The 115,343-nt window shown below is 65.5% G+C and carries 97 protein-coding genes, 2 tRNA genes and 1 pseudogene (1 of these 100 cut by a window edge); 36 read left to right on the forward strand and 64 right to left on the reverse strand.

Translation table 11 applies throughout. The features are described 5' to 3' along the window. Window positions 1–155: 155 nt before the first annotated feature. The gene (locus F8O06_RS06715) at window positions 156–1,685 is read right to left on the reverse strand and encodes a replication-associated recombination protein A (protein WP_158038089.1); all 1,530 of its coding nucleotides are present in this window, start codon (window positions 1,683–1,685) and stop codon (window positions 156–158) included. 126 nt (window positions 1,686–1,811) lie between these two features. Between F8O06_RS06715 and F8O06_RS06720 the strand changes: the two genes are divergently transcribed. Together F8O06_RS06720 and F8O06_RS06725 are read left to right on the forward strand one after the other, a co-directional pair. Then, complete coding sequence (locus F8O06_RS06720) at window positions 1,812–3,047, forward strand: DUF349 domain-containing protein (RefSeq protein WP_158038090.1); 1,236 nt, start codon at window positions 1,812–1,814, stop codon at window positions 3,045–3,047. 123 nt (window positions 3,048–3,170) lie between these two features. After that, window positions 3,171–3,785, forward strand: coding sequence for a hypothetical protein (locus F8O06_RS06725; RefSeq protein WP_158038091.1), 615 nt, complete (start codon window positions 3,171–3,173; stop codon window positions 3,783–3,785). Here F8O06_RS06725 and F8O06_RS06730 read toward each other — a convergent pair. The 9 genes from F8O06_RS06730 to thrS all read right to left on the reverse strand — a co-directional run bounded on the left by F8O06_RS06730 (window position 3,775) and on the right by thrS (window position 15,089). Then, on the reverse strand, window positions 3,775–6,045 hold the full coding sequence (locus tag F8O06_RS06730) for a RelA/SpoT family protein (RefSeq protein WP_158031592.1): 2,271 nt from the start codon (window positions 6,043–6,045) through the stop codon (window positions 3,775–3,777). The two genes, F8O06_RS06725 and F8O06_RS06730, sit on opposite strands and share 11 nt — an antisense overlap. Window positions 6,046–6,089: 44 nt before the next feature. Further along, complete coding sequence (gene secF, locus F8O06_RS06735; protein ID WP_158038092.1) at window positions 6,090–7,157, reverse strand: protein translocase subunit SecF; 1,068 nt, start codon at window positions 7,155–7,157, stop codon at window positions 6,090–6,092. Beyond that, on the reverse strand, window positions 7,157–9,079 hold the full coding sequence (secD, locus tag F8O06_RS06740; protein ID WP_158038093.1) for a protein translocase subunit SecD: 1,923 nt from the start codon (window positions 9,077–9,079) through the stop codon (window positions 7,157–7,159). The genes secF and secD overlap by 1 nt, the downstream gene beginning before the upstream one ends. A 161-nt stretch (window positions 9,080–9,240) precedes the next feature. Beyond that, window positions 9,241–9,687, reverse strand: a complete 447-nt coding sequence (gene yajC / locus F8O06_RS06745; RefSeq protein ID WP_192496880.1) for a preprotein translocase subunit YajC — start codon at window positions 9,685–9,687, stop codon at window positions 9,241–9,243. A 78-nt stretch (window positions 9,688–9,765) separates the two neighbouring features. Continuing rightward, complete coding sequence (gene ruvB / locus F8O06_RS06750; RefSeq protein ID WP_158038095.1) at window positions 9,766–10,878, reverse strand: Holliday junction branch migration DNA helicase RuvB; 1,113 nt, start codon at window positions 10,876–10,878, stop codon at window positions 9,766–9,768. Next, the gene (gene ruvA, locus F8O06_RS06755) at window positions 10,875–11,462 is read right to left on the reverse strand and encodes a Holliday junction branch migration protein RuvA (protein ID WP_158031597.1); all 588 of its coding nucleotides are present in this window, start codon (window positions 11,460–11,462) and stop codon (window positions 10,875–10,877) included. Before ruvA ends, ruvB begins: the two co-directional genes overlap by 4 nt. Then, window positions 11,459–12,079 carry a crossover junction endodeoxyribonuclease RuvC gene (gene ruvC, locus F8O06_RS06760; RefSeq protein ID WP_158038096.1) on the reverse strand — a complete coding sequence of 207 codons (621 nt, stop codon included), beginning with the start codon at window positions 12,077–12,079 and terminating at the stop codon, window positions 11,459–11,461. The genes ruvA and ruvC overlap by 4 nt, the downstream gene beginning before the upstream one ends. Before the next feature lies 1 nt (window position 12,080). Then, a complete protein-coding gene (locus F8O06_RS06765; protein WP_158031599.1) occupies window positions 12,081–12,842 on the reverse strand; it encodes a YebC/PmpR family DNA-binding transcriptional regulator in 762 nt (253 codons plus the stop codon). Between the two features lie 144 nt (window positions 12,843–12,986). Beyond that, window positions 12,987–15,089, reverse strand: a complete 2,103-nt coding sequence (gene thrS / locus F8O06_RS06770; RefSeq protein WP_158038097.1) for a threonine--tRNA ligase — start codon at window positions 15,087–15,089, stop codon at window positions 12,987–12,989. Window positions 15,090–15,239: 150 nt separating this feature from the next. Between thrS and F8O06_RS06775 the strand changes: the two genes are divergently transcribed. Both F8O06_RS06775 and F8O06_RS06780 read left to right on the forward strand, forming a co-directional pair. Then, window positions 15,240–15,313 (forward strand) — tRNA-Val (locus tag F8O06_RS06775). 291 nt (window positions 15,314–15,604) lie between these two features. Further along, window positions 15,605–16,006, forward strand: coding sequence for a hypothetical protein (locus F8O06_RS06780; RefSeq protein ID WP_158038098.1), 402 nt, complete (start codon window positions 15,605–15,607; stop codon window positions 16,004–16,006). A 79-nt stretch (window positions 16,007–16,085) separates the two neighbouring features. Here F8O06_RS06780 and F8O06_RS06785 read toward each other — a convergent pair whose 3' ends face one another. The 4 genes from F8O06_RS06785 to F8O06_RS06800 all read right to left on the reverse strand — a co-directional run bounded on the left by F8O06_RS06785 (window position 16,086) and on the right by F8O06_RS06800 (window position 19,788). Further along, window positions 16,086–16,532: a cytochrome c oxidase subunit 4 gene (locus F8O06_RS06785; RefSeq protein WP_158031602.1), complete on the reverse strand. Its 447-nt coding sequence runs from the start codon at window positions 16,530–16,532 to the stop codon at window positions 16,086–16,088. 2 nt (window positions 16,533–16,534) lie between these two features. Beyond that, on the reverse strand, window positions 16,535–18,265 hold the full coding sequence (ctaD, locus tag F8O06_RS06790) for a cytochrome c oxidase subunit I (protein WP_158031603.1): 1,731 nt from the start codon (window positions 18,263–18,265) through the stop codon (window positions 16,535–16,537). A 13-nt stretch (window positions 18,266–18,278) separates the two neighbouring features. Then, window positions 18,279–19,196: a cytochrome c oxidase subunit II gene (coxB, locus tag F8O06_RS06795; RefSeq protein WP_158031604.1), complete on the reverse strand. Its 918-nt coding sequence runs from the start codon at window positions 19,194–19,196 to the stop codon at window positions 18,279–18,281. A 241-nt stretch (window positions 19,197–19,437) separates the two neighbouring features. Continuing rightward, window positions 19,438–19,788, reverse strand: coding sequence for an iron-sulfur cluster assembly accessory protein (locus F8O06_RS06800; protein WP_318655640.1), 351 nt, complete (start codon window positions 19,786–19,788; stop codon window positions 19,438–19,440). Window positions 19,789–20,050: 262 nt separating this feature from the next. Between F8O06_RS06800 and F8O06_RS06805 the strand changes: the two genes are divergently transcribed. Then, window positions 20,051–20,635, forward strand: a complete 585-nt coding sequence (locus F8O06_RS06805; RefSeq protein ID WP_158038099.1) for a DUF3043 domain-containing protein — start codon at window positions 20,051–20,053, stop codon at window positions 20,633–20,635. Between the two features lies 1 nt (window position 20,636). On the opposite strand, the gene F8O06_RS06810 is transcribed toward F8O06_RS06805, so the two are convergent. The 24 genes from F8O06_RS06810 to F8O06_RS06925 all read right to left on the reverse strand — a co-directional run bounded on the left by F8O06_RS06810 (window position 20,637) and on the right by F8O06_RS06925 (window position 47,463). After that, window positions 20,637–21,710: a quinone-dependent dihydroorotate dehydrogenase gene (locus tag F8O06_RS06810; RefSeq protein WP_158038234.1), complete on the reverse strand. Its 1,074-nt coding sequence runs from the start codon at window positions 21,708–21,710 to the stop codon at window positions 20,637–20,639. Continuing rightward, entirely contained in the window at window positions 21,710–22,222 is a 513-nt protein-coding gene (gene nrdR, locus F8O06_RS06815; protein ID WP_158038100.1) for a transcriptional regulator NrdR, read from the reverse strand. Before nrdR ends, F8O06_RS06810 begins: the two co-directional genes overlap by 1 nt. Window positions 22,223–22,229: 7 nt before the next feature. Further along, a complete protein-coding gene (gene hisD / locus F8O06_RS06820) occupies window positions 22,230–23,540 on the reverse strand; it encodes a histidinol dehydrogenase (RefSeq protein ID WP_158038235.1) in 1,311 nt (436 codons plus the stop codon). A gap of 173 nt (window positions 23,541–23,713) precedes the next feature. Further along, entirely contained in the window at window positions 23,714–27,241 is a 3,528-nt protein-coding gene (gene dnaE, locus F8O06_RS06825) for a DNA polymerase III subunit alpha (protein ID WP_225733429.1), read from the reverse strand. Between the two features lie 46 nt (window positions 27,242–27,287). Further along, complete coding sequence (locus F8O06_RS06830) at window positions 27,288–28,214, reverse strand: RluA family pseudouridine synthase (protein WP_158038101.1); 927 nt, start codon at window positions 28,212–28,214, stop codon at window positions 27,288–27,290. Continuing rightward, window positions 28,204–28,779, reverse strand: a complete 576-nt coding sequence (gene lspA / locus F8O06_RS06835; protein WP_158038102.1) for a signal peptidase II — start codon at window positions 28,777–28,779, stop codon at window positions 28,204–28,206. The genes F8O06_RS06830 and lspA overlap by 11 nt, the downstream gene beginning before the upstream one ends. A gap of 8 nt (window positions 28,780–28,787) precedes the next feature. Then, window positions 28,788–29,456, reverse strand: a complete 669-nt coding sequence (locus F8O06_RS12475; RefSeq protein WP_158038103.1) for a DivIVA domain-containing protein — start codon at window positions 29,454–29,456, stop codon at window positions 28,788–28,790. A 64-nt stretch (window positions 29,457–29,520) separates the two neighbouring features. After that, window positions 29,521–29,808 carry a YggT family protein gene (locus F8O06_RS06845; protein ID WP_158038104.1) on the reverse strand — a complete coding sequence of 96 codons (288 nt, stop codon included), beginning with the start codon at window positions 29,806–29,808 and terminating at the stop codon, window positions 29,521–29,523. Window positions 29,809–29,827: 19 nt separating this feature from the next. After that, entirely contained in the window at window positions 29,828–30,310 is a 483-nt protein-coding gene (locus F8O06_RS06850; RefSeq protein ID WP_158031611.1) for a cell division protein SepF, read from the reverse strand. Between the two features lie 29 nt (window positions 30,311–30,339). After that, on the reverse strand, window positions 30,340–31,110 hold the full coding sequence (locus tag F8O06_RS06855) for a YggS family pyridoxal phosphate-dependent enzyme (RefSeq protein WP_225733430.1): 771 nt from the start codon (window positions 31,108–31,110) through the stop codon (window positions 30,340–30,342). After that, window positions 31,107–32,321, reverse strand: a complete 1,215-nt coding sequence (gene ftsZ, locus F8O06_RS06860; RefSeq protein WP_158038105.1) for a cell division protein FtsZ — start codon at window positions 32,319–32,321, stop codon at window positions 31,107–31,109. The genes F8O06_RS06855 and ftsZ overlap by 4 nt, the downstream gene beginning before the upstream one ends. A 166-nt stretch (window positions 32,322–32,487) precedes the next feature. Next, the gene (locus F8O06_RS06865; RefSeq protein WP_158038106.1) at window positions 32,488–33,546 is read right to left on the reverse strand and encodes an FtsQ-type POTRA domain-containing protein; all 1,059 of its coding nucleotides are present in this window, start codon (window positions 33,544–33,546) and stop codon (window positions 32,488–32,490) included. Next, on the reverse strand, window positions 33,536–34,948 hold the full coding sequence (murC, locus tag F8O06_RS06870) for a UDP-N-acetylmuramate--L-alanine ligase (protein ID WP_158038107.1): 1,413 nt from the start codon (window positions 34,946–34,948) through the stop codon (window positions 33,536–33,538). Before murC ends, F8O06_RS06865 begins: the two co-directional genes overlap by 11 nt. 10 nt (window positions 34,949–34,958) lie before the next feature. Next, window positions 34,959–36,056, reverse strand: a complete 1,098-nt coding sequence (locus F8O06_RS06875; protein ID WP_158038108.1) for a UDP-N-acetylglucosamine--N-acetylmuramyl-(pentapeptide) pyrophosphoryl-undecaprenol N-acetylglucosamine transferase — start codon at window positions 36,054–36,056, stop codon at window positions 34,959–34,961. Continuing rightward, the gene (gene ftsW / locus F8O06_RS06880; protein WP_158038109.1) at window positions 36,053–37,204 is read right to left on the reverse strand and encodes a putative lipid II flippase FtsW; all 1,152 of its coding nucleotides are present in this window, start codon (window positions 37,202–37,204) and stop codon (window positions 36,053–36,055) included. Before ftsW ends, F8O06_RS06875 begins: the two co-directional genes overlap by 4 nt. Beyond that, window positions 37,204–38,700, reverse strand: a complete 1,497-nt coding sequence (murD, locus tag F8O06_RS06885) for a UDP-N-acetylmuramoyl-L-alanine--D-glutamate ligase (RefSeq protein WP_158038110.1) — start codon at window positions 38,698–38,700, stop codon at window positions 37,204–37,206. The genes ftsW and murD overlap by 1 nt, the downstream gene beginning before the upstream one ends. Further along, entirely contained in the window at window positions 38,697–39,791 is a 1,095-nt protein-coding gene (mraY, locus tag F8O06_RS06890) for a phospho-N-acetylmuramoyl-pentapeptide-transferase (protein ID WP_158038111.1), read from the reverse strand. Before mraY ends, murD begins: the two co-directional genes overlap by 4 nt. Then, window positions 39,788–41,197, reverse strand: a complete 1,410-nt coding sequence (locus F8O06_RS06895; RefSeq protein ID WP_158038112.1) for a UDP-N-acetylmuramoyl-tripeptide--D-alanyl-D-alanine ligase — start codon at window positions 41,195–41,197, stop codon at window positions 39,788–39,790. Before F8O06_RS06895 ends, mraY begins: the two co-directional genes overlap by 4 nt. Next, complete coding sequence (locus F8O06_RS06900) at window positions 41,194–42,873, reverse strand: Mur ligase family protein (RefSeq protein ID WP_158038113.1); 1,680 nt, start codon at window positions 42,871–42,873, stop codon at window positions 41,194–41,196. Before F8O06_RS06900 ends, F8O06_RS06895 begins: the two co-directional genes overlap by 4 nt. A gap of 18 nt (window positions 42,874–42,891) precedes the next feature. After that, window positions 42,892–44,652, reverse strand: coding sequence for a peptidoglycan D,D-transpeptidase FtsI family protein (locus F8O06_RS06905; protein ID WP_158038114.1), 1,761 nt, complete (start codon window positions 44,650–44,652; stop codon window positions 42,892–42,894). Window positions 44,653–44,700: 48 nt separating this feature from the next. Next, the gene (locus tag F8O06_RS06910) at window positions 44,701–45,300 is read right to left on the reverse strand and encodes a hypothetical protein (RefSeq protein WP_158038115.1); all 600 of its coding nucleotides are present in this window, start codon (window positions 45,298–45,300) and stop codon (window positions 44,701–44,703) included. Continuing rightward, window positions 45,297–46,286, reverse strand: coding sequence for a 16S rRNA (cytosine(1402)-N(4))-methyltransferase RsmH (gene rsmH / locus F8O06_RS06915; RefSeq protein ID WP_225733431.1), 990 nt, complete (start codon window positions 46,284–46,286; stop codon window positions 45,297–45,299). The genes F8O06_RS06910 and rsmH overlap by 4 nt, the downstream gene beginning before the upstream one ends. Then, window positions 46,276–46,707 carry a division/cell wall cluster transcriptional repressor MraZ gene (gene mraZ / locus F8O06_RS06920; protein WP_158038116.1) on the reverse strand — a complete coding sequence of 144 codons (432 nt, stop codon included), beginning with the start codon at window positions 46,705–46,707 and terminating at the stop codon, window positions 46,276–46,278. The genes rsmH and mraZ overlap by 11 nt, the downstream gene beginning before the upstream one ends. A gap of 324 nt (window positions 46,708–47,031) precedes the next feature. After that, a complete protein-coding gene (locus F8O06_RS06925) occupies window positions 47,032–47,463 on the reverse strand; it encodes a DUF3040 domain-containing protein (RefSeq protein WP_158038117.1) in 432 nt (143 codons plus the stop codon). Between the two features lie 42 nt (window positions 47,464–47,505). On the opposite strand from F8O06_RS06925, the gene F8O06_RS06930 reads away from it, so the two are divergent. Together F8O06_RS06930 and F8O06_RS06935 are read left to right on the forward strand one after the other, a co-directional pair. Next, window positions 47,506–48,609: a polyprenyl synthetase family protein gene (locus F8O06_RS06930; protein ID WP_158038118.1), complete on the forward strand. Its 1,104-nt coding sequence runs from the start codon at window positions 47,506–47,508 to the stop codon at window positions 48,607–48,609. A 36-nt stretch (window positions 48,610–48,645) separates the two neighbouring features. After that, a complete protein-coding gene (locus F8O06_RS06935) occupies window positions 48,646–50,811 on the forward strand; it encodes a protein kinase domain-containing protein (protein WP_158038119.1) in 2,166 nt (721 codons plus the stop codon). 119 nt (window positions 50,812–50,930) lie between these two features. Here F8O06_RS06935 and F8O06_RS06940 read toward each other — a convergent pair whose 3' ends face one another. After that, window positions 50,931–52,268 (reverse strand): class II 3-deoxy-7-phosphoheptulonate synthase, encoded by a 1,338-nt coding sequence (locus F8O06_RS06940; RefSeq protein WP_225732910.1) that lies wholly within the window; start codon window positions 52,266–52,268, stop codon window positions 50,931–50,933. A 133-nt stretch (window positions 52,269–52,401) separates the two neighbouring features. Further along, the gene (locus F8O06_RS06945; protein ID WP_158031628.1) at window positions 52,402–53,091 is read right to left on the reverse strand and encodes a lysophospholipid acyltransferase family protein; all 690 of its coding nucleotides are present in this window, start codon (window positions 53,089–53,091) and stop codon (window positions 52,402–52,404) included. A gap of 112 nt (window positions 53,092–53,203) precedes the next feature. On the opposite strand from F8O06_RS06945, the gene F8O06_RS06950 reads away from it, so the two are divergent. Next, window positions 53,204–54,715, forward strand: a complete 1,512-nt coding sequence (locus F8O06_RS06950; protein ID WP_158038121.1) for an LssY C-terminal domain-containing protein — start codon at window positions 53,204–53,206, stop codon at window positions 54,713–54,715. Between the two features lie 39 nt (window positions 54,716–54,754). Here F8O06_RS06950 and def read toward each other — a convergent pair whose 3' ends face one another. Together def and F8O06_RS06960 are read right to left on the reverse strand one after the other, a co-directional pair. Beyond that, complete coding sequence (gene def / locus F8O06_RS06955) at window positions 54,755–55,246, reverse strand: peptide deformylase (RefSeq protein ID WP_158031630.1); 492 nt, start codon at window positions 55,244–55,246, stop codon at window positions 54,755–54,757. Window position 55,247: 1 nt separating this feature from the next. Continuing rightward, the gene (locus tag F8O06_RS06960) at window positions 55,248–58,679 is read right to left on the reverse strand and encodes a pyruvate carboxylase (protein ID WP_158038122.1); all 3,432 of its coding nucleotides are present in this window, start codon (window positions 58,677–58,679) and stop codon (window positions 55,248–55,250) included. Window positions 58,680–58,809: 130 nt separating this feature from the next. On the opposite strand from F8O06_RS06960, the gene F8O06_RS06965 reads away from it, so the two are divergent. After that, entirely contained in the window at window positions 58,810–59,661 is an 852-nt protein-coding gene (locus F8O06_RS06965; protein WP_158031632.1) for a ParA family protein, read from the forward strand. Window positions 59,662–59,734: 73 nt separating this feature from the next. Here F8O06_RS06965 and F8O06_RS06970 read toward each other — a convergent pair whose 3' ends face one another. From F8O06_RS06970 to F8O06_RS06980, 3 genes are all read right to left on the reverse strand, one after another. Continuing rightward, complete coding sequence (locus tag F8O06_RS06970) at window positions 59,735–60,286, reverse strand: MerR family transcriptional regulator (RefSeq protein WP_158031866.1); 552 nt, start codon at window positions 60,284–60,286, stop codon at window positions 59,735–59,737. A 167-nt stretch (window positions 60,287–60,453) separates the two neighbouring features. After that, the gene (locus F8O06_RS06975; RefSeq protein ID WP_158038123.1) at window positions 60,454–61,191 is read right to left on the reverse strand and encodes a MerR family transcriptional regulator; all 738 of its coding nucleotides are present in this window, start codon (window positions 61,189–61,191) and stop codon (window positions 60,454–60,456) included. Further along, window positions 61,191–61,730: an FHA domain-containing protein gene (locus tag F8O06_RS06980; protein WP_158031634.1), complete on the reverse strand. Its 540-nt coding sequence runs from the start codon at window positions 61,728–61,730 to the stop codon at window positions 61,191–61,193. The genes F8O06_RS06975 and F8O06_RS06980 overlap by 1 nt, the downstream gene beginning before the upstream one ends. Window positions 61,731–61,888: 158 nt before the next feature. Here F8O06_RS06980 and F8O06_RS06985 point away from each other — a divergent pair. The 3 genes from F8O06_RS06985 (at window position 61,889) to F8O06_RS12220 (ending at window position 63,181) form a co-directional block, all read left to right on the forward strand. Further along, a tRNA-Pro gene (locus F8O06_RS06985) sits at window positions 61,889–61,962 on the forward strand. 397 nt (window positions 61,963–62,359) lie between these two features. Further along, a complete protein-coding gene (locus F8O06_RS06990) occupies window positions 62,360–62,938 on the forward strand; it encodes a hypothetical protein (protein WP_158038124.1) in 579 nt (192 codons plus the stop codon). Window positions 62,939–63,004: 66 nt separating this feature from the next. Further along, window positions 63,005–63,181: a hypothetical protein gene (locus tag F8O06_RS12220; RefSeq protein WP_192496881.1), complete on the forward strand. Its 177-nt coding sequence runs from the start codon at window positions 63,005–63,007 to the stop codon at window positions 63,179–63,181. Between the two features lie 285 nt (window positions 63,182–63,466). Here F8O06_RS12220 and F8O06_RS06995 read toward each other — a convergent pair whose 3' ends face one another. After that, window positions 63,467–64,021 (reverse strand): DNA-protecting protein DprA, encoded by a 555-nt coding sequence (locus F8O06_RS06995; RefSeq protein WP_263970006.1) that lies wholly within the window; start codon window positions 64,019–64,021, stop codon window positions 63,467–63,469. Between the two features lie 794 nt (window positions 64,022–64,815). On the opposite strand from F8O06_RS06995, the gene F8O06_RS07000 reads away from it, so the two are divergent. From F8O06_RS07000 to F8O06_RS07025, 6 genes are all read left to right on the forward strand, one after another. Further along, the gene (locus tag F8O06_RS07000) at window positions 64,816–65,055 is read left to right on the forward strand and encodes a hypothetical protein (protein ID WP_192496882.1); all 240 of its coding nucleotides are present in this window, start codon (window positions 64,816–64,818) and stop codon (window positions 65,053–65,055) included. A 72-nt stretch (window positions 65,056–65,127) separates the two neighbouring features. Then, the gene (locus tag F8O06_RS07005; RefSeq protein ID WP_158038125.1) at window positions 65,128–65,499 is read left to right on the forward strand and encodes a TIR domain-containing protein; all 372 of its coding nucleotides are present in this window, start codon (window positions 65,128–65,130) and stop codon (window positions 65,497–65,499) included. An 8-nt stretch (window positions 65,500–65,507) separates the two neighbouring features. Continuing rightward, window positions 65,508–66,494, forward strand: coding sequence for a caspase family protein (locus tag F8O06_RS07010; RefSeq protein WP_158038126.1), 987 nt, complete (start codon window positions 65,508–65,510; stop codon window positions 66,492–66,494). 1 nt (window position 66,495) lies between these two features. Then, window positions 66,496–66,819, forward strand: coding sequence for a hypothetical protein (locus F8O06_RS07015; RefSeq protein WP_158038127.1), 324 nt, complete (start codon window positions 66,496–66,498; stop codon window positions 66,817–66,819). Window positions 66,820–66,828: 9 nt separating this feature from the next. After that, a complete protein-coding gene (locus F8O06_RS07020; RefSeq protein ID WP_158038128.1) occupies window positions 66,829–67,359 on the forward strand; it encodes a hypothetical protein in 531 nt (176 codons plus the stop codon). Window positions 67,360–67,499: 140 nt separating this feature from the next. Next, window positions 67,500–68,612 (forward strand): DUF4365 domain-containing protein, encoded by a 1,113-nt coding sequence (locus tag F8O06_RS07025; RefSeq protein ID WP_192496883.1) that lies wholly within the window; start codon window positions 67,500–67,502, stop codon window positions 68,610–68,612. On the opposite strand, the gene F8O06_RS07030 is transcribed toward F8O06_RS07025, so the two are convergent. From F8O06_RS07030 to F8O06_RS07045, 4 genes and pseudogenes are all read right to left on the reverse strand, one after another. Beyond that, window positions 68,600–72,661 carry a hypothetical protein gene (locus F8O06_RS07030; protein ID WP_158038130.1) on the reverse strand — a complete coding sequence of 1,354 codons (4,062 nt, stop codon included), beginning with the start codon at window positions 72,659–72,661 and terminating at the stop codon, window positions 68,600–68,602. The genes F8O06_RS07025 and F8O06_RS07030 overlap by 13 nt on opposite strands. A gap of 165 nt (window positions 72,662–72,826) precedes the next feature. Next, window positions 72,827–73,609: a hypothetical protein gene (locus F8O06_RS07035; protein ID WP_158038131.1), complete on the reverse strand. Its 783-nt coding sequence runs from the start codon at window positions 73,607–73,609 to the stop codon at window positions 72,827–72,829. 484 nt (window positions 73,610–74,093) lie between these two features. After that, a pseudogene (locus F8O06_RS12510) lies at window positions 74,094–74,291 on the reverse strand (hypothetical protein); the annotation flags it as partial. 712 nt (window positions 74,292–75,003) lie between these two features. Further along, window positions 75,004–75,273 (reverse strand): Rho termination factor N-terminal domain-containing protein, encoded by a 270-nt coding sequence (locus tag F8O06_RS07045; RefSeq protein WP_158038132.1) that lies wholly within the window; start codon window positions 75,271–75,273, stop codon window positions 75,004–75,006. Between the two features lie 278 nt (window positions 75,274–75,551). On the opposite strand from F8O06_RS07045, the gene F8O06_RS07050 reads away from it, so the two are divergent. After that, entirely contained in the window at window positions 75,552–76,280 is a 729-nt protein-coding gene (locus F8O06_RS07050; RefSeq protein ID WP_158038133.1) for an NUDIX hydrolase, read from the forward strand. Between the two features lie 110 nt (window positions 76,281–76,390). Beyond that, entirely contained in the window at window positions 76,391–77,434 is a 1,044-nt protein-coding gene (locus F8O06_RS07055) for a hypothetical protein (RefSeq protein WP_158038134.1), read from the forward strand. Window positions 77,435–77,441: 7 nt separating this feature from the next. Here the strand turns inward: F8O06_RS07055 and F8O06_RS07060 are convergent, their stop codons facing one another. Then, on the reverse strand, window positions 77,442–78,296 hold the full coding sequence (locus tag F8O06_RS07060) for a carbon-nitrogen hydrolase family protein (protein ID WP_158031654.1): 855 nt from the start codon (window positions 78,294–78,296) through the stop codon (window positions 77,442–77,444). A 130-nt stretch (window positions 78,297–78,426) separates the two neighbouring features. Here F8O06_RS07060 and F8O06_RS07065 point away from each other — a divergent pair, with 130 nt between their 5' ends. From F8O06_RS07065 to F8O06_RS07075, 3 genes are read left to right on the forward strand one after another with little or no spacing between them, the layout of a single operon-like run. Continuing rightward, the gene (locus F8O06_RS07065) at window positions 78,427–79,998 is read left to right on the forward strand and encodes a class I adenylate-forming enzyme family protein (protein ID WP_158038135.1); all 1,572 of its coding nucleotides are present in this window, start codon (window positions 78,427–78,429) and stop codon (window positions 79,996–79,998) included. 32 nt (window positions 79,999–80,030) lie between these two features. After that, entirely contained in the window at window positions 80,031–81,455 is a 1,425-nt protein-coding gene (locus tag F8O06_RS07070) for a beta-ketoacyl-[acyl-carrier-protein] synthase family protein (RefSeq protein WP_225733432.1), read from the forward strand. Then, window positions 81,452–82,642 (forward strand): acyl-CoA dehydrogenase family protein, encoded by a 1,191-nt coding sequence (locus F8O06_RS07075; protein ID WP_158031656.1) that lies wholly within the window; start codon window positions 81,452–81,454, stop codon window positions 82,640–82,642. Before F8O06_RS07070 ends, F8O06_RS07075 begins: the two co-directional genes overlap by 4 nt. 118 nt (window positions 82,643–82,760) lie before the next feature. On the opposite strand, the gene F8O06_RS07080 is transcribed toward F8O06_RS07075, so the two are convergent. Further along, entirely contained in the window at window positions 82,761–82,964 is a 204-nt protein-coding gene (locus F8O06_RS07080; RefSeq protein ID WP_158031657.1) for a cold-shock protein, read from the reverse strand. Window positions 82,965–83,422: 458 nt separating this feature from the next. Between F8O06_RS07080 and F8O06_RS07085 the strand changes: the two genes are divergently transcribed. After that, complete coding sequence (locus tag F8O06_RS07085; protein ID WP_158038137.1) at window positions 83,423–84,751, forward strand: bifunctional glycosyltransferase family 2/GtrA family protein; 1,329 nt, start codon at window positions 83,423–83,425, stop codon at window positions 84,749–84,751. Beyond that, window positions 84,748–86,811 (forward strand): ArnT family glycosyltransferase, encoded by a 2,064-nt coding sequence (locus tag F8O06_RS07090; protein ID WP_158038138.1) that lies wholly within the window; start codon window positions 84,748–84,750, stop codon window positions 86,809–86,811. Before F8O06_RS07085 ends, F8O06_RS07090 begins: the two co-directional genes overlap by 4 nt. A gap of 138 nt (window positions 86,812–86,949) precedes the next feature. Here the strand turns inward: F8O06_RS07090 and F8O06_RS07095 are convergent, their stop codons facing one another. The 4 genes from F8O06_RS07095 to F8O06_RS07110 form a co-directional block, all read right to left on the reverse strand. Beyond that, window positions 86,950–88,149 carry a hypothetical protein gene (locus F8O06_RS07095; RefSeq protein ID WP_158038139.1) on the reverse strand — a complete coding sequence of 400 codons (1,200 nt, stop codon included), beginning with the start codon at window positions 88,147–88,149 and terminating at the stop codon, window positions 86,950–86,952. Window positions 88,150–88,293: 144 nt separating this feature from the next. Beyond that, a complete protein-coding gene (locus F8O06_RS07100) occupies window positions 88,294–88,860 on the reverse strand; it encodes a GNAT family N-acetyltransferase (RefSeq protein ID WP_158031867.1) in 567 nt (188 codons plus the stop codon). Window positions 88,861–88,959: 99 nt separating this feature from the next. Next, complete coding sequence (locus tag F8O06_RS07105) at window positions 88,960–89,790, reverse strand: formate/nitrite transporter family protein (protein ID WP_158038140.1); 831 nt, start codon at window positions 89,788–89,790, stop codon at window positions 88,960–88,962. Next, the gene (locus tag F8O06_RS07110; RefSeq protein ID WP_158038141.1) at window positions 89,787–90,728 is read right to left on the reverse strand and encodes a VOC family protein; all 942 of its coding nucleotides are present in this window, start codon (window positions 90,726–90,728) and stop codon (window positions 89,787–89,789) included. The genes F8O06_RS07105 and F8O06_RS07110 overlap by 4 nt, the downstream gene beginning before the upstream one ends. A 195-nt stretch (window positions 90,729–90,923) precedes the next feature. Between F8O06_RS07110 and F8O06_RS07115 the strand changes: the two genes are divergently transcribed. From F8O06_RS07115 to F8O06_RS07125, 3 genes are all read left to right on the forward strand, one after another. Beyond that, window positions 90,924–91,136 carry a heavy-metal-associated domain-containing protein gene (locus F8O06_RS07115; RefSeq protein ID WP_158031663.1) on the forward strand — a complete coding sequence of 71 codons (213 nt, stop codon included), beginning with the start codon at window positions 90,924–90,926 and terminating at the stop codon, window positions 91,134–91,136. Between the two features lie 66 nt (window positions 91,137–91,202). After that, on the forward strand, window positions 91,203–93,467 hold the full coding sequence (locus F8O06_RS07120; RefSeq protein ID WP_412973460.1) for a heavy metal translocating P-type ATPase: 2,265 nt from the start codon (window positions 91,203–91,205) through the stop codon (window positions 93,465–93,467). Window positions 93,468–93,514: 47 nt separating this feature from the next. Continuing rightward, window positions 93,515–94,150 carry a DedA family protein gene (locus F8O06_RS07125; RefSeq protein WP_158038142.1) on the forward strand — a complete coding sequence of 212 codons (636 nt, stop codon included), beginning with the start codon at window positions 93,515–93,517 and terminating at the stop codon, window positions 94,148–94,150. A 2-nt stretch (window positions 94,151–94,152) separates the two neighbouring features. Here F8O06_RS07125 and F8O06_RS07130 read toward each other — a convergent pair whose 3' ends face one another. Beyond that, on the reverse strand, window positions 94,153–94,710 hold the full coding sequence (locus tag F8O06_RS07130) for a type 1 glutamine amidotransferase domain-containing protein (protein ID WP_158038143.1): 558 nt from the start codon (window positions 94,708–94,710) through the stop codon (window positions 94,153–94,155). 57 nt (window positions 94,711–94,767) lie between these two features. Further along, complete coding sequence (locus F8O06_RS07135) at window positions 94,768–96,012, reverse strand: AI-2E family transporter (RefSeq protein WP_225733433.1); 1,245 nt, start codon at window positions 96,010–96,012, stop codon at window positions 94,768–94,770. Between the two features lie 105 nt (window positions 96,013–96,117). On the opposite strand from F8O06_RS07135, the gene F8O06_RS07140 reads away from it, so the two are divergent. Next, complete coding sequence (locus tag F8O06_RS07140; protein WP_158038145.1) at window positions 96,118–98,232, forward strand: NAD(+) synthase; 2,115 nt, start codon at window positions 96,118–96,120, stop codon at window positions 98,230–98,232. A 9-nt stretch (window positions 98,233–98,241) separates the two neighbouring features. Here F8O06_RS07140 and rraA read toward each other — a convergent pair whose 3' ends face one another. Next, window positions 98,242–98,742 (reverse strand): ribonuclease E activity regulator RraA, encoded by a 501-nt coding sequence (rraA, locus tag F8O06_RS07145; protein ID WP_158038146.1) that lies wholly within the window; start codon window positions 98,740–98,742, stop codon window positions 98,242–98,244. Further along, complete coding sequence (locus F8O06_RS07150) at window positions 98,739–100,250, reverse strand: helix-turn-helix domain-containing protein (protein ID WP_158038147.1); 1,512 nt, start codon at window positions 100,248–100,250, stop codon at window positions 98,739–98,741. The genes rraA and F8O06_RS07150 overlap by 4 nt, the downstream gene beginning before the upstream one ends. A 214-nt stretch (window positions 100,251–100,464) precedes the next feature. Here F8O06_RS07150 and aceA point away from each other — a divergent pair, with 214 nt between their 5' ends. The 5 genes from aceA (at window position 100,465) to F8O06_RS07175 (ending at window position 107,211) form a co-directional block, all read left to right on the forward strand. Next, window positions 100,465–101,775: an isocitrate lyase gene (gene aceA, locus F8O06_RS07155; RefSeq protein ID WP_158038148.1), complete on the forward strand. Its 1,311-nt coding sequence runs from the start codon at window positions 100,465–100,467 to the stop codon at window positions 101,773–101,775. A 154-nt stretch (window positions 101,776–101,929) separates the two neighbouring features. Then, the gene (gene aceB, locus F8O06_RS07160; RefSeq protein ID WP_158038149.1) at window positions 101,930–103,648 is read left to right on the forward strand and encodes a malate synthase A; all 1,719 of its coding nucleotides are present in this window, start codon (window positions 101,930–101,932) and stop codon (window positions 103,646–103,648) included. A gap of 4 nt (window positions 103,649–103,652) precedes the next feature. Beyond that, the gene (locus F8O06_RS07165) at window positions 103,653–105,020 is read left to right on the forward strand and encodes an MFS transporter (RefSeq protein ID WP_158038150.1); all 1,368 of its coding nucleotides are present in this window, start codon (window positions 103,653–103,655) and stop codon (window positions 105,018–105,020) included. Next, window positions 105,017–106,153: a cation:proton antiporter gene (locus tag F8O06_RS07170; protein WP_158038151.1), complete on the forward strand. Its 1,137-nt coding sequence runs from the start codon at window positions 105,017–105,019 to the stop codon at window positions 106,151–106,153. The genes F8O06_RS07165 and F8O06_RS07170 overlap by 4 nt, the downstream gene beginning before the upstream one ends. A 38-nt stretch (window positions 106,154–106,191) precedes the next feature. Beyond that, window positions 106,192–107,211 carry an acyl-CoA thioesterase gene (locus F8O06_RS07175; protein WP_158038152.1) on the forward strand — a complete coding sequence of 340 codons (1,020 nt, stop codon included), beginning with the start codon at window positions 106,192–106,194 and terminating at the stop codon, window positions 107,209–107,211. A gap of 31 nt (window positions 107,212–107,242) precedes the next feature. Here F8O06_RS07175 and F8O06_RS07180 read toward each other — a convergent pair whose 3' ends face one another. Beyond that, window positions 107,243–108,094: a CPBP family intramembrane glutamic endopeptidase gene (locus tag F8O06_RS07180; RefSeq protein ID WP_158038153.1), complete on the reverse strand. Its 852-nt coding sequence runs from the start codon at window positions 108,092–108,094 to the stop codon at window positions 107,243–107,245. Between the two features lie 65 nt (window positions 108,095–108,159). Between F8O06_RS07180 and F8O06_RS07185 the strand changes: the two genes are divergently transcribed. Together F8O06_RS07185 and ppsA are read left to right on the forward strand one after the other, a co-directional pair. After that, window positions 108,160–108,981, forward strand: coding sequence for a pyruvate, water dikinase regulatory protein (locus F8O06_RS07185; RefSeq protein WP_158038154.1), 822 nt, complete (start codon window positions 108,160–108,162; stop codon window positions 108,979–108,981). A 100-nt stretch (window positions 108,982–109,081) separates the two neighbouring features. Then, window positions 109,082–111,466, forward strand: a complete 2,385-nt coding sequence (gene ppsA / locus F8O06_RS07190) for a phosphoenolpyruvate synthase (protein WP_158038155.1) — start codon at window positions 109,082–109,084, stop codon at window positions 111,464–111,466. Window positions 111,467–111,576: 110 nt separating this feature from the next. On the opposite strand, the gene F8O06_RS07195 is transcribed toward ppsA, so the two are convergent. From F8O06_RS07195 to F8O06_RS07205, 3 genes are all read right to left on the reverse strand, one after another. Beyond that, window positions 111,577–112,419 carry an HpcH/HpaI aldolase/citrate lyase family protein gene (locus tag F8O06_RS07195; RefSeq protein ID WP_192496718.1) on the reverse strand — a complete coding sequence of 281 codons (843 nt, stop codon included), beginning with the start codon at window positions 112,417–112,419 and terminating at the stop codon, window positions 111,577–111,579. Between the two features lie 100 nt (window positions 112,420–112,519). Continuing rightward, window positions 112,520–115,057: a glycoside hydrolase family 65 protein gene (locus F8O06_RS07200; RefSeq protein ID WP_158038156.1), complete on the reverse strand. Its 2,538-nt coding sequence runs from the start codon at window positions 115,055–115,057 to the stop codon at window positions 112,520–112,522. After that, window positions 115,054–115,343, reverse strand: the 3' end of a protein-coding gene (locus tag F8O06_RS07205; protein WP_158038157.1) for an HAD family hydrolase. The gene runs 499 nt beyond the window's last position; 290 of the gene's 789 nt are visible here — the last part of the coding sequence; its start codon lies beyond the right edge, outside the window — the gene reads right to left on this strand; its stop codon occupies window positions 115,054–115,056. Before F8O06_RS07205 ends, F8O06_RS07200 begins: the two co-directional genes overlap by 4 nt.

Raw genomic sequence — 115,343 nt, forward strand, 5'->3', positions numbered from 1 at the left:
CCTCTCGATGACGCTAAATACAATCAATCAGTGAGCCGGGGCAACGCTCGGCTACAGAGCGCCACCATTCACTCCACTGGCGCAGCCGCTCGCCGTGCAGAGTTCAGGCCGAATAACACTACCACGCTCGTCTGTCTACGGAGCCCGCCGCACCGTCACTTCTTCTCGAGGCCATCGTCGGCATCCGCCGTCACCTCAGGCGACGACTCGGTCGCCTTCCCGGAGGGCACTTCAGGGGGCTTGCCAGAGGAGGCCTCAGCGGTCTTCGCAGTGGCGGCCCCAGCGGTCTTTGCCTTGGGCGTCTGCGCAGCTCGCTGCATCGGCAGCCCGGCGAGCAGCCGACGCACCTGATCGAGCCGGCGGCCGATCGTGGCGTCGAACCCGTGGCCGGTCGGCACATAGTAGCGGCGTCCCTGTAACGTGTCGGGCAGATACTGCTGGGCACTCACCCCCGTGGGCTCGTCGTGGGGGTACTGATAACCGACGCCGTGACCCAGTGCACGCGCCCCTTTATAGTGCGCATCGCGCAGATGCGACGGCACATCGCCTGCATCGCCGGCTCGGATGTCGGCGATCGCGCGATCGATGGCCAGGTACGCCGCGTTCGATTTGGGGGCCGAGGCCAGATAGACGGTGGCTTCGGCCAAAGGAATGCGACCCTCAGGCATGCCAACCATCGCGACCGTCTGCGCGGCAGCCACAGCGATGCTCAGCGCCTGCGGATCGGCCGTGCCGATGTCTTCGGCAGCCGAGATCATGAGACGTCGTGCGATGAACCGGGAGTCTTCGCCGCCCTCGATCATGCGAGCCAGATAGTGCACCGCCGCGTCGACGTCTGACCCGCGGATCGATTTGATGAACGCGCTGACCACGTCGTAGTGCTGATCGCCGTTCTGGTCGTATCGCACCAGGGCTCGGTCTGCCACGATCGCGACCACAGCCGCGGTGATGCGGGGCAGCCGAGCCTGTTCGGATGAGTCTGCGTCGTCGGCCTTCTCAGCGGACGCCATGTCGGCGTCTGCCTGGCCGGCGGCCGCCTCGAGCAGGGTCAGCGCACGCCGGGCGTCGCCCGAGGCGAGTTCCACGATGGCCGTTCGGGCCTCGTCGTCGATCGCGACCGCCCCGTGCAGACCGCGTTCGTCGACGATGGCGCGATCGATGAGAGAGAGCAGGTCGTCGTCGGAGAGCGACGTCAGACGCAGCAGCAGCGATCGGCTGAGCAGCGGCGAGATCACAGAGAACGAGGGGTTCTCAGTGGTCGCCGCCACCAGCGTGACGATGCCGTCTTCGACGCCGGGCAGCAGGCTGTCCTGCTGCGCCTTGGTGAATCGATGGATCTCATCGAGGAACAGCACCGTCTGCGTGCCATAGAGGTCACGGTCTGCCTGCGCCTGCTCCATCACGCGTCGCACGTCTTTGACTCCGGCGCTGATGGCCGAGAGTTCGATGAAGCGGCGCTGTCCCTCGGTGGCGATCACATGCGCCAGCGTCGTCTTGCCCGTTCCCGGAGGGCCGAAGAGAATGACCGATGCCGGGGTGCGCTCGCCCTCGGTCGGGTGGCACAGACGCCACAGCGGTGTGCCCGGTCGACGCAGCTCGCTCTGGCCGACAACGTCGTCAAGCGTTCGCGGTCGCATGCGCGCCGCCAATGGTCGGCTGGCTCGGGCACCTTGCAGAGACGTCATGCCGACAGCGTAGCGCCAGCCGCCGACACGGCCTCTCAGACCGGCTTCGCCAGCGCGTCACGTGCACAGCAGCCGTTTGTCACCGGCTAGACTGGTGCAGCATCGAAGCGGGATTTGAGGAGAGTCGTGAGCGAGACACACCAGCAGCAGTTCGGCCGCGCCGACGGCGAGGGAAACGTCTACCTGATCACAGGTGACGGCGAACGCTGGGTCGGGCAGGTCACCGGAGCCACCGCCGAGGAGGCGCTGGCCTTCTACAGCCGCAAGTTCCAAGACCTCGTCGGCCAGGTCACTCTGGCCGAGCAGCGGGCACGCACCGGGGCGAAGGCCCGAGACGTGCGCAAGAGCGTCACGGCACTCGACGAAGCGCTGAAAGAGCCGACGGTCGTCGGCGACCTCGACGCACTGCGCACCAGGGTCGACGCGCTGCGCACGCAGGTCGACGCGCTGGAGAGCAAGCAGCAGGAGCAGTCGGCGCAGGCTCTCGCCGAAGCCGCGGCACAGCGAGAGGCCATCGTCGAGAAGATCGAGCAGCTGGCCGCCACCCCAGTCGCCAACATTCGTTGGAAGGACGTTCACGCGCAGGTCGAGCAGATCTTCGGCGAGTGGAAAGAGCACCAGCGCACCACGGCCCGCCTGCCCAAACAGCAGGCCGACGCCCTGTGGGCGCGGTTCAAGCAGTCTCGCCGCAAGCTCGAAGACGGTCGACGTGCGTTCTTCGCCAGCCTCGACGAGCAGCATCGCACGGCCAAGCAGACGAAGCAGCAGTTGGTCGAAGAGGCCCAGAAGCTGGCCGAGCAGGCCGAGCCCCGTGTCAATGACTACCGCGCCCTGCTCGATCGTTGGAAGGCCGCCGGGCGCGCCGGCGCCAAGGTCGACGACCGCCTCTGGGAGCAGTTCAAAGCAGCCGGAGACGTCATCTTCGCGAAGAAGCAGGAGCACGACGCCGTCACCGACGCCGAGTACGCAGAGAACCTGCAGAAGAAAGAGGAAGTGCTGACGCGGGCTGAGGCGCTGCTCCCGGTCACTGACTGGAAGGCTGCTCGCTCCGCGCTGCGTCGTCTGCAAGACGAATGGGATGAGATCGGTCGGGTTCCCCGTGCCAGCATGCGCTCCGTCGAGGCTCGGCTGCACGCTGTCGAGACGGCGGTCAAAGAGGCCGAAGACGCACACTGGTCCAAACGCAACAGTGAGAAGAGCGATCGTGCCACCGGTCTCGCCGCGCAGCTGCAGCAGAGCATCACCGATCTTGAGGCAGATCTCGCTGCTGCTGAGGCGGCAGGTGACGCAGAGAAGACAGCCGAGATCACCAAGGCGCTTGAGACGCAGCGCAGCTGGCTGAAGGCCACCGGCATCGCCTGATCTGCCATTGGTCTCACAGGCCCGGCGGATGCTCCTTGTGCACAGGAGCATCCGCCGGGTCTTTCTGTACACAGCGTTGCGTTGACCCGTGTGCTTCGCCAACACTCGTGATCGACTGGCCTCATGGACCAGACAGAGGCGAACGGCCTGCGAGCTCAGGGCACCCGATCATCCGCTCACGCACTGAGCCCCGAATGCTCCGCTCTGGCGGCGTTCTTCTCACCAGAAGAGCGCCGCCGGCTCACTCTTGACGGCCTGCTGAATGATCTCGGCGGCGTTCACCTCCCGTGGTTTGCAGCCAGCACTCCCCGAGCACGGGCCGCCTCCCTGCCGAAGCTGCCCGAGCCACTCGTCTGGGCCGGACGAACCGCTGCCTGGGTCTGGACAGGGTCACGTCGCCGCCCGTTCTATGAGGCGATGACGGCTCCCGGTCGACGCTGGGACATCCGTCGCGACGCCCTCGGCGCCGGAGTGATCTGCAGAATTCGCCATATGCGGCTGCAGCACTCGCACGTCGACGCTCTCGACCGCGCTCGTGTCACCGGCCCGACGCGCACCGCGAGAGACCTCGCCATGACGCTCGAGCATCCTGATGACTGTGTGCTGCTGGCCGACCTCGCAGCGCAGCACCGCCGCGCGGTCGAACGGGCGCTGCCCTTGCTGCCCGCCGGCGATCAGACGCAGCACTCCGCGCAGGCGCGACGCGCGCTGCAGCAGGCGCTCGCGCTCAGCCGTTGACGCGGTAGACGTCGTAGACGGCGTCGATGCGTCGCACGGCGTTCAGGATGCGATCGAGATGCACGGTGTCGCCCATCTCGAAGACGAACCGAGAGAGCGCCAGACGGTCGTCAGAGGTCTTGACGGAGGCTGAGAGGATGTTCACGTGATGTTCTGAGAGCACCCGAGTGACATCGGAGAGCAGGCCGGAGCGGTCGAGGGCCTCGACTTGGATGTTCACCAGGAACACGCTCTTATGCGTCGGCGCCCAAGAGACCTCGACCATTCGATCATGCTGGTTCTCGTTCAGATCGGCCACGTTGCGGCAGTCGGCTCGGTGCACTGAGACGCCTGCGCCGCGGGTGATGAAGCCCACGATGTCGTCGCCGGGCACCGGAGTGCAGCATTTCGCCAGCTTGACCATGACGCCCGACTGGCCGCGCACCAAGACCCCGGAGTCGCTGGTGGCCGCGCGCTGATGCGTCGTCGGATGCGGATGCGCCATGATCGGCAGTTCGCTGGTCGTCTCATCGAATTCGTCGAGTTCGATGCGCTCGATGACCGATTGAGTCGAGACGTGTCCCTCGCCGAGCGCCGCGTACAGCGCCCCGATGTTGGGGTACCCCAGACCTGACGCCACCCGTGTGAACGCCTGCTGATCGCCGATGACGCGCAGCGGCACCCGATTCTTGCGCAGCGCCCGCTGCAGGGCCTCTTTGCCGGCCTCGATCGACTCGTCGCGGCGCTCCTTGCTGAACCACTGGCGAATCTTCGCACGGGCTCTCGGGCTCGTCACGAACGAGAGCCAGTCTTTGCTCGGCCCGGCGTCCGCAGAACGAGAAGTCAGGATCTCGACGACTTCGCCGCTGGCCAGTCTGGTGTCAAGCGGCACCAGACGCCCGTTCACCTTCGCTCCCATCGCGCGGTGACCGACCTCGGTGTGCACCGCGTACGCGAAGTCGATCGGCGTGGCACCGCCGGGCAGACCGACGACCTTCCCCTGCGGGGTGAAGACGTAGACCTCTTTGGCGCCGATCTCGAACCGCAGCGAGTCCAGGAACTCCCCCGGGTCTTTGGTCTCGGACTGCCAGTCGGAAAGATGCTGCAGCCAGACCAGCTCCTGGTTGATGCCCTGCTCGGCGGTCTGGTTCATCACCGGCTTCGCCCCGCTGGCCTTATAGAGCCAGTGCGCAGCGACACCGTACTCGGCGCGCTGATGCATCTCGTAGGTGCGAATCTGAATCTCGACGGGGCGTCCGTCCGGACCGATCACCGACGTGTGCAGCGACTGGTACAGGTTGAACTTCGGGATCGCGATGTAGTCTTTGAAGCGCCCGGGAATCGGGCTCCATCGGGCGTGAATGGCACCGAGAGCGGCGTAGCAGTCTCGGATCGAGTTCACCAGGATGCGAATGCCCACGAGGTCGTAGATCTCGTCGAACTCACGGCCGCGAACCACCATCTTCTGGTAGACGGAATAGTAGTCTTTCGACCGTCCGACGACCTCGGCCTTGATCCGCTGCCGACGAAGATCGTCGTCCACCATCGAGATCACGCGCTTGACGTACGACTCGCGCGCCGGCGTGCGCTCTTTGACCAGACGCACGATCTCGTCGTAGACCTTCGGGTACAGCGCTTTGAACGAACGGTCTTCGAGCTCGTGCTGCAGGGCGCTCAGGCCCAAACGATGAGCGAGCGGCGCATAGATCTCAAGCGTCTCTTTGGCCTTGCGCGCCGCTTTCTCCGGCGGCACGAAGCCCCACGTCCGTGCGTTGTGCAGCCGGTCGGCCAGCTTGATCACGATCACTCGCACGTCGCGAGCCATCGCGACGACCATCTTGCGAACGGTCTCAGCCTGGGCGTTCACCCCGTACTTCACTTTGTCGAGCTTCGTGACACCGTCGACCAGCATGGCGATCTCGGCCCCGTAGTCGGCGGTGAGCTGGTCGAGCGTATAGTCGGTGTCTTCGACGGTGTCATGCAGCAGCGCAGCCGCCACGACTTGGGCTGATACGCCCAGATCGGCCAGAATCTGTGCCACCGCGATCGGGTGGGTGATGTACGGTTCGCCGCTCTGACGCAGCTGCCCGTCATGGGCGGCATAGGCCGTCAGATACGCCCGCCTGATCAGTGCGAGGTCTTCTTTCGGGTGATGGTGCCGAACCGTCTGCACCAGTTGCGAGACCTGTGCGTCAAGACCTGTCGCCGGGCGCTGGAAGAGACGCGGCAGACCGAGACGCCGTGGGGCTGACGGTGTTGACTGCTGCTGTGGCTCAGGCATGGTGTCGCCCCCTGCTCGGTCGTGCGCGGTAGTGCTCCTGATGACTACTTCAGATTACTCGGTTCGCCCGCAGACGTCGCATCGCCCGCCATCGACTCTGTGGCCTCGCCCTGTGTCGATCCCGCAGCCTCGAGTTCGGCACGATGCTCGGCGACCACTCCGTCATGCGTGACGATCTTCGACTCTCTGCTGCGCAGCAGTGCATACGTGGGCGCAGCCAGGAAGATCGTCGAGTACGCCCCGACCAGGATGCCGATGAAGAGCGCCGTCGAGATGTCACGCAGGGTGCCCGCGCCGAGCAGCCCGCCGATGAACAGGATGGATGCCACCGGCAGCAGCGCCACGACCGTGGTGTTGATCGAACGAATCAGCGTCTGGTTGACGGCGAGGTTGACCAGTTCTCCGAATGTTCGCGTCTTCTGCTCTTCGAAGCCGCGCGTGTTCTCACGAATCTTGTCGAAGACCACGACGGTGTCGTACAGCGAGTAGCCGAGAATCGTCAGAAAGCCGATCATCGCCGAGGGGGTGACCTCGATGCCGACCGCACCGTAGATGCCAGCGGTGACCACGAGGTCATGGAAGAGGCTCAGCATCGCCGCGAGCGACATCTTCCAGGTTCGGAAGTAGATCGCCATCAGCACCGAGGCCAGAACGAGGAAGATGATCAGACCGCGCAGCGCCTGCGCTCCGACATCCGCACCCCAGCTCGGATTGATGTAGGACACGGCCACGTCGTCCCCGGGCACCTGATAGGTCTGGGCCAGAGCCGACGAGATCTGCTTCGACTCGTCTTCGCTGACCTGGTACGTCTGCACACGAATGGTGTCATCGCCGATCACGGCGATGCGCGGCTCGACCTCGCTGTTCTGCAGCACCGATTCGACGGCGTCACGCGCCGGCTGCTCCTGCGGATCAACAACGTGCGTCACGCGGAACTCACTGCCTCCGCGGAACTCGATGCCGAGGTTGAACCCGCCCCGGGCGATCGGAAGGATCACCGAGAGCAGGATGAGCACGGCTGCGATCAGGTACCACACCTTCCAGCGACCGATGAAATTGACTGAACGCTTGCCTGAGTGCAGGTCGAAGCCCAACTGCGAGAAGGCGGCCATCAGCGCTGCTCCCCCTTCTTCTCATCGGCTGCCGAGTCTGTCTGGGCAGCGTCTTTCTGTGCGTCGTTCGTCGAGGCGGCCTCGGCTGCGTCGACGGCGTCATGCGGATGCGGTTCGAAGCCTGCAGCGCGCGCCTTGCGCTCGGCGATGGTCAGGCGGCGTTCGGCCTCGCCGGCAGCCCGGCGCGACTTCTTCGCTTTGCGACTGCCTGGTTCGGCGGATTCTGCCGCCCGAGCGGCGAAGTCCAGGTTCAGGCGTCCGCGATAGGCGTTGCCGAGCATCTGCGGGTTCAGTCCCGAGAAGTGATGACCTTCGCCGAAGAACCGTGTGGTCGCAAGCAGCTGCATCATCGGGTGGGTGAAGAGCATGACCACCACGAGGTCGACGATGGTGGTGAGCCCCAAGGTGAAGGCGAAGCCCTGCACACCGCCCACGGCGAGCACATAGAGCACGACGGCCGCGAGGAAGTTCACCATGTCCGAGGCCAGAATCGTGCGCAGCGCACGCTTCCAGCCCACCTCGACGGCGGGGATGAGCGTCGACCCGTCTCTGAGCTCGTCGCGTATTCGTTCGAAGTACACGATGAACGAGTCAGCCGTGATGCCGATCGCCACGATCAGGCCGGCGATGCCGGCCAGCGACAGCCGGTACCCTTCTGACCACGACATCAGCGTGACGAGCAGATAGGTGATGCCCGAAGCGAGCACCAGTGACACGATGGTGACCAGGCCGAGGGCACGATACTGGAAGAGCGAGTACACGACGACGGCCAGCAGACCGATCGCACCGGCGATGAGGCCGTAGACCAGCTGCTGAGATCCGAGTGTCGGAGTGATCTTGTTCTGGCTCTGCACATCGAAGCTGATCGGCAGTGCACCGTACTTGAGCTGATCCGCAAGCGTCTGCGAGCTCTCCTGGGTGAACTGCCCGCTGATCTGCGCGCGGCCGTCGGTGATGATCGCATTCGAGGTGGGTGCCACGATGACCTGTCCGTCGAGCACGACAGCGAAGCGGTTGGCCGGCTCGGTCTGGCTGGTGAGGTCGCTCGTGACCTTGTGGAACATCTCGGTGCCGACATCGTTGAATTCGATGTTCACGACCCAGTTGTTGGTGACGGTGCCGTTCTGACCGGCCTGCTGGCCCGCCTTGGCGTCGCTCAGCTGTTCGCCGTCGAGCAGTGCTCCGTCGGCCTTGTCATCCTGACGGTCGACGGGAGCCAGCAGCAGCTTCTCGCCGTTCGCGCTGCAGGCGATCTTCGGCAGGTCGGCGCTGTTGACGCTGGTGCCGTCGGCTTCGACCGAGGCACGGTTCGGCACGGGGTCGGCCATCTTGTACTGCTGCTGCGATGCGGCGTCGTCTCCGGCGTCTGGAGTCGACCCGTCTGCAGGAACCACGCAGCTGTAGGCGTCGAACTGCGAGATGATGTCGTTCGACGCCTTCGTGCGAGCGGCGTTCTCGGTGGGGTCCTCGCCGTCGAGCGTGGGCAGCTTCTCAGTGACACCCGGCGTCGTCGGCGTCGTCGAGGTGGCGGCAGCGGAGCGCCAGACTCGACGAAACTCCAGCTTCGCAGACGAGCGGATGCGCTGCAGCTGCTCGTCGGTGGGGTCTCCGGGAAGACTGATGACGATGTTGCGGCCGCCCTGCGTCGTGATCTCGGCTTCGGAGACACCACCCGCGTCGACACGCTGGCGCATGATGCTCTGCGCCTGTTTCATCTGGTCGGCGCTTGGGTCGCTGCCGTCCTCGGTCTCTGCGGCGAGCACGATCTCCGTGCCGCCCTGCAGATCGAGCGCCAGCTTCGGCGTCGCCGAGGCTCCGCCCCAAAGGATGCCGCCGCCCAGGGTCGCCGCGAGTGCGACGATCACCACCCCGAGCCAGATCAGAGACTTGCGTGCCTGTCGCACCGGACCGCTTGCTGCCACTGTGTCGTTCTTCCTCGTCGTCAAGAGCACATGACCTGCCGGTCAGCGCACCGAACCGAGCGGTCGTTCCCCCCGGCTGCGTGGCCGTCTCGTCTCGACGAGATCGGACCACTCATGCGAATGAGCCGATGCACGCGGACATCGGCTCATTCACATGTCATCTAGTTGTTCTTGGGCTTGTCGTCATTCTGCGACGACGCATCGGCGCTCGGATTCGGATTTGTCCACTCGGGATTTGAGTCCTCATCGCTGCGCAGGCCGTACTTCGGCGAACCGTCCTCGTCGGTGAGCGGCTCAGCAGCCGGGGTCGAGTCGCTCGTCACGGCGGCGGCCGGGGAATCGTCGACGGGAGACGTCTCGATCTTGGTGATCGTCTGACGGTGCACGCGCACGAAGGTTCCCGGCGTCGACTCGAGGGTCACGGTGTTGTTCGCCTCGTCGATGTCGCGGATCGTTCCGAACAGCCCGAAGCTGGTCATGACCTGGGCGCCGACGACGGCTTTGTCCTGGGTCTGCTGCGCCTCCCGCTGTCGTTTCTTGTTGTTGCGGAACGTCACGAAGATCAGCACGACGAACACCGCCAGCAGAATCAGAAGCATTGGATCCATGGAATATAACTCCACTCTCATCGTCGGTTGCGGTCATCGGGCACGCACAGACGTCCCGATCCAAGAAACTAGGCTACCCTAATCGTCCAAGAGCGTGGGCTGTGCGTTCTCTGCGGAAGAGAGTTTCGCCTTCGGCGGAATGAGGCCCAGATGCAGCCAGGCGTCTCGCGATGCGACACGGCCCCGTGGGGTGCGCAGGACGAGACCGCTGCGCACCAGATACGGTTCGACGACTGACTCCAAGGTGTCGGTCTCCTCGCCGACACTCATAGCCAACGGGCCGAGCCCGACCGGTCCCCCGGCGAACTGTCGAATCAGCACGCCGAGCACGTCTCGGTCGAGCCGATCGAGGCCGAGCTCGTCCACTTCGTAGAGCGACAGCGTCGACGAGACCGCCTGCAGAGGATCCTCGTCGGGGTGCACGATGAGGTAGTCGCGAACACGGCGCAGCAGCCGGTTCGCGATGCGAGGCGTCCCCCGTGACCGAGAGGCGATCTCGATGATGGCGTCTTCGCTCAGTTCGATCTCGAGCAGACCCGCGGTTCGATGCAGCAGCTGTGCGAGTTCATGAGGCGGATAGAACTCCATGTTCGCAGTGAACCCGAACCGGTCGCGCAGCGGCGCGGGCAGAGCACCCGCGCGCGTCGTCGCACCGACCAGCGTGAACGGCGCCAATTCGAGCGGAATAGACGTCGCACCCGGCCCTTTGCCCACCATGACGTCGACGCGGAAGTCCTCCATCGCGAGGTAGAGCATCTCTGCCGCCGGCTTCGCGATGCGATGGATCTCGTCGATGAAGAGAACTTCGCCCTCGGTGAGCGAGCTGAGGATGGCGGCGAGATCGCCGGCATGGGTGATCGTCGGACCACTCGTCAGGCGCAGCGGCCGCCCGAGGTCATGCGCGACGATCATCGCCAGAGTCGTCTTGCCGAGGCCGGGAGGTCCCGCCAGCAGAATGTGGTCGGCTGCCCGCTCTCGCACTCTGGCGGCCTGCAGCACCAGATCGAGCTGCTCGCGCACTCGGCGCTGACCGACGAACTCATCGAGATGCTGCGGCCGGAAGGCGACGTCATTGGCCGAGTCCCGGTCGTCGAGCGGCGTCGGCGAGACGACGCTCTCAAGAGGCGCAGGCGCTTCGCCGTGCGGGGTCTCGTCGCCCGCCGACGATCCTGGACGGCGCCTCGAACTCATCGGGCACCCCCGAGCAGGGCGAGCGCAGCTCGCAGCAGTGCGTCATCGCCTTTGGCCCCCACTTCGACGGCTCGCGCGACGGCCTCCTGCGCGTCACGCTCGGCCCAGCCGAGTCCGACCAGAGCGGCGACCACGTTGACCGAGACGGCGGCGGATGCCGTGGACGTCTGCTGCGCAGGCGCCGGTGGTGCGATGCGGCCGGCAAGCTGCACAGTGATCAGCTTCGCGGTCTTCGCGCCGATGCCTGAAATGGTCTGGAACGTCTTCGCATCTTCGTCGGCCACCGCCTGAGCGATTCGCTGCGGAGAGAGACCGCTCAGCACGGCGAGAGCCAGCTTCGGCCCCACACCGCTCACGGTGCGCAGAACGTCGAAGAGGCCTTTCTCCTCGGGAGTGCGAAAACCGAACAGCGTCACGGCGTCCTCGCGCACGATCATGACGGTGAGCACGCTCACCTCACTGCCCTCGCGCAGGCTCCGAGCCTGTTCTGCCGTCACCGACACCAGGTATCCCACGCCGTTGACGTCGATCAGCAGCTGGTCGGCGCCGGCGCTGACGACGGTGCCCCTCAGAGATCCGATCATCCTCGCCTCATCTTCCACTGCCCCGTCTTCGCCGCATCGCCTGCTGTGCGTTTGGAATTCAGCTGGCCGCGTTCGCGACCCAGCCGCCACTGCCGCTGCGCCGCAGTCTCGCCTGCCGGCGCGACGGCCTTCGTGTCGCTCGCAGTCGGCTTGAACGATTCACAGATCGCCACGGCCAGGGCATCGGCGGCATCGGGCGGTCCGTCGACGTGGTCGATGCCCAGCAGCCTCGCGACCATGTGCTGCACCTGCGACTTGTCAGCTCGTCCGCTGCCGGTGACCGCAGCTTTCACCTCACTGGGAGTGTGCAGCACCAGCGGTATGTCGGCTTCGCCTGCGAGATGCATCACTGCGCCGATGATGTGCGCGACGCCCATCACCGACGGCAGGTTCTGCTGAGCGAAGACGCGTTCGACCGACACGGCTCGAGGCCGATGCCGCCGCATCAGCCGTTCGACCTCATGTGAGATCCGATGCACGCGAACCGCGATGTCGGCGGCTGGGTCGGAACGGATCACACCCACGTCGACCAGAGCGACGCGGCGTCCCGGGTGCGACTCCACGACTCCGAACCCACAGCGGGTCAGGCCGGGGTCGATGCCCAGGATGACCGACATGTCAGTCTTCTTCGGCCAGCGTCTCGACGATCTCGTCGCTCACGTCGAAGTTGCCGAACACGTTCTGCACGTCGTCGCTGTCTTCGAGCGAATCGATGATGCGGAACAGCTTGCGCGCCGTGTCGATGTCGACATCGATCTGCAGACCGGCGACGAACTCGTTCTCTGCAGAGTCGTAGTCGATGTTCGCACCGACCAGGGCCTGTCGAACGGCCACCAGGTCGTTGGGCTCGCTGATCACGCGGAAGCTGTCGCCGTTGTCGATCACCTCTTCGGCTCCTGCGTCGAGCACCGCCTCGAGGATGGAGTCCTCGGTGACCCCGTCAGCCTTGGCTACGGTGACGACACCCTTGCGGCTGAAGTTGTACGCAACCGATCCCGGATCGGCCAGCGTGCCGCCGTTGCGGGTCAGCGCGGTGCGCACGTCGGCCGCTGCGCGGTTCTTGTTGTCGGTGAGGCACTCGACCAGCAGCGCGACGCCGCCCGGAGCATACGCCTCGTACATGATGGTCTCGTACTTCGCACCGCCGTCGACCTCGCCCGAACCACGCTTGACGGCGCGGGTGATGTTGTCGGCCGGAACCGAGTTCTTCTTCGCCTTCTGAATGGCGTCGAAGAGGGTCGGGTTGCCCTCAGGGTCGCCGCCGCCCAGGCGTGCGGCCACCTCGATGCCCTTGATGTACTTCGCGAAGGCCTTGGCGCGCTTCGCGTCGATCGCGGCCTTCTTGTGCTTCGTGGTCGCCCATTTGGAGTGGCCTGACATGTGACTCCTTGTTCGTAGTCTCTCGATGAATCTTACTCGTGATGACGGTTCGGTCTCCGGTGGCCCGCTGAGCCGACTCGACCGGTGACCGTTGACGGATGCCGTGCGCCGCAGCAGCGTGCGGTGTCGGCCCGACGCGAATCGCTACTCGGCCGCAGCAGCGGCCTTCGCCTGCTGTGCTGCCACTTCGGCCAGTGCGACGGCCGGCGCCTCGACGCCGGAAGCGGACGTGGCATCCACCGCGCTGCTGACCTGCACCCTGGCGTCGGCGAGCCCGCGCAGCCAGGTGATCGCCTCGGCGACGGGCACACCGTTGCACTGCGAGCCGTCACGGAAGCGGAAGCTCACCGTGCCCGAAGAACGGTCGTCCTCGCCTGCGATGAGCATGACCGGAACCTTCTGCTTCGAGTGCGTACGGATCTTCTTGGGCATGCGGTCATCCGACGTGTCGACGCTGGCACGCAGCCCGACGGCACGCAGCTGCGCGGCGACATCCTCGAGATACGGTGCGTACTCGTCGGCCACCGGAATGCCGACGACCTGCTCGGGGGCGAGCCACAGCGGGAACGCGCCGGCGTAGTGCTCGGTGAGCACGCCGAAGAAGCGCTCGATCGATCCGAAGAGCGCGCGGTGAATCATCACTGGGCGCTGCAGCGTGCCATCGGGTGCGGTGTACTCGAGGCCGAACCGCTCAGGCAGGTTGAAGTCGAGCTGCAGCGTGCTCATCTGCCAGGTTCGGCCGATGGCGTCGCGCGCCTGCACCGAGATCTTGGGACCGTAGAATGCGGCGCCCTCTGGATCGGGCACAAGTTCGAGACCGCTCGCCTCGGCGACCTCTCGGAGTGTGCGGGTCGCCTCTTCCCAGACCGCATCGTCTCCGACGTACTTCTTCGGATCCTTCGTCGAGAGCTCCAGGTAGAAGTCGTCGAGACCGTAGTCTTTCAGCAGGTCGAGCACGAACTGCAGCACGCTGGTGAGCTCGTCTTTCATCTGCTCGCGCGTGGTGTAGATGTGCGCGTCGTCCTGGGTGAACCCGCGGGCACGAGTCAGACCGTGGATGACGCCGCTCTTCTCGTACCGGTAGACGGTGCCGAACTCGAAGAGTCGCAGTGGCAGGTCACGGTAGCTGTGCGCCTTGCTCGAGTAGATGAGGTTGTGCATCGGGCAGTTCATGGGCTTCAGGTAGTAGTCCTGCCCCTGACGCCTGACGTTTCCCTCTGCATCGAGCTCTTCGTCGACGTGCAGGGGTGGGAACATGCCGTCGCTGTACCAGTCGAGGTGACCGCTCACCTCGTACAGGTGTGATTTCGTGATGTGCGGGGTGTAGACGAACTGATACCCGGCCTCTTCGTGACGCTGACGCGAGTAGTCTTCCATCACCTTGCGGATGATGCCGCCCTTCGGGTGGAAGACCGGAAGGCCGGAGCCGATCTCGTCGGGAAAGCTGAACAGATCGAGCTCGACGCCGAGCTTGCGGTGGTCGCGCTTCGCCGCCTCAGCGAGGCGGTGCTCGTAGGCCTTGAGCTCCTCTTTGGTCGGCCAGGCCGTGCCGTAGATGCGCTGCAGCTGCGCGTTCGCCTGATCGCCGCGCCAGTAGGCCGCTGCGGTGCGCAGCAGGTCGAAGCCGTTGCCGATCAGACGGGTGTTCGGCAGGTGCGGTCCGCGGCACAGGTCGCACCAGATCGTCTCACCGCTCTTCGGGTCGACGTTGTCGTACATCGTCAGGCCGCTGCCGCCGACCTCGACCGACTCTTCGTCGTCACCGGCGTTGCCCTTGAGACCGATCAGCTCGAGTTTGTACGGCTCGTTCGCCTCTTCGACGCGGGCGTCGGCCTCTGAGATGGGACGACGCACGAAGCGCTGCCCCTGCTTGACGATGCGCTGCATCACCTTCTTGATCTGTTTGAGATCTTCGGGAGTGAAGGGCTCCTCGACGTCGAAGTCATAGTAGAAGCCATCGGTGATGAACGGGCCGATTCCCAGCTTCGCATCGGGGCGAACCTGCTGAACAGCCTGCGCCAGCACGTGCGTCGTCGAGTGACGCAGGATGTTGAGCCCGTCCTCGCTGTCGATCGTCACCGGCTCGACGGTCTCGCCTTCGGCGACGGTACCGGCAAGATCGCGAAGCTCTCCGTCGACTCGCTGGGCGACGACGTCGCGGTGGTCGGCGAAGAGGTCGGTGCCGGTCGTTCCAGCTGCCACCTCTCTGTGCTCGCCGTTGACAGTGATGGTGATGGGTGACGACACCGGAGCTCCTTGAGCATGGCCGCGCCGACCGATACGAAGCGGTCCGCGCGTGGGTGATTGCTGTTGACCTGACTATCCTACCGCAGGGTGTGCGCAGCCTTGGAAAAGTACGCTATACTTGTCGAGTTGCCTGAAAGGCAGCAGTCGTTTGGGCGATTGGCGCAGTTGGTTAGCGCGCTTCCTTCACACGGAAGAGGTCGCTGGTTCGAGTCCAGTATCGCCCACAGGCAGAAAGCCCCGGAGCCACGCGGATCGCGTGGTGTCCGGGGCTTTTCTCGTCTCATTGCTCAGCGCGCAGGTGAGTGGCGGTGTCGAAGAGCCGCTGAGGCGCACGGCCAGACACGAGGGTCACAGCATGCGTCCGCTCCCCTGGCTCGGTGGCCAATCGTATTCGCTCCCAGCTGGATGCTCAGTTCGCAGCGGAAGCCTCCTAGAATGCGAATCACCTGGTGATGCGCCAGGGGCTGTCAGACGCAACGGGGCGTCGACCGGCCGAGATGCAAGGAGGCATCAGCATGATCACCAAACGCGTCAGCCCAGTCGTCATCGACGGCCAGCGGTATTTTCCACTTGAGCGCCCAGAGCAGCTGCCTCGTGAGTTCGGCAGCATCGAGCTGTTCATACGCAACAAGGTGCCGGTGCGATTCACCCGAGTCGCCGACAACACCTGGGTTGTGCACCGCACTGATCGCCCGGGCTCGACCGGTGTGCTCGTGGATGACCCTGAGGGCGACGCGGAGGCGAAGAGCGGGGTCACGGTGAAGGCTCCGGAGGCTCACGAGACAAACCGTCCACGTCCCCGCTTCATCTATTCCGCGGCTGCAGCCACCAACGTTGGTCTCCCCGATTGGCGAATCCCGCTGCAGCGCGTCTCTTGGGACGACTTTCTGAAGTTCTTCGAGTCAGCATCAGTCTGATCGCTGAGAGAGACGAAAACAGCGGCCCCGCATCAGTAAGATGCGGGGCCGCTGTTCTGTTCAGCAGGTCAGTCGACGATCAGTGTGCCAGCCGATTGCGGTGGTTCTCAAATGAGAAGCCGATGACGGTCACGACCAGCAGCGCACCGCCGATGATCGTCATCCACGTTCCGACGGCCAGGCCCAGGAAGATCACTCCGGCTGCCAGCGAGAGCGCGAAAGGCCACCAGCTCCACGGGCTGTACCAGCCGTAGTCGGGGTCGGCGTCTTCGATCTTCGCCTCGAGATCATCCTCAGGAAGGGTTCCGCCTGCGTTCTTCGACGCCTTGTAGAAGTAGAAGGCGGGAAACCAGGCCATGCCGATGCCCAGGGCCAGTACGGTCGCACCCGCGGGCTCGATCGGAACGGCAGGATTGAACAGTCCGACGCCGTCGTTGACGAACGCGAGGCTGCACACGAAGTATGCGACCAGACCGACCAGGAAGAACAGGCCGATGCCGAAGAAGATATGTGCTGCAGTCTTCATTCTCAGTTCTCTTTCTTGTCGCTCGCCGCACGGACGGCCGGCACGTCGGCGAGAGCCTCATGTCGGTCTGCCTGCTCGGTCTGCTTGGCCGTGGCGAGTGCGAGTTCGGGATGGTGCAGGTCGAACGCCGGACGCTCCGAGCGGATGCGCGGGATCGCCGTGAAGTTGTGCCGCGGCGGCGGGCAGCTGGTGGCCCATTCGAGCGAGCCGCCGAAGCCCCAAGGATCGTCGACGTTGACGCGCTTGCCGTAGCGAGTGGTCATGTAGACGTTCCAGAAGAACGGCAGGAACGAGATCGCCAGAATGGCGGCACCGATGGTCGACACCTGGTTCAGCACTGTGAAGCCGTCCTGCGGCAGGTAGGTGTAGTAGCGACGAGGCATGCCCATCGCGCCGAGCCAGTGCTGCACGAGGAACGTCGTATGGAAGCCGATGAACAGCAGCCAGAAGTGCACCTTGCCCAAGGTCTCGTTGAGCATCTTGCCCGTGAACTTCGGCCACCAGAAGTACAGACCTGCGAACATGGCGAACACGACGGTTCCGAACAGCGTGTAGTGGAAGTGCGCCACGACGAAGTAGGTGTCAGACACCTGGAAGTCGAGAGCAGGGCTGGCCAGGATCACACCGGTGAGTCCACCGAAGCAGAAGGTGATCAGAAAGCCGATCGACCAGAGCATCGGGGTCTCGAAGGTAAGAGACCCTCGCCACATCGTGCCTATCCAGTCGAAGAACTTCACGCCGGTCGGAATGGCGATGGCCATCGTCATCAGTGAGAAGAACGGCAGCAGCACCTGGCCGGTGACGTACATGTGATGCGCCCAGACGGTCGCGGAAAGGGCCGCGATCGAGATCGTCGCGAGAACCAGTGTGCGGTAGCCGAAGATCGGCTTGCGGCTGAAGACCGGAATGATCTCTGAGACGATGCCGAAGAACGGCAGCGCGATGACGTAGACCTCAGGGTGACCGAAGAACCAGAACACATGCTGGAAGAGCATGGCTCCACCGGTCTCTGGATCGAAGATGTGCGTGCCGAACTTGCGGTCGGCGAACAGAGCGAAGAGCGCAGCTGCGAAGGGCGGGAACGCCATGATCACCAAGATGCTGGTGACCAGCGTGTTCCAGGTGAAGATCGGCATACGCCACATCGTCATACCCGGCGCACGCAGCGAGACGATCGTCGCGATGAAGTTCACCGCACCCATGATCGTTCCGAAGCCGGACATGGCGAGGCCGATGACCCAGAGATCGCCGCCCATACCGGGTGAGTACGTCGACGTCGACAGTGGAACGTAGGCGGTCCATCCGAACGAGGCTGCACCCTGAGGCGTGAGGAACCCGGCGACCGCGATGAGCGAACCCACGGTGTACGTCCAGTAGCCCAGCGCGTTCAGACGCGGGAACGCGACATCCGGTGCACCGATCTGCAGTGGCACCAGAACGTTTGCGAAACCGGCGAAGAGCGGTGTCGCGAACATCAGCAGCATGATGATGCCGTGCATGGTGAAGAGCTGGTTGTACTGCTCTTTCGTCGGGATCACCTGAAGGCCCGGCTCGAAGAGCTGCGCTCGGATGAGCAGGGCCAGCACGCCGGCGAACAGGAACCAGACGAACGACTGGACGATGTACAGGTAGCCGAGCGTCTTGTGGTCGGTCGTCGTCAGGAATCTGACGATCGAATGGCCTTTCTTACCCAGCTTGGGCGAGTAGCCCGCGACTGCTGTTGCGGAAGTCATAGTTCTCTTCCCCTCAATTCTCTGTCACGGCAGCAGCGCTGTGCGTGTGCTCGGCATCATCGGAGTTGTATTTCAGATCTTGGCGGCGGTCGAGCTCATGCCCGAGTGCGCCGGTGTTGCCACGCTCGCGGAGCTCCGCGATGTGCGTCTGGTACTCGCTGTCAGAGACGACCTTCACGTTCATGAGCATCATCGAGTGGTACTCGCCGCAGAGCTCGGCGCACTTGACCGGGAACGTTCCTTCTTTTTCAGGAGTGAACGTCCAGTAGTTGTTGTGCACGCCCGGAAGCAGATCTTTCTTGTACAGGAACTGCGGCACCCAGAACGAGTGGGCGACGTCGCGAGCGTCGAGCTTGATCTTGACCTCTTTGTTCACCGGGAGGTACAGCGTCGGCAGCTTCGACTCGTCGAACGTCGGGCCGCTGACGTAGTCGGCCTGAATGCCGGCGTCTTCGTGAACGTCAGGGTCGCCAGCAGTGGTGAGGTAGTTGATGTCCCAGCTCCACTGTTTGCCGACGACCTGCACCTGAACGTCGGCTCCGTCGTAGGCAGGCGTCGCCTTGGCCTCGGTTGCCGACTGCACATGGACGGTCGCAATGAAGAACCCGATGATCAGCACGAACGGCACGGCGGTGTACAGAACCTCGATCGGCAGGTTGTAGCGAGTCTGCGAGGGAACGCCGGTGTCACCCTTACGACGCCGGTAGACGACGACGCACCACACGACCAGGCCCCAGACGACCAAGCCCACGCCCAAGAGCACGACCCATGAATGAACCCACAGATCAGTGATCTGCTGAGTGTGGTCAGTGGTGTCTGACGCGGGGAGAAACCCTCGCTTCGCATCATCTGAACACCCGCTCAACGCCAGGGCCGCGATGCCCAAGACGCCGCTCGCAGCGACGGCTCTCTTCACTCTCGAACGCACCATTGTTCCTATCGGTAGCTTCTGAACGCAGCATCGACATACATCGACGCACTATCCATATTACCCACTCCGAACCGTCTCACTGACCATATGCACACCGAAAGACTGAATTCTCCGTGCATCGGCTGTGAAATTCACAGCATGAGCCCTGAGCCCGTGGGCCTGGACGCCGCGACACGCAGACGGCGGTCACCGCCCGAGACTCACACTCGGGTGGTGACCGCCGTCTGACGAAGCCGAAGAATCAGTGGAACGAGTCGCCGCACGCGCATGACCCCTGCGCATTGGGGTTGTCGATCGTGAAGCCCTGCTTCTGAATGGAGTCTTCGAAGTCGATGGTCGCACCGTCGAGATACGGTGCGCTCATCTTGTCGACGACGACTTCGACTCCTTCAGCGAACTCGGCGAGCAGATCGTCGTCGAGCAGCCGCTCATCGAAGTAGAGCTGGTAGATCAGGCCTGAGCAGCCCCCGGGCTGAACGGCAACACGCAGGCGAAGGTCTTCGCGGCCCTCCTGTGTGAGCAGAGCGTGCACTTTCTCCGCCGCGGAATCGGTGAGCGCGACGTTGTGCTTCTCAATGGTGTCGGTTGCCACGATGGTCTCCTTCTTCAGCTGCACCGCGCGTCATCGACGCCCGGCGATCTCTGCAAGCATCCTACGTCGTTTCCAACGTCGTCGCGCACTGGTGTGTTCCCGGCACTGCGGAGTTTCGCCAGGCAGGGTCGGCTCGGGCCATCGCCATGCCGGTTGGCGTCGCTGTGGCACCGCATAGAATGGAGCAGTGCGTCGGAGACGGCGCCCGAAGGTCGGCGCTCCGCGTCGATCTGGCACACCTCGACTTCCAGGAGCAGCACGCGTGAGCAGCAGGCACCACGATTCCGCACAGGACAACGATCAGAATGAGTCGACTGACGAGACGTTGCATCAGGGCAAAGGGCGCCCCACCCCGAAACGCCGTGAGGCTGAGGCCCGAAACCAGCGGCCGCTCATTCCAAATGATCGCAAAGAGGCGAAGGCTCGTGCCCGTTCCGAAAGAGAGAAGGCACGGCTCGGTATGGCCGCGGGCGACGACCGGTTTCTGCCGGCCAAAGAGAAAGGGCCGCAGAAGCGTCTCATTCGCGACTACGTGGACGCCCGCTGGTCACTGGGAGAGTTCATGCTTCCCGTGATGATCATCGTCATCGTGCTGACCTTCATCCGCGAGCCGATGATCGTCACGATCTACACCGTCGGTCTGTGGGTCTTCGTCGCCGCGCTGCTCATCGACTCGTTTGTGATCGGACGCAAAGCACGGAAGATCGCCGCCGACCGTTTCGGCAAAGACGAGGTCGAGAAGGGTCTCGGCGTCTACGCTGCGATGCGCGCGATCCAGATGCGCGGCATGCGTCTGCCGAAGCCCGCGGTCAAGCGCGGCGAGTTCGACCCGAACCGCCGCCTCTGACTCAGCGGTACGCGGCTGCGGTCAGCTCGGCGAACGATGAGAAGCGGCTGCGCTGCAGCCGCTTCTTCAGCTGCCGGTTGATCTGTCGGGCCCACCCCGGGCCGGCATAGATGAACTCTGAATAGCCCTGCACGAGTGTCGCCCCGAGTTCGAGGCGCTCCCACACATCAGCGGCGTCGCGGATGCCGCCCACAGAGACGATGGGCAGGCGGGCTTCGTTGTGTGCGGCGAGCAGACGCAGCACTTCACGGGAGCGATCGTGCAGTGGCCGTCCCGAGAGACCTCCGGCGCCCATGCGCTCCACGGTCGCGGGGTCGGTGGTAAGCCCTTCCCGCGACACTGTGGTGTTGGTCACGATGATCCCAGCGAGTCCGAGCTCGGTCGTCATCGCCAAGATCGCGACGAGTTCGTCATCGCTCATGTCCGGAGCGATCTTCACCAGCACCGGCGTTCTGCCTGCGACCTCGCGAATGCCGCTGAGCAGTGGCTGCAGCGTCTCCACATGCTGCAGCGAGCGAAGCCCCGGCGTGTTCGGGCTGCTCACGTTGACGGCCAGGTAGTCGGCGAGCGGCGCCAGCGCTCTGGCTGCCCGCTGGTAGCTCTCGGGGGCCTCGTCGAGCGGGACGACTTTGTTCTTGCCGATGTTGACGCCCACCCGCAGCGCTGATCGCCGATCGCGGGCACGAAGGCGTTCCGCGGCAGCGGCCGCGCCTTTGTTGTTGAAGCCCATGCGATTGATGAGCGCACGGTCGGCGGGCAGCCGAAACAGTCGGGGCCGAGGGTTGCCCGGCTGCGGATCTGCCGTGATGGTACCGACCTCGACGTGGCCGAAGCCGAGGTCGCCGAGCGCCTCGAACATGACCGCGTTCTTGTCCAGGCCCGCAGCGATGCCGAACGGTGTGGCAAAACGCTGGCCGAATGCTTCGACTTCGAGCAGTTGATCCGGACGCGTGCAGGCTCTCGCGACGGCACCGACGCCAGTGGCATGGGCCACGCGCAGCAGCGCGACGGTGAGCACGTGCGCCTTCTCGGGGTTCATGCGGGTGAGCACGTTGTCGAACAGCAGCCGGTAGATCATGCGTCGCCCTTCTCGGCACTCTTCGCGGTGGCAGCAGCCTGGTCATTCGCAGCGTCGTGTGCGGCTGCTCGGCCGCGGAGTCGTTTCACGGCCTCTTCGAAGTCGTCAATCGACGAAAAACTGCGGTAGACGCTCGCAAAGCGCAGATACGCCACCTCGTCGAGTTCGAGCAGCGGCTCGAGAATGGCGAGTCCGACGTCATGCGACTTGACCTCGCTGGCGCCGCTCTGCCGAATGGTCTCTTCGACACGCTGGGCGAGCAGTGCGAGGTCGCTGTCACTGACCGGCCGGCCCTGGCAGGCCTTGCGCACACCGGCGATGATCTTGTCACGTCGAAAAGGCTCGAGCACTCCCCCGCTCTTGACCACCGACAGCGATGCCGTCTCGATCGTGCTGAACCGACGACCACAGGCCGGGCACTGGCGACGGCGGCGAATGGACGTTCCGTCGTCGGACGTACGAGAGTCGACGACCCGGGAGTCTGGGTGGCGGCAGAAAGGACAGTGCATCGGTGACTCAGGCCTTGCTCTCGAATCGTGCGGCGATGCTTTCGGCGTGTGCGTTCAGCTTCTCGGCCTCTGCGAACCGTTCGATGGGCTCGGCGATCTCTGCGAGCCCCTCGCGCGTGTACTCGATGATCTGCTGCGGTCGCAGGAAGGTGTAGGCGCCCAGGGCCGGGCTGAATCGCGCGCGCCCACTTGTCGGCAGTACGTGGTTTGACCCTGCCATGTAGTCGCCCAGCGGAACCGGAGAGTAGGGACCGACGAAGATCGCGCCGGCGTTGCGCACTCGATCGGCCAACTCTTCGGCGTTCTCAGTGATGATCTCAAGGTGCTCGGGAGCGTAGGCGTCGCTCACCGCGAGCGCGGCATCGAGGTCGTCGACCAGAACCACGGCCGACTGCTCCCCGTTCAGTGCGACTGAGGCACGTTCCCGGTTGGGTGTGTGATCCAGACGAACGCTCAGTCGCGCACGAACCTGATCGGCGAACGTCTCGGAGTCGGTCACCAAGACCGAGGAGGCATCCTCGTCGTGCTCGGCCTGACTCAGCAGGTCTGCCGCGACCAGATCGGCGTCAGCGTGTTCGTCGGCGATGACGAGAATCTCAGTCGGACCGGCCACGGAGTCGATCGCCACGTCGCGAGAGACGGCCAGCTTCGCGGCGGCGACGAAGGCGTTGCCGGGCCCGCTGATCACATCGACGGCGTCGAGCCCGATCTCAGGCACCCCGTAGGCCAGCGCAGCGATCGCTCCGGCTCCGCCGAGGGCATAGATCTCGTCGAGCCCGAGCAGACCGGCCGTCGCAAGGGTCAGGGGGTGCACGGCGCCGCCGAAGGCCTGCTGCGCCGGAGACACGAGCGCCAGCCGCTGCACACCTGCGACCTGTGCCGGCACGACGTTCATGATCACGCTCGACGGGTACACCGCCTTGCCACCGGGCACGTAGAGCCCCGCTGCCTGCACCGGTGCCCAGCGCTGAGTGATTCGCGACCCGCCGGGAAAGGTTGTGACGACCGGCTCGCGCAGCTGAGCAGCTGTCGCCTTGCGCACGCGTTCGATGGCGATCTCGAGCGAGTGGCGGATGCTCGGATCGAGTTCGCGAACTGCGGCGTCGATCTCGGCCTGGCCGACCCGGAACTCGTCGATCTGCACGTGATCGAACCGCTGAGCCTGATCGATCAGCGCCGCGCGACCGTTCTCTCGCACGTCGGCGATGAGCTGCTGCGCAGCCTGCTCGGCGGCGGCCACGTCATGGTGCGGGCGCGGAAGCCGGTCTCTGAGAGAGAGGGAGTGGACGTTCTGCTCGCGAAAATCGATAGTGTGCATCACGCACCACAGTCTACTCTGCGCCCCGTGTCGACACTGTTCTCCGTGTCGGCTCTGCACCCCAGGTCGACGCGGCCCCAGTGTCGACGCGGCCCCAGTGTCGACGCTGTCCCCAGTATCGACGCTGCCCTCAGTATGGACGCTGCCTCGACGGATGCGCCGTGGGCTTGGCCTCAATCGATGCAGCTGGCGCCGAGCAGTGCTTTGAGCTCGCTGTACAGTGCCGCAGTGACGCTGACTCGATAGGGAATCTCGAAGACGCGCTCGGCACCCGCAGTCATCAGCTTCAGCAGCACCTCGGTGTCTCCGCTGTGGCGCACCAGAATAGACGACAGATCTTCGACGATCTCTGGTGTCGCCGTCAGCTCTGGAATGCTCAGCATCAACGGCAGTCCGGCTCCCCCGGCGCCCTTGATCTCGGGGGTGAAAACAGAATAGGCATGCAGCGTCGCGCCGTCATCCCGCTCGTTGATGCGACCGCGCACGACCACGATGGAGTCGGCTACCAGCGCCGGAGAGAACTCCTGGAAGGTCTTGCCCATAAACAGCGCTGACATCTCGCCGGTGAAGTCTTCAACCTCGATGATGGCGTACTCATTGCCGCTGTTGCGCGCAATGCGCTTCTGCACGCTCGTGATGAGCCCGGCGATGGCGACTTTGTCTCCGTCGTGGAACCGTTCGCCACCGGTGATGTCGACGATGTTCGCATCTGCGTGCCGAGAGAGCTCGCGCTCCAGCCCGTGCAGGGGATGGTCAGACACGTAGAGTCCGAGCATCTCGCGCTCGAACGAGAGCTTGATGTGTTTGTCCCACTCGGGGCGGTCAGGCACCTCGGCCCCCGGCTGTTCGTCGAGGTCGAACATCCCGGCGAACAGGTCGACCTGGCCGTGCGCTTCGTTGCGTTTGAGTTTGGCCGCTTCGTCGACTGCCTGCTCGTGAATCTCGATGAGCGCGCGGCGGGTGCTGCCGAGCGAGTCGAAGGCACCTGCTTTGATCAGCGATTCGATGGTGCGCTTGTTGCAGACGGTGAGCGGCACTTTGCGCAGAAAGTCGTGAAAGCTCGTGAACGGGTCTTCTGTCTCACGGGTCTTCACAATCGCGTCGACGACGTTGGCGCCGACGTTGCGCACCGCCCCCAGACCGAATCGGATGTCTGTTCCGACGGCCGAGAACCCGAGGAACGAAGAGTTGACGTCGGGCGGCAGCACCGAGATGCCCATATGGCGGCACTCGTTCAGGTACATCGCGAGTTTGTCTTTGGAGTCACCGACGCTGGTGAGCAGAGCCGACATGTACTCGGCCGGGTAGTTGGCCTTCAGGAAGGCTGTCCAGTAGGAGACGACCCCGTAGCCGACCGAGTGCGCCTTGTTGAACGCATATCCGGCGAAGGGAAGCAGCGTATCCCAGAGCGCTTTGACGGCCTCTTCTGAGTAGCCGCGATCGACCATGCCCTGATGAAAGTTGGCGTACTGCTTGTCGAGCTCGGACTTCTTCTTCTTGCCCATGGCGCGACGGAGCATGTCGGCCTGACCGAGGGTGAAGCCGGCCACCTTCTGGGCGACGCCCATGACCTGCTCCTGGTAGACGATCAGGCCGTAGGTCTCGCCCAAGATGTCTCTCAGCGGCTCTTCGAGCTCTGGGTGAATCGGCTGGATCGGCTGCAGGCCGTTCTTGCGCAGCGCGTAGTTCGTGTGCGAGTTCATGCCCATGGGGCCTGGGCGGTAGAGCGCGATCACAGCCGAGATGTCGGCGAAGCTGTCTGGCTTCATCTGCTTGAGCAGGGTGCGCATCGGCCCGCCGTCGAGCTGGAACACACCGAGGGTATCGCCCCGGGAGAGCAGGTCGTACGTCGGTTTGTCGTCGAGAGAGACCTCTTGCAGGTTGAGCGTCTCGCCACGGTTCTGTTTGATCGAATCGACGGCATCGCCCATCACGGTCAGGTTGCGCAGACCGAGAAAGTCCATCTTGAGCAGACCCAGGTTCTCGCACGCCGGGTACGGATACTGCGTGATGATCGCGCCGTCTTCTTCGCGCTTCATGATCGGGATGTTGTCGATCAGAGCCTCCTGGCTCATGATCACGCCCGCTGCGTGCACGCCCCACTGGCGCTTCAGACCTTCGATGCCCCGCGCCGTCTCCAGGATCTTCTGCGAGACCTCGTCGCCCTCGACGACCTCGCGGAACTCGGCGCCCTCCTGATAGCGCTTGGCATCCGGGTCGTACATCTCTTCGAGAGTCATCTCTTTGCCCATGACGGCGGGCGGAAACGCCTTCGTGAGCTTCTCGCCGGCCGAGAACGGCAGCCCGAGGATGCGAGATGAGTCTTTCAGCGCCTGCTTCGCCTTGATCGACCCGTAGGTGACAATCTGACAGACCCGGTCATAGCCGTACTTCTCGGTGACGTACTTGATCACGTCGGTGCGGCGACGGTCGTCGAAGTCGACGTCGACGTCGGGCATCGACACACGCTCGGGATTCAGGAATCGCTCGAACATGAGGCCGTGTTCGAGCGGATCCACCTCGGTGATGTGCATGGCATAGGCGACCATCGATCCTGCTGCTGACCCTCGCCCGGGGCCGACGCGCACGCCGTTGCCTTTGGCCCACTGGATGAAGTCGGCGACCACGAGGAAGTAGCCTGGGAAGCCCATCTGCTCGATGATGCCCATCTCGTAGTTCGCCCGCTCGCGAACCGGATCGGGAACGGTCTCACCGTATCTGGAGTGCAGCCCCGTCTCGACCTCGGACTTGAACCAGGTGAGCTCGGTCTCGCCCTCCGGCACGTCGAACTTCGGAGTGAGGTCGCGTTTGACGAACTCCACCTCGCAGCGTTCGGCGATGCGCAGCGTGTTGTCGCAGGCGCCTGGATAGTCCCGGAACAGCTCCCGCATCTGCTTCGGAGTCTTCAGGTAGAACTCGTCGCTGCCGAAGCGGAACCTCTTGGGATCGTCAAGCGTTGAGGCGGACTGCACGCACAGCAGCGCGGCGTGCGCATGGGCATCCTCTGCATGCGTGTAGTGGAGGTCGTTGCTCGCCACCAGCGGAATCTGCAGATCCTTGGCGAGATCGATCAGATCGCTCATCACACGGCGCTCGATGTCGATGCCGTGATCCATGATCTCGCAGTAGTAGTTGTCGGGCCCGAAGATGTCGCGGTACCGTGCCGCAGCCTCGCGAGCCTCTTTGTACTGGCCCAGGCGCAGGCGAGTCTGGATCTCACCACTGGCGCAGCCCGTCGTCGCGATGATGCCTTTGGCATACTGCTGCAGCAGCTCGAGATCCATGCGAGGTTTGAAGTAGAACCCCTCGATCGACGACAGCGATGCCAGCCGGAAGAGGTTGTGCATGCCCTCGGTCGTCTCAGCGAGCATGGTCGCGTGCGTGTACGACCCGCCGCCCGAGACGTCGTCTTCGCCGCCGCTGCCCCACCGCACGCGGGAGCGATCCTGGCGTTTGGTGCCCGGCGTCAGGTAGGCCTCGAGGCCGATGATCGGTTTGATCCCGGCGTCCTGACACGCATAGTAGAACTCATAGGTGCCGAACATGTTGCCATGGTCGGTGATGGCCAACGCCGGCATCTCGAGCCGAGCCGCCTCGGCGATGAGCGGTTTGATCTTCGCGGCACCGTCCAGCATGGAGTATTCGCTGTGCACATGCAGGTGCACGAAGCTGTCGGAAGCGGTGCTCGATGATGCAGCCAAGAACGATCGCCTTTCGCAGACGTGACTCAGGGGAACTCGACTTAGTCTACGCCTGTGGGTCGCGCAGCAGCGAGAGTGCGTGCCGCAGATCTGTCGGCGGTTCGCTGTCGACGACCATCGGCGCTGCGGTCACTGGGTGAGCGAACTCAAGACGCACCGCGTGCAGCCACTGCCGAGTGAGACCGAGCTGCTCGGCCAGCACAGGATCGCCGCCATACAGCGGGTCACCCATCAGCGGATGATGCCGTGCAGACATGTGGACACGAATCTGGTGGGTGCGTCCGGTCTCGAGGTGGATCTCGAGCAGCGACCCGCGAGCGAAGGCCTCGAGCGTTCGGTAGTGGGTCACCGAGGGGCGCCCTCCGGCGACCACGCCGAACTTCCAGTCGGCGCGCGGCAGACGGCCGATCGGCGCGTCGATGGTTCCGCTGCTGGGGTCTGGATGCCCGTGCACGACCGCCTGATACGTCTTGTGCACCGTGTGCTCGCGAAAGGCCTGCTTCAGCGCACTGTAGGCCGGCTCACTTCGCGCCACCATCATGAGGCCGCTCGTGCCGACGTCCAGTCGCTGCACGATGCCATGCCGTTCGGGAGGGCCGCCCTGTGCCACCGAGATCCCACGTGCGGCGAGAACACCGAGCACCGTCGGGCCGGTCCAGCTGGTCGCCGGGTGCGCAACGACGCCCACTGGCTTGTTCACGATGACGATGTCATCGTCAAGGTAGACGATCTCGAGCTCCGGAACGTCGAGTGGACGCACCGCGAGACGGTCTTCCTCCTCCCAGTAGACCGTGACGAGACCGTGATCTTCGAGTCGATCGGCCTTGTGCAGCGGCTCGCCGCCCTGGGTGACATCGCCTGAAGTCATCAGCGACTGAATACGAGCTCGGGACAGTCCGGTCAGCTCTGCCAGGCCGGTGTCGGCGCGCTGACCGATGAGCTCAGGTGGAATGGAGACGAGTTTACTGGGCATGTTCGTCTGCTCGTGCCGCTGACGACTCGCCCTTGGCCGCTGCCGATACCTCTTCGAACTGGCGAGGGCAGAAGAGCATGATCAGTACCAGCCCGATCACTGCACAGGTGAGCATGATGTCGGCGAGATTCACGATCGCGAAGCCCTTGAGCTGCAGAAAGTCGACCACGTGCCCCCGCGCGAATGCGGGCGGACGGAACAGACGGTCGATCAGGTTGCCGACGACACCGCCCAGGAAGACGCCGAAGAGCACGATCAAGGGGGTCGAGCGCAGCGACCGCGAGAACCAGACGAGCACACCGGACACGACGACGGCGAGCACGGTGAAGACCCACGTCATCTCTTCGCCCATCGAGAATGCCGCACCCGGATTGAACACCAAACGAAGCTGAACGAGGTCGCCGACCAGCGAGACCGGCTGTCCCAATGTCAGAGACGCGATCGCCCAGATCTTGACGAGCTGGTCGATGACCACCGCCACAGACGCGATGCCCAGCACAGACAGAATCGAGCGGCGGGCCGAGGCCCGCCGCTCGATGTCGTGCGAGGCTGAGGAATCAGCCACGCGTCACGCTACTTTCGGCCGTTGCTGCTGCCGTGCACCGACTTCGTGGTGCTCTCAGCGAGCGAACCTGACGACTCGAGGTCTTTGAGCTGGCCGCTGATGAACGACTTGAGCGACGAACGGTACTGACGCTCGAACGTCTCGAGATCTTTGATGTCGGCTTCAAGAGTCGTCTTGCGCTGAGTGAGGTCGTTGAGCTCTTTGGTCTTGCGATCCTGCACCTCGGTGAGGATGCGACGAGCCTCGACGCGAGCCTCGGAGATGGTCTTCTCTTTGGTCTCTTCGCCTTCGCGGACGTGCTGATCGTGCAGAGTGCGGGCAAGCTGCAGGAGCGAGGTGGCCTCGTCCGACTCGTTACGCGGCTCGGCATCGTTTGACGCGTTGTTCGTCGTGGGCGCAGCAGCAGCGGGCGCGGTTGCGGCGACTGCTGCCGGCGCGGCCTCGGTGCCACGGCTCTGACGCAGCATCTTGATCTCTGCCTCGGCGCGAGCCAGCTTCGACTTCAGCTCGTCGGCCTCCTGAGCCTTGGCCTTGAGCGACTCGTTCTCTTCGCTCAGGCGACGGAACTCGACGACGACCTCATCAAGGAAGTCATCGACTTCGTCCTGCTCATAGCCATCGCGGAACTTCGTCGTCTGGAACCGCTTGTTCAGAACGTCATCGGGCGTTAAGGCCATTACTTACTCCTAATTCGTGTGTAGTTTCGCTCTCGACTTGAGCTTGAGCCAAACCCCATCAGATTCATCTTAGACCATTGAAAACCGCACCTAGGGTGCTGAAGACAAAAATGGAGAGGAAGATGCCAAAGTCGAGGCTGACCTGACCGACTCGCAGCGGAGGAAGGAGTCGTCGTGCCAGCCGCACCGGCGGGTCGGTGATCGTGAAGAGCAGCTCGGCGAGAACCGTGACAAGATGCGGCAGTCGCGCAGATCGGCGAAGCCCCAGAACCAGCTCGACCAGAAACCTCAGGAAGAGAATCGATGAGTAGGTCTGGCAGAGCCAGCCAAGAATGCCGAAGAGGATGCTCACGCCGAGTCGCCGTCAGAGACTACTGCTCGGTGAAGAACCCGACCTGGCTGGGATCTTCGTCGTCGCGCTGCTGCCCGCCGCTCACGAGTACGTTCTGCGGCGAGAGAAGGAACACCTTCGGCGTCACCCGTTCGATCTTGCCCAAGAGCCCCTGCGCGAGACCTGACGCGAAATCGATCAGACGACGGGCGTCCGGCTCGGTCATCTGGCTGAGGTTGATGATCACGGGGACGCCACCGCGGAAGCCCTCGGCGATCATCTGCACGTCAGCGTACTTCTTCGGATGGACGGTCAGAATCTCGTTCAATTCACCTGCCTGGGTCTGTGCTGGCGTGCGTCGCAGCGGCGTGACGTTGCTGCGCTGCTGGGCATGCGTTGTCGTCGTCTGCGCGGCAGCTGCCGCCGGACGCTCAGTTGCGGGCGCTGCCGGAGTCTCATCGACGTACTGGTCGTCGTCGACGAGTCCGAGGTACTCAAGTGTCTTGCGCAGTGGGTTTCCCATGGGGCATCCTCCAATGTCTCTGTCACAGGTTAGCGGCCGGAGACCGGTTTTCCAGTGATTGCCGTGCCGATTCGCAGGTGTGTCGCCCCATGGCGGACGGCCGCCTGCCAGTCCCCGCTCATCCCTGCCGAGATACTCTGCGCCTCGGGAGCGATGCGCTGAATGCGCGTCGAGAGCTCCTGCAGTCGTTCGAACGCATGATCGGCATCCTCCCCGAGCGGCGCCACAGCCATCAGGCCCTCAAGACGCAGGTGCGGCGAAGAGAGCACACGTTCGACCAGATGATCGAGCTCGTCAGACGACACTCCCCCTCGATCGGGCTGACCGTCGAGCGAGACTTGGACGAACGCGTCGACAGCATGATCCAGCTCGATCCGGTCGATGCGATCGACGAGCTCTGGACGATCGATGGAATGGATCGCCGACGCCAGTCGAGCGACCTGACCGGCCTTCTTGCGCTGCAGCTGCCCGATGAAGTGCCACCGAGCCGACGCCAGCGCAGGATCTGCCTCGAGTTTGGCGTGCAGCCCCTGCAGAGTGTTCTCACCGAAGTCTCTCTGCCCGGCGGCGCGCAGCACAGCGGCGAGCTCCGGCGTGTGGTACTTCGTGACGACGATCACCTGCACCTCGTCACGGCGACGGCCGCACAGGCTCAGCTCTGCTTGCAGATCACTCTCGAACGCGCGCAGACGCTCCGTGACGCCTGCCTCACCCCCGGCAAGCCGAAGCTCCGGCTGCGGCGACGACCCAAGGTCGATCGGCTCGCTTGGGGTGGGCACCGACTCGAACTCCGAACTCACTTCAAGAAGTCAGGAACGTCGAGCTCCTGATCGTCGAGCCGCTCGAACGGATACGAACGCGCCGCATAGGGGTCGGCGACACTGGTGTCGACCGCCTGCTCAGCGCCGCCGGCATCACTGCCGGCTGCTGTCGTGTCGGCGTCTGCGGCGTTCGACACGGCGGCCTCGTCCGGCTCGTCGGTCGTCGGCGCGGCCGTCGGCCTCTCGGCTGCCGCGGGTGCCGCATGACCGCGCTCGTCGCGACCACGACGCAGATTTCGCAGTTCGTCCTCTTCGTCGAAGCCGGCGGCGATCACGGTGACGCGCACCTCGTCGCCCAGTGCGTCGTCAAGCACGGTGCCGAAGATGATGTTCGCCTCGGCGTGCACGACCTCCTGCACCAGCTGCACGGCGTCGTTGATCTCGAAGATGCCGAGGTCCGACCCGCCCTGCACCGAGATGAGCACACCGTGCGCGCCATCGATCGTCGATTCCAGCAGCGGCGACGAGATGGCGAGCTCCGCCGCTTTGATCGCCCGGTCGGCTCCGCGCGCGGAGCCGATGCCCATCAGAGCCGTGCCGGCTCCCTGCATCACTGACTGCACGTCGGCGAAGTCGAGGTTGATCAGCCCCGGTGTCGTGATCAGATCGCTGATGCCCTGAACACCGGCGAGCAGCACCTGATCGGCGATCGAGAACGCCTCGAGCATGGTGATGCCGCGATCACTGATCTCGAGCAGCCGGTCGTTCGGCACGGTGATCAGCGTGTCGACCTCGGCACGCAGCGCCTGAACACCCGACTCTGCCTGAGACATGCGCCGCTTGCCCTCGAACGAGAACGGCTTGGTGACCACGCCGATCGTCAGAGCCCCGATCGACTTCGCGATCTTGGCGACGACGGGAGCGCCTCCGGTGCCCGTGCCACCGCCCTCGCCGGCAGTCACGAAGACCATGTCGGCGCCGCGCAGCGTCTCTTCGATCTCGTCGGCGTGCTCTTCGGCCGCACGTCGCCCGACCTCAGGGTCAGCGCCAGCGCCGAGCCCACGGGTCGACTCGCGACCGACGTCGAGCTTGACGTCTGCGTCGCTCAGCAGCAGTGCCTGCGCATCCGTGTTGATGGCGATGAACTCGACGCCTTTGAGCCCGCGCTCGATCATGCGGTTCACTGCATTGACGCCGCCGCCGCCGATGCCGACCACTTTGATCACGGCGAGGTAGTTCTGGTTCGACATATTGGACCGGCCTTCCGTCAACCTTCAACTTCAACTGGAGCGTTAAAGTTATACTGCGTATACGTTTGATCTCTGAGAAAGTATCCACGTCTGAACGCCGAAACACGACGGCTCATGCGGTGTGTCGCGACTTGGATGCGAAATCCGAGCATGGCGGAGGCGCTCGTCATGAGGCCACCGGGAGCGAGGGCGAGGAGACGTCGATGTGCTTGGCATCCGGCCGGTCCCCCACCAGCGCACGAAGCACGCGCGCCTTGAGCTCCGTCTCGCTGCCGTCTCCCCAGACGACGGTCGTCCCGCTGCGCAGTGTGAGCTGCACGTCATCCTGTGTGCTCGCCTGCGCAGTGGCCACCTGAGCTAGCAGGTCACCGTCCAGGCTGCGCAGCACAGCTGCGACCGACGAGAACGCCGGCGACTGCGGATCCGTCGAGGCGACCTGCAGTGTGGGGTACCCCTCCTCAGGCTGATCTGCGCTCTGCACCACCACACCTGCCGCATCCACCAGCAGGTAGGAATCGCCCTTCTTGAAGACGCCGATGGGGGCCCGTTCGGTCACTGTCACGATCAGGGTGCCCGGCAGCTCGGCACGGATGCTGTACGACTCGACAGCACTGAACTGCTGCAGCTCGCGCTCGATCTGCGCCCCGGAGAGTCCGATGATCGGTCGCCCCACTTGGTCGCTCAGCGCGTCGCTCAGCTCGGCTGCCGATGCACGCTGCGTTCCACGCACCTCGATATGCTGCACCGACAGCCACGGCGAGAACACGAGGCCGATGGTGACGGCGATGACCACGGCCAGTCCGATGATGAGGAACCGCCCGAGGTGCAGGTCGTGGAAGAGCGAGCCGATGCTCGCCCGAGTCGCCGCAGTCGCTGCTCTCCCCTGCCCCGCACGCTGCTGACCGCCGGCGAGATCGCCGGAACGATCGAGACGACCGGCAGCGCGCAGATCTTCGCGCTCACGTGCGCGCCGTCGACGAACCGTCGCCCGAAGCTGAGCTCTGGCGGCGCGAGCCGTTCTGGCCTCCTGCCAGCGAGCGCTCAGCCCCGACCGCCAGTCGGTCGACTCCGCATCGACGCGTGGTGTTCCGACCTCGCGAGGCCGGGACGCTCCTCGCCCGCTGCTCTTTCGACCGCCTGTGCGCCCGGTGCGTCCCCGTTCACCGGGTTCGTCATCGCCCTGGGTTCGCAGGTGCGGTCGCCGAATGCGATCGTCACCGCTCACGCAGACGCTCCAGCAGTCGCGGCAGAATCGGGTAGAGCCCCACGCCGAGAGTCAGCACGATATCGCCCGGCCGCGCACGACGCACGATCTGTTCGACGGCGTCATCCCACGTCGGACTGTAATGTCCGAGATCGGGGCGCGGGAACCTGCTGACCAGCCAGGCCGAGTCGATGCCCGGGATCGGATCCTCCCGAGCTCCGCGCAGCGTCAGCACGTCGACGAAATCGGCCCAGCGCGCGAAGACCTGCGCGAACTCGTCGGCGTGATCGCGCGTGCGGCTGTAGAGGTGCGGTTCGAAGATCACCAACACGTGCCCGTCACCGGCCAGCTCATGTGCGGCCGTGAGCACCGCGGCGACCTCGGTGGGATGATGTGCGTAGTCGTCGACGACGGTCACCCCGCCGACCACGGCCTGACGATCGAACCGGCGAGCGGTTCCCTGGTAATGGCCCGCCGCGCGCAGCGCATCGGCCAGCGGATACCCGAGCTCACGCAGCACCGCAGCGACGCCGAGCGCGTTCAGTGCGTTGTGGTGGCCGAGCAGGTCGCTGCGAAAGCGGATGCTTCCCTCGGGCTGCGCAGTCACAGCAACGTCGGTCTCCCACCCCTGTGGCGTCACCTCGGTCAGCTCGAGATCGTTGCCGTCGCCCGCCTCGCCGAATGTGATCAGGTGTTCGGCACCGTCGAGTCGCGGCAGAATCGCTTTGGTGAGACGGTCGCTGCCGTTGACCACCGAGAACTCCGCGGCGCTGGTGATGAAGCGCACGAAGGCGTCTTCGATGCCCTGCGCGGTGCCGTAGTGGTCAAGATGCTCGGTGTCGATGTTCGTCACCAGCACGCCGGCCGTCTCGTATCGCAGGAACGAGCCGTCCGACTCGTCGGCCTCCAGCACGAACAGGTCTGATTCGCCCCAGCCCGCATTGGTGCCGAGCTCTTTGATGATCGCGCCGTTGACGAAGCTCGGGTCGGCGCCGAGTTCGCGCAGGGCGGTGATCAGCATTCCGGTGCTCGTGCTCTTGCCGTGCGCTCCGGCGACCGCGATGACCCGGTGGCCGCGAGTCAGCCACTCCAATGCCTGTGACCGGTGGATGACGCGCAGGCCTGCTGCTCTGGCCGCCGCCAGCTCAGGGTTGCTCTCGTGCACCGCCGACGAGATCACGACGGTGTCGACGTCGTGCACATGGTCGGCGGCGTGTCCGATGGCGACGGTGACGCCCAATTCGCGCAGGGCCTGCACATTGGCGCTGTCGGCCTGATCAGAGCCGGTGACCTGCAGACCCTTCGCAGCCATCATGTGCGCGATGCCGCTCATACCGGCACCGCCGATGCCGATGAAATGGATGTGCCCCAGCTCGTCAGGCAGTGTGTTCGACGAGTCGACGGATGTGTTCGTGTCGTTCATTTCGTCCTCCTCAGTGCTTCTGCTCGGCCACTTGTCGTGCCATGTCGGCGAGTCGCTGCGCGGCGTCCACGATGCCGATGCCGACCGCAGCGTCGTGCATGGCGTCGAGTCGGTCGCGATCGGCCAGCAGCGGCAGCAGCACCTGCGTCACCCACGTCGCGTCGAGTTCTTCGTCGCGCGCCAGCATCGCGGCACCGGCGGCGATCGCCGGGCGTGCGTTCAGCTCCTGCTCGCCGTTGCCATGCGGATACGGCACATACACTGCGGGAATCGCGAGGGCAGTGAGCTCGCAGACCGTCGAGGCTCCCGATCTGGAGACCGCCAGCGACGCGACCGCGAGGGCGTCCTGCATGTGGTGGCAGTACTCCATGAAGTGATAGCCGTCGACATCGGGAGCGGCCACGTCGTTGCGTGCTCCGGCCACATGCACCACCTGCCAGCCGGCATCGGCGATCTGCTGCGCCGCGGCGGCGAGCACCTCATTGATGTGCTTCGCGCCGAGCGAGCCACCGGTCACCAGGAGCACGGGACGTTCGTCGAGGCCGAGGCTGGTTCGCGCGGCGGCGACGAGCTGTGCATCGCTGCCGGCAGCACGTGCATGAGCGATCTCGGCGATCTCAGGGCGCAGCGGCATGCCGATCACCTCTGCGCCGGCCAGCGGAGTGTCGGGAAAGGCGACGGCGACGTGTGCCGCGCGCTTCGCACCGAGACGATTGGCCAGGCCGGGCCGGGCGTTCGCCTCGTGCACGAGGTAGGAGACGCCTTCGCGTCTGGCGGCGAGATAGGCCGGCGCAGAGGCATAGCCGCCAAAACCGATCACGGCGTCGACGCCCCGACTCACGATGATCGAGCGCACCTGCCGCACCAGCGAGCCGAGACGCTTCGGAAACGCCAGAGCCTGCGCGTTCGGCCGACGCGGAAAGGGCAGCTTGGCGATGGGGATCAGCTCGTATCCGCGGGCCGGCACCAGTTCTGCTTCGAGCCCCTCGGCGGTGCCGAGCACCAGAATGCGCGCATTGGGATCGCTCTCACGCAGGGCATCGGCTGTCGCGAGCAGCGGGTTGACGTGTCCGGCGGTGCCGCCGCCAGCAAGCAGATAGGTCGTCACGAAGGAGTCCTTTCGGTATTGGCGATGCCGAGCACCACCCCGAGCATGAGCAGATTGGCCACCAGCGATGATCCACCATAGGACACCAGAGGCAACGGCACACCGAGCACGGGCAGCAGGCCGAGCACGACCGCAATGTTGATGAAGGCCTGACCGACAGTCCAGGTGAGGGCTCCGGCGACCACGATCTGTTCGAACGGCCGATCAGCGAGGCGCACGATCAGTCGCACCATCAAGACCGCCAGCAGCACATAGAGGCCGATCAGCGCGGTCAGCCCGACCAGTCCGAGTTCTTCGCCGATGATCGCGAAGATGAAGTCGTTCTCAGCCTCGGGCAGCCACGCCCACTTCGACTTGGAGTTGCCCAGACCCACCCCGAAGATTCCGCCCGCCGCCAGCGCCCAGGTGCCGTGCGTGGTCTGCCAGCAGGTGCCGCTGTAGTCCGTGCAGCCCGACGATCCGGCCCAGCTGGCGATGCGACTCAGACGGTTGGCGCTGCCGATCGCGAAGATCCCGGCGATGACACCGCCGGCCACGGCGAGGGCCCCCAGGAATCGCAGCGGCACTCGGCCCACGAAGAAGCAGCCGAACACGATGATCAGCATCACCATGGCCGTACCGAGATCGCGACCGGCCATGACGAGTGCGATCGCCGCGACGACCCACACCAGCACATGTTTGACGAAGACTTTGAGACTCGTCAGCTCGTCGCGCCGCTCGCTGAGCACTCGTCCGAGCCAGATCACCAGCGCCAGCTTCATGAACTCGCTGGGCTGCACGGAGAATCCGCCGACGTTCAGCCAGTTTCGGTTGCCGCCGCCGGCCGATCCGAGCGAGGTGCTCACCACGAGCAGCTGCACCAGCATGGTCGCGATGAGAAACGCCTTCGACCAGCGTCTCAGCACCTCCATCGGGATGCGTGAGACGAGCAGCATCGCAGGAAAGGCGAGCAGAGCGATCAGCCCCTGCTTCATGAACAGGCTGAAGAAGGAGTTCGAAGCCGAGTACGAGTCGATCGATGAGGCGGAAAGCACCATGGTCAGACCGAGCAGCAGCAGCAGGGTGATCACGCCGAGCAGCTGGCCGAACGACTTCGTGATGTGGCGTTGGCCGCCGAGCAGTCGAATGCGCGTGTTGTTCGCGCTCATCACGCGCTTTCCCGAAGCCCCTGCACTGCGGCGGCGAAGAGATCACCGCGCTGGGCGTAGCTGACGAACTGATCCCACGATGCGGATGCCGGCGCCAGCAGCACGACGTCGTCAGGGTGCGCCATCTGCGCCGCGGCAGCTACGGCCTGGCGCATCAGCTCGGCGCCGGCTTCGACATCACCGGGGTGGGCCACGACGTCGATCTCGTGCGTCTCGACCTCAGGTGCGAGGCGGGCGAACAGGTCACGCACCGTCGACCGATCGGCGCCGACGATGACGGCGCCCCGCAGCCGACCATGCTCTCGCTCGATGAGCGGCGCAAGGTCGATGCCCTTGAGCATGCCGCCGACGATCCAGACGACCGAGTCGAACGATTCGATCGCCACACGTGCGGCATGCGGATTCGTCGCCTTCGAGTCGTCGATCCAGACCACACCGTCGATCTCGGCGACCGGCGTGATGCGGTGTCCGTCGGTGTGAAACTCGTCGAGCGCCCGTCCGATTGCGGCTGCATCGACCCCCACCGAACGAACCAGCGCGATTGCGGCCAGCGCGTCGAGCACGAGATGGCGCAGCCCGAGACCATGCGCCTGCAGGCGTGACACCGTGGTGATCTCCTGCGCATGCGTCTCACGGTTCGCAATGAACGCGCGGTCTGCGATCACGTCGTCGACGATGCCGATCTGGCCGATCGAAGGTGCCACCGGGCCCACACCGATCGCTCGTGCGCCGGCCACGACATCCGCCTGCTCGACGATGCCAGTGACCTGCTCGTCGCCGATCGGATACACACACGCCGTCTGCACGTTCTCGTAGATGCGAGCCTTGGCCGCCGCATACGCCTCGACGCTGCCGTGCCAGTCGATGTGGTCGGAGTCGATGTTCAGGCAGACGCTCGCCCATGGGCTGATGTGGTTGATGTAGTGCAGCTGAAAGCTGGAGAGCTCAACCACGATCGCGTCATAGGCCACCGGTTCGCGCACGAGATCGAGAATCGGCACACCGATGTTGCCGCATGCGGCAGCGCGCAGGCCTCCTGCGACGAGCATGTCGGTGGCCATCTCGACGGTCGTCGTCTTGCCGTTGGTGCCCGTGACGCAGAGCCACTTCGTGTCATGGCCGCGCTGACGCTGCAGGTGCCAGGCCAGGTCGATGTCGGTCAGCAGCGGGATCTGCTGCTCACACGCCCACCGAACGGCAGGATGATGCGGCGAGAACCCGGGAGAGACCACGATCGCCTCTGCAGCGAACTCCTGCAGCACAGCCACCTCATCGCCGTCATGGGCGATTGGCCGCCATTGGGCCCCCAGCACGCCGAGCAGGTCGATGTGCTCGGCAGAGGCGCTACGCCCCATGGCGAGCACGTTCGCGCCGAGTTCGACCAAGGTGTCTGCCACCGAGAACCCGGTGACGCTCATGCCGAGCACGGCGACGCGCCGACCTGCGAAGGTTTGGTCGTCGTGCGTGCTGTCAAAGAAGTCAGTTTTGTCAGTCATCGTGTCGTACTCACCCACTGCACATAGAAGATCGCGAGCCCGGCGACCGCGCAGAGGCCGGCGAGCACCCAGAAGCGCACGACGACGGTCACCTGCGCCCAGCCTTTGAGCTCGAAGTGATGGTGCAACGGAGCCATCAGGAACACCCGCTTGCCGCCGCTGATCTTGAAGAAGCCCATTTGGATGAGCGACGAGAGCAGTGCCACGACGAACATCCCGCCGATCAGCACAGAGAGCACCTCGGTTCGGGTGACCATCGCCACCGCGGCGAAGGCACCGCCGAGTGCGAGTGACCCGGTGTCGCCCATGAAAATCTGCGCCGGCGACGTGTTCCACCACAGAAAGCCGATCAGCGCCGCCACGATCGACGTGACGATGATCAGCACGTCGAGCGGGTCGCGCACCTCATAGCACTGCCCGAACGAGACGCCCGAGGCACGTTCACAGTCCTGGTTGAACTGCCAGAAGGCCAGCGCCCCGTAGGCCCCGAACGCGAGGATGCCGATGCCTGCGGCGAGCCCATCGAGCCCGTCGGTCAGATTGACCGCGTTCGAGAAGCCGGCCACGATGCCGTAGACCCAGATGAAGAAGATGACAGCGCCCGGAATCACTCCCCAGGCGAACAGGTTGATCGGGGTGTCACGCAGCACAGACACGTACGTCGATGCCGGGGTCAGCCCGCTCTGATCGGGAAACTGCAGCACTCCCCAGGCGAACAGGCCGGTGATCACCAATTGGGCGATCAGCTTGGCCGCTGGGGTCAGCCCCAGCGAACGGTGATTGCGCACCTTGATGTAGTCGTCGGCGAAGCCGACAAGACCCATGCCGACGGTGAGCCCGAGTACGAGCATCCCGGTGGCCGTCACTCCGGAGCCGGTGACCAGTGCCGAGACGAAGTACCCGCCGAGCACTGCGATGAGGATGACGATTCCGCCCATCGTGGGCGTGCCTCGTTTGGTGAGGTGGGTGCGCGGGCCGTCCTCGCGGATGAACTGCCCCCATTCCAGGCGGTGAGCCAGCCTGATGAACAGCGGCATGCCGAAGATCGAGATGATCAGCGACACGGCGGACGCGATGAGTACGCTGATCATGCTCTGGCGGCATCCTCATACAGGCGGTCGCCCAGGAATCTGAGCCCCGCGGCGTTCGACGACTTCACCAGGACGACATCTCCTTCTCGCAGTCGTGGCGCCAGCCAGTCGTGCGCTTCATCCGCGTTCTCGCAGTAGACCGCTTCGCCGCCCCAGGATCCCTCCTGCTCGGCGGCGAGGAAGATACGGCGGGCATCATTACCGACGACGACGAGCTGATCGATGTTCAGCCGGACGACGTCTTGGCCGATCTTATCGTGCTCGGTGCCGCTGGCCTCTCCCAACTCGCCCATGGCACCGAGAACGGCAATGGTTCGATGCCCGGTGCGCCGGATGCCTGCGAGCGTGCGCAGGGCGGCTGCCATTGAGCCGGGGCTGGCGTTGTAGCCGTCGTTGATCACGGTGACGCCGTCGGCCCGGTGCAGCGCCTGCATGCGCCAGCGTTCGCCTGAAGAAAGGCTTTCGAGACCGGTGACGATCTGCTCGCGGCTGAGCCCCATATGCAACGCCGCCGCAGTCGCCGCAGCGATGTTCCAGGCGTTGTGCTCGCCGAGCAGTGCGACGCTGGGGTCGACCGTCTCACCGTCGAACGTCAGCTCGACGCGAAGACGCTCACCCTCCGGTTCGACGGCACCGATGCGCACAGCGGCGTCGCTGCGCGCTCCGAACCAGACGACCTGAGCACTGGTGTGCTCGGCCATGCGACAGACGTTCGCGTCATCGGCGTTGAGCACCGCGACGCCGGTCTCGGGCAGTGATTCGACAAGCTCCTGCTTCGCGATGCGGATGTTGTCGACCGAGCCGAATTCGCCCACATGAGCCAGACCGACCTGCAGCTCGATGCCGAGGTCTGGATGCGCGATGCCTGAGAGGTAGCGCAGATCGCCGATGTGGCTCGCACCCATCTCGACGACCACGAAACGCGTCTGCAGCGTCGTCTGCAGCATGGTCAGCGGCGCACCGACCTCGTTGTTGAACGACCCCTGCGGAAACACCGTCTCGCCCGCCTGCGAGAGCAGATGAGCGAGGATGCGCTTTGTCGTGGTCTTTCCGGCCGAGCCGGTGATGCCGATGACGTGTTCGAGACGGCCGACGGAGCGAGCCTGAAGCAGAACGGCCTCTGCGAGCAGTCCGAGCGCCCGCGTGGCGTCGGCGACCACGATCTGGGCCAGCGTGGCGTCGGGCACTGGATGCTCCACGATCGCGGCAGCCGCCCCTTGACGCTGAGCCGTGACGACATAGTCGTGTCCGTCGCCGCTCTCGCCCCGACGAGCCACGAAGAGGTCGCCTGTCGACACCTCGCGGGAGTCAGTGCGCACGGCACCGGTCACCAGACCGGCCCCAGCAGAACCGGTCAGCGTGCCGCCGACGGCCTCGGCGATCCAGTCAACGTCTGTCGTGATCATGCCTGCTCCTTCGCGCTCTCGGCGTCGTGTCGCTCCGCAGCCGCCAGGTCGTCGGCGTGCACGCCGTCGGCGGGATCCTGCCCTCCGCGCCGGGAGTGGTTGGGCTCGAAACCGGCCTCCCGCAGTGCCTCGCGGGCCGCTCCACGTGAGGAATACGGAAGCTTGACGCCGCGCACCTCGTGGTAGTCTTCGTCGCCCGGACCGCACACGATGATCGTGTCGTCGTCATGAGCGATGCGGATCGCCGTGCGGATGGCCGCCGACGGATCGCCGACGTCATAGACCTCAGCCGGATGATCGGCGGCACGGGCGGCCTCGACGAGCACCGACCTGATCGCATCGGGATCTTCGAATCTGGGGTTGATGTCGTTGACCACGAGCACGTCGCTGAGTTCGCTGGCGACCCGTCCCATCGCTGGTCGCTTGTACGGATCGCGGCCGCCGTCCGCGCCCAGAATGAGCACGATGCGACCCTTGGTCTGCTTGCGCACGGCCACCAGCGTCCGCTCCAGCGCATCCTCGGTGTGAGCGTAGTCGACGAAGAAGGTCGGTCCGCTCTCGCCCGAGACCCGCTCCAGACGCCCGGGCAGATACACGTCTGCCAGCACGTGGGCATCGAGCCCGGACTCAATCAGCTGCGCATCGATGATGCCCGACTCCACGAGCATCACGACCGCGAGTACCGCGTTGACGTCCATATGCACGCCGGGCACTGACAGCACGATCGGCCAGCGCTGACCGTTCGGTCCGACCAGCGTGCCGGTCGATCCGTCCGCTCGATCGCTCTGCTCGACGAGCTGCCAGTCGCACTCGTCGCCGGTGCCGACGGTGGTCACCGGAAGTTCAGTCTCTCGCGCTAGACGCCTGCCCCACTCGCTCTCAAGCGAGATCACGGCTCGATCTGCCCGATCTGCGGTGAACAGTGCGCGTTTCGCGGCGTAGTAGTGCTCCATGTCGCCGTACTCGTCCAGGTGCTCTGGACTCAGGTTGGTGAAGCCGACCACCGCGAAGTGCACCCCGTCGATGCGGTGTCTGGTGACTGCCTGAGCCGACACCTCGACCAGCAGGGCTTTGGCGCCGAGCTCACGCATGCTGGCCAGCAGGCCGTGCAGCTCACTGGCCTCCGGTGTGGTCAGGGCGCTGCCCAGCACGTGTTCGCCCACATGCCGCTCGACGGTCGTGCTCAGTCCGGTGCGCACCCCCGCGTGTCCGAGCAGGGCCTCCATGAAGTACGTGGTCGACGTCTTTCCGTTCGTGCCGGTGACGCCCAGCGTGGGCAGACGATGCGTGTCGTTCGCGTAGATGCGCTCGGCGACCTTGCCGAGCACCAGGCGCGGCTCCGGCACGATCAGCAGCGGCAGATCCTTCGCCGTGCTGTCGGCGACGTAGCCCCGCCCGGCTTCGTCGGTCAGCACGGCCACCGCGCCGAGACGCCGGGCCTCCTCGGCGTACTTTGCACCATGGGTGTGCTGTCCTGGCATGCCGACATAGAGATCGCCAGGTCGCACGTCGCTGCTGGTGAGCGTCACGCCGCTGATCACGCGGCCGGCTGCGGCCTCGGTCGCGGGCTCGCACGTCGACGTGACGATCGACACGCCGAGCAGGTCGGCGACGGCGGCCAGCGTCAGATCAGCCGAGTGTTGGGGACGAATATGAGGTGCGGTTCGCGAAGACATCAGTACATTCTCCCACTCTCACCATGTCGGTGCGTACTCGGGCAGCTCTCCGGTGGCTGGCGGCACGTTGTTCGTGATCAGCGTCTGCGCCATAACATCGTGAAACAGCGACATGGTGTTGTCCGAGGTCTTGTCGGTGGCCGGGTTGTAGATCGTGATGCCGACGACGAAGCGGGGATCTCCGGCGGGCGCCATGCCAGCCAGCGAGTTCACATACTGGTTGGGCAGGTAGCCGCCGTTCGTTCCGGCGATCTGTGACGTACCAGTCTTACCCGCCAGGCTGTAGCCCGCGATCTGCGCAGACTTGCCCACGTACTGGGTGAAGAGCGGCTCGAGCATTCCTCGCAGTTTCCGTGCGGTCTCGGGCTGGATGACCTGCTCAGGCTGAGCAGACGGGTTCTCCGTCGTCGTGCCATCCGCACTGGTGCAGCTCTTGATCAGCCGAGGCGAGATGCGCACGCCGTTGTTCGCCACCGCCTGATATGCGCTGGCGACCTGAATCGGCGTCGCCGCGATGCCCTGACCGAACATGGTCGTGTAATGCGAGATTTTGTCCCATTTGTCGACCGGCGCCAGCGTCCCGCTCGACTCCGCAGGAAAGTTCACAGCAGACTTCTCGCCGATGCCGAATCGCTTGAGGTAGTCATAGCGTGTGGCGTCATCGATCTTGTCGCCGACCTGCATGATGCCGGTGTTCGACGACTTCATCAGGATGCCCGTGCTGGTCAGGTTGAGCGTGTCGTGATCCCACGCATCTTTAATGGTGTGCGGAGTGCCGGGAACCGCGATCGACCCGGGTGCCTGGAACTGGCTCTCGGGACCCACGTCGCTGTGCTCCATGGCGGCGGCCATCGTGATCGTCTTGATCGGCGACCCAGGTTCGTAGGTGCTCTGGAAGATGCGCGAACCGCGATCCTGCTCTTTCGACGCTCCGACGTCATTGGGGTCGATGCTGGGAGTCTCTGCGGCGACGAGGATGTCTCCCGTCTTCGCGTCGAGCACCGTCGCCGAGATCCACTGTGCGCCGAGTTCGCTCTGGCGCTCGGTGATCTTCTGCTGCACGTACCACTGCAGATCGCGATCGATGGTCAGTTCGACCGTGCCTCCGTCGGTCACCTGCTGCTCGGTGACCGTCGTGCCCGGGATGCGGATGCCGTCGGCGCCGCGTTCGTAGCTCTCTTTTCCGTCGGTGCCGGCGAGGCAGCTGTCAGCCAGCACTTCGACGCCTGCCTGCGGCTGCTGCTCGGCGCTGATGAAGCCCAGCAGGTTGCCGGCCACTGCTCCCGAGGGATACGTCCGGTGTGGCACTGCTTCGATCGCGAGCCATTTGATGTCGAGGGCGCGAAGCTCCTGGTACTGATCGGCGTTCAAGTCCTGCGCCACGACCGAGTACTGGCTGTTTCCCTCCAACGCCGACTTGATCCGGGCTGGATCCTTCTTCGTGATCTGCGCCAGCCGATCGATGATCTGCTGGAGGGTCCACTTCTGACCCTTGCCGTCGACCTGGACGATCGAGTCTCCGGCCAGCGTCTGATCGGCCGCCACACGATATCGCTGCACGCTCTGCGCGAGCACGTTGCCAGAGCGGTCGGTGATCGTTCCGCGCACCGCCTGCAGGGTGAGAGGCACCGACCGGTTGCCCTCCGCCTGCGCGTTGAGGCCGGGGGCGTCGACGATCTGGATGAACACCAGTCGAACGACGAAGACGAGCGCGACTGCGACGACCGCGGTCAGAACCGCGATCAGACGACGCCGACGATTGCCGAGAACCGGAGCCATGTCAGCATCCCCTGTCGACGGCTGGGACGGACTGCGAACGCAGAGCCCTCATCGCAGCGTCACCTGGGGCAGTTTGGAGCCTGCGCCTTGACCGGCATCGCCCGGCTGGCCGTCGTCGCTCGGGGCCGCAGTGCCGTCGGCAGAGCCCGACGAGGAATCCGAGCTGTTCGCATCCGCAGTCGCCCCGGCCTGGAGCTCCTGCTGATCGACTCGCTGCGGAGTCTTGGCCTCGTCGCCCGCCGCCGGCTTCGCCGTGGCATCGGCCGCGTCGAGCGTCGCGAGCATACGGTTGTTCACGAGCCCCTTCTGCGCCGCGATCTGCGCACCCTTGCTGTCGGCCGACCCGATGGTCTGTCCGTCGGCAAGACGGAGGAAGGTCACCTGCGTCGAAGGCTCCATGCCCAGCTCTTTGGCGCGGTCGGCGAGGTGCTGCGGTGACTGCAGCGCCGAGATCTGCTCGCTGAGGCTTTGGCGTTCGCGCTTGACCTGGTTCTGATCCTGCTGCAGCTGGTTGATCTGGTATCCGCCGTCGGCCAGACCGATGCTGAGCATCAGCTGGGCCACGAGCGCCACCGCGATGACGGCCACAAGGACGCCACCGTGGACGATCCGCGTGCGCACGCGAGACGACATCTGCGTCATGGTCATCGGCCCCTCCGAACTCTCTGCACCGCTCGGAGACGTACCGAACGCGCTCTGGGATTCTGCTGCTGCTCTTGGTCTGCCGCCTGCTCGGCCCCGCGGGTGAGCGAGACGAACCGCGGGGCGTGCTCCTCGAGTTCGACAGGCAGCCCGCTCGGCGTGCTCGAGGTGGTCGCGTCGCGCATGATGCGCTTGACGATGCGATCCTCGAGCGACTGAAAACTCATCACGACGACGCGTCCGTCGACCGAGATTCGATCGAGTGCCTTCGGCAGGGCGTCTTCCAGCCCGCGCAGCTCTTGGTTGACCTCGATGCGGATCGCCTGGAACACCCGCTTCGCCGGGTGCCCGCGGTGGTCGGTCGCCTGGGTCGCGGTGCGCACCGCTTCGACCAGGTCAGCGGTCGTGCTGAGCGGATGCTGTGCCCGCATCTCGCCGATGCGCTCGGCGATGCGCCGGGCGTGTTTCTCTTCGCCGTAGCGCCGCATGATCGTCCAGAGACGGCTCACCTCATAGGTGTTCACGACGTCTGCGGCGGTCAGCGTCTGCGACGGATCCATGCGCATGTCGAGCGGCGCATCGGCACGGTACGAGAACCCGCGTTCGAGATCGTCGAGCTGCAGCGACGAGACGCCGAGGTCGAAGAGCACCGCCTGTGCTCCTTCGACGCCGCACTGATCCAGCGCCTGGTCGATGTGGTCGTAGGAGGTGTGCACGAAGCGCACACGGTCGCCGAAGCGCTGCAGACGTCTGCCGGCCAGGGCGATGGCGTTCTCGTCACGGTCGATGCAGATCGCCTGCGCGTGCTCGCACCGGTCGAGCACGGCCTCGGTGTGCCCGCCCATGCCCGTGGTGGCATCGACGTAGATGCTGCCGGGTGCGCTGAGCGCAGGGGCCAGCAGGTCGACACAGCGGTCTCTCATGACTGAGACGTGCAGCGCGCTGGGATCGGCATCGGCGCGCAGATGGGGGTAGGGCTCGTCAGAAGACACCGGGGATCACCTCTTCTGCGGTCTCGGAGAATGGCTCTTCATTGGCGTTCAGGTACTGCTGCCACGCGGATGAATCCCAGATCTCGGCTCGGTTGCCGGTGCCGATCACGGTGAGGTCTCTGGTGAGACCGGCGTAGCGCCGCAGGTCGGTCGGCACGCTGATGCGGCCCTGCTTGTCGGGCACCTGATCGCTTGCACCAGAGAGGAAGAGTCGCAGAAAGTCTCGGGCCTGCTTCGACGTCATCGGCGCTTGGCGAATCGACTGGTGGATGTTCTCGAACTCCCCAGCGCTGAACACGTAGACGCAGTGCTCCTGCCCGCGCGTCAGAACGACGCCGTCGGCCAGCTCGTCACGAAACTTCGCAGGCAGGACGAGCCGTCCTTTGTCATCCAGCCGGGGAGAATGCGTGCCGAGAAACATGCCGCACTCCTTCCTCGGGCTGGTTGGTCTGCAATGCTCACCACTTTACCCCACTTCCCTCCACCACAGTCCACCTAGCCCGCAGAACACACCGCATTCTCAACGTTTCGACACGTTTGGAGCCGCTGTATCCGGTCATCTTTCTGACGAGCGGCACCTGCCGACGCCTGGAATGCCGCGGTAACGAGCCGTCGCGCGGTGCGTGCGGTCGCAGATGTGGAGGAGAGTGGGTACGTTCAGCCACCCAGGGATGCGAAAAGCCCGCCCCTTGCGGGACGGGCTTTGTGAATGACCGGAGCTGCGGTCAGAAGGTCATGTGGTCGATCACTGGAATCGGCGGTTCCAGCGATCTTCCATGCGCTGCCCCATCGAGGCGCCCTTCGCAGACTTCGTCTGGCCAGAGCCGTTGGGGCCATCGTGGCGGTCGGAGCCGGCAGATGCGGCTCCAGCCGCAACCGGGGTGGGGCGCATCGCCCAGATAATGCTGGCGACGATGAGCACGAAGCCGACCACACCCACGACGATGAGCTTGGCCGACACCGCCCACAGCAGCAGCGCGAGACCGATGACGACGCCGATCACGCCGAGCACGACGGCCATGCGGTTCAGCGAGCGCGGCACCTGATCGGTCGAGACTTCGTCAGACTCGGCCTGGTAGAGGTTGCGCTCCATTTCTTCGAGCAGCTTCTGCTCGTGGTCTGAAAGCGGCATGAGCACCTCCGTTCTCTCGCTCGGGGACTGCATCGCAGTCTTCATCTGCGCTCATTCTAAGGGCAAGCGAAGCATTAGGCTAGACAGGTGACCGCCCATTCCACTCTGCTGCAGCTGGTGCAGGATCGCATCGATGCGTTTCTCAGTCGAGAATCCGCACACCTGCGTCGCATCTCCCCACTCGCCACTCCGCTCACCGACGAGCTCTCCGGCCTGCTGCACGGCGGCAAACGATTTCGTTCCCAGTTCTGCTATTGGGGCTGGCGTGCGGCAGAGACCGACGCCGACGAGGAACTCTCTCGAATACAGCTGGAGTCCGTGCTGCAGCTGAGCGCCGCCATCGAGCTCTTTCATGCGGCCGCGCTCGTGCACGACGACGTGATCGACAACTCCGACACCCGACGGGGTCGCCCGGCTGCGCATGTGAGTTTCGCCGAACTGCACCGCTCCGGCCACTGGCGCGGGGATTCCGCCCAGTTCGGCTCGTCTGCCGCCGTCGTCCTCGGTGACCTCCTTCTGGGCTGGTCGCAGCGCGGTTTCGCCGACGCCGTCGATCTGCTGCCCGAAGCCAGCATCCGGCGACGTCTGCGCGAGCTCATCGCAGATATGACGACTGAGGTGATGGTCGGGCAGTACCTCGACATCCTCGGCGAACACGCCTGGCCTGCTCTGCCTGACGACGAGGCACTCGAACGCTCAGAGACCGTCATGCTCTACAAATCGGCGAAGTACTCGATCGAGCAGCCGCTGCTGATCGGCGCAGCGGTGGCCGGTGCCGACGACGAGCAAGCGAGCGCGCTCTCCACTTTCGGCGTGCATGCCGGCCTGGCCTTCCAGCTGCGCGACGATGTGCTCGGCGTCTTCGGCGATCCCGCGCAGACCGGCAAGCCGGCGGGCGACGATCTTCGCGAGGGCAAACGCACCGTGCTCGTCGCCCTCACCCGATCGATGGTGCCCGCGACCGTGCGTCACGTCGTCGACGATCTGCTCGGCGACCCGACGCTCACGAGCGAGCAGATTCAGATGCTGCAGGAGACGATCGTCGAATCCGGCGCACTCGCTGCGACAGAGCGCCTCATCGACGATCACTCGTCACAGGCGGATGCCGCACTGCAGTCCGCTCCGATCGTTCCGCCCGCCCGCCGGGCACTGGGCGATCTCGCCCGACAGGCTGCTCAGCGCACCCGCTGATCCGGCCTGAAAGAGCCTGCCGTCTAGGATGGTGCCGTGACCGACGACTACACGCCTCCAGCAGATCCCCTCATCGGGATGCTGCTCGACGGCCGTTATCGGGTGGACGAACGCATCGCTCGCGGTGGCATGGCGACCGTCTACCGGGCGCGGGACGAACGCCTCGATCGTGTGGTCGCCGTCAAGGTGCTGCACCTGCATCTGGCCGAAGACGAGTCGTTCCGCGACCGCTTCACCCGTGAGGCGCTGGCCGCGGCGAGGCTGTCGCACCCCAACGTCGTCAACGTGTTCGACCAAGGCCAGCAGGCCGGAGTCTGCTACCTCGTGCTCGAGTACGTTCCCGGGCAGACGCTGCGCCACCTGCTGCATCAGCAGGGTCGGCTCACTCCACAGGTCGCGCTCGAAGTGCTCTCACAGGTGCTCGAAGGGCTCGCCGCCGCTCACCAGGCCGGGCTCATGCATCGCGATCTCAAGCCCGAGAACATCCTGCTCAGCCCGGACGGCCGGGTGAAGATTGCAGACTTCGGGCTGGCTCGAGCGGTGGAGAGTTCGACCTCGGCCACCTCCGCGCTCATCGGCACCGTGGCGTATCTCTCGCCCGAACTGCTGCGCCGCGGCACGGCCGACGAACGCTCGGACATCTACGCGCTCGGCATCATGCTCTTCGAGATGCTCACGGGCGAGCAGCCCTTCACAGGGTCGGCCCCGGCTCAGGTCGCCTTTCAGCACGCCAACGACGAAGTGCCGCTGCCCAGTTCGATCGTGCACACCCTGCCTGCCGAGCTCGATGACTTAGTGGTCTGGGCGACGCGCGCCGACCCTCAGGATCGGCCCGCCAACGCCACCGATCTCTTCGAAGAGACCCGACGCGTGCAGTCCGAGCTCGCTCTTCCGGTCGGCTCCTACCGTGCGCTGCGCGCGCTGCTTGCACACGCAGCGGCCGGTGACCGCTCACTGAACGCCACTGAGGTGCTGCGCCCGACCATGGTCGCGCCTGCCGTGTCGGCCGCTCCCCCGTCTCCGGCATCCGCCATCGCCAAGCTGCCCACAGTCACACCGCCGCTGCCTGTTGCCGGCGCTGACGATCGCGGCGACGGTGGCGACGGGCACGGCGCCGACACGCCGGATGACGACGCGACGGCTCCGCACGAGCCGGTCGCCCCTGAGGCATCGACTGCCGCAGCTGCCCCAGTGGTCGCTGATGCCGGCGAAGATCCAGACTCTGAGCGCGATGCGGTGGACGCCGTGCTCACGCGGGTGCAGACGCGACGTCGGCGAGGGTGGTCGATCACCGCAGTCGTCGTTGTGGTGACCGTGCTGCTGGCCGCGGCGGGGTGGTTTCTCGGGGATGGCCCCGGCGCACGCCTGACCGTGCCGAACGTGGCAGGCTCGACCCTCGAAGACGCTCAACGCGTGCTTGCCGATGCCGGCATCGACTCGACGCAGGCACAGGCCAACAGTCTGGACGTGCCAGCAGGCCAGGTGATCGGGACCGACCCTTCGGCGGGCTCGCGCGTGCCGAAAGACGCATCGGTCTCAGTCGTCGTCTCGCTGGGCCCGCGCATGATCGCGCTGCCCGACGTGGTCGGTTCGAAGGCCGATCTCGCCGACGACGCCCTCGCACAGGCAGGCTTCGTGGTGTCGGACGACCGCGCGGAGCAGTTCGACGACAAGGTGGATTCGGGGTCGGTGATCGGAGTCACGGGCAGCGACGGCAGCATGGTCAAGGCATCGACCGAGCTGGCCGAGCGAACGCAGCTCGGGCTGGTCGTCTCGCTCGGTGCGGTGCCGGCTGTCTCAGGGCAGTCACTGGCAGACGCGACGACACACCTGCAAGACGTGGGGCTCAAGGTCAGTTCGTCCGAGGCCTTCCACGATACGGTTCCCCCAGGCTCCGTCATCTCGGCGGCGCCGGACAAGAAGCCCGTGCACAAGGGCGACACGATTCGTCTGGTGGTCTCGAAGGGCCCCGAGATGGTCACAGTGCCCGATGTGAGCGGACAGACCCTCAACGACGCACGTGCGACGCTGCGCGCAGCCGGGCTCGACGGCACGTCGAACTTTCCCGAGCAGGCGATCCCGTTGAGCACGAAGAGCTATTGGGACGTCGTCACTGTGTCAGGCACCGACCCTGCCGCCGGCACGTCGGTGAAGAAGGGCACAACCGTGAAAATGAACGGGTCGCTCTTCGACGCCTTCTGATTGTGGCCATCGAGGGTCGAGGTCCCAGCCAGCGCAAAAGCAGCACCGCGAACCACGAGGCGCACTGACGCGGGTACTGACGAGTGCGACGCGCAGTGAGCCCCACCCGTCAGCGTCGGTCAGGCGGAGTGAGACTTCTTGAGCTCCTCGGCGACCAGGAACGCGAGCTCCAGAGACTGCCGGTGGTTCAGACGCGGGTCGCAGAGCGACTCGTAGCGAGTGGCCAGCCCGGCCTCGTCGATCTGTTCGACGCCGCCCAGGCACTCGGTGACGTCGTCACCGGTGAGCTCCACATGGATGCCTCCGGGAACGGTTCCGACTGCCGCATGCGCCTCGAAGAAGCCGCGCACCTCGTCGACCACGTCATCGAACCGACGAGTCTTGTAGCCGGTCTCGGTGGTGATGCCGTTGCCGTGCATGGGGTCGGTGATCCACAGCGGCTGAGCGCCGCTCGCCTTGACCGCCTCGAGCAGCGGCGGCAGCGCCTCGCGAATGCGGCCGGCGCCCATACGAGTGATGAAGGTCAGACGACCGGGGATGCGATCCGGGTCGAGTCGGTCGATCAGACGAAGCGCGTCGTCGGGGTCGGTCGTCGGGCCGAGCTTGACGCCGATGGGGTTGTGAATCTTCGAGAAGTACTCGATGTGCGCGTCGTCGAGCCCCCGGGTGCGCTCACCGATCCACTGGAAGTGCGCCGAGGTGTCGTAGACCAGCCCGGTGCGCGAGTCGATGCGTGTGAGCGGGCGCTCGTAGTCGAAGAGCAGCCCCTCGTGGCCCACGTAGAAGTCGACGCGTTTGAGATCGTCGAAGTCGGCGCCGCAGGCGGCCATGAACTTGATGGCCCGGTCGATCTCTTGAGCCATCTCGTCGTAGCGGGAGTTGGCCGGGTTGCGTGCGAAGCCCTGGTTCCAGCGATGCACTTCGCGCAGATCGGCGAACCCGCCCTGGGTGAACGCCCGAATCAGGTTCAGCGTCGAAGCCGAGGTGTGGTACGCCTGCACCAGTCTCTGCGGATCTGCCTCACGTGACTCCGGAGTGAAGTCATAGCCGTTGACGATCTCACCGCGGAACGCGGGCAGCGTGACGTCGCCGCGCGTCTCGGTGTCTTTCGAGCGCGGCTTCGCGAACTGACCGGCCATGCGCCCCATCTTCACGACGGGCACCGATGCACCATAGGTCAGAATGACTGCCATCTGCAGGATCGTCTTGACGCGATCCTTGATCTTGTCAGCGGTGGCGCCTTCGAAGGTCTCGGCGCAGTCGCCGCCCTGCAGCACGAATGCCTCGCCTCGGGCTGCCGCCCCCAGACGGTCGCGCAGGGCATCGGCCTCACCAGCGAAGACCAACGGAGGCAGCGCGCTCAGCGTCGCCCGAGCATCCGCGAGCGCAGCCGAATCAGGCCACGACGGCTGCTGCTTCGCAGGCAGCTGCTCTGCGGCGTCGAGCTCGGCCAGCAGCGACTGTGCGACCGTGTCGCTGACGACCGGCTGCTGGTCGGTGATATTGGCATTCACGTGGCGTTCCCCAATCATTTGGTGCTGTCGGCTCGATGCAGGTGCGTCGGGTCGGCGGTTCCGCGTCGCCGCGGGGTCACTGCTGAGCTGCGGCGAGACGGTGGCGCACGCTCGACGCGTACACGTCGCGGTACTCCTGCTCGCTGATCATCTGCAGCTCGTGCATTATCTCATCTGTGATCGATCTCAACACGAATCGATCGCCTTCCATTCCCGCGAAGCGGGTGAAGTCGAGCGCTGGCCCGGCGATGACGGCCAGCGGCACACGCTTCGGCCATTTGGCGCCGATCGGCATCATCTTGTCGGTGTTGCGCACTGCGACGGGCACGACGGGGCAGCCTGCGGCGAGAATCGTGCGGGCGGCACCCGTGCGGCCTCGGTAGAGATAGCCGTCCGGACTTCTCGTGCCCTCGGGGTAGAGCGCCAGCACGTGACCTTCAGAGAGCACGCGCAGACCGGTGTTGAGCGAGGCCTCGCTCGCTTTGCCGCCGCTGCGGTCGATGGGCAGCTGACCGGTGCCCTTCATCATGACCCGGGTGAACCACCCTTTGATGCCCTTGCCGGTGAAGTACTCGCTCTTCGCCAAGAAGCGCACCGGGCGCTTCACGAAGAGCGGCATGATGATTGAGTCGATGAACGACAGGTGATTGCCGACGAGCACGACAGGGCCCCGGTCGGGGATGTTCTCAAGACCGCGCACCTCAGTGCGGAAGAACAGTCGCAGCCAGGGGCCGATGAACACCCATTTGAGCAGCCAGTAGAGCACGGTGAAACCTCCAGTGGGCCAGTCTACCGGGATAGTCTGGGGGTCTGGGCGCAACACGGCGCATGGCACGGTGCCCGTCGGTGAACCGTGCGCAGCAGTCCGAAAGGGGAACATGGATATACGGACACTCCGCACGCGCTCGACCGCGCTGGTGCGCAACCGCACCAGAATCGCCAGGCTGCTTGACGGATTCTTCTTCGTCTTCGCCGCCGTGGCCACGTTCTGGCTCGCATTCACGCTCTTCACCGACTCGCTCGACACCGGCTGGTGGGGTGCGCTGGTCGCCATCGTGTTCTGGGTGCTGATCGCCTACCTCGCGCTGCCCCGGCTGCATCGCATCCTCACTTCGATCTACGTGCCCGACTACTTCATCGGCCGCACCCGCACCAGCGACGGTCTGTTGGGCGACCCCGTGAACCTGGCACTGATGGGCGACGAGCAGCGTCTGCATCAGATCATGGACGCGGCCGGCTGGACGCGCGCCGACGACCTCGGGCTGCGCTCGAGCATCCGCATCGTGACCTCGACGCTGTCTCGACGCAGCTATCGCGAGGCGCCCGTGAGCCCGCTCTTCCTCTTCGGCAGGCAGCAGGACTTCGCCTATCAGCAGGAGGTCGAGGGCAACCCCGCCAAGCGACATCACGTGCGGTTCTGGCGCTGCCCGCCCGACTGGCTGCTGCCCGGCGGCCGGCGCGTCGACTGGCTCGCGGCCGGCACCTTCGACCGTGCGGTCGGGCTCTCGCTGTTCACACTGCAGGTCACGCACAAGATCGACGAGAACACCGACATCGAGCGCGACCACATCGTGGCGAGCGTGCTCGGCGCCGACGACGACGTGACCGTTCACGTGCTGCGAGACTTCTCGACCGGCTATCACTCCCGCAACGGCGGCGGAGACTCCATTCGCACCGACGGCGATCTGCCGATCATCGATCTGCGTGACGACGGTGCCGAACCGTTCGCCGGGCAGGGCGTCGTCGAGGCGTCTGACGCTGCGGCCTGGCTGCCCGGTGCACGTCAGGACCGTGCCGCGGATGCGGTGCCTGCGCAGTCGGCACGGGCTGCGGTAAGGGCTGCGGCACGACTGAAGCGGCCGGCGTTCGAGCTGCTCGATGACGACTCAGGCGAACAGTCGACCCTCGAAGAGGTTCGGCGTCACGGTCGGCCCGTGACGATCACGTTCGGTGCGGCGGTGCTGATGCTGCGCGCACTGGGGTCTCTGGTGCTGATGGTCAGCGGCGCGCTGCTGCCCGACGCCGACGTGCATGAGCTCGTCGCCGACGTCGGCGTCGATGCGGCGACGCTGCCCCAGGCCTTCGACGTGCGCTGGGTGCTGGTGCTGCTGGGGCTGGCCATCGCGGCCGTGACCGCGCTGCTCGCCATCCTGGTGCTGCGCGGCTCTGACTTCGCACGCATGGTCGTGCTGGTGTTCGCCACGCTGTCGACGCTGCTCGCCTTCGCGAGCCATGCGGCGGGGCTGCCCCTGCTGTCCGACTTCTCGACGCTGATGACGGTGACTCTGAACATCCTGATTCTGATCGCGCTGAGCGGACGACCCGCTCGCGCCTACGCGACGACGCGTCGAGAGCGGCGCAGAGCACGCATCGCATCCGCAGCCACCTGAGAATGCGATGCGGCTGATGGTGCTGCGGCAGAGGCCCGCTCAGAACCAGGACTGAGCGCGCACCTCGCGCATGGCGGCACGCCGGGTCTCGCCCTGCAGCCGGTGCAGATAGACCGTGCCGCCGAGGTGATCGATCTCGTGCTGCAGCGCCTGGGCCATCAGCCCGTCACCCTCCAGCGTCACGGCATTGCCGTCGAGGTCGATGCCCTCGGCACGCACCCAGCTGTACCGCGGGGTGTCGAACCACAGGCCGGGCACCGACAGGCAGCCCTCCTGAATCTCGACGATCGGCTCGCGACGCTCGACGATGCGAGGGTTCAGCAGGTAGCCGACCTCGCCGTCGACGTTGTAGCTGAACGCCGCAAGGCTCACGCCGATCTGCGGCGCGGCCACGCCGGCCCGCCCGGGCAGTTTGACCGTGTCGATGAGATCCTGCACCAGCTGGCGCACGTGCTCGTCGATGTGGTCGATCTGTTCGGTGGGCTGGCGCAGCACCGGATCGCCGTAGAGGCGAATGTCGCGAACCGCCACGTCACTCCCCTGCCACGTTCGTCACGGTGCTCGGGGCGATCACCAGCAGCAGGTCGCCGGGCTCGACCTGGCGCGACCCGTCGAAGACGACGCGCTCGACGACGCCGTCGGCGCCGGCTGCGATGTTCGCCTCCATCTTCATGGCCTCGATGCTGGCCACCGGCTCGCCGACCGAGACGGTGTCGCCCGGCTTGACCTTGAGCGTGACGACCCCCGCGAAGGGAGCGGCCACCTGGTTCGGGTTGCTGACGTCGGCGCGCTCGGCCTCTTCGGTCTGCACCTTGATCGACTCGTCGCGCACGGTGACCGGTCGCAGCTGACCGTTCAGCACACCCATGACGGTACGCTCGCCCTTGTCGTTGGCCGGGCCGATCGCCGAAAGCGCGGTGTAGAGTCGCAGCCCCTTGTCGAGCTGAGCCGCGTGCTCTTTGTTCGCCTCGAAGCCGTACAGATAGTCTTCGGTGTCAAGCGTCGACAGATCGCCGTAGTCCTGACGGAACTTCTCGAAGTCGTCGGCCGGCCCCGGGAACAGCAGGTGGTTCAGCTGACGACGACGCGACGCGGAGTCGCCCTCGAGCGCGCGCTCCTGATCTTCGGTGAGCTCGGTCTCGGTGAGGTGCACTTCGCGCCCGGCGAGCACCTTCGAGCGGAAGGGCTCAGGCCACCCGCCCGGCAGATCGCCGAGTTCGCCGGCCATGAACTTCACGACCGAGTCGGGCACGTCGTACTTCTCGGGATGCGCCTCAAAGTCGTCGGGATCGGCACCGACGGCTGCAAGGTGCAGAGCGAGGTCGCCGACCACCTTCGACGACGGGGTCACCTTCGGCGGGCGCCCGAGGATGCGATTGGCCGCCGCGTAGTTGTCTTCGATGACCTCGAACTTGGTTCCCAGGCCGAGGGCGATGGCCTGCTGGCGCAGGTTCGTCAGCTGACCGCCAGGAATCTGGTGGCGGTAGATGCGGCCGGTCGGCGCATCGAGCCCCGACTCGAACGGTCGGTACAGGTGCCGCACGGCCTCCCAGTACGGCTCGAGATCGCTGATCGCATCGAGGTCGAAGCCGGTGTCGCGCTCGGTGTGGCTGAGCGCGGCGACCAGGGCCGAGAACGACGGCTGGCTGGTCGTTCCCGCGAGCGGTGCTGCGGCGACGTCCACCGCATCCACACCGGCCTCGCTGGCGGCCAGCAGCGTCGCCAGCTGACCGCCGGGCGTGTCATGCGTGTGCAGGTGCACGGGCAGATCGAACTCGCGCCGCAGCGCGGTGACCAGCTGGCGTGCGGCCTCGGGGCGCAGCAGACCGGCCATGTCTTTGATGCCGATCACGTGGGCGCCCGACTGCACGATCTGCTCGGCGAGCCGCAGGTAGTAGTCGATCGTGTAGAGGTCTTCGCGCGGGTCGAGCAGGTCGGCGGTGTAGCACAGCGCGCCTTCGGCCACCGCGGTGCCGGTCGCCAGCACCGACTCGATCGCCGGGCGCATCTGGTTGATGTCGTTGAGCGCGTCGAAGATGCGGAACACGTCGACGCCGCCCTTCACCGCCTCTTCGATGAACGCGTCGGTGACCTTGGTCGGGTACGGGGTGTAGCCGACGGTGTTGCGACCGCGCAGCAGCATCTGCAGCGGGATGTTGGGCAGCGCGACGCGCAGCTTGTCGAGACGCTCCCACGGGTCTTCGCCCAAGAAGCGCAGCGCGACGTCGTAGGTGGCCCCGCCCCAGGCCTCGACCGACCACAGACCCGGCGCCGCGGCTGCGACGTACGGCGCGGCTTCGAGCAGGTCTTTGGTGCGCACGCGCGTCGCCAGCAGCGACTGGTGGGCGTCGCGGAACGTCGTGTCGGTGACGCGCAGCTGGGTGTCGTTGCGCAGCGCCTCGGCGAAGGCGCGCGGCCCCACCCGATCGAGCAGCTGCTTCGCCCCGTCGGGCACGACCTTGGTGTCGATGGTCTGCGGCAGCTTCTGCGTCGGGTCGACCAGCCCTGCGGGGCGCTCGCCCCAGGGCTTGTTCACCGTCACGTTGGCGAGCCACGTGATCAGCTTGGTGCCGCGGTCTTTCGACTTGCGCATGTCGAACAGCTCGGGCCGTTCGTCGATGAAGTGCGTGCTGAGATCGCCGGCGATGAAGTCGGGCTCGGCGAGCACGTTCAGCAGGAACGGGATGTTCGTCGAGACCCCGCGGATGCGGAACTCGGCGAGGGCACGACGGGCACGACGCACGGCCGACGGAAAGTCACGAGCCCGGCAGGTGAGCTTGGCGAGCATCGAGTCGAAGTAGGGGCTGACCTGCGCGCCTGCCGCCGTGGTGCCGCCGTCGATGCGCACGCCCGCACCGCCCGGCGAGCGGTACGTGCTGATGCGACCGGTGTCGGGCCGAAAGTTCTCGGCCGGGTTCTCGGTCGTGATGCGGGTCTGCAGCGCCGCCCCGTGGATGCTGATGCGGTCTTGCGAGAGACCGAGCTCTGGCAGCGTGGCGCCGGCCGCGATGAGCATCTGGGTCTGCACGAGGTCGACGTCGGTGACCTCTTCGGTCACGGTGTGCTCGACCTGGATGCGCGGGTTCATCTCGATGAAGACCGGCGTGCCAGCGCGGTCGCCGACGGTCTCGACCAGGAACTCGCAGGTGCCGGCGTTGACGTAGCCGATCTCTTTGGCGAATCGGATGGCCGCCGTGGTCAGCTGCTCGCGCAGCTCTGCGGTGATGTTCGGCGCCGGAGCGATCTCGACGACCTTCTGGTTTCGGCGCTGCACCGAGCAGTCGCGCTCGAAGAGGTGCACCGTGTAGCCGCTGTGGTCGGCGAGCACCTGCACCTCAATGTGACGCGGGCGCAGCACGGCCTGCTCGAGGAACATGCGCGAGTCGCCGAACGCATTGCCGGCCTCGCTCATGGCCTGTTCGAGTGCGGGCTTCAGCTCTTCGGCGGTGTCGACCTTGCGGATGCCGCGACCGCCGCCGCCGGCCAGGGCCTTGGCATACAGCGGAAAGCCGATCTCGTCTGCCAGCGCGACCAGCTCATCCGGGTCGCTGCTGGCGTGCGTCGATGCGAGCACCGGCACACCCGCACGAATCGCCGCCTCTTTGGCGTTGACTTTGTCACCGGCCAGCTCCAGCGCATCCGCACCGGGCCCGATGAAGGTGATGCCGTTCTCGGCGGCGGCGCGGGCCAGCCCGGGGTTCTCAGAGAGAAAGCCGTAGCCGGGGTAGATCGCGTCGGCACCCGATTCGAGGGCTACGCGAATGATCTCGTCGATGTCGAGGTAGGCCTTCACCGGGCGCCCCGCCTCACCGATCTGGTAGGCCTCATCGGCCTTCAGCCGGTGAATGGAGTGTCGGTCTTCGTACGGGAAGACCGCGACCGTCTTCGCACCGAGCTCGAATGCGGCCCGGAACGCACGAACGGCGATCTCTCCACGATTGGCCACCAGGATCTTCTTGAACAATTGGTCTCCCCACATCGCGAGTCGTTTGCACGATTGTACCGTGCTGCCGCGCCCCGCTCACACGCCCAGCCGACGGTCAGAACCGAGACGGTTGTGCAGAGTCGCGCTCTACCGGGTAGCGTAGATGGTCGTGGACGTACTCAGTGTGAGCTCTCTTAAAGGCGGGGTCGGAAAGACCACCGTCGCCCTCGGTCTTGCCTCAGCGGCCCTGGCGCGCGGAAAGCGCACCCTGGTCGTCGACATTGACCCCCAGACAGATCTGACCACCGGCTTGGCCGTCGACCCCGGGTCGGCGCTGACCGTGGCAGACGTGCTCAAGAACCCGTCGCCCGACGTCGTGCGTCGCGCGATCGTGTCGAGCGCCTGGACAGAAGACCGCACACTGTCAGTCGACGTCATGGTCGGCTCGCCGCGAACCATCGAGTTCGACGTGCCCGCCCCTCGCCCACGCGATCTTTGGAAGCTCGATGAGGCGCTCGCGCTGCTCGAAGACGCCTATGACGTCGTCATCATCGACTGCCCCCCGTCGCTGAACTCGCTCACCCGCAACGCCTGGCTCGCCAGCGACCGAGTGCTGCTCATCGCCGAGCCGAGCCTCTTCGCCGTCTCAGCCGTGGGCCGCGCGCTCAAGGCCATGGAAGAGCTCAGCCTCGACCAGCAGGTGCCGGTGAAGCCCCTCGGCGTGTTGGTCAACCGCTTTCGCAAACAGTCGATTGAGCACGAGTTCCGCATCTCAGAGCTCGAACAGCTCTACCCGCGCCAGCTGCTCGACGTGCGTCTGCCCGAGCGGGCCAGCCTGCAGCAGGCTCAGGGCTCGGCGCGGCCGGTGCACTCCTGGCCGAGCGAGTCGGGCAAGAAGATGGCCGCACAGTTCGACCAGGTGTTCGACGTGTTCGAGCAGGCCGTCGACGGTCACCCGCAGGCTCGTGGGCATGCCGGTCGCAAAGCCGCAGCCAAGGCAGCCGAGAAGAAGACTCACTGACCCTCAGCGGTCAGCGCGGGCTGCCACTCCCCTACTTTGAACTGGCTCTCAGCTGAGGTGAGGATGCGACGGCTCAGCTGGCTGAGCGGCGACGATGGCGGCGTTCGGCGAGTTCGTCGACGTGCGTCTCGGTCGCACCGATCGTCACCAGGTTGTCTTCGACCTCGCGCAGCACCTTGCCGACGGCGATGCCGAACACGCCCTGGCCCCGACTCACCAAGTCGATGACCTCGTCGTTCGAGGTGCAGAGATACACACCGCCGCCGTCGCTCATCAGAGTGATCTGCGTCATATCTTGAATGCCAGCATCGCGCAGCTGTTCGACGGCGACGCGAATCTGCTGCAGCGAGATGCCCGTGTCGAGCAGACGCTTCACCAGCTTGAGCGTGAGGATGTCGCGAAAGCCGTACAGACGCTGCGTGCCAGACCCGTGTGCGCCGCGAATCGTGGGCTTCACCAAGCCCGTGCGTGCCCAGTAGTCGAGCTGTCGATAGCTGATGCCGGCAGCATTCGCTGCGACGGCACCACGGTAACCGCGGTCTCGGTCGAGCCCGGGAATGCCATCGGTGAACAGCACGTCAGAGAGTTCAGGGTCGTCGACTGACGAAAGCTGCGCATCCGGCATATCTGGGTGCTGTTCATCAGTCATGAACGACTCCTTCGAGGGGGCTGTGACGACCGCAGCTTGTGCGCGATCTGTGAGTCACATTACCAGCCGCACCCCGCTCGAAGACTGAAGACGAGGCTTTCTCGTCGGCGTGTCGAAGTCTCAACGTTCACGTGAGACTTGAATCAGCTGTCGAGCTGTTGAACCGCTCGCTCCAGCAGTGTGCGTTTCAGGTCGACGAGCGCCTCGACCACCTCGGCGGTGACGTTCGCCGCCTGGGCACGAGCCTCCGGAACATCGCGACGGAAGCCACTGATCGCACCCTCGACGAGCCCGATCTCACGATCGGTCGAGGCCTTCACGCCGCGCAGATGTCTGGGCTCGATGCCGCGCTCTTTGAGCGAGACCAGCAGCGTCAGCACCTCTCGAGCCTTCTGGTCGAAGCGCGACCCGGTGGGCAGCAGACCGACCGAGACCGCGTCGCGCACCAGCTGGGCGTCGGCGTGTGTGATCTCGATGAGCTCGGCTCGCGAGTACGCCTGCTGGTCGGCCTGGTGGTCGAGTGCGCTGAGCGGATGCGCGATACCCGGGAGCATCGGAGACTCCCCCGCGTCGATCTCGTCGACGTACTGACGGATGACTTTGAGCGGCAGGTAGTGATCGCGCTGCAGGCTCAACACCAAGCGCAGACGGTCGACGTCTGCGGGGCCGAACTTGCGGTACCCGGATTCGGTGCGCTGCGGCGAGACCAGACCGCGTTCTTCGAGAAAGCGGAGCTTCGACGGGGTGACGTCGGGAAACTCTGAGACCAGTCGAGTGAGCACCTGGCCGATGCTCAACAGCTTCTGAGCGTCATCGACTGACTCGGATGCTGCCTGTGCAGCCGCCGAGCGGTCGATGTGCCTGCGTGCAGCCTGCCCCATCAGCCGTTCTCGCCTGTGAGCAGATCGCGACGTGACGGGTAGTAAGTGAGTCGGAACTTGCCGATCTGCACTTCTGCGCCGTCTTCGAGATGCGCACTCTCAATGCGAGTGCCGTTGAGGTACGTGCCGTTCAGCGACCCGAGGTCGACGACGTCGTAGCCGACGGCGGCACCGGTGCCCGTGCGACGGAACTCCGCATGGCGGCGGGACACAGTCACGTCGTCAAGGAAGATGTCGGCGTGCGGGTGACGGCCGACCGTCACCACGTCGGAGTCAAGCAGAAAACGCGACCCGACATTGGGCCCCTGACGCACGATCAGCAGTGCCGACCCGGCAGGCAGCGAGGCGATGGCCTCAAGCTCTTCAGTGCCGACGCCGATCTGAATCGCCCCAGTCGCAAGCAGCTTCTGCGCGAACGTGCCAGTGAAGGTGAGGGTCTCATCTTCGGTCGAGAGATTCACGACCGGCTGCACTCGCGTGGCCGGCTCTTGGGGATCATTCTCGGGATGCTGCTGCCCCAGATCTTGGTCTGCGCTCATTCATCCCTCCTCTCAACACAATCTGCTGACCACTTTAGTCGATCAATGAAAGGTGTGGGCGCGGCGTGTCGTGCCAATTCACGCGCCCTCAGGCATGTGCGTACCGATGCACCCGTGCGCATGTGTATTATGGGTGAGGTTGTCCACGAAATGGACGACGGGCTGTGGCGCAGTTTGGTAGCGCACTTGACTGGGGGTCAAGGGGTCGCAGGTTCAAATCCTGTCAGCCCGACACTCAGAACGCCCCGTGCCCTTGTAAACATAGGGCACGGGGCGTTTTCTCGTTAACCGGTCGCTCCTCAATCTTCTCGGGGGGGTAATCTGGGGGCGATGAGCTTTTGACCGCCCCCAGATCTCTCACCCTTTGCCCATCCTCTGACGGCGCCTCGACCGCCAATTCACCAACGACAGGTGCCCCGGCCTGCTCTGAACCAGCGGGTGTGCGCCGACCGCATTATCAACGGCTCCCTCGCAGCGAGAACTGTCCCTTCCCCACGACGGGAGCATGGTATGCGGGGCGACCTGGTCATCACCTGCGCTACGCCGATGCCTCCGCGCTGGCAGCTCGTGTGTCAGGAACGGTGACCGTTGGATGGTCACGAAGCTGTGCGAGGACGGGTCGGGACTCCATGGCCCTGCTCGCCGTCCAGGCCACTCGGCGCCTCGACCTGGGCTACGCGGTCACCACACACCGGGCACAGGGAGTAACCACCAGGACCTCGCACGTCGTCGTCACCCCGACGACTACGCGGGAGAACTTCTACGCCTCCATGACTCGCGGCGCGGAAGGCAATCACGCCTATGTCGCCATCGACCGCGAGGATCACGAGCACAGCGATTCGCGCCCCAGCGACAACCTGAATGTCACCGCCCGCAGCGTCCTGTACGGCGTGCTCCGGCACGTCGGCGCGGAGCTGTCGGCGCACGAAACGATCACCTCCGAGCAAGAGCACTGGGGCTCGATCACCCAGCTCGTGGCCGAGTGCGAGACCATCGTGCAAGCCGCACGCACGACCGCTGGATCGCTCTGCTCGCGGCGTCCGGTCTCACATCGGAGCAGGTCGGCGACGTACTGGATTCCTACGCCTACGGTGCACTGTCGGCCGAGCTGCGGAACGCCGAGGCCAAGCACCACGACCTCGATGCTCTGCTCCCACGGTTCGTCGGTGCCCGCAGTCTGGACGACGCCGACGACATCGCCTCCGTGATCCACGCCCGCCTCGCACGCGCCACCATAAGACCGGCGGGCTCGGGTCGCACCTGCATCACCGCGAATGATCGTCGGCCTGGTCACCGATGCGGGCGGGCCGATGGGAGGCGAGATGCGTCAAGCCCTGAATGAGCGCAGCGATCTCATCGAGGAACGCGCCGACGCCGTGCTCCTCACTGTCCTCACCGACAACCAGCCCTTGACCGCGAAACTCGGCACACAGCCGAAGGACAAGAAGTAGGCGGCGGCGTGGAAACGTGCCGCGCGCACGGTCGCGGCCTACCGCGACCGCTACCAGATGACCGCTACCAGATCACCGACGACCACACTCCGTTTGCTCCCGCACCGGAGAGCACCAGGCAGAAGGCCGACGCCGCACGAGCACGCGCTGCTCTCCACCGTGCCCAGTCCATCGCGAGCGACGACCCGCCGAGAGACCGGATGCAGCCGACCGCTGTGACCCGATCCGCCCCACGCCTCTGAAGTCCAGCAGACGATTAAGAGGCGACGACCGAAGAGCCGTCGGTCAGAGAGAGCGCCCCGGCCTACCGGGCTCGGGACGGCGGCGATCGAACTGCTGTCCCGGCTCGGGCCGCGTCACCGCGGGCGTGGACGGACCGTCGGCATCGAGCAGAGCGATCACGTCGCTGGACTGAGTGACGAGAGACGCGAAGCGCTGTTTGACGAGTTCGTTCGGCCCGGTGCTGGCGGCGCTGGTCACTGGGACGGGCACCGCGCCGACGCCTCGCCCCAGCTCACGTGCGGTGAGCACGGTCGTCATCGACCCGGACAGCATGCTCGCCTCGGGAGCCACGGTGGCGCCCGACAGGGCGGCCATCAGCCGGTTCCTTGCAATGAACCAGTGCCTGGTGGGCGCAGCACCCGGCGGCAGCTCACTGACCAGCAGACCGACATCCCTGATCTGACGCAGCAGGTCGCTGTGCCCAGCCGGATAGGGGCGGTCCAGATTGCCCGCGAGCACCGCGATCGTCTGGCCGCCGGCCGCGAGTACCGCGCGGTGCGCGGCTCCTTCGATCCAGTAGGAGCCGCCGGCGACGACGATGCGTTCCTCGTCGGCCATTCCGTTGCCAGGTTGCCGGTGACGTGCTCTCCATATGACGTTGAGACTCGGGAGCCGGTGATCGTGACGCGATCGCTCAGCGCCGCCGTCAGGAACGAGGTCGCTCCGCGCGTCCACAACAGGTATGGAGCACGCTCACCCAGATCGTCCAGACCCGCGGGCCACTCCTTGTCCGCCGGGATGAGAGTGCCGAACACGCCGCCTTGCGTCTCGACCACACGGTCGGGCAAGTCGGGCGTGAGCCGAGCGGAGAGCCGTTCGCGCCACATCAGCGCATCCGCGCGGGCAAGGCCCAGCACCGGATCGTCGGACTCGATCAGCCGGAGCATCTGGATCCCGCCGACCTGGGCGAGGACGCGGCCGGTGGCGGCGTCGTTCGGCTCGGCGATCATCGACAACGCGACCCGCGCCATCCGCTCACCCTGCATCTGCTCCGCCAGTGTCACCATGATCGGTGTCCTCTCGCTCCAAAGTCACCGACGAGGTACAGCCCGCCCACCGACGACGGATTCCCTCTGTCAGAGCACGGTCGTAGACTGAGCGACGAGGCAGGTTCTTCAGCTACGCGGGTCCTACGGGACGGCCCCTTCGAGGGCACTCGGTTCATAGCCGCCTCCACGACGGAACACCGTCGCGCTATGACGAGGCAAGAGAGCCCCGCGATGCTCCGCACATCGGTCACACTCAGCCCACGAGGCTAGGGCGTACTCCGCTACGCACCCACCAACCTGCTGCTCAACGCAATCCGCACCAGACGCGGCCTCAAGTGGGGCATCCCCGCGATGCTCCTGGCCGTGCCCTACCTCTACGCCGCCGCGATCTGCACCACGATCATCAACGACGGCGGTCCCGGCTGGCTCTACCTGCTGATCCTGCTGATCGTCTGGAACGCCTTCAAGTTCCTCTGGATCGGCCCTGTCAGTGTCCTACAGCTCGCCTCTGCCCGTGCGAGGAGCCATCGGCGGTGTCTGGTGGCGACGCGCGGCATGGAAACCGCCGCCGTGTCAGCCCCAGCCACTATCCTAGAGTCGTGAGTCTCGTTCACCCTTGTTGAGCCCGCTTCATCTCTGAGGTGACCGAGTAGGAGGTCCAACAGAGGAGTTGACATGGCCGACAAGAAGATCGTTTTCGTAGCGTTCGCGATCGAAGACGAGCACCAGCGCGACTTGCTCAAAGGGCAGTCGTTGCACCCGCGCGCCCCGTTCGAGTTCATCGATATGTCCGTGAAAGAACCCTACGACCGCGACTGGAAAGAACGGGTTCGCACCCGCATCAAGCGGTCCCACGGCGTGATCGTGCTGGTCAGCAAGAACTCGCTTGCGTCGAGCGGCCAGAAGTGGGAAATCCAATGTGCCAAGGAAGAAGGCAAGCCTATCCGGGGCATCTGGGCCTTCTCGACCGATCGGACAAGCATCACTGGCGTTTCCACCTACGCTTGGAGTGATGCAAACATCAGCGGATTCATCGACTCATTGTAGAGTTCGAAATGCGCAAAGCGTTGATCGTCGGCATCGACCATTACGACACAATTGGCAGTCTCAGCGGATGCGTGAATGACGCCTACGCAATGAAGGCTGTCCTGGAACGCAACGCAGACGGAACGATCAACTTCCCTACACCCAACGTGCTGTTGGGAACCGCGCCCGCCCAGCCGGTCAGCCGACATGCGCTGAAGGAAGCAGTTCGTGACCTATTTGCGGATGACGCAGATATTGCGCTGTTCTACTTCGCTGGCCACGGCCACATCGAAGATACTGGCGGATATCTCTGCGCTAGCGACTGTGCAACAGGTGATGACGGCCTCTCCCTCGCGGATGTCATGAAGCTTGCGAACACATCGAAAGCGAAGAACAAGGTCATCATTCTCGATAGCTGTCACAGCGGAGCTGCCGGGGACAATGCCCTCGTCTCCGGTGTGGCGGAAATCTCCGATGGCGTCACAATCCTCACCGCATCAACGGCGTCCCAGTATGCCCTCGAAACCCCCGGAGGCGGCTCAGGCGTCTTCACCAGTTTGCTCGTCGACGCATTAAGTGGTGCGGCGGCCAATCTGATGGGAGATATTACGCCTGGTAGTGCATACGCCCACATTGATCAGTCCTTGGGGCCTTGGGCGCAGCGACCAGTTTTCAAGACCAACGTCAAGACCTTCGTGTCACTTCGCGAGACCGACCCGCCGATAGATCTCGCCGATCTGCAAGCCATCACGACCTACTTCCCGACAGCGGATCATCAACTCGTTCTAGATCCCAGTTACGAGCCGGAGCGGAGCGGGGCTGAGGACTCGAGCGTGGCGGAGCCGAACCCTGTGAACACGGCGACTTTCAAGATTCTGCAGAATTACGTCAAGGTCAACCTCGTCCGCCCTGTAGGCGCGCCGCATATGTGGCACGCAGCGATGCAGAGCAAGGCTTGCGAACTGACCGTCCTCGGGCAGCATTACTGGAAGCTCGTCAAGCAGGGGTTGATCTGAGATGGCGGACCAGCCAGAGGGGCTAAGAGCCGCGCTGGAGAGCGAAGACCTTTTGGAGGAGTTGGCGGCTATCGAGCATGAACGGTGGTCTCACTGGCAGCGCTATCTCCATGATCAGTGCGTAGACGGACCGGATGGTTCTCTGATCATTCCGGCGGACCAGGCGCGACGATGGTCGAACCAGATGAACACGCCATACGGCCAGTTATCCGACGACGAACGCGAGAGCGATCGCGAACAGGTTCGCCGCTATCTTCCGATCATCGCAAGAACGCTTGACGAAGCTACCGTGGACTGCGACCAGCAGCCCGATACGGCAGAGTAAGGAGCATCAATGGCCAGCGGTTTCAAGATCAATAAGCAGGGCATCCGACAGATGACCCGGGAGATCGAACGTGAATTCGCCAAGAACCCCGTTCGCGTCCCACTTCAGGCCGATTCCACTGGAGTTCATCTGCCGCCTGCGACGACGGTCAACGATTACAACGGCCCGGTATTTACGATTACTGGAGACCATGCGCAGGTCGCATGGAACAACCATGATGTCACTCAGTCGCAGGAGAAAACCGGGCTGGTCGCCCCAGGGTACAAGGAATTGGCCGACCTTGTGACTCGGCTCCTGGCGAGCCTCCCTTCACTGACCCTCGACCCCGACGACGACGCGGAAGCCTTGGCCACCAGCGAGACGATTTTGCGTGAGCTGGTGAAGACGGAACCTGACAGAAGCATCGTGAAGCGAGGCGTCACTATGCTGAAAGGCCTGCTGGCGCCCGTCTCGTCGGGCGTCAGCAAGGCGGTAACTCAAGAGTCTGCTGATCTGGCTCGGCAGATGATTGATTCATTGGGAAACGCGCTTCCGTCGTGAGCCACGCTGATCCGCAGAATCTGCCAGTTCTCGGCCAGTCTCATGCCTCTAGCGAGCAGCCGTGCGCTCCTGTGTCAGATTGCTTGTGGTGACATCGTGACGCAGCGGACATCGTTGGCAGGTGCCTGAGCATGGTGGGGATGGGAGCGCACGACGAACTCGAGAACCGATACACGCCGAGGTTCGAGACGTTGCTCAGCGAGAGCGGAGTCGTGGTCGAGTACCGTCGTGACCGCGCCGGCATCGATACAGGGCTGCATCTGTTCGCGCGTGAAGAGAGGCCCACGAGGCAGGGCGGAGAACGGCCGCACTGGCGTGCACTCGCCGGCCGAGTCTGGTTCCAGCTCAAGGGCATCCACGCATCGACGATGTCCGCAGATGAATTCCATGCAGCCAAGCGCGTCCCAGTAAAGGTCGGGGTCGAGCACCTCAGATTCTGGTTTGCCGCACCTGAACCTGTCTACTTGGTCGTGTATGTCGAGTCGGTCGATACCTTCGTTGGCGTCGATGTCCGTGAGCTTGTTGAGCGAGAGTGGGGCCCAAGGTTCTACGCTTCCATGCGCGATCGCAGTGGCGAGGTCACCGCCCATGTACCAACTGCATCGATCATGAACTCCGAGCGCATTGCATCGCTGGTGAACCATCGCAGCATGCGTATCGACGGGCCAGCATTCCGTGAGCGCCCGCTTGGACACCGTATGGACCCGCTCAGATCGGTCCTCGCGTACCCCTCGAAAGAACGTTGGGTAGAGATGGTGATCCGTATCCTGCAAGTCCACGATTTCCGTGAGGCATCACTGCACCAGGTTGGTGAGCTGACGGTCCTTCGCGGCACCATCGCGCAAACGCTGCTATGGCAATCGCCAGCCTTCGCGGAGTATGGCTATCGGTATTTAGGCGAGGTGCGTGACGAGCCGGCACCCGAACAAGTCTTCGGCGATGTATGTGTCATTCTCGACGGAGCCAGGGACCGGACAGCCTTCTCCGCCAAGGAAGCAGCGGCCGCGTCCGAACTCATCGACACGGCTGCTACAAACGAAGAATCCGTTGTGCTGTTCTTTCGTGGCCGTGACCTCAGCGGCACAGGCGGATTATGGCGCTGCACGGCTCGTGGGTCGATGGCGAACGGTTGGAGCGGAATGTGGCACCAGATTGGGCTTGAAGCGCTAAGCTTTCTCGTTCTCACCGCCACCCTTGTCTACCTTGAGTTCGCGCCGGACCTCGACTGGGATGACGCAAACTATATGGACTGATCAAGGGCCCCGGCGTCGGCAGAGCCAAGCTGAACAGCAGGAGCTAGAGAAAGGTCAGTCAGGGCTTGCCAAAGACCCGCCTCGATGGCTGCGGCGGTGGGTCCTTGATCGACTACGTCGAGCAGTTCCCCGGCGAGTATCAGAGCCGTGGTCTCTTGTAGTTCCGATTCAACTTGCGCGACCAACGTGCTCAGTGCGGCCCCGAGGACCGGCCCCACGGAATCTGGCAGTTGTGCGACCGCAGTCTGGGCAGCGATCGCCATTTGGGCGATCTCGTCGGCAGTTGGCGCTGGTACCGTGGCCGGCCATTCGGCTGGCCGTCGTCGGTGCAGGGACAACGCCCATGACGCGCGGGCTACCGACGCGGTTAGCTCACGGACCTTCTCGGTGGCGGTGTCTGCGGCCTGCGTCAGTGTGAGTCCGGCAGCCGTGAGGTGCTGTTCGAGAGATTCGCCCGCCAGTGGGAGAACCGGTCGCTCACCGTAGTGCGCCATGATTACCGCTAGCGGAAGTGGGCGAACGCCGTCGATCGCGAGCGCCCATACGTTGCAGTCGAGAGCGTGACGGGCCTCTGCGTCAATGTTCGCTAAGGCGGCAACTGTTTCGTCCCAGTCCTGCAGCCCCGCTGTCACCAACCATCCGGTCTGATCGATGCTGCTGGGGAAGGGTGCGGGGTCCGGCACCGACTGTAGGACAGCGCCGGGAACGGCGGCTTCGATCACGGACAACACCGCATGTTGTTGCTGTTGGGCTGTGATTGCCGAAGCCGCCGTGATTGCATCGACTGTCGCATGGTCGCCGAATCGGACTGAGCGCCAGGCGTCGGGGTCGTTTGCGGCGCTGATCGCGGCCCGCGCCAGCCGTTCGAGTTCACTGCCGAGTGCATCGGGGACTGGTTGATCGAGGCCGAAGTATGTTGGTGTCAGCGATCGCGCGTGTTCTACCTTGGCGGCTGCATCTCGAAGAGACATCGCCACCGCGACGCGATTATCGTTCGTATTGAGGTTGCTCAGCGCTTGCGCGGCGGCCCCGAGCGCTTGCGAGACCGGGTCGTTCTGTCGTTGAGCGTCATCCTCGCTGGCGTGGGAGGTGGCTCTTTTCTTCGATCCATCCTTCGGTGTGGAGGCTAGTTTGCCGGCTCGCTCGCTTGCGGCTTGCACACGCTCCGCCCAAGCTTGCGCCTGGTGAGGCGGATCGTTGGCCCGTAGGCGGAAGGCGCCCTCGCTTGCAAGATCGACGAGTTGCTGGGCAATCTGCGCCTGTTCGAGGAGCAGGGCTGTCCATGTCGGTGCCGCCGATAGCATTCGGATGGCTCCTTGGAAGCCGACATTACGTCGGACTCCAGCACGCTCTTTGAAGACCTCACGTGCCATGTGCTTGAAGCCCGGCTCAAACCCGCCGGCTTTGTAGCGTTGTCCTGATGGCGTGATGGTGATGACCTCGACGTGACTTGCCTCGGGGCACGCGAACGCCAACTGCCGCGCCAGCGTGACGACGAAGTCGTTGAGGGCATCGCTGCTGCGTGCTGATGGGGCATCCCAGGTCATGCCGGGCGGCTGCTCCTGAATATCAAGACCATGCATGACCGTCACGGACGGATCAACCTCCGTCTGCATCGTCAGTGCGACGGCCGAAGGTTCGGATCGGGCGATCACCAGGGCGCGGTGCCCCACCGTGCTGAGCGTAGCTTCGCGGTCCTCGGCGGAGACGAAGGGGCTCAGCGCATCGATCAGACGCGCCCAGGCGTTGGCTTGGGTGGTGTTCGTCGGCTCGTCAAAGGCCCGGAACACCGCAGCAGCCTCCGATGTGTCGAGCGGCACGGTTCCGGCCAGGGCCTCCAAGAGACGCACGGCCTCGACAAGAGTGCCCGCAGTGAGCAGGCGCACGACGAGGGCAGAATCGAGGTGCGAGGTGATGGCCTCAAGTATTGGCGAAGTACGTGGCGGCAGCGCTCGCGCGATCTGGGTTATCTGCGTAGCTGCGCGATCGAACGCTGGCGAGCCGATCGGGTCGAGGGTCGTGTCCTGGTTACGAATTCCGTAGATGAATGGAGCTATCAGAGTCGGCGAGACCCCAGAAGGTGCGAGGCGTCGAATGATCGGGAGACAGTCTTTGGCATAGGCGACGTTGTCCGCGCGCTCGGCCCCTTCGAGGAGTTCGGCCACCCCAGAGGTGGTGGTATCCGGCGCGTGGAGATGACCCGCAACCGCCTCGGCAACAGCGACGACGGTATCTGGGAAGCGTTCGGCGGATCGACGTAGCAACCAGCCCGCTTCGTTGGCGGGGAGCAACTGAGCTATGACTCTCAGGGTGTCGCTGAGCGTGGGGGGTGGGGCGTCGTGAAGCAGAGTGGTCAGAGTCTGCGAACGAAGTTCGTGGAGGCCTCTCCAGACGTCGCCGTCGTCGAGAACGACATGTTCGTTTTTCAGGGTCGCCAAGGCGTCGCCGACTGCGCTATTGCTCCCAGCGACGGCCGCCAGTGCATCTCCGAGCATTCGGGCAGTCAACGACAGGCCAACTGCGTGAGCTGCGAGAACAAGGCGAGCGGCCTCTCGCTGAATCTCTCGTCCAGAAGCCGCCAGTTCGGCGGCTTGTGAGGCAAGGATCTGCTCCAGGTGCTTGCCCTCGCGCAGCAAGGAGAGAAATTCCATGAGCAGGCCGTCACTGCGCGCAAGAGCTTCTGCGGTGGCCATCTTCGTCGTAAGGTCCGCGCGCTCGATACGCTCGGCAATCAGCTCAGCGGTGAGGCGGTCGAGCACGGGCCTGATGACACGTGTGCTGCCGTTCAGTAGACGGGGGCTGAAGTCTTCTTCGCGTGCCGCACCGATGACGAAGACATGGGGAATCTCGCGCAGGAAAGCAACAGCATTCGGCCACGCGCTGGTGGAAGGTCGGCCGAGGTTGTCCGCTGCGACGACAACCGGAGATGTGGCAGTAGCGCGAAGCAACTCGACGTGTCGAACCAACAGTCGAGCGTCGTCATCTGTAGTCACGCGGGCGACACGAACGACGCGAGCCCCAAGGATCACGTCACGGCTTGCGCGCCAAAGGAGCACCGATTTGCCCGAACCGGATGGGCCAACGATGACGGTGTACTCGCCTTCTTGGGCTGCCTGGGTGATCTGATCCATCTCGTCAGCCCTAATGACATCCAGGCCCTGTGCGATGTGAATAGGCGCACCGTCCACGCCCAGATAGAATCGGCTGGCGGACGTCACCTTTGTGGTCGAGTAGTCCGCAGGGCGGCACACGCCTGCGGATACCGCAGCGTCCAAGCCGGTTACGTCGACTGCTGACTGGACCATATGCAGCGCGGTATCAACGTCGCCGAGTGCTAATGTTCGAGCCTCATCGAGGCTTAGGTGTCGTTGGTCCGCACTCGCCATCCCGAACGCTTCGTACAGCGCGCCGACAGTGAATGAAGCAACAGATGGATGAACACCTTGTTGATCGCTGAGGAGCGCCTCGGTCTGCTCACGCAGGTTCCACGGCAACGACACGAGGTGGACACGTCCAAGCGCAGTGGTTGCGTCTGTGCGGGTCACGCCCCGGGCGACGAGAGAGTCAATCAAGGCGATGCACCGCTCAGGATGTGCGGCAAGTGCTTCGTCCCATCCGGTGAACTGCAAGCCCGAACCGACGTTGCCATCGGTGACGATAACGATCGGGCCAGTCGTCGCATGCATAGCGTGCAAGATCGCGTCGCGGATTCTGGAAGTCTCTAACTGTCCCGCTCCAGCGCTGACCTCCTTCACCTGCACCAGAGTCTCGTCGCCTGTAGTTGTGCGACAGTCGAGGTCCTCGAAGCCTTCGGGAACTAGCGTGGTGAACGGCAGGACTCCTGCACGAGACATCACAAGCACGTGCACCGAGACAACGAGCTGCCAAGTGACGCCTGCGACGTTGCGCGAGCCGTGCCTCAGCTTGCCCCACAGCTCCTCGCGGACGTCGCTGTCCGCAGAGTGTGGCGGTGTCGGCGTGTTGGCACGCCGCGTCGCGATCCGGCCTCGTCTACGTGGCTTCTTGCGGCCGCTGCTAGGCGAACCCATGGCGCTTCCTTCGCGAAGTTGCACTCTAGTCGGTCGAGCACGGGCTGCCCTCGACCTATAGAACAATGATAGCGAGGGTCACCGACATAGCGGGTGTCTGCTGGCCCGCAGAAGCGCGGGACGAGATAGTTAACGGACCAGCGAATACTCATCGGGTACAGATTTTCAATCTAGCGGGCCCCAGACACCGCTATCATCGTCCCAGATGGACACAGTCTTGGGATTTTCTTCCGTTGGAATGACCGGTGAGTCTTGGAAAAAGGTTGTTGCAGCTTGGTCGAGCGAATCAAGGGCACGTTGCGCCACTGTCTCGTCGTTCGTAGTAACGACCGCTTTAAACGAGCGCTGGCCGTCGGCGACGGACAGGTTAATTGCAGTGACGGCCAGGGCATCCCCGCCGCGGGGCGTCCTCCGCCGGCTGAACAGCTTCTTTATTCCTTCCCAGATTCCGTTGGCGCCAACCGAGAGGAGAATCGTATAAGAGATGTCGATATAAATCTGAGGATCAGGAACAAAGCTGAACTGGTATGCGCGTTCGACCTGAATCAGATCTCGAGCAATGCCAATCTTGGCGAGTTCTTCCTCGGCATCGATGAGAGCATCATCTGCAAACCAAGCGTGATCGGCGCTGAGTTGGATGACGGCATCACCCGTGCGCTCTTCGCTTTCGTCGCGAGCCAGCGGAGTTGTAAGCATTGCCGATACCCCAGGGCGTGACTCGAGCCAATGATGGTCATCCTCGTGAATTTCGGCCTCGAACCGTAATTCGTCTATTCCATCTTGACGGCTCTCCACGAAGGCGACAAAACCCCGCATCCGGATCGGCCTGGATAACTTATGATCCACGTGGAAAGGGATATCTCTTCCCTGGATTTGTTTCGCCAGCTCCCTGAGCATATCGGGAGGGATCGAGACACCACCGTAAGCCTCGATCGGTTCACTGGTCATCAACGTTCCGCGAACTGGTCGCCACTCCGAACTTGTCATGGCGCAATTCTCTCCTATTCGCGCCGATAGACCGAATGGCGCCACTGATTGTTCAAGGTGCAGCGCTGTTGATCACCCATAACGCGGCGTTGCTCGTATGAGGCGATTCTCGGAGTTCGGATGCCTCGAAGTGGCACCGAATATCTTGGCCAAACGGCCGGTCGACTTCAGCGTTTCTTGGTTTAAATCCCGTGCCAAACCCATCAGAAACCCATCAAGATCACCCAAGATAGACCGCCAACGACCGGCTACACTCGGAATAGGAGAACCGCCTAGATCCCGCAAACACAAGGGAACCCGAGGGGTTCCACGACAACCGTGTCAAGGGATTTGAACCTACGACCGCCAAGGGGTCGCAGGTTCAAATCAGGTCAGCTCGCCAGACAGAACGCTCCGGACTCCTGCAAACGCACGGCGCGTGACGTTTTCTCGTTTCCTAGTTCCCCTACTCAGTCGCCTCGGAGTGATCTAGAGGTGATGACTTCTTGACCGCCTTCGCACGAGCGTGCTGCTGAAAATGCTCACTACCATGCCGACCACCTGTGACGGTAAATACGGCACCCGAGACAAAGGAGACCTCTTCCGAGGCCATGTAGACGTAGGCGGCCGCAAGCTCGGCGGGTCGGCCCGGGCGGCCGAGCGAGCTGTTCTCGCCGAAGCGACGCTATCTCTCGTCCCAGCCCGCGGCAGGAATGAGAAGCGTCCAAATGGGTCCCGAGCAACCGCGTCGACGCGCGTGCTCCACCCCCTGCTCCTCAGCGAAGACACGGGTGAAAGGCCACGACAGCGGCCTCGCACATCATAATGACGGGCGCGACGAGGTTCGTCTCGAACACCTCGAGGATCTCCTCGCATTCGATTGCAGCATCGGGTTTGCACTCGTACTGACCCCCACCATTAAGCACGAGTACAGTCGAGTCTTTCAGCCGTGTAGTCAACGGCGTCGACACAAGCAGACTCCTCGCGGAGGTCTTCCGGCAGCCTGAGGCACCTGCGCCCCGCGTCTACGCTGTATCGTTCGGTCTCTGCGGCGTCTGGTTCCTCCTGCGGCAGGTACGAGATCGCGACATCTGCCTCTCCCATGCAAAGGAAATCGCGATGGCGCGACCGATACCAGAGTCACCGCCGGTGATGAGTGCCCGCTGTCTCAGAGTCTCGCGCTACCACAGCAACTCTCCTCACCGTGGTTTGCTCGGTGATCCGTCGAGGCGGTCATGCCCGGCTGGTCCAGCTGATTCTGCGCCGGTAGTGGCGGCTTCGGATACTTGTAGCTTGGACGGTGTTCGTCAAGGTGTGCCCCGTTGTGGTGCGCTCCTCTGTCGTCGCTCACTTCATCGAGACGAGGATCGCCCGAGTCAGTGCTCGCGTAACAGGCGGATGAGCTCGGCTTTGCGCAGCTTGGAGTAGCCGGTGAGGCCGAGCTCCTTCACACGTTCACGTAGTTGTGAAACGGTGCTCTCTTCGTAGTCCTCTGCCTCACCGCCTCGCTGGCCGATCGTCGACCGGCCTTCCTTGGCGGCCGCGTTCGAGATGCGGGCGGCCTTCTCTTTCGACGCCCCTTCGTCACGCAACCGCTCGTAGATTTCCTCATCCTTCAGTTGGGGCACGGATGATCGTTTGGGCATCGTCCTCTCCTTTCTTTGCATGTGGTCCTGCGGAGGCTGCGCGCCCGCCATGCAGGCGGAAGGCTACGCAGGAAACCCCATGGGCTCGCGTGCTGCCGGCTGCCGACTGCCGGAGAGAGTTTCGACCACTGACTCTAAGCGGAGCCCTGTCGCACGACCACCCCACTGACATGCTTGACAGCGATGCCTCATGGTGACGTTCCGTCGAGAATCAACACCTATCGCTCTCCAGATACACGACCGCACGGCGTGGCAGCGCCCTGCCCTATGGTGTCATCATGACCACATTGGCCCAGCAGGCACGGCACCAGCTCGAGGCGCAGTTCGGGCGCGGCTATCGCATCCCCTTTGTCGCGCAGGGCACCGGGACCTCGAAGGCCGACGCACGCCGCTCGGCCGTGCTCATTCTTTTCGGCCAGCTCGACGAGGTGCCCGCCACCGCCAGCGCGACCGCCGCGGTCGATGCCGCAGATCACGCTACAGACACCCGCCCCGTCGTGCCCGAACTCGACGTACTGCTCACCCGCCGATCGAGCACGATGCGCGCGCACGCCGGCCAGATCGCCTTTCCTGGCGGCGGCGCAGAGCCCGACGATGCCTCACCGGCCGCGACGGCGCTGCGCGAGGCCAATGAAGAGACCGGTCTCGACCCGACCGGCGTCGACGTGTTGGGCACGCTGCCCGACATCTACATTCCCGTCAGCAACAATCTGGTCGCGCCGGTGATCGGCTGGTGGCGTCGCCCGAGCGAGATCGCGGCCGACAACACCGAGTCGACCGAGGTGTTCCGCGTGCCCGTCGCCGAGCTGATCGACCCGACACACCGTGGCACGTCGGTGCTGCGGGTCGGCCACCAGACGTATCACGGCCCGGCGTTCCGGCTCGCGTCGCACTTCGGCGGGCATCTGGTCTGGGGCTTCACCGCGATGCTGCTCGCCGGCGTGTTCGACTCGCTCGGGTGGTCGGTTGCGTGGGATGCCGACCGCCGCTTCGAGGTCGTCCGCTGATCGTGCATGGTCGCCGCCGGTCGAGTACCGCTTCGTGCACCAGCCGACTAAACTCTGTGGTCGTCACTGTGTCGCACGCAATGTCGAGCTGAGAACAGGAACCACAGAACATGGCCCAAGAAGCCAGAAGCAGGAGCCACGCGAACGGCGGTTGGTGGATCGCCAGCGCGCTGATGGTCGTCGCGCTCGTCTGCGGCGGCTACCTCTGGTACCTGCACGGCGGCAATCTCGATCAGCTGAGCACAGGCGCCGGAAGCGATGAAGGCCGCTGTGCGTCAGCCACCAATTCGCTGACCGAAGCGCAGAAGTCACTCACCGATGCGGCAGCCGCAGCGAAGACCGCCCTGCACGAGGCAGACGTTGACGCCGACGTCGCGAGCCGTCGCCCCGCCGAGGCCGCCGACGAAGAGGGCCCCGCGTACGCGGCCACACCCGATGGCACGACGCTCATCGCACAGCTGCGGCCGGCCGCGAGCAGTGCCACCACAACGCCGGTTCCCTCGTGCAGCACGCGATCTGACGCCGACGCGATCGGCATCCACGCCGACGAGGTGAAGGCACAGGCCGACGATCTCACGAAGAGCACGGCGACGCTGCGCCAGGGCATGACCCAGCTCAAGCGCGATCAGGCCGCCGAGACCGCCCCAAAGGTGCTGAGCGCCTCAGACCAGGTGCTCTCCGATGCCCACGCCACCGATGAGTACGCAACCAGCGACGTGGGGCGCACGCTGATTCCCGACGTCGAGAGCCGCCGTGACGCTCTGCGCAAACTGACGCAGACCGACACCAAGAACGTCGACGCCGCCATGTTCGACAAGACGGTGGATGCCGCACGCTCCGGCGCGACGGCGCTGGCCGCAGACCTGGCCGAGTGGAAGCAGGCGCGTGCTGACGAAGAGACCGCGGTCTCGCAGAAGTCGCTGGAGCAGGCCGCGTTCGACACCTCGCACGACGAGGAGCACGATGCCGACGAGCAGGATGCCGACCACTCCCCCAGCGCTCAGAGCGCCGCATCCGACGCATCTGCGGGCGGCGAAGACATCCGGCTGCACGCCTTCTGCAAGGCGCAGAACGGCTACATCACCTACCGTGCGTCGAACGGCTGGAGCCGCATCACAGCCAACCAGGATTACCTGCAGCGGCAGTGCGACTGACCGTCGGTCAGCGCTGCTGAGACTCGTCGGCGATCGTCACGGCGAACCTCCGGCCCAGCAGCGCCGGGTTCGTGGCACGCACTTGGGCGATGCGCTGCAGGCTGATCTCGGTGTGCACCAGAGCGTCTTCGGCACCGGTGGCCGAGAGCACCACGCCCATCGGGTCGACGATGAGTGACCGTCCGATGCCGTCGGGCACCGACTGCCCCGCAGCCAGCACATAGACGGTGTTCTCGATGGCACGCGCCTGAGCCAGCGTGCGCCAGTGGAGCTCTTTCAGCGAACCGCCGACCCACTGCGACGGCACCGCCACCAGCTCGGCGCCAGCGTCGACGATGCGTCGGGTGATCTCGGGAAAGCGCAGGTCGTACCCGGCCTGCAGCCCGACGACGATGCCCTCGACCTCGAAGGTCTGCGGGTCGTCGAGCGGCCCCGGCCGCACATACCGCGACTCATGGTGCCCGAACGTGTCGAACAGGTGCACCTTGCGATAGATGCCCTCGATCTCGCCTTTGGGCGACACCGCGACCACGGTGTTCCACAGCCGCTGGTCATCCTGGTCGTCGACCTCACCGAAGCCCGCGACCACGTGGATGCCGTGCACCGCCGCGATCTCGGCGAGCTGACAGACGAAGGGGCCGTCGAGCGGCTGCGCGTGGGCGACGAAGTCTGCCCCGAGACGACCGCTGAAATACGAGGCGTACTCCGGGAAGACCACGAGGGATGCTCGGCGACGGGCCGCCTCAGCGACGCACCGCTCGATGATGCGCAGGTTCTCGGCTTCATCCGGCCCCGGCGAGATCTGTGCGGCCACCACCACCACGGTCTTGTTCAGCCAGAGAGAGTCTTCGGGAGTCGACATGACGTCATCTTCTCACAGCACAGGCGTCGAGTCGCCGCACGACGCTCTGCCCGCAGCGGCCGGTGGGGTAAGGTGTGCGTCATCGAGGCAGAACGCCGCCCGTCTCAGCGCACCTTTCGAGGAGAAAACCGTGCCCATCACTCAGTCGATGCTGCAGGTCGCGGCCTCGCACCCCGAACGCCTCGCGATCGTCGGCGACCGTCTGCGTCTGACCTACCGGCAGCTCGTCGACGACGGAGCCCGAGTGCAGGCCGCCGTCGAGCATCTGCTGGGCCCCGACCGAGACGCGACGACAGCCGGCATCCCCGAGGCGCAGGGCCGCCCCATCGTCGGCATCTGCCTGACCGACGCCGCACAGACCGGGCGTCTCATCGCCGGTCTTGCGGGCTTCGGCGCGATCTCGGCGACCATCGACCCGCGCTGGCCGGTCGACCATCAGCTGCGCGTCATCCACCGCACCCAGATGGCCATCGTCATCACCGACTCGACCACGCTGCGGCAGCGGCTGCACGACTGGACGGGCAAGGTGATCACCTCGACTGCCTTCGACGAGCTCACGCGCACTCTGCCGTCGGCGAGCGCACCGACCGTCCGCGACGGCGACGAGCCCTTTCTGCTGCTGTTCTCGTCAGGTACGACCAGCGCGCCCAAGGGCTTCATCCGCACCCGCCGCGAGTACCGCTACAACATCGCCGTCTCGAGCCGCTACCTCGAGGCGCTCGACGGCGAGCGCACCCTCGCGCCCGGCCCCATCTCGTACAGTCTGACGCTCTATGCCCTGCTCGAAGTGCTCGCCTCAGGCGGCACCTGCTCGCTGAGCGACTCGTTCTCGCCGATTCCGCTGGTCTCGCGCATGCGTGACGAGCACATCGAACGCATAGTGGCGGTGCCGGCTGCGGTGCAGGGCATCGCTCAGGCGGCACGACACGAGCCGGCCGCGGCCGAGCATCTGCGGCTGCTGGTGACCGGCGGCGCCAACCTCTCGGCCAGCGTGCGTGAGAGCGTGCAGCAGACCTTTCCCGGTGTGCCGCTGATCAGCTACTACGGGGCCGCCGAGATCGGATTCATCGGCGACAGCCGCGGCGGCGACGGCACCCGCATCCATCCCTACGACGGCGTCGAGATCAGCATCCGCGACCCGCACGGGCAGCCGGTGCCCGACGGTCAGATCGGCGAGCTGCAGGTTCGCGTGCCCTCGACGGCGGCCGGCTATGTGGCCGCACTCACCGACGAGCATCTCGTCGACGACGCCGGCTGGGCGACGGTGCACGACCAAGGCCGGCTGGTGGATGGCGCGCTCGAGCTGGTCGGGCGCCCAGGCGACATCGTGGTCACCGGCGGTCACAAGGTGAGCCTTCCCGAGGTGGAACGTGCCCTGGCCGAGATCCCGGGCTGCGAGCGCAGCTGCGCGGTCGCCGTGCCCGACCGCACGCTCGGCTCGATCGTGGTCGCCGTCATCGAGCACGATGAGCGGGATGCGGGCGCAGTCGGGCTGCCCACGAACGTCGAGCAGCCCACGAAGGCCCAGCTGCCCACGAAGGCCGAGCTGCTCGGCGAGCTGCGTCGGCGTCTGGCTCCGCAGTTCGTGCCCAGAAGGTTCTGCGTCGTCGCCCGGCTGCCGCGCACCGTCGGCGGCAAGGTTCGGCGGTCCGAGACCGCTCGGCTGATCGAGGTCGACGGGCCGGAGGTCACCCGGCTATGAGCGCAGATGTGTCCACGAGCTCACGTCCGTCTGTGAGCGCACCCCAGAACGGCGCACGCCGCCCGGTCTTCGTCAGCGGGTTCGGTGCCGTGACCCCCTGCGGGCTCGATGCCGAGACCACCTGGCAGGCGGTGCTCGCGGGGCGCAGCGGCGTCGGGCTGCTGCACGGCCCCGACGGCTGCGGCGGATCGTACGACAACCTGCCCGTGCGCATCGGCGGGCAGGTTCGCGACTTCGAGGCGAGCTCGGTGCTGCCGCCGCACGAGGCGCGCCGACTCAGCCGGGTGCTGTGGTGGGCGATCGCCGCAGCAGACGAAGCCCTCGCTCACGCCGGGTCTGCTGGTCGGCTGCCGGGCGCACCACGTGCCGAGATCATTGTGGGCACCGGATCTGGCCCGATCGAGACGATGCAGCAGCAGACCCGGGCGCTCGACGCCCGTGGGCCGAGAGGAGTCACCCCGTACGTCGCCATGCACGGCGCACCCGACGCCGCCGGCGCCCTGCTCAGCATGCGCTACGACCTGCACGGCCCGACCGCCGGCCTCTCGGCCACCTGCGCGAGCGGGGCGGTCGCACTCGGCGAGGCCATGCGCCGCATCCGCCACGGCTATGCCGACGCCGTGCTCGTCGTGGGCATGGAAGACTGCCTCAACGCGGTCAACCTATCGGCCAACGCACGCATGCGGGCGCTGGCGGCCGGGTACGAGGCCGACCCGGCATCCGCCTGTCGCCCGTTCGACCGCGCCCGCAGTGGGTTCGTCATGGCGCAGGGCGCCGCGGCCGTCCTGCTCGAATCCGGCGAGAGTCTGCGGGCGCGCGGCGGTCGTCCGCTCGCCGAGCTGGCCGGCTACGGGGCATCGAGCGATGCCTGGCACGCGACGGCGCCCGACCCCGAGGCGCGCGGCGCGGCGCAGGCGATCGACGACTGTCTGCAGGATGCCGGCGTCGCGCCCAGAGACGTCGATCACGTGAACGCGCACGGCACCGGCACCCCGCTCAACGACAGCATGGAGGTGCGGGCCCTCGACCGCGCGCTCGGCGCGGCGGCACAGCAGGTGCCGATCACCTCGACGAAGTCGTCGACCGGGCATCTGCTCGGCGCCTCGGGCGTGCTCGAGGCCGTGTTCGCCGTGCAGACGCTGCGCGACCGCGTAGTGCCGCCGACGATCAATCTCGACGAGAGTGCGTTTCCCGACCACGACATCGTCACCGGGCAGGCCCTGCCGGTCGACGTGCGCACGGTGCTGTCGAACTCCTTCGGCTTCGGCGGTCATAACGCCTCGCTGCTGCTGCGCCGCGCATCCGCACTCGCCCCCAGGAGACCTCGTGAGCTCGCATCCGCAGACGGCTCAGGCTCAGCCTCAATCCAACATTCAGACTCAAGCCAAGACCCAGCCCCAGACCCAGACGACCGGGCAACCAGCCGGCCGCCGACCCATGCGAAAGGCAATCGATGACTGACACCGCACACCGTGACCGCGAGGCGCGCTTCGCCGAGATCTCGCAGCAGCTGCTGCCCGACGATCTCTGGCAGCGCATCCATGATCGAGCCGCCGACTACGACGAGCGCAACGTCTTCTTCGACGAAGATCTCGCCGAGCTACGCGAACACGGCTATCTCAAGGCGTTCGTGCCCACCGAACTCGGCGGCGCCGGCCTCGGCATGCACGAGGTGTCGCTGCTGCAGCAGCGTCTGGCGCAGGCTGCACCGGCGACGGCTCTCGGCATCAACATGCATCTGGTCTGGACGGGTGTGGCGCACGCCATGGCCGCTCGCGGCGATCACTCGCACGACTTCGTGCTCGAAGAGACCGCCGAGGGAGAGATCTTCGCCTTCGGCATCAGCGAGGCGGGCAACGACTTCGTGCTCTTCGGGTCGACCACCGAGGCCGACCCCCAGGACGACGGCGGATATCGCTTCACCGGCACGAAGGTGTTCACCTCGCTGGGCCCGGTCTGGACGCGGCTGGGGGTGCACGGGCTCGACCAGACCGACCCGGAAGCCCCGCGAGTGGTCTACGGGTTCGTCAATCGCGAAGACGGCGGCGCCGAGCCCGTGGGCGGCTGGAATCCGTTGGGCATGCGCGCGACCCAGAGCCGGTCGACGCGGCTCGATCACGCGCTGGTGCACGCCGACCGCATGACCCGAAGCATTCCGGTCGGCCCCTCCCCCGACCTGCTCACCTTCGCCATCAACGCGAACTTCCAGCTGCTGATCGCATCGGTCTACACAGGCCTCGCCGCGCGGGCGCTCGATCTTGCCGTCGAGGGGCTGCGCGGCCGATGGTCGGCCAAGGCTTCGGAGTCGCTCGCCGAGGTGCCGGAGTTTCGGGCGCGCATCGCCGACATGGCGATGGAGTACGAAGCCGTGCCGCCGCAGCTGGCGACGTACACCAGAGAGTTCGACGCCCTCGTCGATCACGGCGCCGGCTGGGCCCGCCGGTTCGTGGGCGGCAAGCTGCGCGCCGTCGAGATGGCCAAGAACGTCGTGCAGGATGCGATCCGTCTGTCCGGGTCACGTGCCTATGACGCCGGCAGCGAGCTCAGTCGCCTCCAGCGCGACGTGCTCGCGGGGATGTTCCATCCGGCCGGGTGGGACGCCGCACGGCCGGTCTTCGCGACGCAGTATCTCGACGAGCAGTAGTCGTCAGACGACGAAAGAGGGCGTTCCCACCGAATTCATCAGTGTGAACGCCCTCTTGGTGTGTGCCGTGCGCGATCAGTGCGATCGTTCACGACTCACGAAGTCGACTGCGCCTGTCTCAGGCGTTGCGGATGTTCTCGGCCTGCAGACCCTTGGGGCCCTGCGTCACCTCGAACTCGACGTGCTGGTTCTCTTCGAGGTTACGGTAGCCGTCACCGGTGATCGCGCTGTAGTGAGCGAACACGTCGGCGCTGCCGTCGTCAGGGGCGATGAAGCCGAAGCCTTTTTCCGAGTTGAACCATTTGACTGTGCCGGTTGTCATGCTGTACTGCTTTCTTTCGTTGTTCGACAGCACTCCTGCACTGTCGATTTTTCGCGGCCCGGTGGGCGCGAAGCTCTTCTGTGTGCGTATGACAACCGTTGTCATACGACTTGTGCACGCCCTTTTCGCGCGAATCTGGTCGGACGCCGAGGCATATTCGCACATGCCACCGAGAGTGCTGATCGTCCGTTGATTGCTTTCGAAGGCCGAGCGGGAAATCACTCGGCCGTTCGACGACCGATGTGACCGAGAGACGACTGCCTGCATCGCTCTCGTCCGTACAGGCGCTCTCAACCGCCCGCGGTAGCTCTCAGCCTACACACCTCGCCTGTAACGCGCGACTCCTGCGGCGCGGCGCGTCGCGGCGAATCTCGCCGACAAGACTGTCACAGCTTGCTGCTCGGAACCGCACATGCAATCACCTCCTGCATCACAAGCACCGTTGCGAGCATGTTCATATGACGACCGACCAGACCCGACCGGCAACCGACCCACACCGTCTGCGCGCCCCTGATCCGCCGCAGACGCCGCACAGCGTGCTCAACATCGTGATTCCCGTGTACAACGAAGAGGCCTCGCTGGCGCGGGCGGTGACGACCACCCGCTCCTTTCTCGACGAGGGATTTCCGTTCAGCACGACGATCACCATCGTCGACAACGCATCGACAGACGGCACGTGGCAAGTTGCCGGCGCGCTGGCCGAGAGTCTGCCCTCCGTGCGCGCTGTGCATCTCGATCAGAAGGGGCGAGGGCTCGCGCTGGCCACCGCCTGGTCTGCAGCCGACGCTCAGGTGCTCGCATACATGGATGTCGATCTCTCGACAGATCTGCGCGCACTCGCACCGCTCGTCGCCCCGCTGGTCTCAGGGCACAGCGATCTGGCGATCGGAACACGGCTCTCTCGCACCTCTCGGGTGAAGCGCGGCGCCAAACGAGAGTTCATCTCACGCTCGTACAACCTGCTGCTGCACGGCACGCTCGGCGTTCGCTTCTCAGACGCACAGTGCGGGTTCAAGGCGATCTCGGCGCAGGCGGCTCGGGCTCTGCTGCCCTACGTGCACGACTCGCAGTGGTTCTTCGACACCGAGCTGCTGGTGATCGCCGAGAAGGCGGGACTGCGCATTCACGAGGTTCCGGTCGACTGGGTCGACGATCCAGACAGCCGTGTCGACATCCCGGCGACTGTCAGACAAGACCTCGGTGGCATCGTGCGGCTCGGATCTGAGCTCGTGCGCGGTCGCATCCCGCTCGAGACGATTCGTCGCACGGTTCGGCCAGGCGACCCGAGAGCACCTGCGTCGACCGATGCGAGCGCACCAGAGACGCAGAGCGGCTCGCTGCTCAGACAGCTCGTACGATTCGGTCTGATCGGCGTCGCGAGCACGGCCCTCTACACCGTGCTGCTGCTGATGCTGCAGACCATGATGAGCGCGCAGGCGGCCAATCTGCTGGCGCTGCTGCTGAGCACGATCGTCAACACCCAGGCCAATCGCAGGCTGACCTTCGGAGTGCGCAGCCGTGCCGGCACCCTGCGGCATCAGGGCCAGGGGCTGCTCGTCTTCGCCCTGTGCTGGCTGCTGACCTCGGTGGCGCTTTCGCTGACTCAGGGGTTCTCTCCCCTCGTTCAGATCGTGGCTGCCACCGTCGCGAACCTTGTCGCCACGCTGCTGAAGTTCCTGCTTTTTCGACGCTGGGTCTTCCGCCCGCACCCTGCCGATTCGACGTCGGCGGCCGATTCGAACGACCGATCCTCACACCCTACGATCATCTCCGGAGGAGACAAATGACGACCACCGCATCCACCCCCGAGACCGCCGCCGTCAGCGAGACGCGGGCGCCCGAGAGGCAGCGACGCCCACGGTGGGAGCTCCCGGCGCTCTGCGCCCTGCTGGTGGTGACGGCCTTCACATACATCTGGAATCTCGGCGCGTCGGGTTGGGCGAACGCCTTTTACAGCGCCGCCGTTCAGGCCGGCGCTGAGAATTGGACGGCGTTTCTCTTTGGCTCGTCAGACGCCGGCAACTCGATCACTGTCGACAAACCGCCGGCGTTCCTCTGGCTCATGGCGCTCTCTGTGCGGGTTTTCGGACTGAACACGTGGGCGATGCTGATACCTCAGGCCCTGCTGGGCGTCGCGACGACAGCGGTGCTCTATGCCGCCGTGCGGCGGGTCTCCACCCCCGTGGCTGCTCTGCTGGCCGGCGTCGCATTCGCGTCGACGCCGATCGTGGCGCTGATGTTCCGTTACAACAATCCCGATGCGATGCTCGTCTTTCTGCTCACGCTCACGGCGTACTTCGTCGTCCGTGCCGTGCAAGACGGCAGAACACGATGGATGCTGTGGGCCGGCGTCGCCATCGGGTTCGCCTTTCTGACGAAACAGCTGCAGGCCTTCGTCGTGCTGCCGGGGTTCGCCGCAGCCTATCTGCTGGCGGCACCGGTGCCGTTGAGACGCCGTCTGCGAGACGGACTGCTGGCCGTCGCGGCGATCATTGGGAGCGCTGGATGGTGGGTTGCTCTGGTCGAACTCGTTCCCGAGTCGTGGCGCCCCTATGTCGGCGGTTCGCAGAACGACTCGTTTCTCGAGCTCACCTTCGGGTACAACGGGCTCGGCCGCATCACTGGCAACGAGACGGGATCGGTCACACCCGGCGGAGGCGGCGGGCAGGGAAGCATGTGGGGCTCGACCGGGATCACACGTCTGCTCGACGGCGAGATCGGAGGTCAGGCGTCCTGGCTCATTCCTGCTGCGGTCATCCTGATGGTCGCGCTGCCCGTGCTCACGTGGCGTCGTCCACGAACTGACGCACTGCGGGCTTCGGTCATCGTGTGGGGCAGCTGGATGCTGGTCACCTTCCTGGTGTTCAGCTTCATGTCCGGCATCTTCCATGCCTATTACACGGTCGCTTTGGCACCGGGCATCGCCGGCGTCATCGGGCTCGGTGCCGCTGAGCTGTGGCGGATGCGCGGCGAGAGCGCACGACGCGGCCGCGCTCTGACCATCGTGCTGGCAGGGACGGTCATGGTGACGGCGGTATGGGCGTTCGTGCTGCTCGGCCGCAGCGAGAGTCTGCTTCGCTGGCCGGTTCTCGTGCTCGGCGCGGCCTCGGCGATCGGGCTGGCGGCCAGCGCCTGGGTTCCCGATTCGCGAAAGCTGGCCGTGCGCAGCGCAGTCGCCGCAGTCGTCGTCTGCCTCGCCGGGCCGACGAGCTACACGGTCTACACCGTGCAGCAGGGGTACACCGGCTCGATCATCACCGCGGGCCCTGCCGTGCAGTCTGGCAGCATGCGAGGCCCAGGCGGCGGCATGGGCGGCGGCATGGGAAGCGGTATGGGCGGCGGACAAGGCATGCCGCAGCCTGGAGCAGGCGCGGCTGACGGTGCCGACTCGGCGCCGAACGCTCCGGGCACCTCACCGGACGGCTCGGGTACCCAGCCGCCGAGTGCAGGATCGGCCGGAGGACGCACCGAAGGCCGCATGGGCGGCGGGCTTCTCGGCGGCACCACGGTCTCGGATCAGATCACAGAGATGCTGCGAGGCGATTCCACCGCCTTCCGGTGGGCGGCCGCCACGACAGGGTCGCAGAACGCGGCCTCGTATCAGCTCGCCGCCGACGTGCCGGTCATGCCGATCGGCGGGTTCAACGGCAGTGACCCGTTCCCGACGCTGCAGCTGTTCCAGCAGTACGTCGACGATGGCGAGATCCACTTCTACATCGCCGGGGGTTCCATGGGAGCGCCCAACGGCGGGTCATCGGCGTCCTCTGAGATCGAGTCGTGGGTGCAGCAGAACTTCACAGCTCAGACCGTCGACGGAGTGACCGTCTACGACCTCACACAACGGTGAACCGAAGATCGCCCGCCGCACTCTGCTCTGTGAGCAGCTGTGCGGCGGGCGATCTTCGTCGGCTCTGTTCAGGCGGCCGGCCCTGTGCAGGCCGCCAGCTCTTCAGGCGGTCGGCTCTGTTCAGGCCGCCAGCTCTGTTCAGGCCAGAGACGCCCTCAGACGGTCGGGCGCTGTCGAGCGGCCTTGCGCTCCATCCCCGACGCGCATCCGTCCGGTCGCTCCGGTGACTCCAGTCGCTCCGCTTGCTCCGAGCGCCTGCTGCACCAGTCGTACGCAGTTCTCAAATGCTTCGGCGTTGCGATCGGTCATCTCGCCGGCAAAGTGTCGCGCGGCGATTTTCATGTTCAGCGCCTGACGTCGTGTCGCCCAGCCCTTCTCGACGCGGCCGACCGGCAGAGCTCGAAGATAATGCGCGCCGACGAGGCCCGGCCATGAGACCGCCCGGCGGTCTGATCGTCGGGCGTCGGTACGCATCACTCGCGAGTTCTCCAGGTGCAGCACGCCGTCGAGCATGACGACGCGGCGGGCGTCGTAATGGTCTGCCTGACGCCACGAGCGGCTCGATTTGACCTGGACGCCGATCACTTCGTGCACTGCGGTGTCGATCACGATCATGTCGGCGTTCGCTCCGCCGGCGAATCGTTCGAACTGCGGTGGGGCGGGAAGCACCACTGTCTGAGGTGTCCGGCACGACACTTCGAGCAGGGCGATCATCGCGTCGATCTCTGTGAGCATTCCAGTGTGCCACCTGCGCAGCTGTCTCGTCTCAGCGTCGTCTTGGGCCATGCTGCCCAGGGCCTGTTCGCGCACTGCAGAGAACAGCAGGACGTCACTGGAGAGTTCGAACCGCGCCCGCGCCACCGTGCGGCGGATGCTTCGTGGCGTGCACTCGTCGAAGAGCAGTGCGCTCCACATCGGCAGACATCTGGCGTTCAGCCGGTGAAAGCTGAATTCGGTCAGCGCGTGGAGCACCTTCGCCGATTCGATCTGCTGAGATGCGGTCACTCCTTCAGCCGGCCCGCCAGAGCAACCGACTTCAGAGGCCGCCTGCTCGTTTGCGATCTCGACTGACAGCGCGACGAGTCGATCTCCGGCTGCGGCGAACCAGCGCAGGTAGGCCTGCGCCTCGGCATCGAGCTGATGCTTCGAGATGCCGATGGCTCTGCCTGCGAGACAGTCGTGCAGAAGACCGCCCCAGCGCTCGGCGTGGGCCCTCCCCTGACCCATGATGGAGTCGAGTTCGCGCTGCGTCTTCGCTGGGAGGCTTGCCCCAGCTGTCGCAGTGTGCGTCGGTGGAACTTCGCGGTGATACGCCTGCACGAATTCGCTGAACTGCATGACTCCTCCTGCCGGGAGCCGCAGCATGCGGTCCCCGACTACAGGGTGCCGCCTGATGCTGTGCCGTGTCTGAGCAGCAGCCGTGCGTCTGCAATCACCGAAGGGGGTCAGCGCCGGTTCGGTGCCAGCCGGGTCAGAGGGGTCTCAGAGGTGCTTCGGCAGCATGGCGGGGCGGGCCATGCCGGCCTCGGCTGGATGATCGTCGTCGAGGTCGAGTTCGAGCCAGGTGACGTCGTGCCACTCGTCGAACTTCCAGCCGACCCGTTCGAAGCGGCCGACCTCACGAAACCCCATGCGCTTGTGCATGCGGATGCTGGCCTCGTTCTCGCTGACCACGTTCGCGATGACGCGTCGGTAGCCGCGCTCGGCCAGACGATCCATCATGGCGTCGTACATCGCACGACCCACGCCTCCACGGCGTTCGTCGACCGACACGTACACGCTGGTTTCGCAGGTCCAGTCATAGGCGGGTCTGTCGCTGAACTCGTGCGCATATGCGTACCCGACGACCTGGCCGTCGCGTTCGGCGACCACCCATGCGTAGTGCTCGAGGGCTCCCTGCATGCGCTCGGCGACCATCTCGGTCGTCGGAGCGATCGTCTCGAAGGTGAACGAGGTGTGTTCGACGTACGGACGGTACACTTCGGCGCACGCCTGAGCGTCGTCAATCGTCGCCAGGCGGATGTTCAGATCGGTCACAGTCTCTGTCATCGTCACCGCGTTAGCCTAACGTTCGAAAGCGAACATGCAAACCCCTGTTTCCTGCGTGTCGCCGACGTCGTGGCACGCCCCTGGCATGGGATGACGGGATCAGGCGACGCGCCGATGTGCCCACCACAGTGGAAGGACGGTGAGCAGCAGCGCGCCGGCAAGGTTTCCGGCCAGTGCGGGCACCTGATTCCACGCCCACCACTGCGCTGCGGTGACGTCGGCGCCGAGTGCGATGCCGGCCGGGATCACGAACAGGTTCACCACCGCATGTTCGAGTCCCAGGGCATAGAACATCGTCACCGGCAGCCACATCGCCAGCACTCGCCCGGCAGTGTCGTCAGCCGCGTAGTTGAGCATCGCGCCGATCGTCACCAGCCAGTTGCAGAGCATCGCCTTGACGAAGACCACAGCGATGCCCAGGGCGCCGAGTGCGGCGTAGCCGGTCGTCTTGGTCTCTGCCGTGCTCACGATCATCGCGATGACGGCGGATGTTGCGCTGTGTCCCTCGGGCGTCCTGCCGAAATCCGTGGCACCGGCTGCGAAGAGGCCGATGAAGACGCCGGCACCGACGAAGTGCCCGAGCAGCACCCATGTCGCGTTGCGCGCGAAGTCACGGCCGCGAGCCCGGTGCGCGAGCATGGCCAGCGGCACGACGGCGAAGTTGCCGGTGACGAGTTCGAGACCGAGCAGCATGATGACTACGAACCCGATCGGAAACACGATGGCGCCGATCAGCGGCAGCCCGGTCTGCGTCGTGGCCGCATATGAGAGCACCGTCGCACACGAGAGCAGCGCTCCGGCAAGTGCACCGCGGGCGAGGAGCGACGCGGCCGGAGCCACAGCCCGTTGGGCTCCGGAGTCGATCACTCGATCGAGCATGACCCGGGCGCTCACGGCTCTCGGCGCGCTCACGGCTCTCGGTGCGCTCACGGCGCCAGCAGCTCGTCGATGACGATCTTCTTCATGCCCAGAAGTCGTTCATAGGCCTTGGGCCGCTGCATCAGCTCGCCGATGTTCGCAGGAACGATCTGCCAGCTCACCCCGAACCGATCTCGGCACCAGCCGCAGGCCTCGGCCTCAGGCGACGACGACAGCAGCGCCCAGAGACGGTCGATCTCGGTCTGGTCGGCGCAGTCGACCTGCAGAGACACACCCTCGGTGAAGGTGAAGTCGGCACTGCCGGTGTCGTCTGCGGCCGTGAGCCACTGGTCGCAGAGCTGAAAGTCCGCGAACTCCAGCAGCCCGTCGGCGCTGGCGTCGTCCGTCGGATCTTTGTCTGTTCGGCTGTGCGGAATGACCGTGCCGAGCCCGGCCATCTCGGCGCGCGGTCTGAACACGTCGACGTAGTACTCGATCGCCTGCAGGGCACTTCCCCGCTGAGGGCCGGCGAACAGGAGCGACGGCAGCACGAACGGCCGAGGCGCACCGCGAGGGTCGGTCAGGATCAGCTGCCAGCACACGCCGTATCGATCCTGCATCCACCCGAAACACCTGCTGAATGACGTCTCGCCCAACGGGGCGAGGGCTGTGCCGCCGCGACCGAGTGCCTGCCACACGCGGTGCAGATGCTCCTGTGCCTGAGCGTCGACGCTGGGGTCGAAGTTCAGCATGAGCGAGATCGACGGGTTCGGACGAAATTCCGCACCGGCGTTGATGGCGACGAGCCTCTGGCCCGCGACTGTGAACTCGATCGTGAGCTCCTGGCCCGCCATGGCTTCCTGGAAGGGAGGCAGACCCTCGTGCGGATAGTGCGAGACGTCGGTGACGTGGCAGTCTGGCAGCGCCTCGAGGTAGAAGTCGACGGCCTCGCGAGCGCTGCCGTCGAACCAGAGGTTCGGCACGATGCAGGTCTTCTCGTCTGTCTGCATCGGGGGCCTCCTTCGATCGCCGCTGACCATGTCATCTCATCGTGCGCCATGAGACCGTTCTGCCACCACTCGGGCGCCGCGGAATATTCGATTTCGTCGGTGCGACAGCACAAAGTCAGGAGTATAGTGGGCGAACGAATACCCCCACCGGGTATTCGAGCCGACGATCTGATTCGTCGAAGAGAGGAAGACGACATGAGCACGATCACCGATTTCGCCGTCACGGGGATGTCCTGCGGGCACTGCGAGCACGCCGTGCGCGAGGAGGTCGAGAAGATCCCCGGCGTGCAGAGCCTCGAGGTCAGCGCACAGACCGGTCGCCTGCACATCACCAGCGAGCAGCCGCTCGACGACGCAGCAGTTCTGGCCGCCGTCGAAGAGGCCGGATACTCGGCGACTCGCGGCTGAGCCGGCCGCAGTCAGAAGCCGCAGAGACAACAGCGGGCATCATTCTCAGCGAAGGAGTCAGACACCGTGACCGCAGAGAGCACCACCTCGGCAGCGACCGGGCGCGACAGCATTGAACTCGAGATCGGCGGCATGACCTGCGCCTCGTGCGCAGCACGCATCGAGAAGAAGCTGAACCGGCTCGACGGTGTGCAGGCGACGGTGAACTTCGCCACCGAGAAGGCACGGGTCCACGCGCCCGAAGGGTACGACCCGGCGCAGCTGATCGACGTGGTCGAGCAGACCGGCTACACGGCAGCTCTGCCCGCTCCCCCCGAGCCGTCCACCGCATCCGCCGCCTCGCACGCCGACGTCGAGCTGGTGGCGCTGCGCAACCGGCTGATCGGCTCTGTGGTGCTCTCAGTGCCGGTCATCGCGATGGCCATGATCCCCGCACTGCAGTTCACGAACTGGCAGTGGCTGTCGCTCACCCTTGCGGCTCCGGTCGTCGTCTGGGCGGCGTGGCCGTTCCATCGCGCCGCCTGGACCAACCTGCGTCACGGGGCGGCGACGATGGACACGCTCATCTCTCTGGGCACCGTCTCGGCGCTGCTCTGGTCGCTCTACGCGCTCTTCTTCGGCACAGCCGGCATGCCAGGCATGCACCATGCGTTCGAACTCACGATCGCTCCCACCGACGGCTCGAACAACATCTACCTCGAGGTCGCCGCCGGGGTCACCATGTTCATCCTGGCCGGACGCTACTTCGAGATGCGCTCGAAACGACAGGCCGGCGCGGCGCTGCGCGCACTCGTCGAGCTCGGGGCCAAAGACGTCGCGGTGCTGCGGAACGGCCGCGAGCAGCGCGTTCCGGTCGCTCAGCTCGCCGTGGGCGACGAATTCGTGGTGCGGCCGGGCGAGAAGATCGCGACCGACGGCCGCGTGATGTCAGGGTCGTCGTCGGTGGATGCGTCGATGCTGACGGGCGAACCGGTGCCGGTCGAGGTGCACGAAGGCGACGCTGTGGTCGGCGGGACGGTGAACGCCGGTGGCCGCCTGGTCGTGCGCGCCACCCGGGTCGGCTCCCACACGCAGCTCGCGCGAATGGCGCAGATGGTCGAAGACGCCCAGTCGGGCAAGGCACCGGTGCAGCGACTTGCCGACCGCGTGTCAGCCGTCTTCGTGCCCATCGTGATCGGCATCGCCCTGATCACGCTGGTGGTATGGCTGCTGCTCGGGCATCCCGCCACAGCGGCCTTCACCGCGGCCGTCTCGGTGCTCATCATCGCCTGCCCGTGCGCTCTGGGGCTGGCGACACCGACCGCACTGCTGGTGGGCACGGGGCGCGGTGCGCAGCTCGGCATCCTCATCAAAGGCCCCGAGGTGCTCGAGTCGACGCGTCGGGTCGACACCATCGTTCTTGACAAGACCGGCACAGTGACCACGGGCCGCATGACCGTGAAGAACGTCGTCGCCGAGCCTGACGTCACGCAGCACGACCTGCTGCGGCTGGCCGGCGCCCTCGAGGCGGCCTCGGAGCATCCGATCGCCCGTGCGATCGCCCAGGCTGCGGCCGAAGCCGGAGCTCTGCCAGAGGTCTCTGACTTCGCCAATGCCGCAGGCCTCGGCGTTCGCGGTCTGGTCGAGGGCCATGTCGTCGTCGCCGGCCGCGAGGCGCTGCTGGAGCAGTGGTCGATGCACCTGTCTGACGAACTCGTGGCCGCCAAGCAGCAGGCGGAGCAGGGCGGTGCGACCGTCATCGCCGTGGGCTGGGACGGCACGGCACGCGGCATCGTCGTCGTGGCCGACGCGGTGAAGCCCACCAGCCGCGAGGCGATCGCGCAGCTCACCGGTCTCGGGCTCGACCCTGTGCTGCTGACCGGAGACAATGCACGGGCAGCTCGACAGATCGGCGCCGAAGTGGGCGTCGACCAGGTGATCGCCGAGGTGCTGCCGCAGCAGAAGGTCGCCGAAGTGAGGCGGCTGCAGCAGGCCGGGCACGTCGTGGCGATGGTCGGTGACGGCGTCAACGACGCCCCCGCACTGGCCACCGCCGACTTGGGGCTCGCCATGGGCACCGGCACCGATGTGGCCATCGAGGCCGCAGACATCACCCTGGTGCGTGGCGATCTGCGCAGCGCCGCCGATGCGATCCGACTCGCCAGGCGCACACTCGGCACGATCAAGACCAACCTCTTCTGGGCTTTCGCCTACAACGTCGCGGCGATCCCGCTCGCAGCGCTGGGGCTGCTCAACCCGATGCTTGCGGGTGCAGCGATGGCGTTCAGTAGCGTCTTCGTCGTGGGCAACAGCCTGCGGCTGCGCGGCTTCCGCAGTCGTGCACAGGGCTGACGCACGCTCGACGATGTGGCACAGCGCACCGGGTACGCTGGGAGGCCATGGGATCTGCAGCCTCTGACTGGGTGTTGTCACTCGCGAGTTCGCCCTGGGTGTTCGTCGCGCTGGCCCTCGTGCTCGCGCTGAGCGGCACGCTCACCTTTCTGCCCACACAGTCGCTCGTGATCGCACTGGCGACGATCGCCTACGCCCGCCCCGAACAGTTGTTCGTGACCATCGTGCTGCTGATCAGCACCACCGTCGGCATGGTGGTCGGCGACCTCGGAGCGTTCGGTCTGGCACGGTGGACGCATCTGGGCGGCTGGCGATGGCTGAACGGCGTCAGAGTGCGGCGCATGAGACGCTGGATGCGACGCCGGCTGCGAGATCAGCCCGACATCACCATGATCAGCGCCCGTCTGGTGCCGATGGGGCGTCTGGCCACCTCCCTCGCGTGCGCCGACCTGCACATGCCGACGGCGCTGTTCGTCCGACTCTCGGCGGTCGGCTCGTTGGTCTGGGCGATCTACAGCACCGGCATCGGCGCGGTCGCCGGCATCTGGGTCGAGAGGCATCCCGTAGCCGTGATCTGCATCGCCGTGGTGATCGCCATGCTCATCGGCATGATCGCCTCACGCATCCAGACCGCGCTGATGTCTCGCGAGACCTCGGAGAGTCGCTCTGGACGCGCTTCCTGAGCTCAGCCCTCCAGCGTCGTGATGATGGCCGCCACGAAGGCGTCGAGATCCTGCGGCGACCGCGAGGTGATCAGCCGCCAGCCATCGGTGTCGTCGACGACCGCTTCGGCGTCGACCCACTCGGCTCCCGCGTTGACCAGATCGGTCTTGATGCTGCTGTACGAGGTGAGCTTCTTACCCTCGGCCACTCCGGCGTCGATCAGCGCCCACGGTGCGTGACAGATCGCAGCGATCGGCCGACCCGCGATGGTGAAGCGCCGCACGATGCGCTGCGCGTCGTTGTCAACGCGCAGCTGGTCGGCGTTGATGGTGCCTCCGGGCAGCACGAGCAGGTCGAACTGCCCCGGGTCGATGTCGGCGAAGGTCGCGTCGGGTGCGAGCGTCTCGCCGACCGTGCGGTCGTGCACCAAGGTGAGAATCGCCTCAGGCTTCGGCGCGGCCACGGTCACCCGAGCGCCTGCTGCGCGCAGATCGTTGACCGGGCGCGAGATCTCAGCGGTCTCGACTCCGTAGTTGGTCGAGATGACGAGCACGCGTTTCTCTGAGAGTGCTGTGTTCATAGAAGAACTCCTTCTGAGTCTTGATCGCCGACGCCGAGACGGAGCCGGCGCCGCCGATCATACGTCGCTGCCGCCCGATGCGTCAGCGTCTTTGTCCGGGGCCGCCGCCGCATCCGCCGCCGCATCCGCCGACGCTGCGCCGGTGGGGGCTTTGGCCTCCTCTTCGGCGGCCAGCTCGGCCTCGCGAGCCTCACGACGTTCCCGAGCTGACTTCGCCCGAGCGAACCGTGCCGGGCGTCCGGGCCCGTCCCAGACCTGCAGCACCGACCACGCCGCTGCGGTGAGCGGCACTGCGATGATCGCCCCGAGCACACCGCCCAGCGAGGCGCCGATGGTCAGCGCGATCAGAATCACCAACGGGTGCAGCTTCAGCGTGCGCCCCATGACCACAGGCTGCAGCAGATTGCCCTCGAGCTGGTTGACCACGATCACGATGGCGATCACGATCAGTGCGGCGACCGGCCCGTTGGCCACCAGCGCGACCAGGGCGGCGAGCCCGCCGGCCAGCGTGGCACCGACGATCGGGATGTATGCCGTGACGAACACGATCACGGCCAAGGGCAGCGCCAGCGGCACCTGCAGAATCACGAGTCCGATGCCGATGCCGACGGCATCAGCCGCGGCCACGATCGTCGTGCCGCGCAGATAGCTGCCGAACGTGGTGACGGCCTGCTGTCCCGCGCGGCGAGCCCTCGTGTATCCGTCTCCGTGCAGAGGCCGCAGCAGGAACTCCCAGATCGCCGCCCCGTCTTTGAGAAAGAAGAAGAGGACCACCACGAAGATGCCGAAGCCGGTGAAGAACTCCGCCGTCGCCGAGACGCCGGCGAGTGCTCCGCTCTGAAAGCCGCTGCTGGCCAGCACGCCCTGCGCCCACGCCCCGACCTCGGCGAGCGCCGGCATGTGCACGGTGAACGGCAGCCCGTCGATGAAGTCCTGGAGCGTCTGCATGCCGCCGGTCGCCGAGCTCACCAGTACGTTCCACTGGTTGAGCACAGCCCACACGATCAGCCAGATCAGCAGCCCGAAGGTGACCACGATGCTCAGCAGGGCCGTCCAGGCGGCGAGCATGGCCGGCGCGCCTCTGCGCCGCAGCCAGGCGGTGAACGGAACGATCGCCGACGAGACGATCAGAGCGAGCAGCACGGGAATGCCGACGATCGACACCTGCATGATGGCGAAGATCACGACCACGATCACAGCGAGCACGACCAGAGTCTGCACGCATCGCGTGGCCAGCGTTCCGAAGCCGTCAGCCCAAAGCCGACGAACCGCTCCTGGTTCTTTCACTGCGCGTTCAGTCATCATGACGCCTCAGCCCCTTCATCATCATCGTGCCAACACGGTAGCAAATGTTCACCAAGTGTACTGTCTGCCGGCAAGACCTCGCGCTGTGCCAGACTGGAGGCCATGACCGATCGACTTGTCGCCGCCCGTGCACTCGGCGCCCGGGCGAGCGCCTACGCTCAGGGCTTCGCTCGCGTCGCAGCCGTCACCTTCCCCATCGCCATCGCCGATCCTGCTGCGAACGCGAAGCAGATCATCCAGCAGGCTGTGGAGTGCGACCGAGACGCGGTCGGGGTGGCCGTCTTCAGCGAGCTGTGCCTGACCGGTTACGCCATCGACGACTTGGTGCTGCAGGATGCAGTGCTCGACTCCGCCGTCGACGCCCTGATCGAGGTGGTCGCAGCGAGCACCGAGCTGCTGCCGGTGCTCGTGGTCGGAGTGCCGCTGCGGCACGAGTCCCGGCTCTACAACTGCGCCGCAGTCATCCATCGCGGCCGTCTGCTCGGGGTCGTGCCGAAGTCCTACCTGCCGACCTATCGGGAGTTCTACGAACGCCGCTGGTACGCTCCCGGAGACGACCAGCGCGGCGGCAGCATCCGCATCGGCGAGTTCGATGCGCCCTTCGGCACCGACCTGCTCTTCGACGCCGTCGATGTGCCGGGGCTGGTGCTGCACGCAGAGATCTGCGAAGACATGTGGGTGCCGGTTCCGCCGAGCGCGCGTGCCGCACTGGCCGGGGCGAGCGTGCTCGCGAACCTCTCGGGCAGCCCCATCACCATCGCCCGCGCCGAAGACCGCCATCTGCTGGTGCGCTCGGCGTCTGCCCGCTGCCTCGCCGCCTATGTCTATGCCGCCGCGGGAGCCGGAGAGTCGAGCAACGACCTTTCGTGGGACGGCCAGACGATGATCTACGACAACGGCACGCTGCTCGCGCAGACCGAACGCTTTCCCGACGGGCCGAGACGGTCGGTCGCCGATGTCGATCTCGACGTGCTGCGGCAGGAGCGCCTGCGACAGGGCACGTTCGACGACAACCGACGCACGCTCGCCGATCTGAGCGGCGACGCCCGCGAGGGCGACTATCGCACCGTTTCGTTCACGCTGAGGCCGCCCACCGACGACATCGGCCTGCGCCGCACCCTCGCCCGCTTTCCCTTCGTGCCCGCCGACCCCGACCGGCTCGCGCAGGACTGCTACGAGGCGTACAGCATCCAGGTCTCGGGTCTCATGCAGCGCATGCGCTCGATCGGCTCGCCGAAGCTCGTGATCGGCGTCTCGGGAGGCCTCGACTCGACGCACGCGCTGCTCGTCTGCGCACAGGCCATGGACCGTCTCGGACGCCCGCGCACCGACATCCTCGCATTCACCATGCCCGGGTTCGCGACGAGCGACCACACCAAGTCGAACGCCGTGGCACTGGCCGAGTCGCTGGGGGTCACATTCGAAGAGCTCGACATCAGGCCTGCCGCACGCGAGCTGCTCAGCCGCATCGGACATCCCTTCGCCGACGGTGAGCCGGTCTATGACACCACCTTCGAGAACGTGCAGGCCGGGCTGCGCACCGACTATCTGTTCCGACTCGCGAACCAGCGCGGCGGCATCGTGGTGGGCACCGGCGACCTCTCAGAGGGCGCCTTGGGCTGGTCGACGTACGGCGTCGGCGACCAGATGTCGCATTACACGGTCAACACCGGCGTTCCCAAGACGCTGATGCAGCATCTGATTCGCTGGGTGAGCTCGACCGGGCACTTCTCTGCCGAGGTCTCAGCGGTGCTGCAGCGTGTGCTCGACACCGAGATCTCGCCCGAACTGGTGCCCGCCGGCGCCGACGGCAAGGTGCAGAGCACCGAAGAGAAGATCGGCCCCTACGCGCTGCACGACTTCACGCTCTATCAGGTGCTGCGTCACGGCATGCGCCCGAGTCGCATCGCCTGGCTGGCCGCACATGCCTGGGCCGAGCCGACGACCTGCCGCGACGCCGGCACCGGGCAGTGGCCCGCGGGCTTTCCGGAGGCAGATCGCCATGACTTCGACCTGCAGCAGATCGTGCACTGGCTCGAGGTCTTTCTGCAGCGCTTCTTCGGGTTCGCGCAGTTCAAGCGCACGGCGATCCCGAACGGCCCGAAGGTGTCGCCCGGCGGGTCGCTCTCGCCGCGCGGCGACTGGCGGGCGCCGTCAGACTCCTCGCCGCAGGCATGGCTCGACGAACTGCACCGGGCATTCCCGAACGGCGACTGAACCGGTCGGTCACCCCTCGAAACGCGGGTCGACGCTGAGGAACACCACGCCGTCCTCGTCTGAGACGACCCAGTCACCCGGCCGCACATCGACCTCGAGAAAGCGGATGGGCTCGCCCAGCACGCCGAAGCCGCGCTTTACGGTGGGCACCGGCTGAGAGCCCAGCGCTTTGACGTGCACGTCGGCCTGACCGAGTTCGACGGTGTCGCGCACGGCTCCCGCCACCAGGATGCCGGCCCACCCGTTTCGCGCGGCCAGCACGCCGAGATTGCCGCCGACCACCGCGCGGCGCAGCGATGCGCCGGCGTCGACGACGAGCACACGCCCCTCGCCAGGCGTGCCGAGCTGCTCTCTGATCAGCGTGTTGTCTTCGTGCACCTGCAGCGTCTGCACACGCCCGAAGACGCGTCGGCGACCGCCGAAGCTGCGCATCTGGGTGACCACGCTGCGCAGCTCGCGATCGCCGTCGTCGGCGAGATCTGCGGTGAGCAGGTCGGGAGAGTCGGTCATGGTCGGTTCCTTTCGTCGGCCGTCGGTGACGGCTCGGGCGGTGCGTGTCGTTCGAGGAATTCGTACACGTCTGTGGTGTCGACGCCGGGAAAGACGCCCTGTGGCAGCGCGGCGAGCAGTGAGGCGTGCGGTCGCGTGGCAGGCCAGCACTGATCCTCCCATTTCTCTCGCAGGTGCGCTGGCGGGATGCGACAGCAGTTCTCGTCCGGGCACGTCGAGACGGCACGACTGGCGGTGTTGCCGCCGCGGAACCAGCGGGCATGGGTGAAGTCGGTGCCGACCGACACCGACACCCTCCCCTGCGACGAGGCGAGCACGCGAGCGGCGCACCAGAACGTGCCGGTCGGCGTGTCGGTGTACTGAGCGAACGGGCTGAAGTGATCGGTCTCGGCGAAGACGATGCGGCTCGTCCAGTGTCGGCAGCAGGTCTGCCCCTCGATGGCGCCCAGCGAATCGGTGGGAAAGCACACGCTGTCGTTCTCGTAGGCCTTCCAGATCGTGCCGGACTCATGCACTTTCACGAAGTGCACGGGCAGATCGAGAAACTCCGTGGCCAGATTGGTGAACCGATGCGCAGCAGTCTCGTAGCTGACGGCGTAGGCGTCGCGAAAGTCGTCTATGGCCAGGTCTTTGTTCGCCTTCGCGGCCCGCAGTCGTTCGACGCTGCGGGTGCGAGGCATGAGCATCGCACCGGCGAAGTAGTTGCTCTCTACCCGCTGGCGCAGGAACTCCGCGTAGTCCGCAGGAACGGTGTGCCCGAGCACCTTGCTCGACAGCGCCTGCAGCACCGCGGCGCGCGAGTCGCCCGAGCCGATCACCGACTGCGGCAGATAGATGCGGCCGTTGCGCTCGTCCAGCACCGACCGCGTCGACTGCGGCAGGTCGTCGACGTAGTGCAGCGTGACGCCGAGATGTTCGGCCAGCGCCGCGGTCAGCCGCTGCGGCAGCGGGCCGCCCGCGTAGCCGAGCGTCTCGAGCAGTCCCTCGGCCTCATCATCGATCGATTCGAAGTAGTTGTCGCTGGCCCGCATCGTGGTGCGCAGTTCGGCGTTCACCCGGCGAGCCTCTTCTGGTGTCGCCTGTCGGTCGTCGCGCAGCTGCTCGATCTTGCGATAGAGGCCGACGATCGTGGCCAAGGCGTCGTCTCCCAGTCGAGGCCCCACTCGCACCGCAGGCAGGCCGAGCGATGAGAACCCGACCGACCGCTGTATGCGTTCGAGCTCGATCTCGTGCGACGCCCGTTCGTCGGGCGGCTCATCGCCGCCGATGAGATCGTCGAGGGGAACGGCGAGCACTTCGGCGATGCGCCTGAGCTGGCTGAGCTTCGGCTCTCGGTGCCCGTTCTCGAGCGCTGAGATCTGGCTGGGCGCGCGCTCGATCGCCTGCGCGAGAGACTCCAAGGTGAGCCCTCGCTGTTTTCGTATCGCGCGAATCCGCCGCCCGATGATGAGAGCGTCAACCATCGCCTCATCGCCAAGACGCGCCCCGCGCCGTTGCGTGGTCGTCATGTCTTCATGATGACACAGCCGTTTTCTCCGCAGAACAGAAATATCGCAGAACTTTCCTGCAGATTCGCCCGGATCGTCAGCATCTCTTGCCGCAGAGTAGAACTCACCACAGCACGACCGATCGACTCAACGACGTCTCGATCACCCGAGTGACGTGGTTCGGCTCACCGGCCGATGAGGTGGCACACGCACCATGAGATCAAAGGAGATCACCATGACCGAGCAGAACATCCGCCCCGGCGACCAGACACAGACCGCTGAGCACCTGCAGTTCGAGTGGGACAACGACCCGCGCTGGGAGGGCGTGCGCCGCGATTACTCCGCCGAAGACGTGCTGCGCATCCGCGGCGGCATCCGCGAAGAGAGCACACTCGCCCGTCGCGGCGCCGAGAGACTCTGGGAGCTGCTGCACGAAGAGGGCGACGACTGGGTGCGCGCGCTCGGCGCGCTCACCGGCAACCAGGCGGTTCAGCAGGTGCGAGCCGGTCTGCGCGCCATCTACCTCTCCGGCTGGCAGGTCGCCGCAGACGCGAACCTCTCGGGCCAGACCTACCCAGATCAGAGTCTGTACCCGGTCAACTCGGTGCCAGCGGTCGTGCGCCGCATCAACAACGCGCTGATGCGCGCCCACCAGGTGGAGTTCGGCGAAGGCGGGCCCGATGCGGTCATCCGCGACTGGATGGCGCCGATCGTGGCCGACGCCGAGGCCGGCTTCGGCGGCCCGTTGAACGCCTTCGAACTGCAGTCGGCGATGATCCAGGCCGGAGCGGCGGGCGTGCACTGGGAAGATCAGCTGGCCAGTGAGAAGAAGTGCGGCCACCTCGGCGGCAAGGTGCTCATTCCGACGAAGCAGCACATCCGTACTCTGCAGTCGGCTCGACTCGCGTCAGACGTCGCGGGTGTGCCCACCCTGATCATCGCCCGCACCGATGCGCTGGCGGCTGATCTGCTCACCAGCGACGTCGACGAGCGCGATCGCCAGTACACGACAGGCGAGCGCACCGACGAGGGCTTCTACCGAGTGCGCAACGGCATCGAGCCGGTCATCACCCGCGGTCTGGCCTTCGCCGAGTACGCCGACCTGCTCTGGGTCGAGACCGGAGAGCCCGACATCGAGCTTGCCCGTGAGTTCGCCACGGCGATCCACGAGAAGTTCCCCGGCAAGCTGCTCGCCTACAACTGCTCGCCGTCGTTCAATTGGAAGGCGCACCTCTCTGACGAGCAGATCGGCTCGTTCCAGCGTGAGCTCAGCGAGCTGGGCTACAAGTTCCAGTTCATCACGCTGGCCGGCTTCCACGCGCTCAACTACTCGATGTTCGAGCTGGCCAGCGGCTACCGCGACGAGCAGATGACCGCCTACGTGCAGCTGCAAGAGAAAGAGTTCGCCGCCGAGAGCCAGGGGTACACCGCCACCCGGCACCAGCGCGAGGTCGGCACCGGCTACTTCGACCGCATCTCGACGGCGCTCAACCCGGACAGCGCGACCCTCGCGCTGGTGGGCAGCACCGAAGAGGCACAGTTCTGATCTCGTCGGATCGGGGCGCCCCTGCATCGCCGCAGGCCGTGCCCCGACCGGCTCACTCCCGACGCCGCCGTCGCCGCGACGCCGGTCGTCACGTCACACCGCCACGCACCCGCCGATCAACGACGATCGGCCCCGCCACCAGGATTGGAGAATCATGCACACCACCACTGCCGTCCGCCGACCGACCCGACCCGTCGTGCGCGTCGCCGGGCGCATGCACGAACGCTTCGACGAGATTCTCACGCCCGAGGCGCTGGACTTTCTCGCCGCACTGCACCACCGCTTCTCGTCACGTCGCCATGAGCTGCTCGCCAAACGGGCGAAGCGGCTGAAAGACTACTCGCTGGGCACCAACCCCGACTTCCTGCCCGGCACCGCGCACATCCGCGCCGACCGAAGCTGGCGTGTCGTCGGCTCTGCGAATGCGCCCGGTCTGCAGGATCGGCGCGTGGAGATCACGGGGCCGACCGATCGCAAGATGACCGTCAACGCGCTCAACTCCACGGCCAAGGTCTGGCTCGCCGACTTCGAGGATGCCACCAGCCCCACCTGGCAGAACGTGGTCGGCGGCCAGCTGAGCCTCTTCGACGCGATTCGCGGGCAGATCGACTTCACCTCGCCAGAGGGCAAGCAGTACGCCCTGCGAACGAAAGAGCTCGCCGAGCTGCCCACCATCGTGCCTCGCCCGCGCGGCTGGCATCTGCCCGAGAAGCACTTGGTCTTCACCGATGACAGCAACCGCACCGAAGACACGTCGGGCAGCCTCGTCGACTTCGGGCTGTTCTTCTTTCACAACGCGAAAGAGCTCATCGCCCGCGGGCGAGGCCCGTACTTCTACATCCCCAAGCTCGAGAGCCACCTCGAAGCCCGCCTGTGGAACGACGTCTTCACCTTCGCCGAGCACGCACTGGGTCTCGACATCGGCACCATCCGCGCCACCGTGCTGATCGAGACGCTGCCTGCGGCCTTCGAGATCGATGAGATCCTCTACGAGATGCGCGATCACATCACCGGCATCAACGCCGGCCGCTGGGATTACATCTTCAGCGTGATCAAGGTCTTCCGCGAGCGCGGTGCGAAGAACGTGCTGCCTGATCGCTCCTGCATCACGATGGAGGTTCCCTTCACCCGCGCATACGCACAGCTGCTGGTCAAGACCGCACATGCCCGGAGCGCCTACGCCATCGGCGGCATGAGCGCATTCATCCCGAACCGGCGCGATCCGGAGGTCACCGAGCGCGCCTTTCAGCAGGTGTCGGCAGACAAGCGCCGTGAGGCAGAGGCCGGCTATGACGGCACCTGGGTCGCGCATCCCGACCTGATTCCCTACGCACAGGCCGAGTTCGACGCGGTGCTCGGCGAGCGGCCCAACCAGGTCGAACGTCAGCTCGACGACGTCAGCATCGGGCAGAGCGATCTGCTGAACTTCCAGGCGACCCCTGGCGAGGTCACCGAGGCCGGCCTGCGCGACAACGTCTCGGTGGGCATCCGCTACATCGAATCGTGGCTGCGCGGCGTCGGTGCCGCGGCCCTCGACAACCTGATGGAGGACGCGGCGACCGCCGAGATCTCGCGCACGCAGATCTGGCAGTGGCTGCACTACCAGACCGTCACCGCCGAGGGCAATGCCATCACCCGCGAGCGCGTGCAGCAGATCATCGACGGCGTGGTCTCAGAGCTGCAGCGCTTCGACGGCGACCGGTTCGACGACGCCGTGCAGGTGTTCGCGCAGGTCGCCCTCGACAAGCCGTTCCTGCCTTTTCTCACCACAGAGGCCTACCGACGCTACCTCGCCACCGATGTGGTCACCCCTGAGCCGCTGACCGACGAGGCCGCCGGTCTCGTCGAGCCGCAGCCGGCGAACCGAGGATGACACCATGTCGACGCAGACGCAGACGCAGACAGTTCGACGGTCGGGCGGTCCACAGACCGGTCGGGCGCGCACAGCGCACGGCCGGTCTTGGGTCAGCGTCGCCGCCGTGCTCTTCGCAGTCGCCTGGGCCGGCAACGAGTTCACTCCGCTGCTGGTGATGTACCAGATGCACAGCGGCTTCACCGCCCTGCAGGTCAACATCCTCTTCGGCGGCTACGTGCTGGGCATCATCCCGGCTCTGCTGATCGGCGGCCCCATGGCCGACCGCATCGGCCGCCGTCCGGTCATGATCCCAGGCCCGCTGCTGGCCATGACCGGCAGCCTCGTGCTCGCCCTCGACCCCGAGAGCATGGTGGCGCTGTTCGTCGGTCGTCTGCTCTGCGGGCTCGCGCTCGGTCTGGCGATGGCCGTCGGCAGCACCTGGATCAAGGAGCTCTCGACGGCCCCGTTCGATGCAAACGCCGATGCGGGGGCGGGCGCACGTCGCGCATCCATCACGCTCAGCGTGGGCTTCGGGGCCGGCGCCGCAGTCGCCGGAGCCATCGCGCAGTGGGGGCCAGCGGCCACCATGCTGCCCTACCTCGTCAACGTCGGGCTGCTCATTCCGGTGACTGTGTGGATGATGCGCAGAGGCCCGGAGACGCAGGTGCACGCAGTGCTCTCGACGTCACGCCGCCGCAGCCGCTCGCGCTTCGCGCTGATCGCCGAAGACGGCATCGACCCGGCGGTGCGTCGCCGGTTCCTGCTGATCGTCGCTCCCGCAGCTCCGTGGGTGTTCGGCTGTGCAGCCAGCGCCTACGCGATTCTGCCCACGCAGATGCGCTCGCAGGCTCCCGGCCTTGAGATCGGCTTCAGTGCGCTGATGTGTCTGGTGGGTCTCACCTGCGGCGTCGGTGTGCAGCCGGTGATCAAGCGTCTCGAGCGTCCGGGGTCGGCCCGCGCGCTGGTGCTCGGCCTGGTCGTCGCCTGCGCGGGGATGCTGCTGGCCGCGAGCGCACTGGCCACGCAGCAGGTCTGGCTGGGTCTGGTCGCCGCGGCCGTGCTGGGCATTGGCTACGGCACGGTTCTGGTGTCTGGTCTGCAGTACGTGCAGCGCATCGCGCCGCCCGGTCGTCTGGCCGCGTTCACCGCCGTGTTCTACAGCCTCACCTACACGGGGTTCTTCATGCCGGCGATCCTCTCGGGCGTCGAGCTGGCATTCAGCGGGGTGCACCACATCTGGATGTTCGCAGTGGGCGCTGCACTGGCGCTGGTCAGTCTCGCGGTGGTCGCAGCGAGCAGCGCAGCACTGCGTGAGCGTCCCAGTGCGGATGCCATGGTCGAGCTCACGCGGGAGGGCGGCTGCACACGGGGTGCTAACGTGCCAGCATGACTCTGCTCACGCTGCTGGCGATCACTGTGATCGCGCTGCTGGGGCCTGTGCTGAGCTGGGTCACCCGATGGCGTGCCCCGGTGCTCGTCGGTCAGATTCTCGGCGGCCTGCTCATCGGCGGCGCCGGCTTGGGATGGGTCGATGCCGGCGACTCGATGTTCACACTGCTGGCCGACTTGGGCTTCGCGCTCACGATGTTCGTCGCCGGCAGCCAGATTCCGGTGCGCAACCCCGAGCTGCGGCCGCTGCTGTTGAAGGGGCTCATCCGAGCGGCAGCCGTGGCCGTGGCCGCTCTGGCGCTGGGCGCGCTCATCAGCCTCACCCTGCACAGTGCGGACTGGCTGATCTATACGGTCGTACTCGGGTCTTCTTCGGCGGCGCTGGCGCTGCCCGCGATGGCTCAGGCCCGGCTGACCGGCCCGGCGGTGACCGCCACGATGGCGCAGATCGCCGTCGCCGACGTGGCGTCGATCGTGCTGCTGCCTCTGGTCATGGACACCGGCCGCGCCCTGCTGACCATCGTCGGCGCACTGGCACTCTGCGCTCTGACCGCCGGGGTCGTTCTCGCGCTGCGCATGATGCGACGCCGCGGCATGCTGAGCGAGGCGCACCGGGTCAGTCGCCGCGAGCATTTGGCGCTCGAGCTGCGCATCTCACTCGTGCTGCTGCTCGCGTTCGCCGTACTCGCCTCGCAGACAGCGGTGTCGATCATGCTCGCCGGGTTCGCTGCAGGGGTCGCGGTCTCGGCGATCGGAGAGCCTCGACGACTGGCGAAGCAGGTCTTCGCCCTCAGCGAGGGCTTCTTCTCACCCCTGTTCTACGTCTGGCTCGGCGCGTCGCTGTCGCTGGGCGACCTGTGGAGCAGTCCGCGGCACGTTCTGCTGGGCCTCGCACTGGGCTTCGGCGGCCTGGCCGTGCACGCGGTCAGCGCGCTGACCGGGCAGCCCGCCTCACTGGCGCTGCTCGGCGGCGCACAGCTGGGCGTGCCGATCGCTGCGGCCACCATCGGCATGCAGACCGGTGCGCTGAACAGCGGTGACGCCGCAGCGCTCGTCTTCGGCGCGCTCATCAGCGTCGTGTCGCTGTCGGCGACGGTTCCTCTCGCAGCGAGACGTTTCGCCACGCAGCGCTGATCCGCTGCCGCCGCGGGCGAATCGACTAGGGTATGTGCATGCTCACTGACCCTCATCCGTCAGAGCCCACCGGCTCATCCCCCGCCGACAGCGATGCGACGTCGCCAGAAGATCACATCACGCTGCGCTTCATGGCCCTGCCTCAAGAGGTCTCGAAGACCGGCACCTCAATCGCCGAGGGCCGCGTCCTCGAATGGATCGATCGTGCGGGCTACGCCTGCGCCGTCGGATGGAGCTCGTCGTACTGCGTGACCGCGTACGTCGGCAACGTCCACTTCAACAGTCCGATCGCCCCGGGCAGCATCATCGCTGCGCATGCCCGCATCATCCACACCGGCCGCACCAGCATGCACGTGCTCGTGCGCGTCGAATCGGCCGACGTGCGCACTCGCGCCTACCAGCCGGCCTGCGACTGCATCCTGATCTTCGTCGCCGTCGACGAGAACGGCACGCCGGCGCAGGTTCCGCAGTGGAGCCCGCAGACCGACACCGAACGCCAGCTGCACGAGGCGGCCATCGAGCGCATCGAGCCCCGCCGCCGCATCCGCCAGTCGATGGCCTCGCAGGCATACACCACTTACGGCACCGCACCAGAGACGGTCTTCCGTTTCTTGGCCGCGCCGCAGCATGCCAACTGGGGCGGCAAGACCCACGGTGGCACGGTGATGCGCTGGATCGGCGAAGCGGCGAACACCTGCGCGAGCAGCTGGGCCAAACACGACGTGGTCGGCGTCTACTCGGGCGGCATCCACTTCATCAACCCGATTCCGATCGGCAACATCGTCGAGATCCGCTCGCGCCTGCTGCTGACGACGCCGCACAGCATCCACGTCAGCACCCAGGTGCGCACGGCAGACCCGAAGCGGCCCAACGACCTGCGCCTGACGACTCGATGCATGACCGTGCTGGTCGTCGTCGGCGAAGACGGGCACGCCACCGACGTGCCGCAGTGGGAGCCGGTCAGCGACGAGGATCGCCACCTGCGCTCACACGCTCGCGAGCTCATCCAGATGCGTCACGAGATGCATCCGGTGCCGCTCGAACTGCCCGGCATCTGATCGATCGGCCGCTGGCCGACCGACGCGCGACCTAGCCGAGCAGACCGGTCGACAGCAGCCAGGGGCCGGCCAGCTGCCAGCCGACGAACGCGCAGGTGTCGAGCAGAAAGTGGGCCACCACCAGCGGGGCCACTCCGCCCCACCGTCGGGCCGCCCAGAGAAAGACCACGCCCATCACCGCGTTGCCGACGAACGGGCCGATGCCCTGATACAGGTGGTACGAGCCGCGCAGCAGGGCGGCAGCGACGAAGACGGCCGGCCATCCCCACGCGATCTCGCGCAGGCGGATCGCCAGCCAGCCCGAGACGATGGTCTCTTCGAGCACGGCGGCCTCGACGGCTGCGAGCAGCAGCACCGGGATGCTCCACCAATGCGCATCGAGCGCTGCGGGGACGACGTTCGCGGTCAGCCCGAGCAGCCGCCCGACGGCGTAGAGCGCGAGGCCGGGCAGCCCGATCACCGCCGCCAGCAGACAGCCGCGGCCCCATGCGCGCCTGCTCCAGAGGTCGTGCAGACCGAGTCTGGCCGCGCCTGCTGCGAAGCCGGCGCCGGTGAAGCCCGCGCCGGAGCATCGGTCGGCAGGCTCCGACGACCGAGCCGCCAGCAGCCACAGCACCAGGAGCACCGGCACCAGGCCGAAGCCGATCTGCGCCAGCTGGATCAGCAGATCGAGCCAGGGCTGCGACGCCTGACTGGCGTTCAGCGTGCTCGTCTGCGCACCGAGGCCACCCTCGGCCGTCAGCTTGCGCAGCAGCGAGAGCACGGCGAACACCGCCGACTGGCCGAGGGTGAGCCCGAGCACGATCCAGACCTCGGCGCGCACGCGCGGCCGGGCCCAGGCCGGCGTCACCTCGGTCTGCGGCCAGCGGAAGCTTTGGGTCATAGCAGCACCCTACTCGTCGGCCTCTCTGCGGTATCGTGGAACCCGTCGCCGGCAGAGAGGCAGTCATGATCACAGAGCGCGAGACGCATTCCGTCTTCTTCGTGTCGGACGGCACCGGCATCACGGCCGAGACCCTCGGCAACACACTGCTGACGCAGTTTCCGAACGACAGCTTCATCCGCGCCACGATCCCGTTCGTGAACACCGTCGAATACGCGCGCACCGTGGTGCGCCACATCGACTCGCTCTCGAAGACGCAGCCCATTCCCCTCGTCTTCTCGACCGTGGTCTCAGACGAGATCCGTGAGGTGTTCACCGCCTCGGGGGCTCTGGTCATCGATCTGCTCGGCGAGGCGACCAAGCGTCTCGAGCAGACGCTGCACACTGAGGCCAGTCACTCGCCCGGCCGCGCGCACGGTCAGGGCGACCTCGAGCGATACAACGCCCGCATGCATGCCGTGGAGTTCGCGATCGAACACGACGACGGCCAGAGTCTGCGTGCGCTGGATCGCAGCGACATCATCCTCATCGCCCCGTCACGCTGCGGCAAGACGCCGACGACCATGTATCTGGCGCTTCAGCACGGCGTGCTGGTCGCCAACTACCCGCTCATCCACGAAGACTTCGGCTCGACCGAACTCCCGGCGCCGATCGCTCCCCTGGCCGACAAGTGCTTCGGGCTGCTCTCGACTCCCCAGCGGCTGAGCGAGGTGCGCTCGCAGCGCCGCCCCGACTCACGCTATGCGTCGCTCGACCAGTGCCGCTACGAGCTGCGCAACGCCGAAGAGATGTACCGGCGTCACAACATTCCCTTCGTCAACTCGGCGAGCAAGTCGATCGAAGAGATGTCGTCTGTGATTCTGCACAGCATGAGCCTGCGCAAGTGACCTGTGCGACCGTGTCACCACGCGGAAACATATCGTGACTATACTTTTTTGCAGGGTGACGATGATGATCCATCGACACCACTACCTCTGAAGGAGACCAGTGTCAGAAAACGTCCTGTGGTTCACCGAGGCCGGCCTCGATGACATCGACAAAGTCGGCGGCAAGAACGCTTCGTTGGGTGAGCTGATTCAGAACCTCTCATCGGCAGGCGTCAACGTTCCCGAGGGTTTCGCCACGACCTCGGCTGCGTTCCACACCTTCCTCGACGAGTCGGGTGTGCGTGACTACATCTTCAAGACCCTTGCCGATCTCGATGCGGATGACGTGGTTGCCCTGGCTGCGGCCGGCAAAGACATCCGTGCGAAGGTTCGCGACACGCCGTTCCCCTCGGCACTCGAGGCCGACATCCGCAGCGCCTTCGACACGCTGACCGGATCATATGACGATCCCACGGCCGTCTCGTTCGCCGTGCGCTCTTCTGCCACCGCAGAGGATCTGCCCGACGCCTCGTTCGCCGGTCAGCAGGAGACCTTTCTGAACGTGCGTGGCATCGACCACATTCTGGCCGCCATCAAAGAGGTGTTCGCGTCGCTCTACAACGACCGCGCGATCGCCTACCGCGTGCACAACGACTACAGCCATGAAGACGTCGCGCTGTCGGCGGGCATCCAGCGAATGGTGCGCTCCGACATCGGCGCCTCCGGTGTGATGTTCACTCTCGACACTGAGTCGGGCTTCGACGACGCGGTGTTCATCACCAGCGCGTTCGGCCTCGGCGAGGGCGTCGTGCAGGGTGCCGTCAACCCCGACGAGTTCTACGTGTACAAGCCGGCGCTGCGTGCCGGCCGACCGGCCATTCTCAAGCGCTCTGTCGGCGGCAAGGCGCTGAAGATGATCTACACCGACGACCAGACCGTCGGTCGCAGCACCGAGTTCGTCGACGTCGCCGAGCCAGACCGTCTCAGGCTCAGCCTGACCGACGACGAGGTGCAGGAGCTGGCCCGGCATGCACTTGCCATCGAAGAGCACTATGGGCGCCCGATGGATATCGAGTGGGGCAAAGACGGGGTCGACGGCCGCATCTACGTGCTGCAGGCCCGGCCTGAGACGGTGCGCTCGCGCGACGACTCATCGGCACTCGAGCGCTTCAGCATCGGCGAAGAGGGCAAGGGCGACGTGCTGATCGAGGGTCGTGCCATCGGTCAGCGCATCGGCGCCGGGCCGGTGCGCGTCATGCACTCGCTCGATCAGATGGTCGACTTCGTCGAGGGCGAAGTGCTCGTCGCAGACATCACCGACCCTGACTGGGAGCCGATCATGAAGCGCGCCAGCGCCATCGTGACGAACCGCGGCGGGCGCACCTGCCACGCCGCGATCATCGCGCGCGAGCTCGGCATCCCCGCTGTCGTCGGCACCGGCGACGCCACGCACGCCCTCGCCGACGGCAGATCGGTCACCGTCTCCTGCGCCGAGGGCGAGACCGGATTCGTCTACGACGGCATCGCCGACTTCGAGCTCAAGCGCACAGAACTCGATCACATGCCTGAGATCCCGGTCAAGGTCATGATGAACGTCGGCACGCCTGATCAGGCCTTCAGCTTCGCGAAGCTGCCGAACGCCGGAGTCGGTCTCGCCCGACTCGAATTCATCGTCAACCGCCAGGTGGGCATCCACCCGCGCGCGCTGCTGGAACTGGACGACCAGGAGCCCGCGCTCAAAGCCGAGATCGAGAAGCGCATCGCGGCATACGAGAGCCCCACCGACTACTTCGTCAAACGCGTGGCCGAGGGCGTCTCGATGATCGCTGCGGCGTTCGCCCCCAAGCCCGTGGTCGTGCGCATGAGCGACTTCAAGTCGAACGAATACGCCAACCTGGTCGGCGGAGCGCGCTACGAACCCCATGAAGAGAACCCGATGCTCGGCTGGCGCGGTGCCTCGCGCTATGTCTCGCCTGACTTCCGGGCCTGCTTCGAACTCGAGTGCCGGGCCATGAAGTTCGTGCGCGACGAGATCGGGCTCACCAACGTGAAGCTGATGGTGCCGTTCGTGCGCACGGTCGAAGAGGCCAGAAACGTCATCGAGCTGATGGAGCACAACGGGCTGAAGCGCGGCGAGAACGGCCTCGAGATCTACATGATGTGCGAGATCCCGAGCAATGCGCTGCTCGCCGACGAGTTCCTCGAGTACTTCGACGGCTTCTCGATCGGTTCGAACGACATGACGCAGCTGTCGCTCGGCCTCGACCGTGACTCGTCACTGGTCGCCGACGAGTTCGACGAGCGCAACCCGGCGGTCAAGAAGCTGCTGGCAATGGCGATCGAGCACTGCAATGCAGCCGGCAAGTACGTCGGCATCTGCGGTCAGGGCCCGAGCGATCACCCGGATCTTGCCGAGTGGCTGCTTGATCAGCACATCGTTTCGATGTCGCTGAACCCCGATACGGTCGTCGACACGTGGCTGCGTCTGGCCGAACACCAGAAGTGATCATGTGCCCGGTGTCGTGCTGAGCGTCAGGCTCGTCACGACACCGGAGCAGAAGGGCCGGCGCACTTCGTGCGCCGGCCCTTCTGCATCTGTGCGGGACGTCTGTTCGATCAGCTGTTCCACAGACCGAACGACGCGGCGAGGCGGCTGATCTTCTTCGCACGAGACAGTCGCGGCAGGTAGCTGCCGTCAGCTCCCCCATCGCCCTGTGCGTCTTTGTCGAGCAGGTCGCGCGCCCAAGCGATCTCAGACTGCGTGGGTGCGAGGTGATCGTTGATCTGGGCCGTCTGCTGCGGCTTGAGCACCAGTTTGCCGGTCATGCCCATCTCAGCCGTGACCTGGCAGGCCGCCGTGATCACGGCGGGGTCGTCGCTGAGCACAGGCCCGTCGATGGGCCCGGGCAGCTCGCCGACGCGCGAAGCCACCACAAGACGTGAGCGTGCGTACGCGAGTGCCAAGGCGGTGTTGCCCGCCCCGGTGTCTCGCCGAAAGTCGCCCACGCCGAAGGCGAGCCGAAAGGTTCCCGGGGCCTTTGCGATGAACGGCGCGTTCTCGACGCCCAGGCCGCTCTCGAGCAGCGCCACCACCGGTGTGCCCGGGTTGAGACCCTGCCCGGTGAGTGCGACCTGCTCAGCGGTCTCGGTCTTGGCAAGCATGACGCCGCGCAGTCCCTCGGCGCCACGCAGCGCGTCGAGGTCACGGTGCCACAGCTCGCTGCCTGCCGGGTTGATGCGCACCCACGCGCTCATCCCGTTGTTCAGTGCGTCGGCTGCCAGTGCGCGAGCGGCGTCTTTGCCCTCGTCTGGAATGCCGTCTTCGATGTCGAAGACGACGGAGTCTGCCTCACTCGCCAGTGCGTCGAGCAGCGACTGCTCGTCATGTGGCGGCGCGAGAAGCCAGCTTCGCGAGAGTTTGGCCGGAAGATTTGCCGCACGTTCGTTTCGAATGCCCATACCAGCCATGCTAGTCATGCGCCGACGTTTTGGCGTGTCTCACCGAGTTCCGACGCAGCGACATATACGACTCGGAGCATACGCACCTCGATTCGTCGGCTCAGGCGCTGACCGACCCGTGCACGATCGGAATCTCGCTCGTCACCACGGGGATCGACGTCGTGAGCAGCGTGCCGTCCTCACGCCGGAAGCCCTCGAGCTGATCGATGTCCGGCTCGCCCTCGATGATCGGCCCCTGGCCGTCGAGCACCACCGAGACCGGCTCACCGGCTCGCACCACGAAACGCTGTGCCCGCACCCAGAAGGTCAGCTGCGTTCCCTCCTCGACCTCGGCGAAGAACGTGTCTCGCGTGACGGTGAAGCGCACCCGTGTGCCGGCCTGCGCCAGCGGGAACGAGAGCTCCTGCCACCCGGCAGGCAGCCGAGGGTCGAAGCGCAGCACGCCGCCGACGTCGCGCAGACCGCCGAAGCCGCTGACGATGGTGCTCCAGATGCCTCCGGCGGATGCGATGTGGGCACCGTCCTCCGTGTTGCGGTGCAGGTTGTCGAGGTCGGTGAACAGCGAGCACATGAAGTGGTCGTAGGCGAGCTCCTGGTAGCCGACCTCGGCGGCGACGATCGACTGCACGCCTGCAGAGAGTGTGGAGTCTCCGGTGGTCAGCGGCTCGTAGTACTCGAAGTCTGCGCGCTTCTCGGCGTCGCTGAACAGATCGCTGCGCAGGTAGAGGGCGAGTACGACGTCTGCCTGTTTGACCACCTGGAACCGATAAATCACCAGCGGATGAAAGTGCAGCAGCAGCGGTCGCTGCTCGGGCGGGGTGTTCTCGACGTCCCAGATCTCGCGATTGAGAAACTGCTCGTCTTGAGGGTGGATGCCGAAGTGCTCGTCGAAGGGCAGCTCCATACGATCGGCGATCAGCTCCCAACGGCGGATCTCGTCGTCGGTGACGGCGAGCCGTTCGCGAGCGCGCAGCGCGTCGTCAGGGCGCAGCTGGGAGATCTGCTCAAGCGCGCTCACCGCATAGCGCAGATTGAACTGCGCCATGGCGTTCGTGAACAGGTTGTTGTTGACGACGGTGGTGTACTCGTCAGGCCCTGTGACGCCATGGATGTTGAAGCTGCGCTCTCCGTTCTTCCCTCGCCAGAACCCCAGCGAAGCCCACATGCGCGCGGTCTCGACCACCACGTCGATCGCCTCGCGTGCGAGAAACTCGTAGTCGCTCGTCGCCCCCATGTACTTCGCGATTGCATAGGTGATGTCGGCATCGAGGTGATACTGCGCGGTGCCTGCGGCGTAGTAGGCCGATGACTCCTCGCCGTTGATGGTGCGCCACGGAAAGAGCGCCCCTTCGACGCCGAGCTGCTCGGCGCGCTGTCGGGCCTGTGGCAGCATCTGCACGCGAAAACGCAGGGCGTTGCGGGCGACGTCAGGGTTGGTATACGAGAGAAACGGCAGCACGAACACCTCTGTGTCCCAGAAGTAATGGCCGCTGTATCCCGACCCGGTGAGGCCTTTGGCCGGCACACCCCATCCTTCGGCACGTGCAGAGGCCTGAATGAGCTGGAAGAGATTCCAGCGCACCGCCTGCTGGATCACCGGCTGCCCAGGAATGCGCACGTCTGACCGCTCCCAGAACGCGTCGAGCCAGCGTCGCTGCTGCCGACGCAGCCCGTCGGCCCCGTACTCGTGTGCCCGTGACAGGCTGCGCACGCAGCGATCGACGAGCTCCTGCACGGGATACCCGTTCGACGTGTGATACGTCACGAACTTGGTCACCGTCGTGGGCACTCCCTCGCGCGCATCCACCTCGAACACGTTGCGGGCGAGGTCGTCGGTGATGGTGTGCGAACTTCGATACGCGTTGCGCGTCTCGATGAGGTGATCGGCTGCCACCGCGATCGTCTGGCCTGATTCGGCCACGCGGTAGCCGAGCACGCTGCGCTGATCGTTCTGCATGCGATAGCGCGGCAGGAACACTCGGTGCTCGAACTGCTTCGCCTTGCGCGGCTCGATCCCTTTGCCCAGCGCATGCTGGCGCACGCCGAAGTCGTCTTCGCCATCCTGCCGATTCATGATCTGACACGAGATCGCGATGGGGGCATCCCCTTCGAGCATCGTCACTGTGAGGGTTAGCAGCGCCAGGTGACGCTGCGTGAACGAGACCAGACGCGACGATGTGATGCGCACTCGTTTGCCGGCCGGGGTTCGCCAGACCACATCGCGGGTGAGCTGCCCGGTGCGAAAGTCAAGACGACGGTGGTAGTCGACGATCTCGGCCTTGTCCGGTATGAACGGCTCATCGTCGACGTAGACGCGAATCGGCCGCGCGTCGGGAGCGTTGATCATGCTCTGCCCGACCTTGGCGAATCCGAAGGCCTCTTCGGCGTGACGAATCTCCCAGGTCTCGTGCAGCCCGCTCACATACGTGCCCTGCTCGTAGCTGGAGCGTCCCTCTGAGAAGTTGCCGCGAAAGCCGATGTATCCGTTCGACACGGCGAACAGCGTCTCGGTGATGCCGATGTCGTCAACGTTGAAGCGATCTTCGCGCAGCCCCCACTCGTCGATGCGAAATCGCGTTCGGTCGATGTCGGTCGGGCTCCACTCGCGCCCCAACGCGAGACGTCCGGATGTCGTCATGCGTGCTTCCTCTCGCCCGTTTCACTCTGTTCTGCGGATGACTCGGCTGATGTTGGCAGTTCGTCATCGGTCTCGATGAGCTCGGCGAGATCAGTGACGACCACGTCCGCGCCGTGCTCGCGAAGCGCGGCGGCACCGGCTCCGCGGTCGACACCGACCACGAGGCCGAACCCGCCGGCACGCCCCGAGGCCACTCCCGAGAGCGCATCCTCGACGACGACGGCATGACGCGGATCGACCTGCAGACGACGTGCGGCCTCGAGATACGTGTCGGGGGCGGGCTTGC

It is taken from the genome of Pseudoclavibacter sp. CFCC 14310 (genome assembly GCF_008831165.1).
Lineage (GTDB): Bacteria > Actinomycetota > Actinomycetes > Actinomycetales > Microbacteriaceae > Pseudoclavibacter_A.

Excerpts from the sequence above, each read along its gene's own strand:
- F8O06_RS06715 (WP_158038089.1), bottom strand. The coding sequence starts at position 1,685 with ATGACGTCTCTGCAAGGTGCCCGAGCCAGCCGACCATTGGCGGCGCGC.
- F8O06_RS06725 (WP_158038091.1), top strand. The coding sequence starts at position 3,171 with ATGGACCAGACAGAGGCGAACGGCCTGCGAGCTCAGGGCACCCGATCA.
- F8O06_RS06730 (WP_158031592.1), bottom strand. The coding sequence starts at position 6,045 with ATGCCTGAGCCACAGCAGCAGTCAACACCGTCAGCCCCACGGCGTCTC.
- secF (WP_158038092.1), bottom strand. The coding sequence starts at position 7,157 with ATGGCCGCCTTCTCGCAGTTGGGCTTCGACCTGCACTCAGGCAAGCGT.
- yajC (WP_192496880.1), bottom strand. The coding sequence starts at position 9,687 with ATGGATCCAATGCTTCTGATTCTGCTGGCGGTGTTCGTCGTGCTGATC.
- ruvB (WP_158038095.1), bottom strand. The coding sequence starts at position 10,878 with ATGAGTTCGAGGCGCCGTCCAGGATCGTCGGCGGGCGACGAGACCCCG.
- ruvA (WP_158031597.1), bottom strand. The coding sequence starts at position 11,462 with ATGATCGGATCTCTGAGGGGCACCGTCGTCAGCGCCGGCGCCGACCAG.
- ruvC (WP_158038096.1), bottom strand. The coding sequence starts at position 12,079 with ATGTCGGTCATCCTGGGCATCGACCCCGGCCTGACCCGCTGTGGGTTC.
- F8O06_RS06765 (WP_158031599.1), bottom strand. The coding sequence starts at position 12,842 with ATGTCAGGCCACTCCAAATGGGCGACCACGAAGCACAAGAAGGCCGCG.
- F8O06_RS06780 (WP_158038098.1), top strand. The coding sequence starts at position 15,605 with ATGATCACCAAACGCGTCAGCCCAGTCGTCATCGACGGCCAGCGGTAT.
- F8O06_RS06785 (WP_158031602.1), bottom strand. The coding sequence starts at position 16,532 with ATGAAGACTGCAGCACATATCTTCTTCGGCATCGGCCTGTTCTTCCTG.
- ctaD (WP_158031603.1), bottom strand. The coding sequence starts at position 18,265 with ATGACTTCCGCAACAGCAGTCGCGGGCTACTCGCCCAAGCTGGGTAAG.
- coxB (WP_158031604.1), bottom strand. The coding sequence starts at position 19,196 with ATGGTGCGTTCGAGAGTGAAGAGAGCCGTCGCTGCGAGCGGCGTCTTG.
- nrdR (WP_158038100.1), bottom strand. The coding sequence starts at position 22,222 with ATGCACTGTCCTTTCTGCCGCCACCCAGACTCCCGGGTCGTCGACTCT.
- hisD (WP_158038235.1), bottom strand. The coding sequence starts at position 23,540 with ATGCACACTATCGATTTTCGCGAGCAGAACGTCCACTCCCTCTCTCTC.
- F8O06_RS06830 (WP_158038101.1), bottom strand. The coding sequence starts at position 28,214 with ATGCCCAGTAAACTCGTCTCCATTCCACCTGAGCTCATCGGTCAGCGC.
- F8O06_RS12475 (WP_158038103.1), bottom strand. The coding sequence starts at position 29,456 with ATGGCCTTAACGCCCGATGACGTTCTGAACAAGCGGTTCCAGACGACG.
- F8O06_RS06850 (WP_158031611.1), bottom strand. The coding sequence starts at position 30,310 with ATGGGAAACCCACTGCGCAAGACACTTGAGTACCTCGGACTCGTCGAC.
- ftsZ (WP_158038105.1), bottom strand. The coding sequence starts at position 32,321 with ATGTCGAACCAGAACTACCTCGCCGTGATCAAAGTGGTCGGCATCGGC.
- murC (WP_158038107.1), bottom strand. The coding sequence starts at position 34,948 with ATGAACGACACGAACACATCCGTCGACTCGTCGAACACACTGCCTGAC.
- ftsW (WP_158038109.1), bottom strand. The coding sequence starts at position 37,204 with ATGAGCGCGAACAACACGCGCATTCGACTGCTCGGCGGCCAACGCCAC.
- murD (WP_158038110.1), bottom strand. The coding sequence starts at position 38,700 with ATGACTGACAAAACTGACTTCTTTGACAGCACGCACGACGACCAAACC.
- mraY (WP_158038111.1), bottom strand. The coding sequence starts at position 39,791 with ATGATCAGCGTACTCATCGCGTCCGCCGTGTCGCTGATCATCTCGATC.
- F8O06_RS06895 (WP_158038112.1), bottom strand. The coding sequence starts at position 41,197 with ATGATCACGACAGACGTTGACTGGATCGCCGAGGCCGTCGGCGGCACG.
- F8O06_RS06900 (WP_158038113.1), bottom strand. The coding sequence starts at position 42,873 with ATGTCTTCGCGAACCGCACCTCATATTCGTCCCCAACACTCGGCTGAT.
- F8O06_RS06905 (WP_158038114.1), bottom strand. The coding sequence starts at position 44,652 with ATGGCTCCGGTTCTCGGCAATCGTCGGCGTCGTCTGATCGCGGTTCTG.
- F8O06_RS06910 (WP_158038115.1), bottom strand. The coding sequence starts at position 45,300 with ATGACCATGACGCAGATGTCGTCTCGCGTGCGCACGCGGATCGTCCAC.
- mraZ (WP_158038116.1), bottom strand. The coding sequence starts at position 46,707 with ATGTTTCTCGGCACGCATTCTCCCCGGCTGGATGACAAAGGACGGCTC.
- F8O06_RS06925 (WP_158038117.1), bottom strand. The coding sequence starts at position 47,463 with ATGAAGACTGCGATGCAGTCCCCGAGCGAGAGAACGGAGGTGCTCATG.
- F8O06_RS06950 (WP_158038121.1), top strand. The coding sequence starts at position 53,204 with ATGGATATACGGACACTCCGCACGCGCTCGACCGCGCTGGTGCGCAAC.
- F8O06_RS06970 (WP_158031866.1), bottom strand. The coding sequence starts at position 60,286 with ATGCCGGATGCGCAGCTTTCGTCAGTCGACGACCCTGAACTCTCTGAC.
- F8O06_RS06975 (WP_158038123.1), bottom strand. The coding sequence starts at position 61,191 with ATGGGGCAGGCTGCACGCAGGCACATCGACCGCTCGGCGGCTGCACAG.
- F8O06_RS06980 (WP_158031634.1), bottom strand. The coding sequence starts at position 61,730 with ATGAGCGCAGACCAAGATCTGGGGCAGCAGCATCCCGAGAATGATCCC.
- F8O06_RS06990 (WP_158038124.1), top strand. The coding sequence starts at position 62,360 with ATGGCCCTGCTCGCCGTCCAGGCCACTCGGCGCCTCGACCTGGGCTAC.
- F8O06_RS12220 (WP_192496881.1), top strand. The coding sequence starts at position 63,005 with ATGATCGTCGGCCTGGTCACCGATGCGGGCGGGCCGATGGGAGGCGAG.
- F8O06_RS06995 (WP_263970006.1), bottom strand. The coding sequence starts at position 64,021 with ATGGCCGACGAGGAACGCATCGTCGTCGCCGGCGGCTCCTACTGGATC.
- F8O06_RS07005 (WP_158038125.1), top strand. The coding sequence starts at position 65,128 with ATGGCCGACAAGAAGATCGTTTTCGTAGCGTTCGCGATCGAAGACGAG.
- F8O06_RS07010 (WP_158038126.1), top strand. The coding sequence starts at position 65,508 with ATGCGCAAAGCGTTGATCGTCGGCATCGACCATTACGACACAATTGGC.
- F8O06_RS07015 (WP_158038127.1), top strand. The coding sequence starts at position 66,496 with ATGGCGGACCAGCCAGAGGGGCTAAGAGCCGCGCTGGAGAGCGAAGAC.
- F8O06_RS07020 (WP_158038128.1), top strand. The coding sequence starts at position 66,829 with ATGGCCAGCGGTTTCAAGATCAATAAGCAGGGCATCCGACAGATGACC.
- F8O06_RS07025 (WP_192496883.1), top strand. The coding sequence starts at position 67,500 with ATGGGAGCGCACGACGAACTCGAGAACCGATACACGCCGAGGTTCGAG.
- F8O06_RS07030 (WP_158038130.1), bottom strand. The coding sequence starts at position 72,661 with ATGGGTTCGCCTAGCAGCGGCCGCAAGAAGCCACGTAGACGAGGCCGG.
- F8O06_RS07035 (WP_158038131.1), bottom strand. The coding sequence starts at position 73,609 with ATGACCAGTGAACCGATCGAGGCTTACGGTGGTGTCTCGATCCCTCCC.
- F8O06_RS07045 (WP_158038132.1), bottom strand. The coding sequence starts at position 75,273 with ATGCCCAAACGATCATCCGTGCCCCAACTGAAGGATGAGGAAATCTAC.
- F8O06_RS07050 (WP_158038133.1), top strand. The coding sequence starts at position 75,552 with ATGACCACATTGGCCCAGCAGGCACGGCACCAGCTCGAGGCGCAGTTC.
- F8O06_RS07055 (WP_158038134.1), top strand. The coding sequence starts at position 76,391 with ATGGCCCAAGAAGCCAGAAGCAGGAGCCACGCGAACGGCGGTTGGTGG.
- F8O06_RS07060 (WP_158031654.1), bottom strand. The coding sequence starts at position 78,296 with ATGTCGACTCCCGAAGACTCTCTCTGGCTGAACAAGACCGTGGTGGTG.
- F8O06_RS07075 (WP_158031656.1), top strand. The coding sequence starts at position 81,452 with ATGACTGACACCGCACACCGTGACCGCGAGGCGCGCTTCGCCGAGATC.
- F8O06_RS07080 (WP_158031657.1), bottom strand. The coding sequence starts at position 82,964 with ATGACAACCGGCACAGTCAAATGGTTCAACTCGGAAAAAGGCTTCGGC.
- F8O06_RS07085 (WP_158038137.1), top strand. The coding sequence starts at position 83,423 with ATGACGACCGACCAGACCCGACCGGCAACCGACCCACACCGTCTGCGC.
- F8O06_RS07090 (WP_158038138.1), top strand. The coding sequence starts at position 84,748 with ATGACGACCACCGCATCCACCCCCGAGACCGCCGCCGTCAGCGAGACG.
- F8O06_RS07095 (WP_158038139.1), bottom strand. The coding sequence starts at position 88,149 with ATGCAGTTCAGCGAATTCGTGCAGGCGTATCACCGCGAAGTTCCACCG.
- F8O06_RS07100 (WP_158031867.1), bottom strand. The coding sequence starts at position 88,860 with ATGACAGAGACTGTGACCGATCTGAACATCCGCCTGGCGACGATTGAC.
- F8O06_RS07110 (WP_158038141.1), bottom strand. The coding sequence starts at position 90,728 with ATGCAGACAGACGAGAAGACCTGCATCGTGCCGAACCTCTGGTTCGAC.
- F8O06_RS07115 (WP_158031663.1), top strand. The coding sequence starts at position 90,924 with ATGAGCACGATCACCGATTTCGCCGTCACGGGGATGTCCTGCGGGCAC.
- F8O06_RS07125 (WP_158038142.1), top strand. The coding sequence starts at position 93,515 with ATGGGATCTGCAGCCTCTGACTGGGTGTTGTCACTCGCGAGTTCGCCC.
- F8O06_RS07130 (WP_158038143.1), bottom strand. The coding sequence starts at position 94,710 with ATGAACACAGCACTCTCAGAGAAACGCGTGCTCGTCATCTCGACCAAC.
- F8O06_RS07135 (WP_225733433.1), bottom strand. The coding sequence starts at position 96,012 with ATGACTGAACGCGCAGTGAAAGAACCAGGAGCGGTTCGTCGGCTTTGG.
- F8O06_RS07140 (WP_158038145.1), top strand. The coding sequence starts at position 96,118 with ATGACCGATCGACTTGTCGCCGCCCGTGCACTCGGCGCCCGGGCGAGC.
- rraA (WP_158038146.1), bottom strand. The coding sequence starts at position 98,742 with ATGACCGACTCTCCCGACCTGCTCACCGCAGATCTCGCCGACGACGGC.
- F8O06_RS07150 (WP_158038147.1), bottom strand. The coding sequence starts at position 100,250 with ATGACGACCACGCAACGGCGCGGGGCGCGTCTTGGCGATGAGGCGATG.
- aceA (WP_158038148.1), top strand. The coding sequence starts at position 100,465 with ATGACCGAGCAGAACATCCGCCCCGGCGACCAGACACAGACCGCTGAG.
- aceB (WP_158038149.1), top strand. The coding sequence starts at position 101,930 with ATGCACACCACCACTGCCGTCCGCCGACCGACCCGACCCGTCGTGCGC.
- F8O06_RS07165 (WP_158038150.1), top strand. The coding sequence starts at position 103,653 with ATGTCGACGCAGACGCAGACGCAGACAGTTCGACGGTCGGGCGGTCCA.
- F8O06_RS07170 (WP_158038151.1), top strand. The coding sequence starts at position 105,017 with ATGACTCTGCTCACGCTGCTGGCGATCACTGTGATCGCGCTGCTGGGG.
- F8O06_RS07175 (WP_158038152.1), top strand. The coding sequence starts at position 106,192 with ATGCTCACTGACCCTCATCCGTCAGAGCCCACCGGCTCATCCCCCGCC.
- F8O06_RS07180 (WP_158038153.1), bottom strand. The coding sequence starts at position 108,094 with ATGACCCAAAGCTTCCGCTGGCCGCAGACCGAGGTGACGCCGGCCTGG.
- F8O06_RS07185 (WP_158038154.1), top strand. The coding sequence starts at position 108,160 with ATGATCACAGAGCGCGAGACGCATTCCGTCTTCTTCGTGTCGGACGGC.
- F8O06_RS07195 (WP_192496718.1), bottom strand. The coding sequence starts at position 112,419 with ATGGGCATTCGAAACGAACGTGCGGCAAATCTTCCGGCCAAACTCTCG.
- F8O06_RS07200 (WP_158038156.1), bottom strand. The coding sequence starts at position 115,057 with ATGACGACATCCGGACGTCTCGCGTTGGGGCGCGAGTGGAGCCCGACC.